This window comes from Romboutsia faecis (assembly GCF_014323405.1).
Lineage (GTDB): Bacteria > Bacillota > Clostridia > Peptostreptococcales > Peptostreptococcaceae > Romboutsia_E > Romboutsia_E faecis.
On record NZ_JACRWE010000009.1, the window covers coordinates 1 to 92,099 of the forward strand.

The following is a 92,099-nucleotide window of genomic DNA, read 5'->3' on the forward strand; positions in this document are numbered from 1 at the left end:
GATAAGATTTCCCACCGTAAGGGTAAGACCCCAGGAAGACTACCTGGTTGATAGGTCGGAGGTGGAAGTGCAGTAATGTATGTAGCTTACCGATACTAATAGGTCGAGGACTTGACCAATTTTAAATGATTAAATCATAAATGATATGCAGTTTTTAGAGTATTAACTCTGAATAACTTAATATAAGTTAATCGAAAGATTATGTGGTTACTATAGCAAAGAGGATACACCTGTTCCCATTCCGAACACAGAAGTTAAGCTCTTTAGCGCTGATGGTACTTGGGGGGCAACCTCCTGGGAGAGTAAGACGTAGCCACGTAATCTTTTTTTTATTATATTTTTATATTTATTATGTTAGGTTTTAAAAACATGTAAATACTATTATAAAATGAAAAATAGGAGTGATAGACATGTTGAGAAAGCTAGCAATTATTTTAGTTATAGTAGGGGCACTTAATTGGGGCGGAATAGGAGCATTTGGAGTAGACTTACTAGGTAATGTATTTGGAGGAACTTATGAAGTTCTAAGCAGAATGATGTACTTCACTGTAGGATTGGCTGGAATATATCTAATAATGACTCAAAAACTAGAAAACAAAAGTGATTAATAATTAATATGAAGATAAAAGACCGTGACTGTTATTTAGAAACGGTCTTTTAATTTATCTATGATTATAATAATATAAAGGATATGAAGATGTATAAACTATAATAATGATAACCAATATAATAATAAATAAAATAATTTTATAGATAGATAATTTTACAGATAAAGAAATTTATAATATAAGAAAATATATGAGGAGAATATATGAGCAAGTTAATTATAGAGGAACTAAATAGTATCGTAGATAAAAAATTAATATCTTTTCATGTTCCAGGTCATAAACTGGGTAAGATTTATGATAAATTAAATTATAAAAATACACTTAATAAAATCTACTCTATGGATACAACGGAAATTCCAGGAACTGATAATTTACATTCACCAGAAGGTATAATAAAAGAATCTCAAGAAAGAGCTTCTGAGGTATTTAAGAGTGATAAAACTTATTATTTAATAAATGGTAGCACTTGCGGAATACAAGCAGCTATAATGGCATTATGTCCACCAAAAAGCAAAATCATTGCAAATAGAGATTGTCATCAATCAGTAATAAATGCATGTATTTTAGGAGATATAGATCCAGTATATATAAATTCAGAAATTGATAAAAATACAAATATTCTTAAGGGTATTAATATATATGATGCAATAAAAGTTATAGATAGTAACTTAGATGCGAAGGCTATAATACTTACATACCCTACGTACTATGGAATGACATATGACCTAAAGAGGATATGTGACTATGCTCATAGCAAGGATATTGTTGTAATTGTAGATGAAGCACATGGTGCACACTTAGGTTTAAGTGAAGAATTACCTAAAACAGCTTTAGAGCAAGGAGCAGATATAGTTATACAAAGTACACATAAAACATTACCTTCCTTTACTCAATCATCCATGATACATATACAGGGAGATAGGGTAAATGAAGGTCGATTAGTATCAATTCTAAAGATTATAGAGTCATCAAGTCCATCATACATATTAATGGCATCATTAGAAATAGCTGTTGATATTTACAACAAGTATGGAACAAAACTTATGGACGAATTATTAAATAACATTAATAAACTAAAAAATTCTTTTAAGGAAAATAATAATATAGAATTTTATGATACAAATGATAAGACAAAGATATTTATATCTACAATTAATATGGGATTAATAGGTTATGAACTAGAAACTATACTTAGAGAAGAGTATAATATACAAGTAGAGTTATCTAATTATTATGGATCTTTATTAATTTGCACTATAGGAAATGACAGTAATGATTTCAAAAGTTTAGAAACTGCTTTAAACGAAATCTCAGAAAAATATAGAGCTAATAAAAGTATAGAGAAAATAGAGTATCCTAATAATATACCAGTAAAAAAATTAACACCAAGAGAAGCATTTTATAAAAATAAGAAAAGTGTTAAAATATATGAAAGTATAGGGAAGATATGTGGAGAATACATAATCCCTTATCCTCCAGGGATTAGTTTAACATCACCTGGAGAGATAATAACAAAAGAAATAATTGACTATATATTATTCTGTAAAGAAAAAGGAATGAATGTAAGTGGATTAAAAGATTCTAATTTAGGACAAATTCAAATTATAGAATAGTACGAGATTCTATGGAGGACAGTAAATGAGAGGTAAATTAATAATAATAGAAAGTGGTTCTGATGCTAGCGGAAAGGCCACGCAAACTAAAAAATTATTTGAAAAACTATCAGAGGAAAATAGTAATATAAGAAAAGTAGAGTATCCAAACTATGACTCAGAATCATCTGCATTGGTAAAAATGTATTTAAGAGGAGACTTCGGAAAGAATCCTTCTGATGTAGATCCATACATAGCATCTACATTTTATGCTGCTGATCGATATGCTTCATTTAAAATGGAGTGGGAGGAATTTTACAACAACGGTGGAATAGTTATAGCAGATCGATATACGACGTCTAATATGGTACATCAGGCGTCTAAGATGGATGCAAAAGATAGAGATAAGTACTTAGACTGGTTAGTTGATTATGAATTTAATTTATATAAAATACCAGAGCCAGACTGCGTTATATTTTTAGACGTTCCTATCGAGTTTAGCCAAAAGCTAATGGAAAATAGAAAAAACAAGATAACAGGTGAAGATAAGAAAGATATACATGAAAGTGATATAGAGTATTTAACAAAATCATATAACAATGCACTATATATAGCTAATAAGTATAACTGGAAAAAAATAAATTGTGTTAAAGATGGGAATTTAAGAAGTATAGATGATATACATGATGAAATCTATAACATAGTTAAGCAAAGTATATAACCTATGGAGAGGTAAATATGTATTTTAATAATATTATAGGTCAAGAGTTCGCAAAGAAGTATATGACAAACTCAATTAAAAATAATAAGGTTAATCACGCATATATGTTTGAAGGAATTGATGGAGTTGGGAAAAACTTATTTGCAAAAGAATTTGGGAAATTACTTATTAATATTGATAATGTAGATAATAGCCCAGATTATATAAATATAGAGCCTACAGGAACTAGTATAAAAATAGCACAAATTAGAGATTTACAATCAGATATAATAATAAAACCACATAGTAAATATAAAATATATGTAATTAATCATGCAGAAAAGATGACAGTTGAGTCTCAAAATGCATTATTAAAAACTCTAGAAGAGCCACCAGAATATGCTATAATAATTTTGGTTACAAATAATAAAGAATCTTTATTGCCTACAATAAAATCTAGATGTGAAATAATAAAGTTTTTACCAATATCTATTATGGAATTAAAAAATTACTTAATGGATAGAGGAGTTGAGGAAAAGAGATCTGTATTATTAGCGAATTTTTCTAGAGGTAGTATAGAAAAAGCTTTAGAGCTATCTGATTCAAGTGACTTTTCAATAATGAGAGATGATATACAAAAATATATTCAATATATTTTAGATAAAAATATGGTAGAGATTCTAAATATATCAAGTGATATGGATAAATATAAAGATAAAGTTATTATTGTTCTTGATATGATGATTAATTATTTTAGGGACATTATGATATGCAAAGATAGAGCTGATAAGGATATGTTAATAAACGGGGATAGAATTACATTTATACAAAATATGAGTACTAAAATTACTTATTCGCAAGTATCTAAGATTATTGATATAATAGAAGAAACAAAAAGAAAGATGAGAAGCAATTGTAACTTTAGTGTAAGTATACAAGTTATGGCTTTGAACATATATGAGGTGATAAAATGATAAAAATAGTGGGTGTTAGGTTCAAAAATGCAGGTAAAATATATTATTTTGACCCTGTAGATTTTGAGATAGAGCAAAATACAGATGTAGTTGTAGAGACAGCAAGAGGTTTAGAATATGGAACAGTAATTGTTGGGCCAAAGGAAATAGATGAGAGTAAATTAGTATCACCATTAAAACCGATTATAAGAATAGCAACTCCTGAAGATACTAACATATATAAGGAGAATAAAGAAAAAGCTAAAGAAACTTTTGAATTATGTCAACAAAAAATAAAAGAGCATGATCTTACTATGTTCTTAATCGATTGTGAATATACTTTTGATAGAAATAAGTTAATATTCTACTTTACTGCAGAGGGAAGAATAGACTTTAGAGAACTTGTAAAAGATTTAGCTGCTATATTTAAAACAAGAATAGAGTTAAGACAAATTGGAGTTAGAGATGAAGCAAAATCAATTGGTGGTTTAGGTCCATGTGGAAGAAGTTTATGCTGTTCTTCATGGCTTGGAGATTTTCAACCAGTTTCAATAAAAATGGCTAAAGACCAAAGTTTATCATTAAACCCAACAAAGATATCTGGTATATGTGGAAGATTATTCTGTTGTTTAAAATATGAGCATGATGTATACGTAGAAGCAATAGAAAAGATGCCTAGCGTAGGGGACTTAGTTAAAGTAAGTGGAAACAAAGGTAAGGTAATTGAAGTAAATCCTTTATTAGAACAAGCTAAAATTGAGTTCAACGATAAAACTATAAAAACTTGTATGAGAGAAGAAATAAAAGTATTACAAGAAGCTAAAAAGTGTGGGGGTTGCTGTAAAAATAAAGATGAACAACTAGATGCAGCAACATTAAGAGAGTTAAAGAAATTAGAAGATTAAATTCGTAATATAAAAAGGGGTAGGATTTTCCTACCCTTTTAAATAAGGAGATATTTATGGACATAAAATTAAAGGACACAGAAAGAATAGATGACTTACAATTAAAGGGACTAAAGCTAATACAAGATACTAATGGATTTTGTTTTGGAATAGATGCAGTTCTTTTAGCGAATTTTGCTAAAGTAAAAAAAGATGCTAATGTTGCAGACTTAGGAACTGGTACAGGAATAATACCGATATTGATTGCAGGTAAAAGTAAAGCAAAGAAGATAGTCGGAGTAGAAATACAAGAAGAAGTATATGAAATGGCTACTCGTTCAGTAAAATTAAATAATTTAGAGGATAGAGTAGAAATTGTAAATGCAGATATTAAAAGTATAGATAAGGTACTAGAAGTGCATGGATATCATGTAGTTACTTCAAATCCTCCATATATGCATATGGATGGGATAAAAAATCCTAATGATAAAAAAGCAATATCTAGACATGAAGTAAAATGTAATTTAGAGGATGTTATAAGGGCTGCATCAAGACTAGTAATGCCTAGAGGAAAGTTTTTCATGATACATAGGCCAACAAGATTAGTAGATATTATTGAACTTGGAAGAAAATATAGACTAGAGCCAAAAGTAGTACAGTTTGTGCACCCAAGAGCTAATAAAGCTCCAAACTTACTTTTAGTTGAATTTATGAAAGATGGAAAGCCAGAATTAAAAATACTAGATCCACTATATGTTTATGGAGAAGATGGAAAATATACAAAAGAAATAAATGATATATATGCAAATGAAGATATAGGAGAATAAGATATATGAGCGGTAAATTATATATATGTCCAACACCAATAGGAAACTTAGAAGATATAACTTATAGGACTTTAAGGGTATTAAATGAAGTTGATTTAATTGCAGCTGAAGATACTAGACATAGTATAAAACTTTTAAATCACTTTGAGATTTCAAAACCATTAACAAGTTACCATGAACACAATAAAGATTCCAAGGGTGGGTATTTAATCAATAAATTACTTGAGGGTGAAAACGTAGCAGTAATAAGTGATGCAGGTATGCCAGGAATTTCTGACCCAGGTGAGGATATAATAAGAGAAGCTATTGAAAATAATATAGAAGTAGAAGTTTTACCTGGTGCCACAGCTTTTGTAACAGCTTTAGTAGGATCTGGATTAGATACTAGAAAGTTTGCATTTGAAGGTTTTTTAGATAGAGATAAAAAGACTAGAAGAGAGCAATTAGAAATTGTAAAAGAAGAAAGTAGAACAATGATATTCTACGAATCACCTCATAGATTAAAGGACACTTTAAAAGATATGAGCAAGATTTTAGGAAATAGAAAAATTTCTATAAATAGAGAACTTACTAAAAAGTATCAGGAAATAATAAGAGAAGATATAGATAAAGCAATAGATATATTTAATGAAAGAGATATTAAAGGTGAGTTTGTTTTAATAGTAGATGGTTTCAAGGGTGAGAAAACTCAAAAAAACAACTATGATGATCTTACAGAAAGAGAGTATGTAATAGAATTAATTAACAGTGGTTTAGATAAAAAAGAGGCTATCAAAACAGTTTGCAAAGAAAGAAAGTTAAAAAAGGACGTAGTATATAAGCAAGTATTAGATTTATAAGATATAAGCATTCGGGGTGATACATATGGAATTGAATAAGATTTTAATAAATAGTTTAAAATGCAAAGATACTAGTGAAGAATTTAAAAAATTAGATAATGATAAAACATTAGAACAATTGATTCCTAAAATAAACGAAATGAAGGAAGTTGGAGAATGTAAATATCATGTAGTAAATTGCTTTGATCATTCTATAAACGCATTAAAGGAGTTTGAAGATATCATAAAAGACGAAAATTTCTTTCCAAGTCATTTAAAAGATAGAATATGGAATTATTTAAATACTAATGTAGATCATGGTATAACTAAGCTTGATATACTAAAATTAGGAATATTTATGCACGATATTGGTAAGCCTGATGCAAAAACTACTGATGAAAATGGAAGAGTTCACTTTAAAGGTCATGAAAAAATAGGTGGAGATATTGTTATTGCTCTAGGAAGAAGCTTAGGGCTAAGTCAAAGTGTAATAGATACTCTATTTAAATATGTTAGATATCATATGTTTTTATTAGTTTTTTATAAGAAAAATGATATAAGTCAAGGGAAACTATTTGAGATATTTGATACTTTAGAAGATGATACAATAGGATCTATGATTTTAGGCTATGCAGATATAGTAGCTACTAGAAAATTATTAAATCCTAATGAAGAAGTAGGAGTAATAAAAACTTATATGGAATTTATCTTGACTAATTATGAATTTAGATACAAAAGATTAAAATAAAAATAGGCTATCTTAAGATGGATAATTCATTTTAAGATAGTCTATTTTATTTATTACAATATAGACTTTGACTGTATTGGAGTTGACAATATTACCGAAGTTTTAGTAGAACCTATTGTTTTTATAGTATCAATTACGTTTTCTAATTCATACATATCTTTAACTATAACTTTAAGAAGAGAACAATCATCACCTGTTATATGGTGACATTCAACTACTCTAGGGTCATCTTTAGCAACCTCTAAAAACTGATCATAAGCTTTTCCACTTGGAAGTGATATATGTATAAACGCCTTTATAACTCTACCTAAAGCATCTGGGTTAACTATTGCCTTATATCCTTCAATAACGCCTGCTTCTTCAAGTCTTTTTACTCTTTCTGAAACAGCTGGAGAAGTTAAACCAACAATTTTACCTAAGTCCTTCATTGAAATTCTACCGTCATCCTGAAGTATTTCTATAATTCTATAATCAGTAATATCCATATGTAGCCCCCTTTGATTTATGTTATTATTTTTGTACAACTTTATCACCTAATAAATTAGTTTTTAAATCCCAAAGTTCTTGTGATAAATCAACTTTATAAGTTTTTGGACAAGTAAGTCTTCTATATGCATCCCATAAAGTATTTAGTTCATCCTGTACATACTGCTGTATTTCTGTAATTGGTTTAGATTTAAATTTACATTCTCCATTTACAAATAAAGGCTTATGAAGATCTTTAATTGTGTAGTCTTCAAATGTAGTTTCTTTCCAAGTATATGTAGGGTGGAATATAGTAAGAGGTTGTGAAGTATTTATTTCTTCATCATGAAGCATAATTAAATCAGCTTCAGCTTTATTCTCTTTATTGTATATTCTAACAACTTTTTTATATCCTGGGTTATTTATTTTTTCTGGGTCCTCAGAAATTTTAATTTTTGGAATAATTTTATCACCTTGATATGAAGCTGCTAACTTATATACGCCACCAAGAGATGGTGAATCAGCTGAAGTTATTAGCTTTGTTCCAACACCCCAAGAGTTGATAGCACAATTGCCTGATTTTAAAGCAGATATAGTGTATTCATCTAAATCATTAGATGCTGTTATACTTAAATTAGTAAAACCTGCTTCCTCTAGCATTTTCTTAGCTTCAACAGATAGATATTCTAAGTCCCCTGAGTCTATACGGATGCCAAGTGGTGTATGTCCATTAGCTTTTAAGTCCTTAAATATTTTTATAGCATTAGGAACTCCACTATTTAATACATCGTAAGTATCAACTAAAAGTAAGCACTTATCAGGATAAACATCAGCATAGGCTTCAAATGATTTTAATTCTGAGTCGAATTTTTGAACCCAACTATGAGCTTGAGTTCCAACTACTGGAATATCAAACATTTTACCAGCTAGTACATTTGCTGTAGCCTTACAGCCCCCTATTACAGCAGCTCTAGCCCCATAGATACCTGCATCTGGTCCTTGTGCACGTCTAAGTCCAAATTCAAAAACTGGATCTCCTTGTGCAGCATAGCAAACTTTAGATGCTTTTGTAGCTATAAGAGATTGGAAATTTACAATAGTAAGTAGAGCTGTTTCTATAAGTTGAGCTTGGTATAGAGGAGCTTTAACTGTAATAACAGGTTCATTTGGGAACATTATTGTACCCTCTTCAACAGAATATATGTCTCCTGTAAATTTAAAGTTCCTTAAAAAATCTAAGAATTTATCTGAGAATAGGTTTAAACTTTTTAAGTACTTTAAATCGTCCTCTGAAAATTGAAGATTATTTATATAATCAACTAATTGCTCAATACCGCAAACTATTGTATACCCACTTTTACATGCGTTTTTCCTAAAGAACATATCAAACACAACTACATCTTCATGTACATTTTTTTCAAAATATCCATTCAACATAGTAAGTTGATACAAGTCTGTAAGAAGTGTTAAATTTCTCATTATTTTTCTCCTTAAATACTAAAAATTATAAAAAAACCCTATACCTATACTAAAACACAATACACTTCAACTTTCAAGTATAAACTAGTCCTTAACTAACATAAAATTATTAAGAGGGGAGGGGATTAAAATAGGAAAGATATGGTTTTATATGATTGTAATAGGAATATTAGGAAGTGTGTATTTTCAGAATCTAGGAGAGTTAAACAATGCTCTTTTAAATGAATCTTCTAAAGCAATTGAATTTGCTATAAGTTTAGCTGGAATTATGGCATTTTGGATGGGAATAATGAACATAGCTAAAGATTCTGGCCTTATAGAAAAAATAGGAGATAGGCTAAGTCCTATAATGAAGAAATTATTTCCTTCCGTTCCCAAAGGACATAAGGCTATGTCTTATATAGTTATGAATATGGCTTTAAATATGTTAGGAGCAGGGAATGGAGCTACAGCATTTGGGTTAAAGGCAATGGATGAGTTACAAACTTTAAATAGAAAGAAAGATACTGCGAGTAATGATATGATTATGTTTTTAGTAATAAATATATCGTCTGTTCAGATAATTCCTTTTACTATGCTTAAAGTAAGAGGAGATGCTGGAGCTCAATTTCCAAATGAAATTATAGTTACAACCCTATTTGCAACGATAATATCCACCTTTGTAGGAATAGTAACTTGCAAACTTTTTCAAAGGAGGAATGATAAATAGTGCTAGATATATTTGCTAACTTAATTATACCTTTAATTATATTATTTATAATCATATACGGAAAAACCCATAAAGTAGATATATATGAAAGCTTTGTAAAAGGAGCTATAGATGGTTTAAAAACAGCATGGTCTATATTACCGTCTATAATTGCTATATTTTTAGCTATAGGTATATTCAAATCAGGAAAAGGAATCGAGATGCTAGAGTTTATATTCTCTCCTATAGCAAAGCTTATGAGTATTCCAAAAGAATTAATAGGATTAATAATTGTAAAGCCTTTATCAGGTAGTGGAGCATTAGGAATGTATAATGAATTAATACAAAGAGTAGGTATAGACACTTTGATAGAAAAAATGGGTTCTACGATTGTTGGAGCATCAGAAACCATATTTTATACAATGGCAATTTATTATGGAAGCTTAAAAATTAAAAATACGAGATATACATTATTATGCTCAATGTTAAGTCATATAGCAGGAGTTATAGCATCAGTATTTATATGTTACTTAATCTTTACATAGTAATTGTAATAATTTAAGTGAAAAATTTGCTTAAATTAATTATCTTAGGTTTAAAAGTTTAGTTGACAATAATACATAATTTTAATAGAATAAAAATTAATAATATTATTAATAATACATAATTTAATCACATGTATAATGATTGGTACATAAGTTAATACTACGAATAAGATTTAATTAATTTATTGAATTAAATATATATTTTAAATAAGTTAAGAATTATTATAATTTTTATATTAAAATAAGCTATGAAAAGAAGAGTAAATAATGATTTTTTCGACAGAGAACTAGGTTAGGTGAAAGCTAGTGTTAAATGATTTATTGAAGATGGCCTTGGAGCTTTTTATCTGAAATTTAAGTAGGATAAGACGTTTAGACACGTTATAGTCTACTAAGATATCTATATGTTTAGAATAAATTTAAACTATAGATAAATTAGGGTGGTACCGCGTATATAATCTCGCCCCTATGTAATATTCATAGGAGGCGAGTTTTTTAATATCTAAAAAATAGGAGGAAGTTAATATGAGCAAGCCAACTTTTTACGTTACAACGCCTATATATTACCCAAGTGGAAATTTACATATAGGACATACTTATACTACTGTTGCAGCAGATGCAATAGCTAGATTTAAGCGTTTCTCTGGATTTGATGTAAAATTCCTTACAGGGACAGATGAGCACGGAGAAAAAATACAAAAAACTGCTAGAGAAAAAGGTATGACAGAAATGGAATACTTAGATGGAATGATAGCAGGTATAAAAGATTTATGGAATACAATGGATATATCTTATGATGATTTTATAAGAACAACTCAAGATAGACATAAGGACGTTATACAAAAAATATTCACTAAACTATATGAACAAGGAGATATATACAAAGGTTCATATGAAGGTAGATATTGTACTCCATGTGAAAGTTTCTGGACAGAATCTCAATTAGTAGATGGTGATAAGTGCCCAGACTGTGGTAGAGAAACATATTTAGCTAAAGAAGAAGCTTATTTCTTTAAGCTATCTAAATATGAAGATAGATTAAAAGAATTATTCCAAAATGATAAATTCTGTTTCCCAGCATCTAGAAAGAATGAAATGGTTGCAAACTTTTTAGACAAAGGTTTAGAGGATTTATGTGTAACTAGAACTACTTTCGACTGGGGTATAAAGGTTCCATTTGATGAGAAACACGTAATCTACGTTTGGGTAGACGCATTATGTAACTATATAACTGCATTAGGATACATGAGCGACAATGAAGAAGAGTTCAAAAAATACTGGCCAGCAAATGTTCAAATAGTAGGTAAAGAAATCGTAAGATTCCATACTATAATATGGCCAGCATTATTAATGGCTTTAGATTTACCAGTTCCAGAGCAAGTTTACGGACATGGATGGATATTATTTGCTAATGATAAAATGAGTAAATCAAAAGGAAATATAGTTTATCCAGAGCCAATGATAGAAAGATACGGAATAGATGCTCTTAAATATTTCTTACTAAGGGAATTTGCTTTTGGTCAAGATGGAAGTTACACTCATAGAAATTTCGTAACTAGAATAAATTCAGACCTTGCAAATGATCTAGGAAACTTAGTAAGCAGAACTGTAGCTATGGTTGAAAAATACAATGGTGGAATAATACCAATGGCAAAAGTAGCAACTGCATTTGATGAAGATTTAAAATCACAAGCTAAATCATCTAGAGAAAACTTCGAATCTGAAATGGATAAAATGCAATTCCATGAGGCATTAGAAAATGTATGGAAGTTAATAAGAAGAACTAACAAATATATTGATGAGACTATGCCATGGGCTTTAGCTAAGGATGAAGCTAAGAAAGATGAATTAGATACGGTATTATACAACTTATGTGAATCTATAAGAATAATATCAACTTTAATAAGACCTATGATGGAAACAACTGCTAATAAAATATATGACCAATTAGGAATAGCAGGACAAGAAGAATTAACAAACTGGGAAAGTACAAATACTTTTGGACTTATAGGAGAAAATACTAAAGTACACAAGGGTGAAGCTTTATTCCCAAGATTAGATATAGAGAAAGAGGTAGTAGAATTGGAACAATTATTTAGTGGTAATGTAGAAACAAAAGAAGAAGAAGTAAAAGAAGAAACTTTAACTCACAAAGAAGAAATAACTATAGACGATTTAGATAAAGTAGAATTAAGAGTTGGTAAAATATTAAGCTGTGAAAAGCATCCTAAAGCTGACAGATTATTAGTATCTCAAGTAAAATTAGGGCCAGAAACTAGACAAATAGTATCAGGAATAGCTAAATGGTACAAGCCAGAAGAAATGGTTGGAAAAGAAGTTATAGTAGTATGCAACTTAAAGCCGGTTAAACTAAGAGGAGTAGAGTCTCAAGGTATGATATTAGCAGCTGGTGATGATGGTGATGATTTATTAATACCAACAACTACTGGTGCTAAAGACGGATGCGAAGTTAGATAAGGAGAATAATTATGTTATTCGATTCACATGCACATTTAAATGATGAACGATTTGATGAAGATAGAGAAGAATTAATAGCTTCTCTTAAACAAAAGCAGGTTGATTTAGTTGTAAATCCAGGTGCAGATATAAAATCTTCTATAAATAGTGTAAACCTAGCTAATAAATATGATTTTATATATGCAGCTGTTGGAGTTCATCCACATGATGTTGGAGAATTAGATGATACTGCAATAGATACTTTAAGAAAGTTAGCTACTGATAATGAAAAAGTAGTTGCTATAGGAGAGATAGGATTAGATTATTATTATGACAATTCTCCAAGAGAAGTACAAAAAGAATGGTTTAAAAAGCAAATAGAACTTGCTAATGAATTAAAATTACCAATAATAATACATGATAGGGATGCGCATGGTGATACTTTTGAAATTATAAAGAGCACTAAGAGCCCAGAAATAGGATGTGTACTTCATTGTTATAGTGGTAATGTAGAATTAGCAAAGGAATATGTAAAAATGGGATGCTATATTTCTATTCCAGGGACAGTTACTTTCAAGAACAATAAAAAAACTAGAGAGGTTGCAAAAGAAATTCCTCTAGAGTATTTATTAATAGAAACTGATTCACCTTATATGGCTCCAGAACCACATAGAGGGAAAAGAAATGATCCATCGTTGGTAGCTTTTGTAGCTGATAAGATAGCACAGGAAAAAGGAATATCTTATGAAGCAGTTTGCAAAGCAACTAAGGAAAATGCTAAAAAGCTATTTAATATAAGATAATATAAAGTTCAAGATGATTAGATATAATTGATCTAATTATCTTGAACTTTTTTATTATAATTGAGTATATAGTAATTTCAAAATAACAAATAAAATATCTCTATGCAATTATAAATACAAAAATGTAAAACATTGTAAATATTTATATGCAGATGTTATAATATACATAAATATGTTATATGAAATTATTGAGGGAGCAAATAATGAGCAAAAAAATCAAAAAACACATAATAATAGCGCTTTCAGGTATATTAATTAGTGGGATTTTATCAACAAGTATAGAATCAAATGCAGAAGCTATTAATAATAATCTAGTGGAACAATCGACAGTTGTTTCAAAAGAAAGAAGTACTATTAAAAAGGGAAAAGTGACAACAAGTTCTTTAAATGTTAGGAGTGGACCATCTACTAACAAATCAGTAATAGGATCTATAAAAAAAGGATCAACTATTGAAATAATAAGTACATCATCAAATGGGTGGCATAAAATTAAATTTAAAAATGGTTATGGATATGTAAGTGGAAAGTATATAAGTATTTCATCAAATACAAACACAAATACAAACAATATATCATCAATAAAAGTTACTCATACTGGAACAGTAAATACATCTTCTCTTAATGTAAGAAGCAAGGCAAATACATCATCTTCTAAGCTAGGATCTTTAAAAAAAGGAAGTAAGATAGAAATAGTAGAAAAAACAAGTAATGGATGGTATAAAATTAAATTTAAAAAAGGATATGGGTACGTAAGTGGATCTTATATATCAAATGTAAAATCTGTTAATACTTCGACTGGATCAAACAATTCAAATTCCAATAATAATACATCATCAATAAAAGTTACACATACTGGAACAGTAAATACATCTTCTCTTAATGTAAGAAGCAAGGCAAATACATCGTCTTCTAAGCTAGGATCTTTAAAAAAAGGAAGTAAGATAGAAATAGTAGAAAAAACAAGTAATGGATGGTATAAAATTAAATTTAAAAAAGGATATGGATATGTAAGTGGATCTTATATATCAAATGTAAAATCTGTAAGTAATTCAAATAATAATGGATCATCTTCATCAAATAACGAAGTAAAAGATGAAACTGTAACTGGATTAGTTACAAAGCATACTCAAACAGCAGGAAAATCTTTAATAGATACTATAGAGGTTAATAATGCATATGGACGTGAATTACAGTTACAAATGTATAATAGTTCGAAAAAGTCTTGGGAAACTAAAGCAACATTTACAACAAAGAATGATAAAACTGATTCAGTTAAATTAGTATATCCATCACAGTGGTATAATCAGATTTCTTCAAAATGGAGAGTATACATTCCTGCAAGCAATGACTTAAAGAGCTACACTAGTAAAACAATAGAAGTTACTGCTAAAAGAGTATATGAAAATCCTAAAGGATATATTCAATTAAAGGAAAAGATTACTGTAAGTGGTGGTGGTAAAGATTTAGTTAAAGGTACAATGGGACTTAAAGTTGCACAAGTTCAAAGAAAATTAGGTATGGGAAAGGTATGGGAAACAGTAGGTCCAAGTACAATGTCTCATGTAAAAGCCTTCCAAAAAAAGAATGGTTTAAAAGAAACAGGTATTGTAAACCTTGCAACATGGAAGAAGTTAGGATTTAGTGAATCTTCTTGGAAGACTCTAGATACATATGTTACTCCAGTTAAAACAAAATTAACTGCTACAAGATCAGATCTTATTGAACAAATGATTAAAACCGCTGAATCTTATTTAGGAACAGAGTATGTAGTTGGTGCAGCTGGCGTACCAGGTAGTGGCATAGATTGTAGTGGACTAGTTATGCAAGCAATGTACTCTATAGGTATAGATCCAGCTCCTGTTAGCGTAACTCGTCATACTCAACCAGGATATGAGTTTGAATCTCGCAACCTTTGGAACCTTCCTACATTAAAGACAGTAAGTACTCCAAAAAGAGGGGATTTAGTATTCTATAAAAATAGCAAAGGAACAATAATTCACGTAGCTATTTATCTAGGAAATAATAGAGTCATAGAATCTTGGCCTGAAAAAGTTGTAAATTGGCCATTAATACATCCAGAAAGACCTTTAATAAAAGGTTATAAAAGGGTAATCGGTTAATATATAAAAGGCATAAAGTATATAACTTTATGTCTTTTATTATATTTATATAAGGGAAAATAATTTATAATAAAAATATATAAAATATCAAAAAATTTCAATTTATAATTACAATAGCTGAAAAGTGGATAAATTATATACTAATACAAATATTTATGCTAAAATTTAATTTATGAATTCAAGCGATTAGATAGAAAAGGTGATTTTATAATGATAAAAGAAGTTATAGTAGTAGAAGGTAGAGATGATGTTACAGCAGTAAAAAGGGCTCTAGATGCAGAACTTATAACTACTGGTGGATTTGGATTCCCTAAAGGAGTTATGGAACGCATAAAAGCCGCTCAAAAAAGACGTGGAGTAATAATATTTACTGATCCTGATTTTGCCGGTGAAAAAATAAGAAAAAAGATAGCTGCAGAAGTTCCAGGATGTAAGCATGCTTTTTTACCAAGAGAAGAAGCTAAGAAGGATGGAGATATAGGTATTGAAAATGCATCTCCAGAAAGTATAATAGCTGCTTTAAATAAAGTTAGAACGGAAAGTGTAGAGAAAAGAAGTGAATTTACTCAAGTTGATCTAATAAGAAATCAACTTATAGGAAATGAAGATGCTTCTTACAGAAGAGACGAAATTGGGAAAATACTAGGAATTGGATACGGAAATGCAAAGCAATTCTTAAGTAGATTAAACAATTATGGAGTAAGTAGAGAAGAATTTCTGAAGGCAGTATACACAATAGATAATAGTCTATAGATATCAGATTAAAAGTATTATATAAAAATTATTTAAAGAAATAATAAAAATAACAATAAATAAAATAAGAAAAATAGATACATAGAAGGAGATAACATATGGATAGACTTTCATCTCATAGAGCTACCAAAGAAGTAGTTCAAAAGCATAATTTTAAATTTTCAAAGTCATTAGGCCAAAACTTTTTAATAGACGATAATGTTATAGATAGAATATTAGCAGGAGCTAGATTATCAGAAGGTGATAGAATCATAGAAGTAGGACCAGGAATTGGTACACTTACTCGTGAAATGGGAAAAGTTGCAGACAAGGTTGTCGCTGTAGAAATAGATAAAACTTTAATACCAATACTTAAAGAAACATTAGAAGATTTAAATAATGTAGAAGTTGTTAATCAAGATATATTAAAAGTAGATGTAGAAGAATTAGTAAAAGAAAAATTAGATGGAGGACCAGTTAAACTTGTAGCTAACCTTCCATATTATATAACTACACCAATAGTTATGAAATTTTTAGAAGAAGATATTCCAGTAACTGATATAGTAGTTATGGTTCAAAAAGAAGTTGCAGATAGAATGAATGCAGGACCTGGGACAAAAGATTATGGTGCGTTATCAGTAGCAGTTCAATACTACTGTGATACAGAAATAGTTGCAAAAGCTCCGAGACACATGTTTGTTCCTCAACCAAATGTAGATTCTACAGTTATAGGACTTCATGTAAGAGAAGAAAGAAAATATCCTGTAGATAGTGAAGAGATATTCTTTAAAACAGTTAAGGCATCATTTGGACAAAGAAGAAAAACTTTACTTAATTCTTTAGGTGGTTTAGGATTTTTAACTAAAGACCAAATAAAAGAAGCTTTAAATGAAGCTAATATAGACGAAAAAAGAAGAGGAGAAACTCTTAGCATAGAAGAATTTGCAACTCTTGCAAATGTTATAAACTCAAAAGTACCTTCAAAATAGAAGGTACTTTTTTTTAATATGTAAACATATACTATCTAGAGAACTTATGTAAAGGGGGGGGAAAGAAATGAGCTCTAAAAGAAAATTTAAGAGAGACTATATAATTTTAGAAGCAAAGGATATGAATTTTAGATATAAAGAGCGTATCTTACCTAAGGCTTTTGCAAAGATAGAAGTAAATGATGAAAAATCAGTTGTAGCATTATATGTAGAGAATCTTAAATATATGAAGGACGGATATAGGGTAGTAGCAATAAGAAGTGATTATGAGACTATAGATTTAGGAAAAATAACTTTAAGTGAGCAAGGTAAGGGGGAATTTGTACTAAATTTAGAAGACAGGGATGCAGAAATAAAAGGTATTGCTTTATTATATGAAAAAACTGTACCTTTAATAGGATTCAAGGGAAATAAGATTGAAAACTATGAAGAAATATTATTTATGGGAGATGAAGATGAGTATATAGAAACAGATGATGAAGTTGAAGAATATGAAGAGATAGAATATATCGAGGTAGAAGATGATGAAGATGGAGAGTATGAAGAATATGAAGAAATAGAGTATATCGAGGTAGAAGATGACGATGACCTAGACGGATATGTTGATACTGATGATGGCGAATATGAAATTGATGATAATATTGATTATGACAACGGTGAAAACAAATATCATGAGTATAAAAATATAAATGATGATAACGGCTTAGAATATAATAGAACGAACAGAATTCCTAGACAAAACAAAACAATTAAAGAAAGAGTTAAGCAATATCGAAATCCAATCAACAAAACATCTCAAGATGTAAATTTTCAAGATCACATGAATGAAACTCAACAAGAAAGAAATACAAAATCACAAGGTGCTCTATTAATGCCTAGACAAATTAAAAAAGGGTTAAAATATTTTAGAGAAGTTAAGCCTTTTGTGGAGGACTATATAGATAATACTAGATGGTGGAAAATAGATATAACACCTGCAACTCTATGTGGTTATACAATGCCGTACTTAGGATATGTTAATAGTTTAAATTATACAATGTATAGTGATGCAATAATGCAATCCTATAAATATAGACATTATCTGTTCGGCGTTCAGTATGATGAATATAATAAGAGAAAAAACTATATTTATGCAGTACCAGGTAAAAAGGATGAACAACCAGATAAAGGTCATACAGGATTTACTATGTACCAACCTTGCGATAATAGAGGAAATAGCTTAGGTTACTGGTTATGTTATATAGACTCAAGAACTAGAAGTATTTTAAAATAGTCATTAAATTTAGAATCTATTGATAATAATTCAATAATCCTCTAAAATAGAATTTAAGACTATATATTTTGGAGGAGAAATTATGACAAATAATAAGAGACTTATAGATGAATTCTTAGAATTAGTACAGATAGACAGCCCATCTTCTAAAGAAGGAAATGTTGCTAAGGTACTAGTTAACAAGTTAGAAGAAATTGGTTTATCAGTAGAAGTAGATAATGCAGGGGAAATACATGGTGGCGAGACAGGAAATGTAATAGCTACATTAAAAGGAAATAGAGAGGGTAAAAAAATATTATTCAGTTCACATATGGATACAGTTAGTCCTGGGATAGGAATCAAACCTATAATAGATGAAGAAGCTGGAATAATAAAAAGTGATGGAACTACAGTTTTAGGTTCAGATGATAAGGCGGGAATAGCTGCAATATTAGAAGGATTAAGACATATAAAAGAAAATAATATAGAGCATTCAGATATAACAGTAGTATTCTCAATATGGGAAGAAGGCGGATTATTTGGAGCTAAGTCTTTAGATTACTCAAAGTTAGATGTAGATTACGGATTTGTTTTAGATAGTGGTGGCTCACCAGGAGAAATAATAGTAAAGGCTCCAGGTCAAGATAGAATAGCAGTTAAAATTAAAGGAAGACCAGCTCATGCAGGACTTCAACCAGAAGCAGGAATAAGTGCAATAATGGTAGCATCAAGAGCTATAGAAAATATGAACTTATTAAGAATCGATGAAGAAACTACTGCTAATATAGGTATAGTTAAAGGTGGAGAAGCTACAAATATAGTAATGCCAGAATTAGAAATAATTGCAGAAGCTAGAAGTTTAGATGAACAAAAATTAGATGCTCAAACAAGTCATATGATAGAAGTTTTCGAGAAAGCTGCAAAAGAGTTTGGTGCAGAAATAGAAGTAGAAATTTCTAGAATGTATTCACCACTTAATATAGATGAAAATGATGATATAGTAGAATTTACTAAAAAAGCATTTGCTAATCTTAATATACAAGGAAAAACTGCTTCTACAGGTGGTGGAAGCGATACTAATGTATTAAATAAAAATGGTATAAAAGCTGTAAATCTGGGTATAGGAATGAAGAAGGCTCATACTCTAGAAGAATATATTGCAATAGAAGATTTAATTAACTCTGCAAAAACAGTTATTGAAATAATTAAAGAAGCATAATAAAATAGATAGTATATAAAATTGGGCTATCTTAGAATATCCTTAATTAGTATCAAATAGATATTGGTTAAGTTAATATTTTGAGATATGCCCATTTTTACGTTTTTGGAGATTGAGAATTAATATTGAACGTAAAGAGTATGCAATATCATTAAATAATATAATATTATCAAAGAAATAATTAATGGAGGGATTATGGAAACAAGGTATGAAGAATCGAATAAAGTAACCAAGCAAGCAATAGCTTGGAATATACTACTTACAATTATAAAGATAGTTGCAGGCGTATTTGGTAGGTCTAGCGCAATGATAGCTGATGGATTACATTCTGCATCAGATATAATAAGTTCAGTAGGTGTACTATTAGGAAATTATATATCAGCAACACCAGTAGATAAGGAGCACAACTATGGACATGAAAAAGCAGAAACACTAGTATCATTCTTATTATCTATATTATTAATAGTTGTGTCAGGATCTATTGGTATAGAAGCAGTTAAATCTTTAGGAAATATACAGGGGATTGAGATACCAACAGTATTACCACTAGTAGTTGCTATAATATCAATTTTAATAAAAGAATATCAATACAGAATCACTATTAAAATAGCTAAAAAAATAAATTCTCCAGCATTAAAAGCGGATGCATGGCATCATAGGTCAGATGCTCTTTCTTCAGTAGCAGCATTTGTAGGTATAGGAGGAGCAATGCTAGGCTTTAAGGTTTTTGATCCTATAGCATCTATTGTTGTAGCGATATTTGTAGCTAAGGTAGGAATAGAGATTTTAGTAGGTGCAACTAATGAGCTTATGGATGTTTCTATAGATTTGGAACAAGAGGAACAAATCAAGGAAATAGCGAAAAATACTGAGGGTGTAAGAAACTTAGGGGAAATAAGAAGTAGAAAACATGGAGCAATGGCATATGTAGATTTAGTTATTTGTGTGGATGGAAATCTTACAGTAAGAGAGGGACATGATATAGCAAATCAACTAGAAAAAGATATCATAAGAGATATGGAATTTGTAAAAGGTATCACTGTTCATGTAGAACCATGTAATTATTGCCCCGGAAATACTTGTTTTAAATAATTATATATTAAAAAAAATCGAAAAAAGGTATATAATAATTCTATAACTAAGAAATAGTGGGGGTGCAATATGGCTAAAAAAAGAAAAATTAAGAAGAGTGCAATACTGCCACTTAGTTTGCTTATATTTTTCGCACTGTACTTTCTTTCGTTTTGGTGGTTTAGTAAAGAGCAAGGGAATGCTCAAAAAGTAGAAGTAAATACACAAGAGCAAAAAGAAGATACGAGATCATTATTAACACAGTTAAGATATAAGAAGAAGATATATCTTTCAGATGGAACTGTTAGCAACATAAGAGTTGAAGAAGACTATTGGGATGAATTAGATTATATACTAGCAGAATTGAAGGAAGTAAGAACTCCAGAATCCTATAAAGAAGTATATAGTGGATATTCTGATGATGGAATTAAATTCTCGACAGACTTAAATTACTTAAGGATTTATACTGTAAATCAAGAATCATACTATAAAATTCCAGTAGACTCAAAAGAAGAATTTACTAATGTATTAAATAAAAGTATTTATACATCTTTTGGATTTATAACTCAGTATAAGAATTGGGAAAGTGTAAGTATAACCTATGGTGAGAAGACCAAAAAGATTCATAAGTGGAAATATGATGATTTATCATATAAGATGGCATCAAAAAGAATAGTAGGAAAAGTCCAGCCAGAGAAAAGTAAAGAAAGAAGTGAATACAACTTTACAATAGCAATAAAAATAAAAGGACAAGATATAACAGTAGAAACTATGGGAGAAGATTATGTAAAAATAACATCTCATAAACTACAGTCATACTATGAGGTACACAATGCTTTATATGAATATATAAAAAATGATATATTCAAGATAAAATAAAAGGTCGGTTAAAACCGACCTTTTATTTTTATTATTTATTTTTCTTCAGTTAATAAATCTGCTATTTGGTATACTGTACCAGCACCAGCAGTTATAACTAAATCGTTAGGTTCTGCATTTTCACGAATATATTGTGCAATATCTTCAAATTTACTTATATATATAGCATCCACATTATTATGATATAGCTTTTCAACTAAATCCTTAGAATGTATATCACCTGGGTCATCTTCTCTAGCTGCATAAATATCAGTTATTATAACTTTGTCAGCAGAATAGAAGGCTTCAGCAAAGCTATCTAAAAGAGCCTTAGTTCTAGTATAAGTATGAGGTTGGAATATGCACCATAAGTTATTTTTGTTTAGCTTTTTAGCCGCTGCTAATGTAGCTTTTAATTCAGTTGGATGATGTGCATAATCATCTATAACTAAAACATCCTTATAATAACCTTTAGTTTCAAATCTTCTTCCAACACCTTTGTATAGAGTTATATTTTTTCTTATAGTTTCTAAATTTATTCCAGAAACGTAAGCAGTCATTATAGCCGAAGTAGCATTATAAATATTGTGAAGTCCTGGTACCGATAACTCAAAAGTACCTAGGTTTTCACCTTTGTATTCTAATTCGAATACACCATATCCGTTATCGTTAAAGCTTATATTTTTTATAATAGTATCATTACCTTCATTTCTACCATACTTTATGATACTAGCTTTAACTTCATGTAAAATATCAACAGTATTATTATCATCGCCATTTATGATGAAGAAGCCATCTTTAGGTAGAAGCTTTCCAAATTTATTGAAAGAAGCTTTTATCTCATCTAATCCAGAGAAATAATCAAGATGATCTTCTTCTATATTTAATACTATAGATATTTTAGGATTGAAGTTAAGGAAACTATCAACATATTCACAAGCTTCTGTTATAAAGTGATCAGAAGATCCTATCTTAACATTACCGCCTATGACACTTAAGTTACCACCAACTAATATAGTAGGATCTAACTGTGCATATTCAAAAATAGTAGACAGCATAGATGTAGTAGATGTTTTTCCGTGAGTACCAGAAACTGCTATAGAGTTCTTGTATTCTCTCATCACTTGTCCTAAGAAAGCTGCTCTATCCATAGTAAGTATATTTTTTTCTCTTGCAGCTACAAGCTCTTGATTATCAGGATGTATTGCTGCTGTGTAAACCACCATATCTATGTTCTCAGATATATTTTCCTTGCATTGTCCAACATGTATGTTAGCCCCTTGGCTTCTTAGCTTATCTAAAAGATAAGACTCATTCATATCAGATCCAGAAACTTTATATCCTTTGTTAAGGCATATTTCCGCTAATGCGCTCATGCTTATGCCACCAATTCCAATGAAGTGTATATTCATAATAAAACCACCTTTCTTCATAATTAAGTTCTACAATATGAACTATTTATGTGGTATAATAATATAATGTTCAATATTTTATTAGAAATGTACATATACTATATATATACAATATATTTAAAAATGCTTTAAAACATAACTATAATTATATCATAATAAGTAAGGTTATGCATTACTTAGTTTACGTATAAATTAACAAAGACTTTAGGAGGTAGAGCTCAATGAAATTTAAGAGAACGGAAAGAATTGGAGCTATAGTAAAAATACTATCTGATAACCCAAATAAGATATATACATTAAGCTATTTTACAGAGAAATTCAATGCTGCAAAATCAACAATAAGTGAAGATTTATTAGTTGTAAAAAATGTTTTTGAAAAGTTAGAATTAGGTAAAGTTATAACTATTTCAGGAGCTGCTGGAGGAGTTAAGTATATACCTAAAACATCTAAATCAGAGAATGAAGAATTTTTAATGGATTTATGTAAAAAAATAAGTGACCCCTCTAGATTACTTTCAGGAGGATTCTTATATCTAATAGATTTAATATATGATCCAAGCATAGCATCGAAGATAGGGAAGATATTTGCATCAAATATTGATTACTCTGAGGCTGACTATGTAGTAACAATGGAAACAAAGGGAATACCTATGGCTCTTATGACAGCTAAGGCTATGAATTTACCTTTAGTTATAATTAGAAAGGACATAAAAGTATCAGAAGGTCCAACTTTGAGTATGACATATGTAAGTGGGAAGTCGAAAGTTGAGAGTATGAGTTTACCAAGAAAAGCTCTAAAACCAGGAAGTAAAGTTATTTTAATAGATGACTTCATGAGAGGTGGAGGAACTATAAAAGGTATGATGAATCTAATGAATGAATTTGGGGCAGAAGTAATAGGTTCAGGAGTATTCATATCAACAACTACACCAGAAGATAAAATGGTACAAGATTACATATCATTAATACAATTAGATGTAGATGGTGAAAAGATAAGCGTAGAGCCAAATTTAAAAACTTTTAGAGATGAGTATAGAAATATAGAGATAGAGGAAAATGAGGAAATAGAGAGATTTGTTGAAGAAGACGAAAGTTTATTTGATGAAGAATAATAAAAAATAAATATTTTAAAAAATAAAAAGGAAATTTTAAAACAATATAGAATTACTATTATTAGTAATAAACAATTTATATTAATATAAACTAATTTTGTCAAAATTAAAAGGGGGATATTGAGGTATGAACATTACTGACGTAAGAGTGAGAAAAATAACTGATGAAGGGAAAATGAAATGTATAGTTTCAATAACTTTCGATAATCTATTTGTTGTACATGACATAAAGGTTATAGAAGGTCATAATGGGCTATTCATAGCTATGCCAAGTAGAAAAGTAGGGGAAGGAAACTTTAGAGATATAGCTCATCCAATAAATGCTGAGATGAGACAAGTTCTAGAGGAAGCTGTATTAAAAGCTTACCATGAAGCAGTTGCTCAATTAGAAGTAGCAGCAGAATAGTAAACAAATAACATTATTTAGTAATAAATTAGTATGGATGAGCCGAACTATTCGGCTCTTTTTTATTGGAAAAAACACTTTAATGACTGTACTTTTAGTAAGAAAAGTGCTATATTAGTTAGAGAAATGAAGAAATTGTATACAGAATATCAGAATGACATAATAGAATATAATATATATAGATTAATTAAAAAGGAGTCAAATCATGAACTTTAAAGCAATAATTCTTGCGGCAGGTAAAGGGACTAGAATGAAGTCTAAATATCCTAAAGTAATACACAAAGTATGCGGAAAAGAAATGGTAAATCACGTTATAAATGTTTCTCAAAAATCAGGAGTAAACGATATAGTAGTGATTTTAGGACACGAAAGTGATGTTGTAAAAGAAAGACTTCCTAAGAACAGTATGATAGCAATGCAAACAGAGCAATTAGGAACTGGGCATGCTGTTAAAATGGCAAAGGAATACATAAATGATGAAGATACAATAGTAGTTTTATGTGGAGACACTCCATTAATAAAAGAGGATACTTTAAGAAGGTTATTTGCATATCATCTAGAAAATGAATATCATGCAACAGTTTTAACAACTAAAGTAGAAAATCCAACTGGATATGGAAGAATAATAAGAGATAATAATGAAGATTTATTAAAGATAGTAGAGCAAAAAGATGCAAATGAAGAAGAAAAAGCTGTAAAAGAAATAAATTCAGGAATATACTGCTTCAATGGAAAATCTTTAAGAGAATCTTTAGACTTAATAGATAATAACAATGCTCAAGGAGAATACTACTTAACAGACACTATATACATAATGAGAGATAGAGGTCAAAAAGTAGGAGCATACAATGGTTCTACAATAGAAGAACTTATGGGAGTAAACTCTAGAGTAGAATTATCAAAAGCAGAAGAAATAATGAGAAAAAGAATAAATGAATCTCATATGGTCAATGGTGTAACTATAATAGATACTAATTCTACATATATAGAATCTGATGTTGAAATAGGAAATGACACTATAATATATCCAGGAGTTATGTTAAAAGGAAACACTAAAATAGGAAGTAATTGCATTATAGAAATGAATTCAGCTATAGAAAATTCAACTATTGGCGATAATACAGAAGTGAAGAATTCAACTGTAATAGATAGCGTAGTTGGAGAAAATACAACAGTGGGACCATATGCTTACTTAAGACCAAAAAGTAATATAGGAAACAATGTAAAAATAGGAGACTTCGTAGAAGTTAAGAATGCTATAATAGAAGATAATTCAAAAGCCTCTCATCTATCTTACATAGGAGATGCTCATGTAGGAAAAGATGTTAATATAGGATGCGGTGTTGTATTTGTTAATTATGATGGAAAAAATAAATTTAAATCTGTAGTAAAAGACGGAGCTTTTATAGGCTCTAACTCTAATTTAGTTGCACCAGTAACAGTAGAGGAAGATGGATATATAGCTACAGGTTCGACAATAACAAATGATGTACCTAAGGGAGCTTTAGCAATTGCAAGAGAAAGACAAGTTGTTAAAGAAGGATGGGTAGAAAAGAAAAGATCAAAAGACAACCAATAAATTAATTAGATTATTATTTTTAGAATTAGTCTAAAAATTATAAAATACAAATCACAAAATATATATCAAAAGTTAAAATTTTCGGGAGGATAAGCAATGAATACTAGCGGAAGTGAAATTAAAATAATTTCAGGAAACTCGTCTAAAGAGTTAGCACAAAATATAGCTGATTATATAGGTGTACCTGTAGCAGATTGTACAGTAGGAAAGTTCAGCGATGGAGAAATATCTGTTAACATGAATGAAACAGTTAGAGGATGTGACGTTTTCGTAGTTCAATCAACTAACAGTCCAGTAAATGATAACTTAATGGAGTTATTAATAATGATAGATGCACTAAGAAGAGCATCAGCTGGTAGAATAACAGCGGTAATACCTTATTACGGATATGCAAGACAAGACAGAAAAGCAAAATCAAGAGATCCTATCACAGCTAAATTAGTTGCAAACTTAATAACAGCAGCAGGAGCAGATAGAGTATTAACTATGGACTTACATGCAGCTCAAATCCAAGGATATTTTGATATACCACTAGACCACTTATTAGGTGGAAGTATATTAGCTGATCACTTCAACCAAAAAGGTATAGAGGATTTAGTAGTAGTATCTCCGGACCTTGGAAGTGTTACAAGATCTAGAAAGTTCGCAACAACATTAGATGGAGAAGTTCCTCTAGCTATAATAGACAAAAGAAGACCTAAGGCTAATGTTTGTGAAGTCATGAATATAATAGGTGATGTTAAAGGAAAGAACGTTATATTATTAGATGACATGATAGACACAGCTGGAACAATAACTAATGCAGCTAATGCTCTTAAAGAATTTGGAGCTAAAGATATATATGCTTGTTGTACTCACGGAGTATTATCAGGACCTGCTATAGAAAGAATAGACAATTCTGCTATAAGTGAGTTAATAGTATTAGATACTATACAACTTCCTGAAGAAAAGAGAATAGATAAGATAAAAGTTCTTTCAGTAGCTCCTTTATTTGGAGATGCTATAAAGAAAATATTCTCTAATGAATCTATAAGTGTTTTATTCTAATTAAATAGTGGACTTGAATTAAGGATTATCCTTTATTCAAGTCCTTTTTATATGTAAAAAATAATTGGTAGTGAAAAGTATACTAAAGTATAAAAGGTAGTTGCTAAAAAGTGGAAAATAATATATTCTTTATGTATAAAAGAATTAATAAAAAGTAGAAATCAAGGAAATATATCTTATATGTGGGCGCTTGAGATATATGGAGATATTAGTGCAACCGGCTATATTATAAACAATTTTATTGTGATTATAATATAGCCTTTTTATATATAAGCAGTTAAATTTAGTAAAAAATGGTATAATATACGGTACGATAGTAGAATTGAAAATAATACAATAGTAGTATTTAAATTAATAAAAATGAATAAAGTTAGGTTATAAAAAGAGGTGAATATATGATTAGTTACACTAAAAGGCGACTAGGAGATATTCTAGTAGAAGCTGAAAAACTAACATCTTATCAGTTAGCACAAGCGTTAAAGGCTCAAAAAACTATGGGAAAAAAGTTAGGAGAAGTAATAGTTGAACTTAACATTCTGGATGAAGATGATATTATTGATGCTATAGAGAAGCAAACGGGTATAAAGAAGGTTAATTTAAATGAGATAGAGTTCGATAAAAGAGTTATCAAGTTAGTATCTCAAGGATTATGTGAAAAATATACATTAATACCTTTTGGAATAGAAGAAAATAAAGTGAAAATTGCATTTTCTGATCCACTTAACATATATGCAGTAGATGATATATCTATATCAACTGGATTTGAAGTTGAATCTTATATAAGTGATAAAGCCAATATAAGTAAATTTATTCAAGTTCATTATAGTTCAGAAAAAATGAATTTAGCAGCAGAAGAATTGTCAAAAGAAAGTTTAGAATCTCAGTATATATCTATTGATGTTGAAGGTTTAGATGATGTTAAAAGTGCTCCAGCTGTAAAGATGGTAGAATACTTATTTGCAAATGCAGTTGAGATGAGAGCATCAGATATACATATTGAGCCTTTTGAAAATGAAGTGAGAATAAGATATAGAATTGATGGACAGTTACAGACTATAAACTCTTTACCAAAGGAAAGCTTAGGTCCATTAGTAACAAGAATCAAAATATTATCTAATTTAAATATAACAGAAAAGAGGGTCCCTCAAGATGGTCGTGTTATTGCTCAAATAAATGGGAAAAGAGTGGATCTTAGAATATCAATATTACCAGTAGTAAACGGGGAAAAAATAGTTATAAGGGTTCTTGATAGTAGTAGTTTTAAAATAGGAAAACAACACCTAGGTATGGATGAAGAAAATATAACTAGATTAGAAAGAATTATATCAAGCCCTCATGGAATAGTGTTAGTTACAGGTCCAACGGGTAGTGGTAAATCTACGACTTTATACACTATATTAAATGAATTAAATTCATCAGAAGTTAATATTGTTACAGTAGAAGATCCAGTAGAGTATACATTAAATGGAATAAACCAAGTGAATGTGAACAATAAGACAAACCTTACTTTTGCTAGTGGATTAAGAAGTATACTAAGACAGGACCCAGACATAGTAATGATAGGAGAAATTAGAGATGAAGAAACTGCTAAAGTAGCAACTAAAGCAGCAATAACAGGACATTTAGTTTTAAGTACACTTCATACTAATGATGCTCCTTCAACAATAACAAGATTAATTGATATGAATATAGAACCTTATTTGGTATCAACGGCTATTTCAGGGGTAATAGCCCAAAGACTTATAAAAAAGATATGTCCACATTGTAAGTATGAGTATAATGCAACAGAATATGAAAAGAAAATTTTACAAAACGATACAAGTACAGCGGTAAAGCTGTATAAAGGAAATGGATGTGGACACTGTAATTATACTGGATACCTAGGAAGAACAGGTATATATGAAATTATGGAAATATCAAGGGAGCATAGAGATTATATTAATATAAGTAGAGATCCGAATATTCTAAAAGATATATCTATAAAAAATGGTATGGAAACATTAGAAGAGAACTGCAAAAAATTAGTTCTTAAAGGGACAACTACTGTTAATGAACTTGCTTCAATAACTATGATGAAAAATATATAAGAAAGGGATGAAATTAAGGTGCCTAAATTTGAATATAGAGCTATAAGCCCTTCAGGAGAAAAGATAACGGGTATACATGAGTCTAATTCTAAGTTTGAAATAACTGATATGCTACGCTCCAATGGATATTATCCGTTAAAAATAGAAGAAAAAATAGAAAGTAGAAATATTGAAATTAATATTTTCCAAAAAATAACTATAAAGGATATTGCCATATTTTGCAGACAATTTTACACAATGCTAGATGCAGGATTAACTGTAAATGCTGCATTAGAAATACTAGCACAGCAAACTCCTAACAAAAAACTTAAAGATATAATTAAATTGGTAGAGGATGATGTTAAAAGAGGAGAAACTTTATCATCTGCTATGGGTAAGTATCAAGATGCATTCCCAAACCTGTTAATCAATATGATTGAAGTTGGAGAAGAAAGTGGAAATTTAGATACAATAATGCTTAGAATGTCAGATCAGTATGAAAAAGATAATAAGATAAACAACAAAGTTAGGGTTGCGATGATATATCCATCAATATTGGCTGTAGTAGCAGCCTTAGTAGTTGCAGTACTTATGGTTTTTGTAATTCCGTCGTTTATGGAAACCTTTGAGTCTATGGGAACTGAACTGCCTGCAATAACAAAGTTATTAATGTCTATAAGTGGATTCATAAGTAGTAATATATTATTTATTACTCTGACAATAGTTATACTTTCAGTGCTATTTAGAATTTATGCTAAAACAGAACATGGTATGCAGACAATCGGATACTTAAAACTTAATTTACCAATAATAGATAAGCTAAATGAAAAGATAATAGTTTCACGATTTACAAGAACTATGTCTCTTTTAATGTCTAGTGGAATTCCAATGATAAGATCATTAGAGCTAATTGCAGATATAGTAGGTAATAAAATTGCAGAGGAAATTATATTAAAAATGAGAGAATCTGTAGTTAGAGGAGAGGGAATATATAAACCAATAAGTAAGAGTAATATATTTCCTAAAATGATGGCCACCATGGTAAAAATTGGAGAAGAATCAGGGACACTAGACGACATAATGTATAAAACAGCTGACTTTTATGATGATGAGTTAGAGAGTCAAATACAAGCTACCTCAGCAATGATAGAACCAATACTTATAGTTGTTATGGGTGTAGTAGTAGGTTTTATAGTAGTATCAATAATGTTACCAATGACGAGTATGTATGATAGTATATAGAAATTAAAATACAAAGAGGTGCGAATAGTGGAAGCTAAAAAAGTGAGTTTAAAAGAACTTATGAGTATGGATATAAAAGATTTAATTAAAAATAAAAACAAAAAAAATAAGAGTAAACCCAAAAAAGAGAAGGAATTAAAAAGAGAAATAATTTCATTTGATATAGGGAGTGACTACACAAAGATAGTAGTAGGAAAATATTATAAAGGAAAGTTAAGTATAAGTAATTACTTAGAATTTGAAACTCCAAAAGATAGTGTTAACGATGGTTTAATTATAAATGAAAAAATCTTAGCAGATAAAATCCAAATATTACTTAATGAGAATAAAATAAAAGCAAAGTATGCAAGCTTTACAACAAATTCAACGACTATTATAAATAGAGAAATTATAATACCAAAAGTAGATGAAGATGAAGTTGAAAGTGTAATAAAATTTGAGATGGAACAATACCTACCAATAAATCTAAATGATTATATTGTTCAATATATTGAATTAGATGAGGTAGAACAAGAAAATAGTAATAAATTAAAAGTATATGTTATAGCATACCCAGAGAAGATGGCTAGAGGTTATTATGATATACTAAAAGTTCTTAAGTTAAAGCCAGTATCTCTTGATGTAGCATTTAATTCATTAAGTAAATTAATTACATGTACAGATAAAGTTAATGAAGATTCATATGATGCTTCATTAACAAATGTATTTATAGATATAGGATCAAGCTTTACGTCATTGAGTATTTATAAAAATGGAAAATTAGATTTTACAAGGATAATTAGAAGTAATTATATTGATACAACATATGATGAAATGATATTTATACAGAATTTATCGGAAGAAATAGAAAGAATAATAAGATTCTACAATAACAAATACATAGGCAATAAGATAGATGGGATTTATATACTAGGAGGAATATCTAGTTTATATAATATTCACGAATACATAGGCGAAAAAATCAATATCCCAACTAAAAAAATAAATAATATAAAATTTAATGAAGCTAATATAAGTATTGATAATATAGAAAATTATTTAAATGCAATTGGAGCCTTAATTAGGTCTTAAGGGGGAAATATGGCAGATATAAACTTTTTTAAACATTACGAACATTTAAAAAAAGACTCATCAGATAAGTATACGTATGTTACAGCAGGATTAGTAGGTGCTTTAATAATAGTGAGTGCTTCTATTAATATTGCAAAAATTCACTTATATAATAAAGAAATAGAAATATATAATTCTAAATTAAATGCAGAAGATGTGCAAAGCAAAATAAAAACTGCAGAAGAGGTAAATGCAAAATTAGATATATTATCTAAATATGAAACACAAATAGATGATGTAATCAATTCTATAAATACAAGAGAAGTTGTATCAATAGATGTAATAGATAAAATTAGTTCAACAGTACCATCAGATGTATCATTTGAGAGTATGAATATAAGTGAAGGGACTGTTAATATAGAAGCAATTTCAAATACTAGATCATCTATAGGAGAACTAGAAAATAGGCTTAAAAAATTAGATATATTACAAGATGTCTATGTAGGGACAATATCTGAAAATACATCGCTAGAAGGGATGTTTGCATTCAATATAAAATGTACACTGAAAGGAGGAAACTAAACTATGAACATAAGTAAAAGGGAGAAGGTTATGTTAAGTTCTTTAGGGATTGTTCTTGTGGGAGTCTTATACTATCAGTTTATATACATGAAACAAATTGAGAAAGTAGATACTTTAGAAATCAAAAGAAATGAAGTGGAAACTAAATATAATGAAGTTATGGATACAATTATGGCTTTAGAACAAAAACAAAATAGAATAAGCTCTATGTATTCAACTTTAGATATGAAGGCATCTAAATATTATTCATATATAGTTCAAGAAAATATAATATTAGATATTAATAAAATGCTAATAGATAGTGAACTTACTGGAGATTTAAGTTTTACAGAATTAGAAGTTAAAGAAGTAGAAAAAAATAGTAGTATAGATACGAACAAACAAAATGGAAGTATAAATACATTGGTAGAAAAGTATGAAAATATAGGGAAATCATTAAAAACACAATCTAATATAGATATACAAAATAATAATTTAGTTGAAGAAGATTTATCTAAAACAGATGAAGAAAATATAAATGAAGATACTCAAAGTAGTGAAGCTTCTGCTACTATAGAACAAATGTATGTATCGCTTACGTATAAGGGAACTTATTCTCAGTTAAAATCATTTATAAAAAAAGTAGAGAGAAGTAATAAAAAAATAGTAATAACAAATTGTAGTATAACAACAGATGCAGATAATAAGGTTTCTGGAAGTATGAACCTTGAATTTTATGCAATACCTAGCATAGGAGATATAAAATCATATTATGAAAATTGGGATTTGGACTCAGAGTCAGGAAAGGAAATACCATTTAATTCTATGAATGCACCTGTAGGGTATAAGGGTTCGTCTGAAAAGAATATAGAGAGTGATTTTGTAATTGCAGTAAAACCAAAAGCTTCAGATATACCAACTGTAACAATAGGTAAAGGTGAAGATACTAAGGGTACTACATATATAGAATCAGATAATTCTGGTATTGAAAGTATTGAAATAGAATTAAAAAATGATAGAGATAAATATTATTATTCATATAAAACATCTACTAAATCATATCCAGGGTCAAATAAAGTAGAGAAGTTTACTCCTATAGAAGATGTTATAAATATAAATATAAGCAGTCAAGAGAGACTGAATTCAGATGATAAATCGGGAATTAAGTTGACTGTAAAAAATAATACAGATAGAAAAATTAACATAAATGTAATTGATGATGATAAAGAAAGACCAAGGGTAAGTATATCAGGCATAGGGTCTAATATAAGTGTTGTTAATAAGTAGGTGAATTATGGCTAAAAAAAATAATAAAGGATTTAGTCTTATTGAAATTATTATCAGTCTTGCCATTGCATCTATAATGATACTGAGTGGATATCAATTAATTATTAATGCAGTAAAATTAAATAAAAAAGGTGAAGATAGACAGCAAGCCAACTTAGTGGGACAACAAGTAATAGAAGAAATTAAGACTATTGATGATAGAAATATATCAACTAATTTATTGACAATAAACGAAAATTTAATTTTAACAGGAACAATAAATGGAAATATAAATGAGTATAAAGGAACTTTATTAGATGAATCTGGCGAATATGACGTAAATATATTTATGGAAAAAGAAGATGTAGAGTTTAAGGAAAATAATTATAACAGTGAAATCAATTACGATTTAAGATATGACATCTCCAATGCCAATGATAATTTAGTTATAAAAAATAGTGAAAATCATAGTGTAAGTAACATTAGTTTAAATGATAATAAAAATTTCAAGATAATTTTAGAAAATTCTGACAAATTAGATGGTAATGTAGATATAGATAATAATTGTAATGAAGTTACTTTAAATATAAAATCTAAAGATGAGATTTTTTTAGATTTTACAAATTATAATTTTAATAAAGATATAGATATAGAAATATACAATAACTTAGATAAAAAATTGAAGATATATATTCAAAAACCAATGAATACATATTCTAACGTTAATGCAAGAAGTATAATTGGATTGATAGAAATTTATAATAATCCAATTTTTGAAAAAATAGGGTATTCATATAAAGTAAAAGTTATTGTTAAAAAATATAAAAATATATTATTTGAGGGATATACAAATAAAAATATGAAAAAAGAAATAAATGAAAATTAGAGGTGATTAAGTGAAGAAAAATAATAAAGGCTCTAGTTTAATCACTGTAATAATAATAATGGCTGTAGTATTTATTACAGGAACAGCGATATTGAGTCTTTTAAATGTTAATTATAGAATTAGAGTAAAAGAAAACAGAAGGCTACAAAACTTATATGCTTCAGAAGCCGGAGTAGATACTGCTTATAATATAATTGCTAAAACGTTTGAAGTAGCAATAGATAAGGCTTACACAGAGGTGAAAAATCTAGAAGATTTCAATGAATTAAGTGAAGAAGAAAAAGATAAGATGTTTAAAATGAACTTTAAAAATTTTATATCTAATAACAAATACATAAATTCATCTGGAGAAAAAAATCATATGTATGACTTATTCAAAGATACGGTAGAAGGATTAAAATATGTGTCTATTGGATTAGATGGAGATATTAACTATAGCGATGTAGAATTTGATTTTTATGAAGGTAAAAGTGAAATCCAAGAACCTTTATTAAGTATCTTAGATACTTCTAAATTAAATGATGAAAATAATGAATACGAATTAGATTTATCTTCAGAGTTTTATACAAATGATTCAACAGGAGAGAATAAAAGGATAATTGAATTAACTTATGATATAAAAATACCTAATTTTGAGGATATTACATTAAACATTACCGATAAAGAATCTGTAAAACAAGAATTTAAAAGTAAAGCAATAATTACAGATAAGAACATAGTATTTAATAATGGAGCTACTATAAATGGAGACATATTTGCACTAGGAAGCAATAAGGCTGAAAACTTAGAAACTAAATATAATGGTGGAATAAAATTTATAAATAACCAAGACTTAGAGTCAAACTTGATAAATGTAAATGGTAATATGTACACTTCAAATACATTTAGTTTAGTTCAAAATGCAAAAGTAAATATAAATGGAAGTTTGTATGCAGGAAATGTGTATATAGGTGACGGAGAATCTAAAGTTTTTGAAGGTAAAAATAATAATCTTTATATAGGAAATAACTCATCAAATAATATAGATGATTTAGACAGTGAAGTAGTTCTCAATAACGATTTAGTTATAAATTCAATAAATAGTAATATTACTATAGATAACTTTTACGGAATAAATGATATTACTATTAATGAAAATGGTAAAGAGGTTAAAAGTTCAAGTAGTATAATTGTAAATAATAACTCAGAAGAATCTACTGATTATTCCAATCTTACTATAAAAAATAATGCATATATTATGGGATCAGCATATATAAATGCCAAGAATAGCAAAGGTAAATATTATCAAACTGGAGAATCAACAGCAGTTAATGGAAATTATATTGCATATACAGTACCATTAGAGGGTAATGATTTTGAAAGTATTGAATTTGAATACTACGATACTTTACAACTAGTGGAAAAATATAAAAATGATAAAGGCTCAAATTTGACAGTATCAGATAAAAGTGAATACTTTGATAGATTTGCAGCAGAAAACAAGGACTTACTCAATCATGGTGGGATTAATTTTCTAAATAAAGAAAATGTAAAGGCTATTGGATCTGTGATTTATAAGAATGAAGATGATTCAGTAGGAGTATTAGAAAGTAGATATATAATATCTAATGATTCAGTGATAAAAAATAAAAAAAATAAATACATAAAATATGTATACAATATGGGAACAGAAGTAACAAATGATGAAGATAGTCCTAAAAAAGTATCAGATTATCTAATAAGCTTAAAAGAATATATTCCTGTACAAAAGATTAATTTAGATGAAGTCGCAATAATAAGTGATGATAAAGAAATTACAATTACAACAGAAAATAATATTGGTAAGATAACTGTAGGTAATGAAACAATAACATTTGATGATAATGAAATTAAAGCTGTTATAGTTACTAATTCAGAAGTAAATATAGATGGAAATGTGAATTTTACTGGAACGATAATTAGTACAGAAGATGTTAGTGTAAAGAATGGAACATTTGAATATTCAAGTATTAGCTATGATGAAAAAACTGTACAAAGAATAATTGCAAATAACTATAGTGCTTTTAAGAACTTAGGAATACTATCAGGGAAAAACTCTAATAGCACATCCTTAGTATCAGAAAATAAATATCAGTATGATATTAAACGATATATAAAATCAAAAAATTGGAAGATAGAAAAGTAGAGGATAATAATATTGAAAAGAGATTCTAAAGGAATGACATTAATAGAAATTTTAATTGCATTATCAATTATAACAGTTGTTTTGACTATCGCTTATAGTATACAAATATCAAGTATAAAAATATTATCAAAAACAGAAATAAAAACTATGTTACAAACTGAATCACAAGTAATACAGAACGAAATAAACAAAATAGGAATGCAATCCTCGGGTGTTATAGAAGCAATTGATGTAAATGATAATGATATATTGGATGATATAACAAAGTCTAATGTATTTACAAAAGTAAAATCATTATCTTTAATTGAATATTTGGATGGTGATAAATACATCCATGAATTTAAGATAGAAGATAGTATTTTAAGTCTTGTAACTATAGAACCTGACAAAACCGTAAAGAAAGAATTATCAACTTACGTTGATAGTATAAATATAAAACCGATTAAAGATTCCTTAAAGAATAGTGAATCCATAGAGATAGAGATTATACTTTATAAAAATAAAGGATTTAATAATATAAATTATAAAATTCCAATTTTAATTAATTTCAGAAATAAGTAATACATACGTAAGGGGGAATACATATTTTATTCTACAATACAAACAAAAATAAAATGAAGATACTTCCAATTTTAATGTCAATAATAATATTTTTATCATCTTCAATAAATATACACGCAGAAAATGTAGATACAAATAATTTAGATAATCAAAAAAATAGTGATTTAAAACCTAAGATAGATGTTAACTACTTAGGAACAACTCCTAGTGAAATAGTAGAAGGTCAAGAGTTTGAAGTTAGTTATGAGATTATACCTCATCCATTTCAAAATAATCAGTCTAAGCCTAAAGAAATAGTGTTAGTACTGGATGCCTCAGGAAGTATGAGTGAAACCACTACATGTTCTCATGGACAGTCTAAAAATCATTACATATACATAAACAATGGTGTTGAGGAGGTATGTAGTGATGTTAAGACTGATTATTGCATTACACATAAAAAAACAGGAAGTCATTGGGATGGACTTAAAAGATGTACTGAAAAACGAGTAACTTATTGTACAGAGCATGAAACTTCAGATAATCATGAATATTGTCAAGAAGAGAGAACTAGAATAGGACAACTTAAATTGGCAGCGAAATCATTTATAGAAAAAATGAGAGAAGTAAATGATTTGAGTCTAGGAATAGTAGTATATTCCAGTGAAGCTACGATAAATCCAATATCAGTAAATGGAACCAAAACAGTAACAACAACTAGTGGAAGTAGGCATAGTGTTCCAAATTATATATCGTTGCCTAATACAAATTTTTTAGATATAAATGATGATAGATTATTTAATATGATAGATAATCTAAAAGCTTCAGGAGGTACTAATACAGGGGAAGGATTAAGGAAGGCAGAGTATTTATTAAAACAAGGAGATAGCAATGCAAATAAGACTATAATTTTAATGTCAGACGGATTGCCTACTTTTTATTCTACGCATAAAAAAAGTAACAATAAATATGAAGAGTATACAAATATAGATAATAGTACACCACTTATATCTGGACCAGGAAATGGAACATCTACAGATAGTACAAATTATGCTAAAACTATAGGTTATAAGATAAGAGCTAATAATCCAAATATATTCTCAATAGGATATGGTTTAGGAAGTAGCACATCTGAAGGAAATAGAACTTTACAAGATATACATAAATCTATGGGTGGAGTAGTGAATTTAAATAATCCAGAGGATCCTCAAAATACTTTTTTTGCAACTAATGATGGCGCGATAAACTCTATTTTTAAAAAAATAGCAGATGTACTAATACAATCCTATACTATAAATGATGCTAGTTTAAATCTGAATTTATCAGATAGTATAACTGTAGTAGATGGTTTAGATAGTATAACTAGTAATGGACAAACAAAAAAATTAGATCCAATAATATATAATTTAGGGGAAAATAATTGGTATACGGCGGAGAGACAAATTATAACTTTTAAAGTTAAGGCAACTAATACTGGAAATATGCAACTTTACAAAAATGATGGGACATTCACATATAAAGATATTAATGGTATAGATATAGAGGTTCCCATAAAGAATCAAAGTATTAATATAAATCCATATATACCATCTGAGGCAGAAAAGTTGAAATTTGAATTTAAGACAATGCCTACAGATTATCTTATAGGAGATACTGTAAATGGAAAAGCTACATATATTCATTCTGGAACAAAAACAGTAACATTTAAAAATGCAAAATTTAATGATATTATATTACCTTCGAATATTGTATTAGAAGATTCAACAATTAATGAACTAAATTTTGGACAAGTATCATCTACAACAACTAAAGATATTAGTTTTAAGGTTAATGATTTAGAAGAAATAAATATAAATGATCCTGTTCAGTATTCATTACAAGGAAACTATTCTTATACAATTACCAATAAATATGGTAATAATACGCAAGAATCAGGAACATCTTCAACAATGATAAATGTAAAAAGAGGGCAAGTTAGAGTAAAGGTATTAGACCAAGCTGGTAATGATATATCTAGCTTATCTAAAGTGTTAATAAGTGGTAAATCATTACAAGAAAATGAAGGTGAATTAAAGGATGGCTATATATTATACAATACTATTTCTAGTGGAAACTATAAATTGACTATAAAAGAATTGCCAGAAGGATGTGAACCTAAGGAAGGTCAAAATACCGGGAATGTAATTGTTAGTTATGAAAATAATATAGCCGAATATATTTTTCATGTTAATGGAATATATGAAGAACTGATCACTTCAGATATAGATGTTGAGTTAATAGAAGCAACACCTAATCCAACGTATTTAGGTAGTGAAGTAAATGTCACATATGAGATTAAACCAAAAGACTTTATTATAGAAGATAACTCAAATGATATAGGTATGATAGATGAAGCTATATTTGTAGTAGATCTATCATCGGGTATGAATAGAAGTAATATAATGAGCCAATTAATAAATAATATTCATAATGTGATATTACAAAGCTCTAAAATAAAAGATAGTGATATTAAATTTGGTTTGGTTGGTTACAATAGTGAGGCTAATTTTCCTGATGATCAATATTATAAATTATTTAATAAAAATGAAAGAAATCAATTCAATGATAATGTTGTGAAGCAAATGAGTGCCAGTAATAATATTTCAGATAGAAATATTACTAGTGGAATAAAAAAAGCAGATGAACTATTGCAAAAAAACAATGATCAAGGTGTTAATCAAGCGATTATATTACTAACAGGGGGTTCTATAAACAATATAGATGCTAACTATATTAAGGAAATAAAAAACAGAGGTTATAAAGTAATAAGCGTAGACTTGAGTGATAAAAGCAACGCAAATATAAATGGAACACCTGTAAATTATATGGGAGATGAAAGTTTAAAAAATTTACACTTATTACTAGGTGGAAATCAATCTGATTTTATAGTAAGCAGACCAGACGGAGGTAACTTTAACTATATAGATAAAGATTTAGAAAAAGTAGTTGAAGCATTAGTTGGGTCTAATAATAAAGGTTATATAAAAGATAATGTTAATTTAAAATTTAGTCTTGGAGATAAATTTGAATTTATAGATTCGAATAATTATGAAAATATTAAATCTACAAGTGTTAATGGACATGATGTAATTCTAAATTTAAAAGATATATCTTATAAATTTAAAGATGGTAAATACCAATCAGAGAAATTTAGAATTACTTTTAAAGTAAAACCTAAATTAGAAGGAGAAAACATGTCTTTTGAAAATGCTACTATATCATTTAATGATATAGATAATAGATTAATAACAAAAGATATAGCAAAACCATATATAACTGTAAATGGAAGTATAACGACAGATATAACTCATGGAATATACGAAGGTATAATTAATGGAAATCCAATGATAACTGAAGAAGCTAAAACTGTGTCATATGGATCTAGCGTACCTTTTGCTGCGACTTTTGATATATACAATAAAGAAACAGAAGTAACTTTACAAATTGATTCTAGATTAAGATTTATATCGGATATAAAAGTATATAAAATAAGAAATGGAAGTACAATTCAATTACTTAGTAATGAAAAAGTACATGGAGACAGTAAGAATTACACTGTTAATATAGACAACAGATACTCAATAAATAACACAGATAAGATTTTAGTTATTTATAACGTTATATTACCAAAGAATATTAGTGCTACTGAAAAACAATATACAAACAATATATTTGTATACGATAGTAATAAAGAGGCGGTAGTAAAAGCTAAATTTAAAATATTTGATTTGTTTTAAGAAAAAAGGCAGCCTTTACGATTAAATTTAAGGCTGCTTTATTAATTTATAGGGTAATAAAATTTTCTATTATTAAGTAAAAAATATTGACCTAAAGTAGAATGTAGTGGTAATATATGGTTATAAATGAAATATAATGCAACGAAACATATTCTGTATATGGGTACCTGGGATATGTGGAGCGAGTGGTGCAACCGACTATTTGATATGAATACAAGCATAATTAATAGTCGATTTTTTTATGGAATAAAAATTATATTTTATAAGGGGATATTCCATAGTAGTTAAAATTACAATAATATTTGGAGGGATAACATGTTAAACAAAAAGAAAAATAACAAAGGTTTCACATTAGTGGAATTATTAGTAGTAATAGCTATTATAGGTATATTAGCAGTAGTAGCAGTACCAGCATTATTTAGTAACATAGAAAAATCAAAAGTTGCTAAATTAGAAAGTAATATAAGTGCAATAAAAAGCGCTGCACTAACATATTATACAGATAATAATACATATTTTGAAACACAAAGTAATGCATCTACTATTGAACAGTTACAAAGTGGAAGCCTAGGAGAGTACTTAGAGGATTTAAAATCTGCTTTTGGATCAGAAACATATGGAATAGCTGGAAAAGTAGATGCTAATAATGGTAATTCTATATTAACAATAAATTTAGGTAAATCAAAATTAAGTTCTAAAGCAATAAAAAAATTAGAAAGTGATATTGGGGCAACAACTCCTGATGGAAAAAATATAACTTATACAATAATAAAAGGTGGATTTACTTCTGGAAGCTAAATATGAATTAAAAAAGAGGACTGTCATAGTACGGGTCTTCTTTTTTATTGCATTGATATTTTATAATTATCTATTTCTATAATATATTTATTTCTTACTATGTTAATAATTATTAAGTATATAAATAATATTATTTTATAAAAATAAAAACTTCTAAATGATATATTATTCAGGAGAATGATACAAGATTTAATAGATTAATCGAGGAGCAAAATATGAATATATTAGATTTATTAAAAATAGCCATAAAAAAGGGATCATCAGATGTCCATTTAACAGTAGGAAGATGCCCAACAGCAAGAGTATCAGGCAAGTTTATACAACTATCAGAAGAAATACTAACACAAGAAGAAGTAAAAGCTATGGTCCAGCAAATAACAACAGAAAAAAACTTCAATAAAATAAAAGAAGAAGGGGAATGCGACTTCTCAATATCATTAGAAACTGGAGAAAGATTTAGAGTAAATGCCTACAAACAAAAAGGAAATTACGCAATAGCACTAAGAGCTATAACTTCTAATATACCAGACTTTGACACACTAGGACTCCCACTAGTACTAAAAAACTTCACAAATAAACATAAAGGATTAGTGCTGGTAACAGGGCCAACAGGAAGTGGTAAATCTACAACATTAGCAAGTATTATTGATATAATAAATACAAATAGACAATCACACATAATAACAATAGAAGACCCAATAGAATACGTACATCAACACAAAAATAGTATAGTAAATCAAAGAGAAATAGGAAATGATACAAAGTCATTTAATACCGCATTAAAAGCAATACTTCGTCAAGATCCAGACGTAATACTAATAGGGGAAATGAGAGATCCAGAAACTATATCAATAGCGCTTACAGCTGCAGAGACAGGCCATTTGGTATTCTCTACTTTACATACAATAGGATCTGCAAAAACTATAGATAGAATAATCGACAGCTTTCCACCAGAACAGCAACAACAAATAAAGATGCAATTATCAACAGTTTTAGAAGGAGTGGTGTCTCAACAGCTGATACCAACAGCTGATGGAGGAGGAAGGATAGCAGCACTTGAAATTATGACAGTAACACCCGCAATAAGAAACCTTATAAGAGAAGGAAAAACTCATCAAATTCAAAGTTCTATACAAACTGGAGCTAAGTTTGGAATGCAAACTATGGACCAAGATTTAATAAAACTATATAAAGAAGGTAAAATATCCAAAGAGATGGCAATTAGTAGATGTAATGATTATGATTTTACAAGTAAATCAATAGGTATCATGTATTAATATGTTATAATTAATTTGATTTTAATTGAGTTTAAATTAATTTAAAAAATGGGAGAAAACATATGGAATACATATTACAACTTTACATATTTATAGTGGGAACAATTTTCGGGAGTTTCTTTAATGTATGCATATACAGAATTCCAGAAAATAAATCAATAGCAAACCCACCATCAACATGTACCACGTGTAACACAAGATTAAAACCCATAGACTTAATACCAATATTAAGTTACCTAATGTCAGGGAAAAAATGCAGATACTGTAAAAAAGAAATATCACCAAGATATGCAGCTGTAGAATTTCTAACAGGAATACTATTTATATTAGTATATAACGTACACTCAATATCACTAGAAACAATCTACTACCTAATATTAGTATCGCTATTAGTAATAATAGCCTTCATAGATATAGATCACTACATAATACCTGATGGTATAATAATATTTGGACTAGCAACAGCTCTAATATTAAACATACTTGGCATAGGTATACCAATAAAAGAAAGTCTAATAGGAGCTGTAATTTGTGGAGTAGGAATGTTGATATTAATCCACCTAATAGAACTTATAGTAAAAAAAGAAGTAATGGGTGGAGGAGACATAAAATTATTTGCGATGACTGGTCTTTTCCTAGGTATAAAAGGAGGACTCCTAACGATTATCTTAAGCGTATATATAGGAGCAATATACGGTGTAGGAACTATACTATACAGCAAATTAAATAATAAAGAATATAATTCCATGATACCTTATGGACCATTTATTTCTGTAGGAGCAATAATAGCTTTACTATACGGAAATAACATTTTAAATTGGTATTCGAATTTATTTATATAAAAATAAGGCGTCGTATATTACGACGTCTCGTTTTTTTTAATAAAAAGTATAAAAAGTTATATATTAATTAAAAATCAAGATATAGAGCCAAATCCTATTACTAATACATAAATTAAATATAATGATTTATACAATAACAATATCTATAATTTTGACTTATTTTTCAAATAAGTATTTAAGTTATGTAAGAGAAGAAACAAATAAAATTACATATAATATACCTATAATATATTTTTTAATAATAACTTTAAGTATATGTGTTTATCAAAAGTATGGTCTAACAGTAGAATCTATAAGATATATATTCTTAATTCCTTTTTTAGTAGGAATATCAATTATTGATTACCAAACTACTTACATATATGATATAACAATAGTTAGTGGTATAATTATTCAAGGTGTAATTTTAATAAGCTCAATAAATATAGAAAATGATTATAAAAGTCATATAAGTGCTTTATTTATAGGATTAATATTCTCATATATCCTAGCTAAATTAACAAAATCATTAGGAGAAGGAGATATTGGACTATTCGCTTTATGTTCTTTTACTTTAGGACATAATTATAGCATATATATGATATTTTTATCATTTATGATAGCATTTATATACTGCATATACATAATTTTCACAAAAAATAAATCAGTGAAAGAGAGTATACCATTTGCACCATTTATATCATTATCAACTATATTGATAATGTTAACGGAAAATCAAATACTTACAAGTTATTTTGACATAATGTACAATGTGTTATAAAGGAGGAAAAAATATGTACGTAGTAGTAGGATTAGGTAATCCAGGGAAACAATATGAGAATACAAGGCATAATGTTGGATTTAATGTTATAGATATTCTAGCGAAGGAATATGACATAAGCGTATCGAAAATAAAACATAAGGCTTTAATAGGAGAAGGAAGAGTTGGAAGTGAAAAGGTTCTATTAGTTAAGCCTCAAACATATATGAATTTAAGTGGAGAAACTTTAATAGATATATATAATTATTATAAAGTTGATATGGAGAACATAATAGTTATATATGATGATATAGACTTAGATGTTGGAAAAATTAGAATAAGAAAAAAAGGAAGCGGTGGTACTCATAATGGTATGAGATCTATTATAAAATGCTTAGGAGCTAATGATTTTCCAAGAGTAAGAGTCGGTGTTTCTAAGCCAAAACCAGGACAAGATTTAGCTGATTTTGTTCTTTCTAGATTCAGAAAAGAAGAAAATAATGATGTAGAACTAGGTTTAGAAAAAGCTGCAAAAGCAGTTGATGTAATGATAAAAGACAATGTTGATTTAGCTATGAATAAATACAACGGATAAGGAAAGGGAGATTCATATGAGTGACGTTTTAATATACCCTTTGCAAAACTCCAAAGAATATAAAGATGTAATAAATTGCATAAACAGTAATAAAGGCTCATTATTAATTAATGGCCTTTTGTCAGTGCAAAAACCTCATATAACTTATTCTATTTTTAATGAGTTATCAAGACCTATGGTCTTTGTAGCGAGCAGTGATTTAGAAGCTAAAAAGGCTTATGAGGACTTAAGTTTTTATATGAAGGATAAAGTAGTATATCTAGGACACCAAGATATTCACTTTTATCATTTAGATGCAAAGGATAGAAATGAAGAAGCTAAAAAATTAAGAGTGTTATTAAGGTTAGCAAAAGGTGAAAAATTAGTATTAATAACTTCTGTAGAAGCAATACTTAGAAAGTATATACCAAAAGAAGTTTTATTAAACAATACATTTAACTATAAGATAGGAGACACTGTAAATCTAGAAGAATTAAGTGATAAATTAGTTTCTTTAGGTTATGAGAGAGTATCTAAAATAGAAGGCTTTGGTCAATTTAGTATAAGAGGTGGGATTGTAGATATATTCTCACTAGAATACACAAATCCAATTCGTATGGAACTATTTGATGATGAAATAGATTCTATACGTACTTTTGATGTTTTCTCACAAAAATCTATAGATAAAATAAAGAAATTTTCTATAACTCCTTCTAGAGAATTTATATACCCAGAAAAAGTTAATAGCGCTATAGAAAAATTAAAAAAAGAAACTAGTAAGCATACTAATGAGGATGTATTTAAAAATATAGAGGATATAGAAAATAAAACTTATTTTGAAGGAATAGAAAATTATATAGATTATATTTATCCTGAGGAAAACAAAAGTATATTCACTTACTTCAAGGATAATGCAATAATTTTTATAAATGATATTTCAAGACTTAAAGAAAGATGTGAAAATTATACTGAGGAATTTAAGGATAATTATAGATTAAACCTTGAAAGAGGATTAGCTTTAAAAACTCAAGGAAATTTACTATATCATTATAGTGATATAGACTTTATAGCTGAAGATAAGAAGATTATATTAAATACACTATTACCTAAACCCGTAAATGATTTTAAAGTAAGTAATATAATAAACTTTGAATCAAGAGAAGTTCCTACGTTTAATGCTAAGTTAGATGTATTAGTAGAAGAATTAAATAGATTAAAATACAATGGTTTCAAAATTATTTTGGCCACTAATACATTAGATAGAGCGAAAAAACTAAGTAAAGATTTATTAGATTTAGGATTAGAAACAACAGTATCTAAGAAAAGAGATATAGAAATAAAATCCTCTCAAATTATAATAACTCCAGCACAAATTAGTAGTGGATTCCAGTATAAATCAATAAAATTTGTAGTAATTACAGATAATGAAATGATAGGTGTTCATAAGAGGATTTCGAGTACTAAGAATAAAAAGAAGAAAAAAGGTCAAAAAATAGAATCATTCTTAGATTTAAATGTTGGAGATTATGTAGTTCATGAAAATAGCGGTATAGGTAGATATACAGGAATAGATCAAATAACTGTAAATGGCATTAAAAAAGACTATATGAAGATAATCTACCAAGGTGGAGATAACTTATATGTGCCAATAGACCAAATGGATAAGGTGCAAAAATATATAGGTTCAGATGTTGAAAAGGTTAAATTAAATAAGCTTGGATCAAGTGAATGGACAAGAGCTAAGGCTAAGGTTAAAAAAGAAATAGAAGATATGACCAAGGACCTTATAGAGCTTTATGCTAAGAGGGAGAAAGTAAAGGGATATAAATATTCTAAAGATACTCCTTGGCAACAAGAATTTGAATCTTTATTCCCGCATGAAGAAACAGATGATCAATTAAAGGCTATAAAAGAAACGAAGAAGGACATGGAATCAGATAAGGTGATGGATAGACTTATCTGTGGTGATGTTGGATATGGTAAAACAGAAGTAGCAATAAGAGCTGTATTTAAGGCATGTATGGACCAAAAACAAGTAGCAGTACTAGTTCCTACTACAATACTTGCTCAGCAGCATTATAATACATTTAAAGAAAGATTTGAGAACTATCCAATAAGAGTAGAGGTTTTAAGTAGATTTAAATCTCCAAAACAGCAAAAGGAAATTATAAATGATGCTAAAAAAGGATTGGTAGATGTTCTAATAGGTACTCATAGAATAATCTCAAAGGACATAAATTTACCGAATTTAGGACTAGTAGTCATAGATGAGGAGCAAAGATTTGGTGTTAAGCATAAGGAATCACTTAAGCAAATCAAATCAACAGTAGATGTTCTTACATTATCAGCTACACCTATTCCAAGAACGCTTCATATGTCTTTAAGTGGAATAAGAGATATGAGTGTTATAGAAGAACCACCACAAGAGAGACATCCTGTTATAACTTATGTAACAGAAGCCAAAGAAAGTGTAATACAAGATGAGATTGAAAGAGAACTGGCTAGAGGTGGTCAGGTATTCTTTGTATACAATAGAGTAGAACACATAGAAGAAATGGCAAGTAAAATAAAAAGACTAGTACCAGATGCAAATGTAGCTGTAGCACATGGTAGAATGACTTCTAAAATGCTAGAAGATATAATTTTAGGCTTTTTAAATAAGGAATATGACGTTTTAGTTTGTACCACAATTATTGAAACTGGTATGGATATATCTAATGCCAATACTATGATTGTATATGATGCAGATAAAATGGGACTTGCTCAACTTTATCAGTTAAGAGGTAGGGTTGGAAGAAGTTCAAGACAAGGTTATGCATATCTAATGTATGAAAAAGATAAAGTATTAAGTGAAATAGCTGAAAAAAGATTAAAAGCTATAAGGGAGTTTACAGAATTTGGTTCAGGGTTTAAAATAGCAATGAGGGACCTTGAAATAAGAGGTGCTGGAAATATACTAGGTTCACAACAACATGGACATATGGCTGTCATAGGATATGATTTATATGTAAAAATGTTAAATGATGCCATAAAGAAAGTAAAAGGAGAACCAATAGTAGAAGAAATAGATGTAGAAATAGATTTAAGTGTAAACGCATATATTCCAGACACTTATATTCCAGACGAGTTGACTAAAATAGAGATGTATAAAAAAATTGCATCTATTGAGAATAAAGAAGATATGTTAGAAGTCGAAGAAGAATTAGAAGATAGATTCTCAGATTTACCAAAATCTGTACAAACGTTACTAAAAATATCTTATATAAAATCTCTATGTAAAATAATGAAGATAGAAAAAGTCAGACAAGTCAAAGATGAAATATGGTTGCTTCCTTTAACTAAGTATAAGACTAAAGAAAAAGTTGGCTATAAAATAGTTACGGAACTAGAGGAACTGCTAGAAAAAATGTGTAGTATGAAATAACATAAATATTAGAGAGGGTGTTTGAATTTGAAAAAGCTAGGAGCGTTAGTTATGTCTATCATCTTAGGAATAAGCATGATAGGATGTAGCAGTAAAGTAAAGAAAGACGAAAATATAGCTACTGTTAATGGGAGTGGAATAATAGTTGGTAACTATGAAAAAGTATTAGGGTTAAACAAGCAATCTATAGAATCATACTATGGAAATTCAATATGGGATCAAGAAATTGAGGAAGGCGTTAAATATAAAGACAAATTTAAAGAAATGATACTTGATCAAATGATATATACAGAAGCTATCTACGAAGCAGCTAAGAAAGAAAATTTACTTCCAACAGAAGAGGAAGTAAATAAATCGATAGAAGAATTTAATACTAGTATAAAAGATAATGATGATTATAAAAAGCAATTAAAAGAGTTAGGGATAGATGATAACTTCTTAAAATACCAGTTTGAAAGAAATTTAGCAAGTGATAACTACAAAGAAAAGTTTAATAAAGATAATGCAGTAACTAATGATGAAATGAAAAAATACTATGATGAAAATAAAGATGATTTCTATTTAGATCAAGTAGAAGCATCACATATATTAATAAAAACAACAGATGATGAAGGCAAAGAATTAAGTGACGAGAAAAAAGCAGAAGCAAAGAAAAAAGCAGAAGAAGTACTTGCAAAAGCAAAAGCAGGAGAAGATTTTTCAAAGCTAGCAAAAGAATACTCACAAGATCCAGGTTCAGCTGCAAATGGTGGAGATTTAGGGTTCTTTGAAAAGGGAAAAATGGTTAAGCCATTTGAAGAAGCTGCTTTCTCAATGAAAGTTGGAGAAATATCTGATTTAGTAGAAAGTGACTATGGTTATCATATAATAAAAGTGACTGATAAAGAGGATAGACAGAAAACATTTGATGAAGTAAAAGATACTATAAAAAAAGCATTGCAAGATGAGAAATATAGTGCGCAAGTAGAAAAATTAAAAGAAGAAGCAAAAGTTGAAAAGAATGAAGAAATATTAGAAAAAGTGAATATATAATCTTATTAATACAACTTTAAGAAGGGTGTGTTTAAGCAAATTAATCAAATAAGCTTATAACACATCCTTTTTTGCATATTTTTCTTTTGAATGGTAAAAATAAACTTAAAGTTACTAATGGAGGGATAAAAAATATAATGAGAGCTACAGGAATAGTTAGAAGAATAGATGATCTTGGAAGAGTCGTAATTCCTAAAGAAATAAGAAAAACTTTAAGAATAAGAGAAGGCGACCCATTAGAAATATTTACAGCAAAAGACGGAGAAGTCATTTTAAAAAAATACTCTCCAATAGGAGAATTAACAGAATTCTCTCAAGAGTATGCAGAAACTTTAGGTGAAGTACTTGGTTGTGGTATAGTAGTAACGGATTTAGATTCCATAATCGCTGTTTCTAAAGTACCTAAAAAAGAGTACAAAGAAAAAAGTATAAGTAAAGAATTAGAGCAATTAATAGAAAATAGAGAAACAAAATCTCTTAAAGATAATAAAATATTACCTTTATATAAAGATGATTCAATGGAATACGCTGGTCAAATTATAATGCCTATAGTAAGTTCATCTGGAGATTGTATAGGCTCTATTACAGTAGTTTCAAAAGAAAATGAAACTCTTCCAGATGGAATAGAAAAAATATTAAAAATAGCCTCTAATTTTTTAGGAAAACAAGTACAATAATCATAGAAAAAGATCCTATAATAAGGGTCTTTTTCTATTTGAAAATAAAACTTAAATACTAAAATCTTGAATATACTAATAAATATATGATATATTAAAATTTGTTATATAAATAGTATGGAGGTTGTGTTATGGATAATAACGGAAACAAAGACTCTTTCCTAAAGGGGGCAATTATACTTGGTGCAGCAGGGATAATTGTTAAAGTAATGGGTGCATTCTTTAGAATACCTCTTGGAAACTTAATAGGGTCAGAAGGTATGGGATATTACCAAGCGGCTTATCCTGTTTATACTTTATTCCTGACACTAGCAACAGCAGGTTTCCCAACAGCATTAGCTAAACTAGTATCAGAAAAAACAGCAATAGGAGACCATAAAGGTGCAAACAAAATATTTAAGGTTGCATATATGGTTTTATCAATAACTGGATTAGTATCATTCTGTTTACTATTCTTTGGATCAAAATATATAGTAACAGACTTAATGGATAATCCAGGAGCACATTATGCTATGCTAGCAATAGCACCAGCACTTTTATTTGTACCAGCGATGTCTTCTTATAGAGGATATTTCCAAGGTAAGAGAGATATGAGTAAGATAGCTGTTTCACAAGTAACGGAGCAGTTTTTTAGAGTTATATTAGGAATAGGCCTTGCCTATTATTTCATGAAACAAAGTGGTCCAGAAATGGGTGCTGCGGGAGCCATAGCAGGGGCAACAATAGGTGCTATAGGATCAATTACATATTTAATAATTGCTTATTTAAGAGAAAGTAAGCAACGTAAAGCTGATATAAAAGCAAGTAAAAGATTTAAAGATGAAAGTATGTCAAGAATATTAAAGAAAATATTAGTAGTTGCAATACCTATAACAATTGGTGCTTCTGTAATGCCTTTGGTAAATATGATGGATAATGTTATAGTTATAAAAAGATTAGTAGAGGGTGGATTTACACATGACCAGGCTGTATCTTTATTCGGACAATTAACAGGTATGGCTATGGCAATAGTAAACTTACCATCAGTTATAACTTCTGCTATAGGAATGAGTTTAGTACCTTCTATATCAGAATCATTTGCATTAGGTAAATTAGGAAAAGCAAGAAAAGAAACTAGAAGTGCAATAAAAGTAACTTTATTAGTTGTTCTGCCTTGTGCATTTGGGATAGCATCTTTAGCGGGTCCTATTATGGAACTTTTATATCCTAAAGAACCAGCATCTTTAGGAACTATATTATTTACAATTTCACCTGCTATTATATTCCTAGGGTTAATATTTAGCTTAAACGGTATACTTCAAGGTATGGGTAAACCGATGATTCCTGTAATAGCCCTAAGTATAGGTATGTTAGGTAAAATAGTAATAAGTTATACATTAACTGTAATACCAGACATAAACGTTTTAGGTTCTGGATTAGGAACAGTTATGGCGTATGCTATAGCTTCACTAATTGAATTATATTTTGTAAAAAAATACATGGGTGTAAGATTTGGAAAGAAAGAATTTGTTATAAAACCATTAATAACTGTTATAACTATGTTTGTAGCTGTTAAGCTATCATATGGTCTTGTAAGTAATATGTTTGGAAATTCTTTATCTACAATCATTTCAATAGGTGTAGGAGCAATAGTTTACGTATTAGTTTTATTAGGTATTGGTGGGATTAGAAAAGAAGAGGTTCTAATAATGCCAAAAGGTGAAAAAATTTATAAGTTATTAAGAAAGCTTAATCTTATGAGATAATCAAAGTATATATATGAAAATACTGGGAAATAATTAAAATATCTAATTTTTAATTATTTCTAGATTTCATATAAAGATACTATAGGAGTGGTATTATGGGTAAGATAAATATCGTAGGGCTTGGTCCAGGAGATGAATCTCTTATCAGCCAAGGTGCATTAGATATATTAAAATCAAGTTCTAAAATTTATCTAAGAACTGAAAAGCATCCAACAGTGGATAAGTTAAAAGAAAGTATAAATTATATTAACTTAGATTATTTTTATGAAAATGAAGATAATTTTGAAAATGTATATAGAGAGATTGCAGAATTTATCATAGAAAAATCTAATGAAGGCGACCTAGTATATGCAGTTCCAGGTCACCCAAGGGTTGCAGAAAGAACTGTAAGCCAAATAGAAGAGATTGCACGATCAAAAGGTATAGAAGTTGAAGTAATAGCTTCTATGAGCTTTGTAGATGCTATGTTTAATTACTTAGCTATAGACCCAGCAGATGGATTTAAATTAATAGATGCTTTTGAAATAGAAAATTCATATATAGATACAAATACAAGTATGATAATAACTCAAGTCTATGATCACTTTATAGCTTCAAATGTAAAGTTAAGATTAATGGAATGTTATGATTATGATCAAGAAGTATGTATAGTAAATGGTGCAGGTGTCAAAGCTCTAGAAAGTAAGAAATATGTTCCATTACATGAGCTAGACAGACCTGAAAATCTATTTAATTATTTAACTAGTGTATATATACCGAAAAGTTCAAAGAAAATGTATAACACTGTGCATGACTTAGAAGAAATAATGTCTAAACTTAGAGGTCCTAATGGGTGCGATTGGGATAAGAAACAAGATCATATAACTTTAAAAAAATACATCATTGAAGAAGCTTATGAGCTTTGCCAAGCAATAGACAATGATGATATTGATGAGATGATAGAGGAATTAGGAGATGTTCTTTTACAGGTTGTATTCCACTGTCAAATAGGAAAAGAAACTGGATATTTTGATTTGACAGAAGTATTAAATAGTATATGTAATAAACTTGTATATAGACATCCACATGTTTTTAAAAATGTTGATATAGATATGAATAATTTTGATAAAACATGGGAAGATTTGAAAAAGAAAGAAAAAGGCGAATCTACAGTTACAGAAGGTTTAACTAGAATTCCAAATCATTTACCAGCACTTATAAGAGCTGAAAAGATACAAAAAAAGGCAGCTTTAGTAGGATTTGACTGGAATGATATAAATGATGTATATAAAAAAATTGAAGAAGAATACAAAGAATTACTTGACGAATGTAAAGAAGGAAATATAAAATACATAAAGGAAGAACTAGGAGATTTGCTGTTCTCTATTGTAAATTTAGCTAGATTTTTAAAAGTAGACCCTGAGGAATCTCTAAATTTAACTAATAGTAAATTTATAAAAAGATTCAAATTTATAGAAGATAATGCAATAAATTCTGATAGAAATCTAGAAGATATGACATTAGAAGAAATGGATAAACTTTGGGAAAAGGCTAAATTTCAATAATTTAAAGAAGGAAAATCACTAAAGATATAGAATAGTAAAAAACAGAAATAATTCTATATGATAAACATTTTAGGAGGTAAATATCGTGAACAAAGCTGAATTAGTAACAAAAATGGCAGAAAAAAGTGAATTAACTAAGAAAGAAGCAGAAGCTGCATTAAACGCATTTATGCAATCTGTTGAAGAAGCTTTAGTAGAAGGTGACAAAGTTCAATTAGTAGGATTTGGTACTTTCGAAACTAGAGAAAGAGCTGCTAGACAAGGTAGAAACCCAAGAAACCCAGAAGAAGTTATAGAAATACCAGCTTCTAAAGCTCCAGTATTCAAAGCTGGAAAATCTTTAAAAGAAGTTATAAATAAGTAATAAATACATAAATTAATTTTAAGAGTAATCTTAAAGTTTAAATATGAATTGAATAGAAAATGCCTATAGTTTTATAACTGTAGGCATTTTTTAAAATAGATATATTGTTTCAAAAGATTAGAAACAGAGGAGGACAAATATGAGATTAGATAAATACTTAAAAGTATCTAGAATTATAAAAAGAAGAACTGTTGCAAAGGAAGCCTGTGACAAAGGGATTGTAACTATAAATGGAAAGGCTGCTAAATCTTCATCAGAGGTTAATGTTGGAGATATACTAGAAATTCAATTTGGTGAAAAGAAAATGAAATTCAAGATAAATGAAATTAGGGAGCATGTATTAAAAAATGATGCTAAAGAAATGTACGATATAATAGAATAAAATTCAATCCCCTTAAGTATATTTATAGTAGTATGAATTGAAATATTTATTGGGGGGATATTATGGAACATAACATAAGCTTAAAGGGAAGAAGCAATTTAGTTATTTCTGGAGTTGAACATATCTACTCTTTCAATGATAAAAGAGTAGAAATAAAAACTTCTGCAGGTGAAATGGTAATAGAAGGCGAAGAGTTAGATATGAGTAAGCTTAATCTAGAAGAAAATGTAATAAGCATAGACGGTACTATAAATTCGATAGTATATGCAAAACCTAAGAAGCCACAAGAGAACATTTTTAAGAAGGTATTTAAATAAATGTTACCGTTTACGCAGGAATTAGGGGTCTTCTATTCGACTATCTATGGTGGAATAGCAGTAGGTTTATTATTTGATGTTTATAGAAGTTTAAGGAATAACTTTAAAATAGTTAGGTATCTTTCTTTATTCTTTGACGCACTGTTTTGGATTATAGTTACTATACTAACATTTATAACAATAAATGCTGTAGAGAATTTTGATTTAAGATATTACCATATTATTGCTTTATTTATTGGTTTTTTGCTATATTACAGCACCATAAGTAAGTTTATTTTAACAGGTTTAAATAAGTTAATTTATTTAATAACAAATTTATTCAAGAAAACAGTATGTTACATAGTCAGTATTTTGAACAATTTGTATTACGTTATTATCTATTCAATGCACCTATTATTTGATATTATTTTTTATATACCTAATATGTTGTTAGCTACTAGAAAGTTCATAAAAAGAAAATCTGTAGGTAGATTAAAGATTAAAAAAAGGGTATAAGGTGTAATATTTATGAAAATACAAAAGAGATTTTTAGGGCAGTTCATAGGATTATGTATGTTTTTAGTTTTCATAGTTTTTTCTATGATAGGGGGATTTTTATTCCAGATAAGTAAATATAAAGATTATAGTTCTGAAATATCTAGCCTAAACAAACAAATTGAAAAGGCTGATAAAGAAATTGAAGAACTTAAAGCGATTGAATCAAATCAGGATGAAAATGATTTAGAAGAAATTGCTAGAATACGTTTAAATATGGTTAAACCTAATGAGATTATTTATTTTACTGAAAAAGAGTTTGAGTCTGAGTAGAAATTTTAGAGTTCAGCGCTCGATGTATAAATTTAATTTTTCTTTCATGCAGCGAAAAGAAGCTGCTAACTTGCAGAAAAATTAAATTTATATATCTTCGCGCAAGAAACTTTGAAACTAGTCTACTAGACTTAGACTCTTTTTGTGTATTAAATAAAAATTTAGGAGGATAAGGAAATATAAAATCGCTTAAATTATAAGGGTGGTTTAAGGTATAATGGATATAATATATCATATAGATAATAAATTTTAACGACAAATTAGGAATAATATATTTTGGACGAGAATATAGTTTAGGAGGTAATAATTTTTATGAGAATGGGTGCTATTGATATTGGGACTAATTCAATGAGACTTTTAATTTGTGATTATATAGATGGAGAATTATTAAATAGAAAGAAGTTTGTTAGCACTACTAGAATTGGTAAGGGTGTTGATGAAAATGGATTTATCAGAGAAGATGCTATTAAGAGAAACCTTGATGCCTTAAAGGAATTTTATGATTTAAGTAAAGATGAAGGTTGTGAAGAACTTTACTGCATTGGTACATCAGCTCTGAGAGATAGTAAGAATAGTGATGACTTTATAAAAAGAGCTAAATTAGAGGTAGGAATAGATGTTGATGTTATAAGTGGTGATGATGAATCTAATTTAGGTTTCTTAGGTGTACTTAAAGGAGCTAATGAAAGTAAAGATATATTAGTTGTAGATATTGGAGGTGGATCTACTGAATTTATTCTTGGTAATTCTGAAGGTATAAAATTTGCTAAGAGTGAAAATGTGGGTGCATTAAGGATGACAGAGAAGTTTTTAACTACTGATATTGTAGATGACTATGAATTTGATATGATGAGTGAGTTTATTGAAAGAGAAATTAAAGATACGATTAATTATTTAAAAGAAAGAGAAATAAATAAACTTGTTGGTATTGGTGGAACTATAACATCACTATCTGCGATAAATCAAGAATTAGAAGTATATTCTATGGAAAAAATACACGGTAGTGAAATAAATATAGATGAAATAGAAAAAATTCTACAAAATTTAAAAAAGATGACATTAAATGATAAGAAAACTTTAAAAGGGCTACAAAGTAAACGTGCGGATATTATAACTGCTGGTGTAAAAATTTTACATATAATAATGAAAAAGTTAGAATTAAGCGATATAGTTGTAAGTGAATACGATAATTTGGAAGGCTTAATATGTCTAAAAGCGAAAAAGATGTCTTAATATTTTTATTTACAATAACCTTAATATGACAAAAAAGAAAACTCCTCTTTGTTACAATCTCTGTATAAACAAATGAGGAGGTTTTTTTATGGATAAAACGATTAATTCTTTAAAAAGTAAAGATATTAGATTAAATGATGTGAGAATAAGTAAATTCGTTGATGCTAATACAATAATATTTATAATAATGGGATTCTTGTTAAGTAGGTCTACATTAATTGATTATATAGCTCCATTAGGATTTGCATTTTTTATATGTATATCAAAGTTGGATAGATATAAATATCCGGTGTTTGTTTCCACTTTATTAGGTATATTATTATCTGGAAATAATACTGGGTCCATATTTAAGTATAGTATAGCCTTATGTGCGATTTTAATTTTAAGTAGCCAATTAAAAAAAGTGCCATCTATATTTAAAGTGAGTATGTTAGGTGTATTTATATTATCGGCTGTTTCTATTGGACAAGCTTTGGTAGGTAGTAAATATATTTACGATTTATTACTAATAGGAATGGAATCCGTTATATCATTTATAGCCATATATATTTTTTCTTTTGGAGTGACCCTCATTATTAATAGTAATAATAGAGTATCAGTACGGCTTGAAGAGGCCATATCGATGAGTTTATTAATTACATTTAGTATTATGGGAATAGGAAGTATTACTGTATTTGGGCTTTCTATACGTTCGGTTTTATCAACGGTATTAATTTTAGTTGCTTCTATAGTAGGTGGATCTGCAATGGGATCTACTAGTGGAGTTGTAGTTGGGCTTGCGTTTATTATAAATAATATAACATCAGCAGTTTATATGGGCATATATTCTTTTGCTGGTTTAGTAGGAGGTGCGTTTAGTAGACTAAATAAATACTTTTGTATATTAGGATATATATTAAGTTGGATAATTATGTACTCTTATACATCTGGTCTTAGCTCGAATATTATGGAAGTTAGAGATATATTAATTGCTTCTTTAATTGTAATTATTTTACCAAAATCATTTTTTGATAGAGTAGGAAAGCTTGTAAAAAGTAATATTGATTCAAATGAAATAGTCCATGATTATATAAATAGAAGTAAGAACTTAACTAATAATAGACTTATGGACATATATAAAACATATAATGAGCTTGCAAATACATTCGATAATATAAGGGAAAAAGATAAAATAATAAATGAGAAAGATATAACTAACCTAATTGATATGATTCATAATGATGAATGTACAAGTTGTAGTATGAAGAGAATGTGTTGGGAAACTAGATTTAACCACACCTATAAATTAATGTATAAATTAATAGAAAATATAGAGGAGCATGGGGAAGCAACTTCAAGAACTATTCCAGAAGATTTTAGAAAAGAATGTATGAAACCAGAAATGATAGTTAAGGTAGCAAACTATTATTATAAACTTTTTGCTTTAGACTATGATTGGAATAATAAGTTTTCAGAGAGTAGAAAGATAATATCTAATCAAATTAGAAATATATCTAAATCTATAGAAGATTTGTCCAAGGACTTGAATACTAATATCAGTATAGACTTAGAAAAAGAAAAGGGAATTTCAGATGAGCTAGAAAGAAATAATATTAGTATAAAAAGAATAAATTATTTAACAAAAGGAAATGATGATTTCGAAATAACTATTAAGAGAAGAACTTGTAGTAATGGATGTTTATGTGATAAAAGGTTAATAAGTATAGTAGAAGATTGCATAGACGAGAAATTATCTGTGCAAAAAATTGGGTGTCACACTTTAGGATCGAATTGTACGATAAAGTTAACTAAGGCTCAAGTTTATAAAGCAGTGACTAATGTTGCATCTATGTCTAGAGATGGATATGTCCTTTCAGGAGATAACTATACCTATATGGAAGTTAGTGATGGAAAATATATAATGGCAATTAGTGATGGAATGGGTAAAGGAAAAAAAGCATACGATGAATCTTCTGTAACTATAGATATATTAGAAAAAATGATTGATGCAAAAATAGATAACGAAATAGTTATTAATACTATAAATAATATGCTACTTCTTAAATCTTCAGAAGAAATGTTTTCTACTTTAGATTTAGGAATAGTGGATTTAAAGAAAGGAAGCTTAGAAACTGTAAAAATGGGTTCATGCCCATCTTATATAAAAAGAGATAATGGTGAAGTAGACTTAATATCATCATCATCACTTCCTGTAGGTATATTGTCTGATATAAAAATGGATAGACATAATACAAAGTTAGGAAATGGAGATTATGTGATCATGGTTTCTGATGGAATTATTGATGCAGGTAAGAGCAATAACTTCGGTGATAATTGGCTAATATACTTCTTACAAAAATTAGAATCTACAAATCCAAAAGAAATTGCTAATAAAATTTTAGATAGAGCTTTAGAACTACAATTAGGGGAAGTAGATGATGATATGACTGTTTTAGTTACAAAAATGTACTCTCAATAATAAATTATAATATATGTTAATAAAATGTGGATAACTTTATAAAAAAATAAAAAACATATAAATGTTGAAATTACAAGGTTCGACAGAATTCTACTAAAATTAAATAGAAATTTTATTTATTGTAATTTCGAAATTTGAAGATTTATCAACAAAAAGATAAGAAAATATGGTGTAATTTGTTGATAAATCATCAAAAAATGTTAATAAATTGAGAAAAAACATAATCTTAGATAATTATATTTGGATATAACTTACTGAAATACCTAACTTAAGTAAGATTTTATAAACTGTTAATATGTTAATAAGTATGTGGATAAGTTAAAGGTGTAAAATTAGATAAATGGTAAACTTTGAATAATATAACTAAAAGAAGCCATCCTAATATTAAGTAGATTTGATGAAAGGATGGATATTTATGGGGATAAAGTTTACAAAAATATTTTTAATCTCTTTACTAATAATTACTTCAAGTATATGTGTAACAAGTAAGGCTGAAGAGTTTAGTGATAGTGTTCTTGCCTCATCAATTAAGAGCTTAGATGAAAAAGATGATAAGCCTAATGAAGAAAAAAAAATAGATTATACAAAAACAAGTTGGAATCTAGAATCTTTATTTAAAAGTGATGACCAATGGAAAAATGAACTTAAGTCTTTTAGAAAAGACACTAAAGAACTTAAAAATTATGTTGGTAAAGTTACAAAATCAGAAACACATTTAGCTTTTGCTCTAGACATTAAAGAAAAATTAGATATAAGACTAGATAAACTATGTGCTTATCCAAAATTAAAATTAGATACTAATAAAAATTCATATAAATATTTGGATATGAATGAAGAAGCTAAAAAAGCATATAAGGAATATTCCTCTATATGTTCAAAGTTAGAACTTGAAATATTAAAGTTATCAGATAAAGAATATAACAAATTTATAAGCAATAATAAGATAAAGAAAAAATATGGAATGTATATGAACGATATTAGAAGAAATAAAGATCATTATTTAGATGATAAAGAAGAAAGTTTGTTAAACAATACTTCTGCTCTTGCAAGTTTACCATCAAATGTATATGATCTTTTTAGAAATATGGATAAGAAATCAAGCTTAACACCTAGTCAATATGCTAGTGAAATAGAATGTTTTGAAAGAGAGAGAAGAAAATCAGCATATAAAAGTGAGTTTATTCCTTATAATGATAATATAAATACTTTATCGGCTTTATTAATCGGCCAAGTTAAGAAGAATATTTTTTACTCATCATCAAGAGGATATGATTCATCTTTAGATATGTACCTAAAATCAGATGATATTGATGAAAAGGTATATAATAGCTTAATTGATACAGTAAGTAATAATACAAAGAGTCTTCATAAATATATAGACTTAAGGAAAAAAGTATTAAACTTAGATAAGGTGTATTATTATGATATGTTTGTACCTATAGTTGAACCAGTAGATAATGATATAACATATGATAAGGCTCAAACTATGGTATATACAGCAATGTCTCCTTTGGGAGAAGAATATGCAGATATAATATACAAAGCGTTTAATGAAAGATGGGTAGATGTATACTCTAATGATAATAAAGTAAGTGGTGGGTACTGCTTATCAGTATATGGAAATCATCCATATGTATTATTAAATTACAATAATTCACTAGGAGCAGTTTCTACTCTATCTCATGAATTAGGACATGCTATTTATGAGTATTTAAGTTGTAAAAACCAAAATTACTTTAATTCTAGTCCCTCAATTTTTACTCATGAAGTAGCATCTACTACAAATGAAGCTTTACTTTATGAAGGTTTAATTAAAGGTGCGCGTAATGATAAAGAAAAAGCCTATTATATATCAGAATACTTGGATTTAATAAAAAATACATTATATACTCAAACTATGTACGCTGAATTTGAAAAAACTATACATGAAATGGTTGAAAGTAATAAGAATGTGAATGCTTTAGTATTAAATGATATATGGGCTGAATTATTAAAAAAATACTATGGAAATAGCTATGAATTAGATCAATTATCTATGGTTGGATGGGCAAGAATTCCTCATTTTTATAATAGTTTTTATGTATATAAGTATGCTACTGGATGTAGTGCAGGTGTTACTTTCGCTCAATCTATTTTAAATAATAATGGAGCAGAAAACTATATGTATTTTCTAAAAAAAGGAGGTTCTGATTATCCAATAAATATACTAAAGAATAGTGGTGTTAATTTGACTAGTACAAAACCTATAGTAAATACAATTAAAAGGTTTGATGATTTAGTTAAAGAGCTAGAAGAAATTCTCGAAAAAAAATAAATTTAAATATAATAGAGTTAAAATATATAAAGGCATGTCTTAGAATAAAATTGATAAATTAATTTTAAGACGGCCTATTTTAATATGGAGGCAATTATCATATGCTAAAAAGAATAAAGAAAGCAGTAATACCAGCTGCAGGTTTAGGAACAAGATTTCTGCCAGCGACAAAAGCTCAACCTAAGGAGATGTTACCGATAGTTGATAAACCAACTTTACAGTATATAATAGAAGAAGCTGTAGAATCAGGTATAGAAGAAATTTTAATAATAACTGGTAAAAATAAGAAATCTATAGAAGATCACTTTGACAAATCTGTAGAATTAGAACTAGAATTGGAGAAAAAGGGTAAAACTGAATTGCTAGAAAAAGTTCAAAAAATATCAAATATGATTAGTATATATTATATTAGACAAAAAGAACCAAATGGTTTAGGAGATGCTATTCATTGTGCAAAAAGTTTTATTGGTAATGAACCCTTTGCAGTAATGCTGGGTGATGATATAGTAGATAGTGAGACTCCTTGCTTAAAACAACTTATAGATACCTACGATGAATATAGAACTACTGTATTAGGAGTTCAAAAAGTTAATGAACAAGATGTCGATAAATATGGTATAATATCAGCGAAACATATCGAGGATAGAGTGTATAAAGTCAAGGATTTAGTAGAAAAGCCAGAAATAGATAAGGCTCCGTCTAATATTGCAATATTGGGTAGGTATATAATAACTCCAGAAATTTTTAAGATTTTAGAAGAATTACCTCCAGGAAAAGGTGGAGAGGTTCAGCTCACTGATGCACTAAAAATGTTATCTAAAAAAGAAGCTATGTATGCATATATTTTTGAAGGAAAAAGATATGATGTTGGAGATAAGCTAGGATTTTTAGAAGCAACTGTAGATTTTGCATTGAAGAAACCTGAGCTTAAGGATGATTTTATGAAATATCTAAATAAGGTGTGTATAGAAGGCAATATAGATAATAATAAATAGATAAACAATCAAGAAGAAAGCTTTGAATTTAAAGAAGTATAGTTTAAAGTCTTTAGATAGAGAGGTGATTAGATATGTCAGTTAAAAAAAATCAAAAAAGAAATAAGATAATAGCTATAACTATAGTAGTTGCACTTGTATCAACTAGTATAGTTAGTATGTTAACTATGATTGCAGGTGCATTCTAGAGAATGTATAGAATAACTTTAAATAGGTACCACCAAGAAATAAATAAAAATTGATTAACATTTGTAAGGATATTATTGTATATGTTAATTAGTTTTATGTTTATTATATTGGTGGTATTTTAATTTTATAATTGTTTTAAAGCATATTCCTGTCTAAACGTGATATTATATAAGAAAAAGTATATTACATATTGTTAATAAATAATAAATGATACGACAAAATAAAAGAAAATATGATGTATATTTACTAAAATACGAATATAATGTATAATTTTTAGTGAAAATAACGAAGGAGTGTCGTATAATGGATAGAAATTTAGCGTTAGAATTAGTAAGGGTAACAGAGGCTGCAGCTTTAGTATCTTCTAAATTTATGGGTAGAGGAGATAAAAATGGAGCAGATGGAGCAGCTGTTGAAGCTATGAGAAGAGCTTTTGAATCTATTAAGATCAAGGGTGAGGTAGTTATAGGTGAGGGTGAGTTAGATGAGGCACCTATGCTATATATAGGAGAAAAAGTTGGTTTACAAACTGATGATTGTAAGGAAGTAGACATAGCTGTAGACCCATTAGAAGGTACTACACTAATAGCCAAAGGTCTTCCAAATGCTATATCAGTAATAGCTATGGGTGCAAAAGGGAGTTTATTAAATGCACCAGATACATATATGAAGAAAATTATAGTTGGACCTAAAGCAAAAGGGGTAATAGATCTAAATAAAAGTGCAGAAGAAAATATAATATCTGTAGCAAAGGCATTAGGAAAGAAAACCTCTGAAATGACTATAATAACACAAGATAGAGAAAGACATGATTATATAGTTAAGGCAGCGAGAAGCTTAGGTGCTAGAATAAAGGTATTTAGTGATGGTGATGTTGCCGCAGGAATAGCTACATGTTTTGAAGAAACAGGAATAGATATGCTAATGGGAATTGGCGGAGGACCAGAAGGCGTAATAACGGCAGCTGCAGTAAAATGTATGGGTGGAGATATGCAAGGACAAATATATCCATTAAGTGAGCAAGAAACAAAGAGATGTCATGAGATGGGATTCTCAGATGAAGACATAGAAAAGATACTATTTATAGATGACTTAGCAAAGGGAGATGATTTATTCTTTGCAGCAACAGGAATTACTCAAGGGGATTTATTAAAAGGTGTAGTATCTATAGGTAATAATAAAGCTACAACTCAATCTGTAGTTATGAGGGGTAAAACTGGAACTATAAGATTTGTAGATGCTATACACAATTTGGATAAAAATGATATATTAGTAGATTTAATGAAAAAATATAATATGGACTAAAGTAGAGTTAGGTAGGAATTAGTAAACTACACTTATACATAAGTGTAGCCATAAGGACTACCTAACTTATTTTGTTTTTGATAATTAAAATATATATGAATTATTTTACAAAAATTCTTAGAAAAGGTATTTGAATATTATTTATTGACCATAATATAATAATAATGATATTATTAATTTAATTATTTAATAAAACTTTTCTTTTTCACACCTTTAATTCCCGATTGAATGAATATCAAAATAAAATATATAGTTATACATAGAGGAGGATTTTTTTAATTTGAATAATATAACGGTAGAAGAATTAAATAGTAAAACTTTAGCACAATTGAAAGATATAGCTAAAGAATTAAATATAAAATCAGTTAGCAAATATAAAAAAGGCGAATTAATTGAAATTATTAATGAAAATACAAAAAATAGTTCATCGGAAAACATTAAAAAAGATGAGAATAAGTCTAATGAAAAATACAATGATACTAACAATAGATCGCAAGACAATGTGCAAACATATAATAAACAAGAAACAGTTTATGTAAAGCCTTATAATAAATATGAAAATAATAGTAGTAGAAATGTAGAGAGTAAGAGTCAGAGTCAGAGAATAGATAATAGACATCAAAATAATGATTATAATAACAAGCCTCAAGGAATAGATAATAGACAACTTAGAAATAATAGTAATAAATCTTATTATACTCCAAAGATAGTTGAAGAATCTAAAATAATTGATGAGTTCAATACTTCTAAAGATGATGAGGTAATGGGCGTATTAGAAATACTTCCGGATGGTTTTGGATTTTTAAGAGGTTCAAATTATCTATCTACAGAAGGAGATGTGTATGTATCTCCATCTCAAATAAGACGATTTAATATGAAAACAGGGGACAAGGTTAAAGGAATAACTAGACACCCGAAAACAGGCGAGAAATTTAGAGCACTTTTATATGTTCAAAAAATAAATGATGAAAGACCTGAAACTGCTATACAAAGGAAAGCATTTGAAACCTTAACACCTATATATCCAGAAGAAAAGTTAACTTTAGAAAAGAGTCAAGGTGAAATTGCTACAAGACTTATAGATTTAATATCTCCTATAGGTAAAGGTCAAAGAGGATTAATAGTAGCACCTCCTAAGGCAGGAAAAACTATGCTTCTTAAAAATGTAGCAAATAGTATTGTGAAAAATCATCCAAATGTGGAATTAATAGTTCTTCTTATTGATGAAAGGCCTGAAGAAGTTACTGATATGAAAGAATCTATCGATGGAGATGTTATATACTCTACTTTCGATCAAGTTTCAAGTCATCATGTTAAGGTAGCTGAAATGGTTCTAAATAGAGCTCAGAGGTTAGTTGAGCATGGTAAGGACGTAGTAATCTTGTTAGATAGTATTACTAGACTTGCTAGGGCTTATAACTTAACAATATCTCCAACAGGAAGAACTCTATCTGGAGGTCTTGATCCAGGCGCATTACATGGACCAAAGAAATTCTTTGGTGCAGCTAGAAATATTAGACAAGGTGGTTCATTAACAATACTTGCAACAGCATTAGTTGAAACTGGATCAAGAATGGATGATGTAATATTTGAAGAATTTAAAGGTACAGGTAATATGGAATTACACCTAGACAGAAAGCTTGCAGAAAAGAGAATATTCCCAGCAGTAGATATATATAAATCAGGAACAAGAAGGGAAGACTTATTACTTTCTGAAGAAGAAAAGACAGCACTTTGGAGATTAAGAAGAGAAATGAGTAATAATTCAGTTATGGAAGTTACTGACAAAGTTATAGAATTATTAAAAAGAACAAAGAATAATGATGAGTTTGTTAAATCAATAAAGGCACTTTAATCTGAAATAAAAACTCCTTGTACCACTAAAAAACTTATGTTATAATGGTGTAGTTGATAATGTAAATGAAAAATTAATATGATTAATTTTAAAAATAAAGAGAAGAGGTGACAATAATGCAAAAGGATATACAACCTAAATACAATGTTATTGAAGTAAGTTGTGCATGTGGAAATAAATTCCAAGCTGGTTCAACTAACGATGAGATAAAAGTTGAAATATGTTCAGAATGCCATCCATTCTACACTGGAAAGCAAAAGAATATAGAAGCTGGTGGAAGAATCGACAAGTTCAAGAAGAGATTCAAAATGGACTAATTTTTATAAAAAATGGAGTTGGGAAGCCAACTCCTATTTTATTTAACTAGGGGGTTCTAAATAATGTATAGACCGATTAATCATGGTTATATAGAGGCTGTAATTGGACCAATGTACAGTGGGAAAAGCGAAGAGCTTATAAGAAGACTAAAAAGAGCTAAAATAGCAAAACAAAATGTTGTGGTATTTAAGCCTAAAATAGATGATAGATATAGTAAAGAAGACGTAGTTTCACATAGTGGAGAAAGTATAGATGCAATTCCTATAAATAAAGCTAATGAAATTTACGATTATATAGATAATAAAGTTCAAGTTGTTGGAATAGATGAAGTACAATTCTTTGATGAAGAAGTTGTAAGTGTAGCTGTGGATTTAGCCAACAAAGGAATCAGAGTTATAGCTGCAGGTCTTGATATGGACTTTAAAGGTGAGCCGTTTGGACCAACGCCAAAGTTATTAGCGATAGCAGAATTCGTTGATAAAATACAAGCTGTTTGTTCTGTATGCGGACAACCTGCTACAAGATCTCAAAGACTAATCAATGGAGAACCAGCTAGATATAATGATCCAATAATACAAGTTGGAGCAGTAGAAAGTTATGAGGCTAGATGCAGGAAGTGTCATGTAGTATATAAATAAAAATAAGCTAATTTAGAATATATCCCTTTAGAGTGAGAGAAAGTTTACTTTAAAGGGAATTTTTATATTATAATAAAATAAAAATATAAAATAGCTAAGAGGTGAGTATATGAGTAAACCGGCTGTTGGTGGTCAAGCTCTAATTGAAGGTGTAATGATGCAGTCAAAGAAAAAAAGAGCAATAGCTGTTAGAAAAGCAGATGGAGAGATTGTAATTAAAAAAAATAAAATAAAAAGCTGGATAAATGATAAAAATATAGATAAAATTCCTTTTGTTAGAGGATCATTTATATTAATTGAAAACATGCTTGAGGGTATTAATAGCTTGAATTACTCTTCAGAGTTTTTTATGGATGAAGAAAATGAAGAGGAAGATAAATTTGACATATTACTTAAAAAAGTATTCAAAGATAAAGCCAATGATGTGGTTTTAGTTATAGCTATGTTTTTTGCTATTCTAATTTCCATAGGTATGTTTGTTTTAATTCCAACATTTATAGGAGGATTATTTTCAAAAATTATTTCTAATAAGGTTATTTTAAACTTGATAGAGGGAATAATTAGGATACTAATACTATTTACTTATATTGTTATAATTTCAAAAAATAAAGATATAGAAAGAACGTTTCAATACCATGGAGCAGAACATAAAGCTGTATACTGTTATGAGAATAATTTAGAGCTTACTATCGAAAATGCAAGAAAGTTTACTACATTACACCCTAGATGTGGAACAAACTTTTTATTTATAGTTATGTTTACATCTATAATATTGTTTTCATTCTTTGGGTGGCCTAATCCTCTAGTTAGAGTGATAATGAGAATAGTATGTATACCAGTAGTTGCTGGTATATCTTATGAGATAATTAGATTTCTTGGGAAATATAACAATAAATTAACTAAAATTGTTGCATATCCAGGAATGATGTTACAAAAGTTTACAACAAAAGAGCCAGATGATTTACAATTAGAGGTGGCATTAGCGGCATTAAAGGCTGTTGTGAATTAAGAAAAAGGAGCAGTTATGACAATTAGAGATATAATTATAAAATACTCAAAAGAGTTAGAAAATATAAGTGACACGCCAAGATTAGATGTTGAAATATTACTAGAAAAAGCTCTTGGAAATGTAGATAGTCTTTATATACGTCTAAATTTAAATAAAGAGTTAACACAAGAACAAGAGGATTTATTTAATACATTTATACAAGATAGATTAAAGGGAAGACCTGTTGCTTATATAGTAGGAAATAGAGAATTTATGGGATTAGATTTTTACGTACAAGAAGGAGTTTTAATTCCAAGGCCAGATACAGAGCCTTTAGTAGAAGAGATAATAGAGCTTTGCAAAAGTAAAGAAAATTTAAGTATATTAGATATAGGAACTGGTTCAGGGGCTATAACTATAAGTTTAGCCAAATATTTGAAGACTTCTAAGGTGAAATCTTTTGATATATCAGACATAGCGTTAGAAATTGGTAAAAAGAATGCAATAAGTAATGAAGTTGATGATAGAGTTGAATTTATAAAATCTGATTTATTTAGTTCTATAGAAAATAAAAATATAAAATTTGATGTTATAGTTTCTAATCCTCCTTATATACCTAAAAAAGATATAGAAACTTTACATACTCAGGTGAAAGACTATGAACCATATACAGCTTTAGAAGGTGGAGAAGATGGGCTAGACTTTTATAGAAGCATAACAGAACAATCAAGAATGTATCTAAAAGAAAATGGAATATTAGCATATGAAGTTGGTCATGATCAAGCTGAGGATGTATCAGAGATAATGAAGAAGAATGGGTATAATAAAATATATACAAAGAAAGATTTACAGGGAATTGATAGAGTTGTTATAGGTTATAAACTATGATATAATGAACAATTGATATGTTACAATTAAAGAGGTGAAAGTATGTTACAGAAATTAGCAGTACTAGAAGATAAATATAAAGAACTAACAGAAAAAATAAGTGATCCTGAAGTAATAAGCGATCAAAAAGTTTGGCAAAAGTATATGAAAGAGCATGCTGATTTAGAACCAATCATAATGAAGTTCAGAGAATATCAGTCTGTTCTAAACAGTATAAAAGACTCTAAGGAGATACTACAAGAGGAGTCTGATGAAGAATTAAGAGAGTTAGCTAAAATGGAACTATCTGAGATGGAAGACCAAGTAGAACCATTAGAAGCTGAATTAAAAATACTATTATTACCTAAAGACCCTAACGATGAAAAGAACGTTATAGTTGAAGTTAGAGGTGGAGCAGGTGGAGATGAAGCAGCTCTATTTGCTGGAGACTTATTCAGAATGTATTCAAGATATGCTGAAAGAAGAAGATGGAAGATAGAATTATTAAGTGCTAGTGATACTGGTGTTGGTGGATATAAAGAAGTATCTTTCTTAATAAAAGGTAAGGGTGCATACTCAAGATTAAAATATGAATCAGGAGTTCATAGAGTTCAAAGAATCCCAGCAACTGAATCAGGAGGAAGAATACATACATCAACTGCAACGGTTGCTGTATTACCAGAAGTTGAGACTGTAGAAGTAAATATAAATCCAAATGACTTAAGAATAGATGTTTTCCGTTCTTCAGGAAATGGTGGGCAAAGTGTTAATACTACCGACTCTGCGGTAAGAATAACTCACATACCTACAGGAGAAGTAGTATCTTGCCAAGATGGTAAATCACAGTTAAAAAATAAAGAACAAGCTTTAAAAATACTTGTAGCTAGACTTAATGATAAGGCTATAGCTGAGCAAAATAAAGAAATATCAGCTGAAAGAAAGAGTCAGGTAGGTACAGGTGATAGATCTGAAAGAATAAGAACTTATAACTTCCCTCAAGGAAGAGTAAGTGACCATAGAATAAACTTAACATTATATAAGTTAGATCAATTCTTAGATGGAGATATCGATGAAATGATAGATGCCTTAATAACAGTTGATCAAACTGAAAAAATGTCTGCAATATAAATCCCTAATATTTAGGGATTTTTCTATAGGAACTTTAGTTATCTTATGAACTTGTACTGTATATAATTATTATATAATGGTACAAGGGGGTTGAGAATTGATATTAAGAATTACTTTAATTGGTTTATTTGCAGGTGTTATAGGAACTGGTTTTGGGGGAGTAATATCAGCTATTTTCAAGAAAAAAGTAGACAAATATATAGATTTTTTTATGGGTCTATCAGGTGGAATAATGTTAGCTGTTGTAGTATTTGACTTAATGAAAGAATCTATGGAAATCATGGGAGTTATGCAAACCGTTATATTTACATTTGTAGGAGTAATTATAACAATGCTCATAAAGTCAAGCTTAGACATATCTAGCGATATGAAGTCAGGGTATTTAATTTTTTTGAGTATACTATTACATAATCTACCGGAAGGGCTAGCTATTGGATCATCTTTTATGTCAAAAGAATCTCTAGGTATGACGTTAGCAATAGTTATAGGGATACATAATATACCTGAAGGTTTAGCAATGGCATTAAGCTTGGTTGGCAGCAAAATGAAAATTGCTAAGGTAATTTTATTTACAATAATAGCAGGAATACCTATGGGTATAGGGAGTTTTTTAGGTGCTTATTTTGGGGGGATTTTTTCTTCGCTTATAGGTGTATTTCTTGCTACAGCAGCTGGTACAATGATGTACGTTGTCTTGGAAGAAATATTCCCTAAATCAAGAAGTCTATATTGTATAATTGGATTTTTAGTAGGTACATTAATTGTATATTGTATCTAAAACTAAAACAAAGGTAGGTATACAAATGATGAAAACTATCATAAGTAAAATTGAATCAGAAAACATCGATATAAAAGAAATTGAAAAACATGCAAAACTTTTAAAAGAAGGAAATACAGTTATATTTCCAACAGAAACAGTATATGGATTAGGAGCAAATGCTTTAGATGAAAATGCTGTAAAGAAAATATATAAAGCAAAGGGAAGGCCAAGTGATAATCCTCTTATAGTTCATATTTCAGAGGAAAAAGAAGTATATGACTTAGCTAAAAATGTAAGTGAAAAAGCTAAAAAAGTAATGCAAGAATTTTGGCCAGGGCCTATAACTATAGTTTTGAATAAAAAAGACATAGTTCCTAAAACTACTAGTGGAGGACTAGATACAGTAGCTATAAGAATGCCCTCTCACAAAATTGCACAAGCAGTAATAAAAGAAGCGGGTGTTCCTATAGCAGCTCCTTCTGCAAATATATCAGGAAGACCATCTCCAACAAAAGAAGCTCATGTCAGAGAGGAAATGGATGGAAGAGTAAGTGGAATAATTTTAGGTGGAGATTGTAACTTTGGACTAGAATCTACAGTTTTAGATATGACTGAAGAAGTACCAATGATACTTAGACCAGGTAGTATAACTAAAGAAGAATTGGAAAAATTAATTGGAGAGGTAAATTTAGACCCATCTTTAGAAAAAAAAGAAGATAATAAAAAGGCAAAAGCACCTGGTATGAAATATACACATTATTCTCCAAATGCTGATGTTTATATAGTATCGGGGAATTCTGAAGATGTAGTACAAAAGATAAATGATTTAGTTCGACAAAATGAAAATAATGGATTAAAAACAGGTGTAATGTGTTTAAATAAAAATTATGAAAAATACAATGGTCTAGTTATATCTCTTGGAGAAACTTTAGAAGAAGTAGGTAGCAACTTATTTAGTACTCTTATAGAAATGGATAAAAACAAAATAGATATAATATATTCAGAAGAATTCCCTGTAAGTGGGGTAGGAAGAGCTATAATGAACAGACTACTTAAATCAGCTGGTTATAAAATAATTAAAGCTTAATTTTGAATATTAAAATTATATCAAAAATACTAGTAAAATGTTACTTAATTTAATATAATATCATAAGAATACTATTAGATAGTGAATATTTTTATAATAAGTTTATTAAATTCGCTATTTTAATAAAAAATACAAAAATATACATAACGAAATACATAATGCGGAGGAAATTTTAATATGAAAATCGGATTAGGATGTGACCATGGGGGCTATAACCTTAAATCAGAAATAATCAAGCATTTACAATCTAAGGATATCGAATGTGTAGATTATGGTACAAATAATGATTTAGATTCAGTAGATTACCCAATATATGGGGAGTCAGTTGCCAATGCAGTAGTAAACAAAGATGTAGATTATGGAATTGTTTGTTGCGGTACAGGGATTGGAATATCTTTAGCTGCAAATAAAGTTCCAGGAATAAGATGTGCTGTAGTATCAGATGTATTTTCAGCAAAAATGTCGAAGGCTCATAATAATGCAAATATGTTATCTTTAGGAGAAAGAGTTATAGGAAAAGGACTTGCCTTAGAGATTGTAGATGCATGGATAAATACTGAGTTTGAAGGCGATAGACACTCTAGAAGAGTTGATATGATAAATAAAATAGAAGAAAAGCATAGTAAACAGGAGGCAATATAATATGAGTAAGGTAATAGTAACAGATCATCCATTAATACAACATAAGTTAACATTAATGAGAGATAAAAATACAGGTTCTAAGGATTTTAGACAACTTTTAACGGAAATAACAATGTTAATGGGATACGAAATAACTAGAAATTTACCATTAGAAGATGCAGAAATACAAACACCAGTGGTAAATGCTACATGTAAAGTATTACAAGGGAAAAAATTAGGAATAGTTCCTATATTAAGAGCTGGATTAGGGATGGTAGACGGATTAGTGAACTTAATACCAGCAGCTAAAATAGGACACGTTGGATTATACAGAGATCCTGAAACTTTACAACCAGTTGAATATTACTGTAAACTTCCTCAAGATATACATGAAAGAGAAATGTTAATAGTAGATCCAATGCTTGCGACTGGTGGATCAGCAGTTGCTGCAATAGATGTATTAAAGAAAAAAGGAGCAACAAATATAAAGTTAGTTAACTTAGTTGCAGCTCCAGAAGGTATAGAAGAAGTTAAGAAATATCATCCTGATGTAGATATATACGTTGCATCTATAGATGAAAAGTTAAATGATCATGGATATATTGTTCCAGGATTAGGTGACGCAGGAGATAGATTATTCGGTACAAAATAAATGTAAATATATATCGACAGTCTTAAATTTAAATTTTAAGACTGTCTTTTTATCATATATTATTGCCGAGCATAATTTTATTAAGTAATATTAAATTTTAATTTTTTTTTGAAGGTAGAACGGTTGAAATTTCAATTAAAATTTAGAAAATTAAGAAAGTCATATAAAAAGAATTGCTTTTTTTTAATAATATGGTAAAATAGATTTAACGAAAGACATAGATAAATTTAAAGTTTATAATTTGAAAATGAGCAAAATTCCAGTAGATTAATTAATTGATGACATCAATTGGGGAGAAATGTCGCAATGATGTCGAAAATTTTGTTATATTTGGATTATAGAATTGACTTTGTCAACAAAGGGCAATGCATAGTTGACTTTGTCAACTTATGTCGGAAGTTGTTGATATTGTCTATTAATGTAAATTGAATATAGAATAAGGAAGGCAAAATTTTTATGGGAAAAAAGAATGCATATTTAGAGGTAGGGAAAATGCTATCACTAATAAGCCAGATAGGTTTAACAATGGTAGTTTCTATATTTGGTACTTTCTTTTTAGGAAGATATATAGATAACTTACTTAATACAAAGCCAATTTTTACACTAATATCATTAGTAATAGGAGTTGGTGGAGCATTCGTATCTGTATATAAAATGGTTATTGGATATACGAAAAGGAAGTGATGAATTGGATATTAAATTACAACAAGAAATAGTCAATATAAATAAAGGAGTTTTCATATATGATGTTGTAATAATTATAGGATTATTATTAACATCATATTTTGATAAATCGATGCTATTAGGCTTGGTTCTTGGGACTTTAGTAGCATTAATGAATTTTACATATTTAGCAAAGTCGATAGAAAAATCAATAGATATGACAGCTGATAGAGCAAAACTTTATGCAACAAGTCAATATATGATTAGGATGATTATAATTGCAGTAGTAATGTTTGTATCAGTAAAGTCACCCAAGTTAAATCTTATTGGGGTATTTTTAGGTTTAATAGGACCTAAAATGGTAATATTATCAAGAAATTTAATATTTAATAAACTAAGAAGAAAGGAGTCATAGGATGAGTTATGCAAGATGGTTACAACTTGGTAGCTTTAGAGTAAGTACGACTGTCACAACTAGTTGGTTAATTATAGCTGTACTTGCTATAGTATCATATTTCTTAACTAGAAATTTGAAAAAAGTCCCTACCAGTAAGGTTCAAATATTTTTAGAGTATGCTGTAATTACTCTTAAAAACCTAGTTACATCTACAATGGGTGAAAAAGCAGTTAAACAAATGCCTAATATGGTGCCTTACATAGGAAGTTTATTTGTATTTTTTGTATGTTCTAACCTAATAGGGCTATTAGGGTTTAGATCACCAACAACTGATTTAGATACAACATTAGCATTTTCGCTAATAACAGTATTTCTTATTTACTATGGTGGTATTAAAGATAAAGGCCTTAGTTATCTTAAAGGATTCCTTGATCCAATACCATTAATGTTACCAATGAATATAGTGAGTGAAGTTGCAAGACCTATATCTTTATCATTCCGTCCATTCGGAAATATATTAGGTGGAGCAGTAATAATGTCGTTGATATATCAATTCTTAGGATGGTTATCAACATTAGTACCAGGAGTAACAATACCGTTTGCACAGTTAGCGATACCAGTTCCTCTACACTTATACTTTGATTTATTTGCAGGTGTTCTGCAATCATTTATATTTGTAATGTTAACTATGGTATTCGTATCTAATGCAACTGATTAAATAAAATAAAAATTTTAAAAAGAAATTTAGGAGGTATTTAAAATGCAAGATTATACAATGGCACAAGCAATAATAGCAGCAGGATGTGCTGTAGGAGCAGGATTAGCTGCTATAGCAGGGATAGGACCTGGGATAGGACAAGGTTTCGCAGCAGGTAAAGGTACAGAAGCAGTTGGAAATCAACCTGAAGCTAAAGGTGATATAATGTCAACAATGTTACTTGGATGTGCGGTTGCTGAGTCAACTGGTATATATGGTCTAGTAATAGCGATAATCCTAATATTTGCTAATCCATGGATATAGTAAGAATTTTCAAGTAGAAGATTTAATGTAAAATCTTTAATTAGGAGATGGTTTACCATCTCCTAATTAAAGATTGTGATTAATGGAAAGGAGGAGCAAATAGCACTATGGAGAAAGATTTGATAGGAATAACATCTGACCTTGTATTTCAACTTATAAATACAGTTTTAGTATTTTTATTACTAAAAAAACTTTTATTCAAGCCAGTTTTAGGAATAATTGAGGCTAGAGAAAATGATATACAAGACAATTTAGCAAAAGGTGAGAAAGCTAAAAATCAAGGTATGGCATTAAAAACTGAGTATGAAGACAAGATAAGTCGTGCAAAGGATGAAGGTCAAGAGATAATAAAACAAGCAACTTTAAGAGCAGAGCAAAAGTCTGATGAAATAATATCTAGTGCAAAAGATGAGGCAGCTCATATAAAAGAAAAAGCAACGAAAGATATTGAACAAGAAAGACAAAAAGCTATGAATGAAATTAAGGATGATATTTCAGATATAGCTTTACTTGCAGCATCTAAAGTTATTGAAAAAGATATAGATAAAGAAAAACATGAAGATTTAATAAAAGATTTTATAAAAAAGGTGGGCGAATCTAAATGATAAATGTAGTAGCAAATAGATATGCTGAAGCCTTATTTCAAATCGGAGAGGAAGAAAAATTAACAGATAAACTTTATCAAGAGTTAAGTGAAGTTGTTGGTTTGATTGAGACAAATAATGATTTATTCTCAATTTTAAAATCTCCTGTTATATCTAAAAAAGAAAAAATTAGTTTAATTGATAGTATATTTACAAATAAAATAGATATCAATATAAAGAATTTTTTAAAAATACTTATAGAGCAAAATAGAATTTCATTTATACCAGATATGGCTGCATCATATAAAGAGTTATTAAATGAAAAGAATAATATATTAGAAGGATTTGCAATAAGCGCAATCCCGATGAATAAAAAAGAAATAAAAGAGCTTGAAGAAAAGCTTTCGCAAAAATACAATAAAAATGTTACTTTAGAGAACAAAGTTGATAAATCTATTTTAGGTGGAGTCTTAGTTAGACTTGGAAATGAAGAAATAGATGGAACAGTAAAAAATCGTCTAGATAAAATGAAAGAACAACTATCTCAAGTAATATCTTAGGAGGGCGGTGAACCCATGAACTTAAGACCTGAAGAAATAAGTTCTATTATTAAGCAACAAATAAAAAATTATGAAAGTAAAATTGAATTAACTGATACAGGTAGTGTACTAAAGGTAGGAGATGGTATAGCTACTGTATATGGATTAGAAAAAGTTATGTCAAGTGAACTTTTAGAGTTCCCTGGTCAAGTATATGGTATGGCTCTTAACCTTGAAGAAGGTGTAGTTGGTGCTGTTATATTTGGTGATGACTCTAATATAAAAGAAGGGGATATAGTAAAGAGAACTGGTAAAGTTGTTGAGGTTCCAGTTGGAGAGGCTATGATAGGTAGAGTAGTAAGTCCACTAGGATTACCTATAGATGGAAAAGGACCAATAAACACTAATAAAACTAGACCAGTTGAAGCTCAAGCACCTGGAATAATGGCTAGAAAATCAGTTCATGAACCATTACAAACAGGTATAAAAGCTATAGACTCAATGATACCAATTGGTAGAGGACAAAGAGAGCTTGTTATAGGTGATAGACAAACAGGTAAAACTTCTATATTAATAGATACAATATTAAATCAAAAGGGTAAAGATGTTATATGTATATATGTTGCAATAGGACAAAAACGTTCTACTGTAGCTCAATTAGTTTCAACTCTTGAAAAAGGTGGAGCTATGGATTATACAATAGTAGTTTCAGCTACAGCATCTGAATCTGCACCACTTCAATACTTAGCACCTTATGCAGGAGCTGCTATGGGTGAAGAATTTATGTATAATGGGAAACATGTACTTATAATATATGATGACTTAAGTAAACAAGCAGTTGCATATAGAGAAATGTCATTACTACTTAGAAGACCACCAGGTCGTGAAGCTTACCCAGGAGATGTATTCTACTTACACTCAAGATTACTTGAGAGAGCAGCTAAGCTTTCAGATGAATTAGGTGGAGGATCAATGACTGCATTACCAGTTATAGAAACTCAAGCAGGTGACGTTTCTGCATACATACCAACTAATGTTATTTCTATAACAGATGGACAAATATACTTACAACCAGAATTATTCTACTCAGGAATAAGACCAGCAGTTGATCCTGGTATATCTGTTTCAAGGGTTGGTGGTAGTGCACAAATAAAAGCAATGAAAAAGGTTGCTGGAACATTAAAACTTGCTTACTCTCAATATAGAGAACTTGCAGCATTCTCTCAATTTGGATCTGATTTAGATGAAGATACTAAAAAGAGACTTGCTCAAGGGGAAAGAATAGTTGAAGTTTTAAAACAAGGAGAGCATGAGCCAATAAAGGTTGAGCATCAAGTTATGATAATATTTGCTGTTATAAATAACTTCTTAGAAGATATACCAGTAAATAATATATCTAGATTTGAAAAAGAACTTTATAATTTTGTAGACAACAACTACCCAGATGTTACTACTAAAATATTAGCTGGAGAAGATTTCTCTTCTGATTTAACAAACGCTATAAATCAATTTAAGAAAAAGTTTGTTGTTGAAGCGTAATCCTTTTTTAAAAGGAGGTAATTTAATTGGCAGGAGCAGGTATTAAAGAAATTAAAACTCGTATGACCAGTGTTGAAAGTACTAAGCAAATAACGAAAGCTATGGAATTAGTTGCTTCTTCAAAGTTAAGAAAAGCTAAGGATAGAGCTGAAAGTTCAAGACCGTACTTTAATACGTTATACAGTACTATAAAAGATATATCTCAAGGTAGTAAAGGTATAAAAGATGATTTTCTAAAACAAAGAGAAGTTAAAAATAGATGTTATATAGTTGTTGCTGGAGATAGAGGATTAGCTGGAGGATATAATTCAAATATATTAAAATCTACAGTCGCTCATATGGAAGGTAAACAAGAAAAAGTTATTCCTATAGGTAAGAAAGCGTATGAGTTCTTTGAGAAAAGAGGGTACGATATAGTAAAATCTGTAGAAAGTGTAGAGCATTGTGAGTATGATAATGCTTTAGAAATAACAAATAATGTAATGGATTTATATAAAAAAGGAGAGGTTGATGAAGTTTATATGGCTTACACAGAGTTCATATCTCCTTTAGTACAAAATGTTAAATTAATAAAAGTACTTCCATTAGCATTTGAAAAAGAAGAAGCCAAGTCTCAAGAAAAATCTGCAAGCAAAGGTAGAGTACAATATTTGCCATCAGCAGAAGCTGTTTTAGGCTATATCATACCTAAGTATATCTCTGGAACGATATATGGTGGAGTTATAGAATCTTTTGCATCAGAACAAGGTGCTAGAAGAACGGCAATGGAATCGGCTACAGATAATGCAGATGAAATGCTATCTGATTTAGAGTTGAAATACAACAGAGCAAGACAATCAGCAGTAACTCAAGAAATAACAGAGATAGTAGGTGGAGTTGAAGCTCTAAAATAAGGAGGTTAGGAAATGGCAAATGTAGGTAAGATAGTACAAATCGTAGGAGTTGTACTTGATGTTAAATTTGATGATGAGAAAAGCCTACCTAACTTATTAAACGCGTTAGTTATAAAGTTAGGAGATAAAGAAATAGTTGCAGAGGTTGCACAACATATAGGAGATAATACAGTTAGATGTATTGCTATGAGTGCAACTGATGGATTAGTAAGAGGGATGGAAGTTGTTGATACAGGTAAGCCAATAAGTGTTCCTGTTGGAGATGCAACTTTAGGAAGAATATTCAATGTTTTAGGAGAACCAGTTGATAACAAACCAGCTCCAAAAGATGCACCAAAACTTCCTATACATAGACAAGCACCAAGCTTTGAAGAAATAGAAAGTAGTGCAGAAATACTTGAAACAGGTATAAAAGTTGTTGACTTATTATGTCCATACCTAAAAGGTGGAAAGATCGGTCTATTCGGTGGAGCCGGAGTTGGTAAGACAGTTCTTATACAAGAACTTATAAACAATATAGCTAAACAACACGGTGGTATATCTGTATTTGCGGGTGTTGGAGAAAGAACTAGAGAAGGTAATGACCTTTATCACGAGATGGCTGACTCTGGAGTTATAAATAAAACGGCTCTAGTATTCGGACAAATGAACGAACCACCTGGAGCGAGAATGAGGGTTGCTCTTAGTGGTCTTACAATGGCTGAACACTTCAGAGATGAGCAAGGTCAAGATGTTTTATTATTCGTTGATAATATATTCCGTTTCACACAAGCAGGTTCAGAAGTTTCAGCACTTCTTGGACGTATGCCATCAGCAGTTGGATATCAACCAACTCTTGCAACAGAAATGGGTAACTTACAAGAGAGAATAACATCAACTAAGAAAGGGTCTATAACATCTGTTCAAGCAGTATATGTACCAGCAGATGACTTAACTGACCCAGCACCAGCAACAACATTCACACACTTAGATGCTAAGACTGTTTTATCAAGACAAATAGCATCGCTTGGTATATACCCAGCAGTTGACCCATTAGAGTCTACTTCGAGAGTTCTTGACCCAAGCATAGTTGGTAAAGAACACTATGAAGTTGCGAGGGGAGTACAATCTATACTTCAAAGATATAAAGAACTTCAAGATATAATTGCTATACTTGGTATGGATGAACTATCTGATGAAGATAAGATTATAGTTGCTCGTGCTAGAAAGATACAAAGATTCCTTTCTCAATCTTTCACAGTTGCAGAGCAGTTTACAGGATTACCAGGTACATATGTACCAGTTAAAGAAACTGTAAGAGGTTTCAAGGAAATACTAGAAGGTAAGCATGATGATTTACCAGAATCAGCATTCTTATTAGTAGGAACTATAGAAGAAGCTGTTGCAAAGGCGAAGGAGCGTAGATAACTATGGCAAGTGAATTTTCACTAGAAGTTGTAACTCCTGATAAAGTTTTTTATAACGATAATGTAGAAATGGTAATAACTAGAACTACAGAAGGTGATAGAGGTATCCTTAGAAATCACAGACCATTTGTAGCTGGATTAGTCGAAGGTACTCTTAGAGTTAAAAAAAATGGTGACTTTAAAGAAGCAAAAATAGCAGGTGGATTTATTACAGTAGATAAAGAAAAAGCTGTAATTTTAACAGAATCAGCTGAATGGATATAAAATAAAAAGAACCACACTAATATAAAAACTTATATTATGTGGTTCTTTTTATTTTATATATATAGAAATATAATTATTTTTAGAGTTACTGTTCGAAATTTGCACTTTTTAATTCAAGTAATTGAATATAATAATGTAATCGTAATACAATAATATTAGAAGGATGATTTTTGGAGGTTATGATGAATATATTAGATATTGGAGTGGATATAGTTGAGATTGATAGGATTAAGGATGCTATCAATAAAAATGAAAGGTTTTTACATAGATTATTTACAGATAATGAAATAAAGTACTTTGAGTCTAAGGGATTTAAGACTGAAACTATTGCAGGGAATTTTGCAGCTAAAGAAGCTATAAGCAAATCTATAGGATTGGGAATTAGAAATTATACTTTTAAAGATATAGAGGTATTAAGAAATTCTTTGGGAAAACCTATAGTGAAAACTTATAATAATTTGAGCAAGATATGCATAGAGTATAATGTTCTAGAAATAAAAGTTTCTATATCTCATAGTGAAAAATATGCTGTGGCAAATGCTATTGCAATAACTAAGGAGTGATAATATGAATGATAAAAAAGCAAAAGATATAATGACAACTGATGTAATTGTAGCTAAAAAAGGAGATACTATATCTGAAGTGGCAAATGTACTTATATCAGGAAAAATTGGAGGACTACCTGTAGTTGATGAGGATAATAAGGTAGTAGGAATTATATCAGAGACAGATATAATAAAAAAAGAAAAAAAGGCACATTCAACTCCTTTTGTAAATGTTCTAGAGGGAATAATATTTTTAGATGATTTTAACAAGATGGAGAAAGATTTAAAAGAAATTGCAGCATATAAAGTTGAAGATTTAATGTCTACGAATATAGTAAAAGTACATGAAGATGAAGCTTTTGATGACATAGCAAATATAATGATAAAAAAATCTGTTAATAGAGTTCCTGTAGTAGACGAAGAAAATAGATTAAAAGGAATAATTTGCCGATATGATATAATAAGAGCCATGTATAATGAATAAACTTTAATAGGAGGATTATATGAGAAACAAGTGGATGACATTATTAATAATAACGATTGGTTTAAGTGTTAGTTTTGTAGGTTGTCAAACTAGAGAATCCACAAAAGAAGACGTTTATAAAAAATTTCAAGAACAAGTTTCAAAAATTGAATCCTATACGTGTACAGCTGAAATTGAAGTTGTAGGAAATAAGGGTATGAGCAGTTATACTTTAAAACATTATTATAAAAAGCCAAATAACTATAAGTTAGAGGTTGTTTCTCCAGAGCATCTTAAAGGAAAAACTATGGAATATAAGGATAATAAAATCATAGTTAAAAATCCTGACATTGATGACATTTTTGAATTACCTAATAGTAGTAAAGATCAACAGTACTTATTTATAGGTGATTTTATGAGAAATTATCTTCAAAATGAAGAAATTACAATGAACTCCTCTGATTCAGAATTGATATTAGAGGCAAATATACCTGGAGATGATGAATATTTTAATAAACAAATCTTATATATAGATAAAGGAAATAAAAAACCTGACAAAATGGAGATATTAGATAAAAACGGAAAAATTAGATTTACAGTTAAATATGATAATTTTGAATATAAAAAGTAAGAGGAAAAAGATATGGCTAAAGGAACAGTTGCCCCTACTTGGGCGGAGATAAATCTAGATAACATAAAGTTTAACTTAGATAATATAAAAAAATTATTAAATGAAGATACTAAAATTTGTGGGGTAGTTAAAGCTAATGCATACGGTCATGGTGCAGTACAAATTGCAAAGTTGCTTGAAAGAGAGAAGGTAGATTATTTAGCGGTTGCTAGATTAGAAGAAGGTATAGAACTTAGAGAAAATTATATAAAAGCTCCTATCTTATGTTTAGGTTATATACCTGATGAGGCTATAAGAAACGCAATAATAAATAAAATAACGATGACAGTATATTCTTTAGATATGGCTGAAAAAATAAGTGAATTGGCGCAACAGGTTAATGAAAGTGTGAATATTCATATAAAAATTGATACAGGTATGTCTAGAATAGGATTTCAGCCAAATGAAGAATCCGTAAAAGATATAGTTTTAATAAGCCAATTAAAGAATATAAAAATAGAAGGAATGTATACTCATTTTGCAAAAGCAGATGAGAAAGATAAGCAATATACATACCTTCAGGCAGAAAAATACAACTATATTGTAAATAGACTAGAGGAAGAGGGTATTCAAATTCATATAAAACACGTTTCTAATAGTGCTGCTACAATGGAATATCCTGATTTAAACTTTAATATGGTCAGATGCGGAATTATATTGTATGGTCATTATCCATCTGATGAGGTTATGAAAGATAGAATAGAGCTTAGACCAGCTATGAAGTTAAAATCAAGGATTGCTCATATAAAGGAAGTAAATTCAGATATAGGTATAAGTTATGGATGGAAGTATAAAACTAGTAGTAAGGAAAAAATTGTAACTATACCTATTGGTTATGCAGATGGATTTACTAGAATGCAAAATAATGCGAAAGTATATATAAATAATTATCCTTTTGATGTGGTAGGAAGAATATGCATGGACCAATGTATGATAAAAATAGATAGTGATATAGACATAAAAATTGGTGATGAGGTTATAATATTTGGAGAAGGAGATGCGACGGTAGAAAGGATAGCAAATGATTTAGGAACTATAAATTATGAAATTTTATGTATGGTTTCAAGGCGAGTTGAACGTGTATATATGGAAAGAAATGCAATTTTACAAGCAACCAGTTATTTGGTAAAATAAAAGATATAGTATACTCTGGGAGGCGATTTTGTGCATAATAAGAGCAAGGAAAAAATTGTGTTTACTTTACCTGACTCTCTTATATCTGAAGTAGATAATATTGTTCAGATGGAAAATAGTAATAGAGAAGATTTTGCAAAAGCTGCTTTTCAATTCTATATAACTCAAAAAAAGAAAATAGACTTAAAAGAGTGTATGATTAAGGGTTATAAAGAAATGGGTCAAATAAACTTATCATTAGCTGAACTAGGTATGACAAATGAGGTATCTTCTGATGTCGATTCTGAAGGGAATATCGCTCAAGGTGAGTAGTGTTAACTTAGAAGTAAAAAGAGGAGATTTGTATTACGCTGATTTAAGCCCAGTTGTAGGTTCAGAACAAGGTGGAGTGAGGCCGGTTCTGATAATACAAAATGATATAGGTAATAAGTACAGTCCAACAGTTATAATAGCTGCCATTACATCTCAAATTAATAAAGCTAAATTACCTACTCATATAGAGATAAGTGCTAATGAATATGGGCTTAATAAGGACTCTGTAATTCTCTTAGAACAAATCAGGACTATTGATAAAAAGAGAATAAGAGAAAAAATAGGTTGTCTAGATAGTAATGTGATGTTAAAAGTAGATAATGGTCTTCAAATAAGTTTGGGACTATTTAATATTTGAAAATTATTGGTATTATTTTTAATATCAATAATTTTTTTTATTATAAGGTAATTATAATTTGTATATTTTGTGTATGATCTATAATTACTTATCTTAGGACTTGGCATAGAGGGTATATTTTATGTGCTTAGTTATACAAAATATTTAGCATATATATTGTTGATGAAAGTAAATTTTTTACCCATACCCATAAAAGTTAAGTATAAATTATGAACATTTATAGATAAATTTATTTTATTTTAAAAATAGAGTAAAAATTTGGCGAGAAGTGGTATAATAATATGAGATTGGTATATAAATGTACATTACATAATAATGATTTTTTTACTTTACAAACCAGGGAGGTAATTACATGAGAGACCATAAAGGATTAAATGAAATTACGTGTAGTATAAGAAAAGACATAGTTTCTATGATACACGGAGCAAAATCAGGACATCCAGGAGGATCATTATCAGCAGTTGAGATCTTAACAGCTCTTTACTTTGATGAAATGAATATTGATCCAACTAATCCTAAGATGGAAGATAGAGATAGATTTGTTTTATCAAAAGGACATGCTGCTCCAGTTTTATATGCAACGTTAGCTCACAAAGGATACTTTGATAAAGAAGAGTTAAAAGGATTAAGAAAAACGGGGAGAATGTTACAAGGGCATCCAGATATGAAGGGAACTCCAGGGGTTGAAATGTCAACAGGGTCATTAGGACAAGGGTTTTCAGTAGCATGTGGAATGGCTATGGCGTCTAAATTAGACAATGCACCATGGAGAGTATATGCTTTACTTGGAGATGGAGAGTGTCAAGAAGGAATAGTTTGGGAAGCTGCAATGAGTGCTGCTCACTATAAATTAGACAACATGACAGCATTTTTAGATTATAATGGACTTCAAATAGATGGTAATACAGATGATGTAATGAGTTTAGGTTCTATAGTTGATAAATTCAAAGCTTTTGGATGGAATGTTATAGAAATAGATGGACATGACTTCGATCAAATATTTGCAGCTCTTGATATGGCTAAATCAACTGTAGGTCAACCAACTATGATAGTTGCTAAGACAATAAAAGGTAGAGGTGTATCATTTATGGAGAACCAAGCTGGATGGCATGGAAATGCTCCTAGTGACGAACACTTAAGAATTGCTTTAGAGGAATTAGGAGGTGCTTTCCATGAGTAAAATAGCTACTAGAGACGCATATGGAAAAACATTGCTAAAATTAGGTGAAACAAATGATAATGTAGTTGTATTAGATGCAGACTTATCAAAATCTACAAAAACAAATGACTTTTCAAAGTCATTCCCAAATAGATTTTTCAATATGGGTATAGCTGAGCAAAACTTAATAGGAGCTGCTTGTGGATTTGCAACAGCAGGAAAAATTCCTTTTGCAAGTACTTTCGCGATGTTTGCAACAGGTAGAGCATTTGAGGTTATAAGAAACTCAGTATGCTATCCTAAGTTAAATGTTAAAATATGTGCTACTCACGCTGGTATAACAGTAGGGGAAGATGGAGCCTCTCATGAAAGTATTGAAGATATATCTATAATGAGATCAATACCTAATATGACTGTAGTAGTTCCTGCTGATGGAATAGAAACAGAAAAAGTAATATTAGAAGCAGCAAAATACAATGGACCAATGTATGTACGTCTTGGAAGAAGTGCAGTTCCTACACTATTCGGAGAAGATTATAAATTTGAAATAGGAAAAGGTACTGTTCTTAGAGATGGAAACGATGCTACAATAATAGCTTGTGGTATGATGGTAAATGAAGCTGTAATTGCACACGAAGAATTAAAAGCTGAAGGTATAAATGTTAGAGTAATAAATATGTCTACAATAAAACCTATAGATAGAGAATTAATTGTTAAAGCTGCTAAAGAAACAAAGGCTATAGTAACTGCAGAAGAGCATAGTATAATAGGTGGATTAGGATCTGCTGTAAGTGAAGTAGTATCTGAAGAATGTCCAGTGATAGTTAAGAAGGTTGGAGTAAAAGATGTATTCGGAGAATCTGGAACACCAGCTGAATTATTAGAAAAGTATGGATTAACAGCAAAACATATAGTTGAATCAGTAAGAGAAGCTTTAAAATAATAAAAAAGACTTTGCAATAGAGTATATATTGCGAGGTCTTTTTTTATTTAATAGGATTCTAATAATCAAATCATTTTCATATATTTAAAATAGATGGGGGGTGATTGAGTGAATATAAAATTCAATATTAAAGGGGTAATACTTGGGGTAGTATTAGTATTTTTTATTATAGGGGGATTTCTATTCTTACCTAAAATGTTTATAGAGGATTCGACACCGGTGGATTATACTATGATTCAAAGAGATGCTATACCAGAAAAGATATTAAATATTATGGATAAGTATACAAATGAAGAGAGAGCATTAGCTGTTAAATTAGATAATAAAATATATGTAATAGTAACTAGATCACAGGAAAAAGATAAAGGTATAGAAATAGACAAGATAAGTATTGTTAAAGAAGAGGACAAGAATACGATGAAAGTTGAAATAACTTATAAAGACAAGGAGGATTCATATCCTTTTGTAGTGGCTGAAACAAATTTAACAGAACTTCCAGATAAGATAGAGTTAGATTCTTCTGATGATGCTAAATAAAAAGATTTTCACATATAAGTATGGGATTCTAAGGTTACATAATAAAAAATGAATATAAATAGAGTTAAATATTAATTGGTAAGTGATTATATATAAAGTTATAGTTGCTTATCAATTAATATTTTTTGAATTTTATTTTAAAATAATAATTTAAAAAGTTAAAATGCTTATTATTTAATAATAAGTAGGGAAAAATAAATCTCAAATACAATTTTGAGGTGAACAAATGTTAAATATAGATAAATATAAAGTAAATGAAGAAAATTTAAAGTTCAAATGTTCATTAGATGATGTAGACTTTAAAACAACAGAAGATATAGAGCCTTTAGGAGGAATAATAGGTCAAGAGCGAGCTGTAACGTCTATAGAGTTCGGCTTAAAAATGAAACATAAGGGATACAATATATATATAGCTGGAGTAAGTGGGATAGGTAGAACTAATTATGCAAAATCTCTTATAAAGAAAAACATAAAGTGTAATGAAAATTTAAAAGACTGGATATATGTTAACAATTTTAAAAATAATAATGAACCTGTATCTTTATCTTTTAAAGCTGGAATAGGTAAGGAGTTTAAGAATGATATTGATGATATTATAGAAAAGTTAAAAGTTGAGATACCCAAGATATTTAATTCTAAAGAATATGAAAACCATAATAGGCTTTTGATGACAGAGTTAGAAAATAATATACATAGTATAATTGAAGAATTAAATGAATTTGCTAAACCTAAAGGTTTTAAATTTCAGATTACAGAAAGAGGTTTGTTAAGTGTACCTATAAAAGAAGATGGTAAACTAATGGAAGAATCTGAATTAGGTAACCTTACACCATCTGAAATAAGAGAGTTAAGAGAACGAGGATTGAAGTTAAATCAAGAAAGTAAGGAATATATAGATAAGATAAAGTCCTGTGAAGATATATACAAGAATAAAAATAATGAATTAGATAGAAATGTAGGAAGAAGTTTAGTTGGATTTTATGGCCAATATTTATTAACTAAGTATGGAGAAGATGAAAAGGTAAATAAATATATAAATGCTTTATGCAATGATATTGTAAATAATATTTCTAAATTTAAAAAAGAACCAGAGGATGATAAAAAAGATGCAATGGCATTATTAGGAATTATGCCTAATAAAAGAGATGATAAATTCTTAAATAGATATAGAGTTAACTTATTTATAGATAATAGTGAGTGTAAAGAATGTAAGATTATAGTTGAAAGTAATCCTACGTATTACAACTTAACCGGTTCTATAGAGTATAAAAATGAGATGGGATCATTGACAACTAGTTTTATGGAAATAAAACCTGGAGCGATTCATAAAGCTAATGGTGGTTTTTTAATTATTAATGTAAGAGATTTATTATCTAATCCTTTCTCGTGGGAGTGCTTAAAGAGAACATTAAAAACAGAAAAAATAAATATAGAATCTTTGAATAAGCAGTATGGATATTTGGTTACATCAACTTTGAAACCAGAGCCAATAGATTTAGATTTAAAAGTTATTTTAATTGGAGATAGCTACTATTACAATCTGCTTTATGCTTATGAAGATGATTTTAGAAATTTATTTAAGATAATGGCTGACTTTGATATAGAAGTAGATAGGAATAAAGATAATATTTACAAAACAGTTCAACTTATTTCAAATAAATGTAAAGAATCAAACTTAAAACATTTCGATAAATCTGCAGTAGAAAGATTGATAGAGTATAGCACGAGAATAAGTGATGATAAAGAGAAGCTTAGTGCTAGGTTTAATAAGATAGTAGATATAATATATGAATCAGATGCTGTTACAGATGATTGTGAACTATATGTAACAAGGAAAGATGTAGATAAAGCAATAAGACAAAAGATATACAGAAATAATAAGTATGAAGAAAAATTAAATGAAATGTTTAAGGATGGAACGTTATTAATCGACCTAGATGGAGAAAAAGTAGGACAAATAAATGGATTAGCTGTTATAGGAACGGGAGAGTATTCTTTTGGAAAACCATCAAAAATAACTGCATCTACTTATAGAGGAAGAAGAGGAATTATAAATATTGAAAGAGAAATAAAAAAAAGTGGAAGTATTCATGACAAAGGTGTATTAATTTTAAGTGGCTACTTAGGAAGTAGATATGGTAAGGAAAAGCCGCTATCAATATCTACATCTATAACATTTGAACAAAACTATAATGGAATAGATGGCGATAGTGCATCTAGTACAGAATTGTATGCGATAATATCTAGTATTGCAGATATACCAATAAAACAATATATAGCGGTTACAGGTTCTGTAAGTCAAAAAGGTGAAATTCAGCCAATAGGAGGAGTTAATGAAAAAATAGAAGGTTTCTTTGATGTTTGTAAGATAAAAGGATTTACAGGTAATCAAGGTGTAATGATACCAATACAAAATGTAAGAAATTTAATGTTAAAAGATGAGGTTATAGAAGCGGTTAAAGAAGGAACTTTTAATATATATGCAATATCAAATATAGACGAAGGTTTAGAAATTCTTACAGGTAAAAGTAAAGAAGAAATTGATTTGGCTGTAAATGGAGTATTAGATAAATACAGAAAACTAGATAAAGAAGATGATGAAGAAAAAGATAAGAAGGAAAAAAAAGATAAATAAGAAAATAATTTTAAAAATAGATTAAAGGTAAGGATAACAATAACAATAAAGCTGTAGTGACTTAAAGAGAATAAAATCTACAGCTTTATTATTTTTGAAAGTTTTATTGAAAATCATTTATTGGGAATTATAGTTTTAGATTCAGTAACAATAAAATTCAATTGAGCATCATGAGGTTCCTTTGGCACCTCATCAAAGATTTGTAAGTCAAAAGCAATTCCTATAGTTTTAGCATCTGGTCTTAAATTTTCTAAAAATCTATCATAAAAACCTCCGCCATACCCTAATCGGTAACAATTAGTATCATAAGCAACAGCGGGAACTATTACGACATCTATGTCTTTTATGTCTATAGGATGGGAGCACTCAAGTTTTGGTTCTCTTATATTATAAGCTCCAATTTTGATACCATTTTTAAGGTCTGTAATTTGAGTAGGTATTAATTTTTTTTCTTCTTTTAAAGTTATAGGAGAAGCTACAGTTTTTCTTAAAGAAATTAACTTATTAATTAAATCATCTGTTTGGACTTCATTATTAAAATCTAGATAAAGCATAATAGTTTTTGCTTTTTTTATACAGTCCATTTGTAATACCTTATCTACTATTATAGAAGAATTTTTAGAAATGAATTCTGGGCTTTGTTTTTTTCTTTCGGATATGACCTTTTTTCTAAATTCTCTTTTCATTAAAATCTACCCCTTTATATTATGGTATAATATGTATATGCAATTTTAAATTGTATACCTATTATAAATTTTAGTATATGCATAAGCCCTAGGCAACAGAATTGATAAAGGGGTAATAAAAAGAATAGCTAATCATATAATATATAGTAGATTATTTAAAGGAGATGCATTAAATGATATCTAAAAAAAAGGCCATTATAGGTTCAATAGTTTTAGTAGTAGTTACAGCTATGGTTACATCAACATTGCAAATCGCAATTGGAAATAAGGTTGTAATACCTAAAGACTTATATGAAAGTTATAAGAAGTATAATAAGTTAATTGGGTTAGAGCAAATAGTAAATGATGATTTTTACAAAGAAGTTTCAGAAGACGATTTAGTACAAGGGTCTATAAAAGGAATGTTCTCAGGTTTGGGAGATATATATTCTCAGTACTATACTAAAGAAGAATTTGAGCTATTAAAAGAACAAACAAGTGGATCATTTGTAGGAATAGGTGTTTATATTAGCCCTACATCAGATGATGATTATATAACAATAATTGCACCAATAGAAGGGTCTCCAGCAGAAAAGAGTGGTATAAAAGCTGGAGATAAGATTATAAAGGTGGATGATCAAAATGTATATGCAAATGATTCAGATAAAGCAATAAGTATGATAAAAGGAAAAGCTGGTACAGAAGTTAAACTTACTCTTAAAAGAGGAGAGGAAGAACTTGAGCTAAAAGTAAAGAGAGAAGAAATAATATCTAAGAGTGTTGATGCTAAAGTTTTAGAAGATGGAATAGGCTATATAAAAATAACATCATTCAATGAAAATACATATAAAGAGTTTACAGATGCGCTAAATAATTTGAAGAAAGAAAATATAAAAGGATTAGCTTTAGATTTAAGAAATAATCCTGGTGGATTATTAGACATCTGTAGTGAAATTGCTGATGAGTTAATTGGAGAAGGAACAATAGTATATACTAAGGATAATAAAGGTGATAAAGAATATTTAAAGTCTGACACAAATAAATTAGGTTTACCAATAGCAGTTTTAGTTAATGAGGGAAGTGCATCTGCATCGGAAATACTTACAGCTGCAATAGTAGATAATAATGAAGGTATAGCAGTAGGAACTACTACTTTTGGTAAAGGTTTAGTTCAAAGTGTTAGAGAATTAAAAGATGGAACTGGGTATAAATTGACTACAGCACAATACTTTACCCCTAATGGAGATTACATAAATGGAAAAGGTATAGAACCTAAAATTGTAGAAAAAGATGAGAATAGACAACTAGATGTAGCTGTTAATTGGATAAAAGAACAAATTAAGTAACATGTAATAAAGGATGGCACTATTTATATAAATTTAAATTGTTGCCATCTTTTTATAATTAAAAATATTACTTGAATATATTTTCATAAAACTATACATAATCAAAATATAAGGTATATGTATTTTCTATTTTAATAAAGTATTATACAATAATATATAATTAAATGAAATTATAAATCAAAATTTAAAAGTAACATTTTATACTATTTTGATAAAGAAATAAAAAAAAGTGGATCTTTTTAACAAAATTTGTATTTAAATAAAGGTAAAATAGAAAGTATATAGAATTAATTAAATAAATAGTGATATTAATGGGATGTGAGTTTATGAAAGAGAGTATGGAAAAAGTTATTGATCTTGAAGAATATAAAAATAAAAAGAAAAAAATAGAAGTTGATAGAGTTGAACTTTTGAAACTTATAAAACAAATAGTAATGACAAAATAGAGAGCAAATAGCTCTCTACTTTATTTTAAGATGATATTAAAAGGGCTAAGACATTCTAAGTCCACCTATATAGTCTTTGAATTCAGAAAAATCATTTTCATCTTCTAATTCGATAACCTCAGAGCCTTCTGTATCAAAGTTTTTCAAGTATATTGTGTGACTATTTTCGGTAGAATCATAATAGATGCATCTATATCCATCTTCATATAAATCTTTTAGTTGATTAAATTTAGCCATATTATTCATCTCCTTAAAATGCTTATATATATTTTTACAAAAATATAAGATAAGTATTCAAAGAATAGAATTTGCAAATAAATTACATATAAAACAATTTAGATAAAAGATTTTTAAAATTAAAATAAAAAATATAAAAAAAGTGTTGACTATAAAAAATAAGCGTGGTATAGTATTACTTGTCCTTAAGAATAGGATAAAACAAGAAAACGACAAAAAAAGTCTTGACTAAGAAAGAAAAACTTGGTAAGATAAATAAGTCGAAAAAATGAACTTTGAAAATTAAACAGTAGGTTAATTTATATAACTAATTCTTTATAAGAATTATTCGAAACAACCAAACAAAGCCAGATATATAACAGTATCTGAGCCCATCAACTTTTATTTGAGAGTTTGATCCTGGCTCAGGATGAACGCTGGCGGCGTGCCTAACACATGCAAGTCGAGCGATTTACTTCGGTAAAGAGCGGCGGACGGGTGAGTAACGCGTGGGTAACC

88 protein-coding genes, 3 rRNA genes, 2 riboswitches and 1 other annotated feature are annotated in these 92,099 nt (G+C 28.9%); of the genes, 86 read left to right on the forward strand and 5 right to left on the reverse strand.

Annotated features, from left to right (window positions below):
- The 10 genes from H8923_RS14550 to H8923_RS14595 form a co-directional block, all read left to right on the forward strand.
- Positions 1-119: ribosomal RNA gene (locus H8923_RS14550) — 23S ribosomal RNA — on the forward strand; the annotation flags it as partial.
- 83 nt (positions 120-202) lie between these two features.
- A 5S ribosomal RNA gene (rrf, locus tag H8923_RS14555) occupies positions 203-319 on the forward strand.
- A 91-nt stretch (positions 320-410) separates the two neighbouring features.
- Complete coding sequence (locus H8923_RS14560) at positions 411-608, forward strand: DUF378 domain-containing protein (protein ID WP_330596681.1); 198 nt, start codon at positions 411-413, stop codon at positions 606-608.
- A 203-nt stretch (positions 609-811) separates the two neighbouring features.
- Complete coding sequence (locus H8923_RS14565) at positions 812-2,221, forward strand: aminotransferase class I/II-fold pyridoxal phosphate-dependent enzyme (protein ID WP_153972665.1); 1,410 nt, start codon at positions 812-814, stop codon at positions 2,219-2,221.
- Between the two features lie 25 nt (positions 2,222-2,246).
- Positions 2,247-2,921 carry a dTMP kinase gene (locus H8923_RS14570; protein WP_153972666.1) on the forward strand — a complete coding sequence of 225 codons (675 nt, stop codon included), beginning with the start codon at positions 2,247-2,249 and terminating at the stop codon, positions 2,919-2,921.
- Between the two features lie 17 nt (positions 2,922-2,938).
- Positions 2,939-3,874, forward strand: coding sequence for a DNA polymerase III subunit (locus H8923_RS14575; protein ID WP_153972667.1), 936 nt, complete (start codon positions 2,939-2,941; stop codon positions 3,872-3,874).
- Positions 3,871-4,758: a PSP1 domain-containing protein gene (locus tag H8923_RS14580; RefSeq protein ID WP_153972668.1), complete on the forward strand. Its 888-nt coding sequence runs from the start codon at positions 3,871-3,873 to the stop codon at positions 4,756-4,758. The genes H8923_RS14575 and H8923_RS14580 overlap by 4 nt, the downstream gene beginning before the upstream one ends.
- A gap of 56 nt (positions 4,759-4,814) precedes the next feature.
- Positions 4,815-5,564, forward strand: coding sequence for a tRNA1(Val) (adenine(37)-N6)-methyltransferase (locus H8923_RS14585; protein ID WP_153972669.1), 750 nt, complete (start codon positions 4,815-4,817; stop codon positions 5,562-5,564).
- 5 nt (positions 5,565-5,569) lie between these two features.
- Positions 5,570-6,403 (forward strand): 16S rRNA (cytidine(1402)-2'-O)-methyltransferase, encoded by an 834-nt coding sequence (gene rsmI, locus H8923_RS14590; protein ID WP_153972670.1) that lies wholly within the window; start codon positions 5,570-5,572, stop codon positions 6,401-6,403.
- 25 nt (positions 6,404-6,428) lie between these two features.
- Positions 6,429-7,130 (forward strand): HD domain-containing protein, encoded by a 702-nt coding sequence (locus H8923_RS14595; protein ID WP_153972671.1) that lies wholly within the window; start codon positions 6,429-6,431, stop codon positions 7,128-7,130.
- Between the two features lie 53 nt (positions 7,131-7,183).
- On the opposite strand, the gene H8923_RS14600 is transcribed toward H8923_RS14595, so the two are convergent.
- Together H8923_RS14600 and H8923_RS14605 are read right to left on the reverse strand one after the other, a co-directional pair.
- Positions 7,184-7,615: an Lrp/AsnC family transcriptional regulator gene (locus H8923_RS14600; protein ID WP_153972672.1), complete on the reverse strand. Its 432-nt coding sequence runs from the start codon at positions 7,613-7,615 to the stop codon at positions 7,184-7,186.
- A gap of 25 nt (positions 7,616-7,640) precedes the next feature.
- Entirely contained in the window at positions 7,641-9,074 is a 1,434-nt protein-coding gene (locus H8923_RS14605) for a nicotinate phosphoribosyltransferase (RefSeq protein WP_153972673.1), read from the reverse strand.
- A gap of 151 nt (positions 9,075-9,225) precedes the next feature.
- On the opposite strand from H8923_RS14605, the gene H8923_RS14610 reads away from it, so the two are divergent.
- From H8923_RS14610 to H8923_RS14660, 11 genes are all read left to right on the forward strand, one after another.
- Entirely contained in the window at positions 9,226-9,783 is a 558-nt protein-coding gene (locus H8923_RS14610) for a nucleoside recognition domain-containing protein (RefSeq protein WP_153972674.1), read from the forward strand.
- The gene (locus H8923_RS14615) at positions 9,783-10,307 is read left to right on the forward strand and encodes a spore maturation protein (protein ID WP_187127968.1); all 525 of its coding nucleotides are present in this window, start codon (positions 9,783-9,785) and stop codon (positions 10,305-10,307) included. Before H8923_RS14610 ends, H8923_RS14615 begins: the two co-directional genes overlap by 1 nt.
- A gap of 239 nt (positions 10,308-10,546) precedes the next feature.
- Positions 10,547-10,778: a binding site (T-box leader), on the forward strand.
- A 54-nt stretch (positions 10,779-10,832) separates the two neighbouring features.
- Positions 10,833-12,785 (forward strand): methionine--tRNA ligase, encoded by a 1,953-nt coding sequence (gene metG / locus H8923_RS14620; RefSeq protein WP_153972675.1) that lies wholly within the window; start codon positions 10,833-10,835, stop codon positions 12,783-12,785.
- Between the two features lie 11 nt (positions 12,786-12,796).
- Complete coding sequence (locus tag H8923_RS14625) at positions 12,797-13,567, forward strand: TatD family hydrolase (protein ID WP_153972676.1); 771 nt, start codon at positions 12,797-12,799, stop codon at positions 13,565-13,567.
- 203 nt (positions 13,568-13,770) lie between these two features.
- Complete coding sequence (locus tag H8923_RS14630; protein WP_172976746.1) at positions 13,771-15,687, forward strand: SH3 domain-containing protein; 1,917 nt, start codon at positions 13,771-13,773, stop codon at positions 15,685-15,687.
- A 210-nt stretch (positions 15,688-15,897) separates the two neighbouring features.
- A complete protein-coding gene (gene rnmV, locus H8923_RS14635; protein WP_153972678.1) occupies positions 15,898-16,440 on the forward strand; it encodes a ribonuclease M5 in 543 nt (180 codons plus the stop codon).
- 98 nt (positions 16,441-16,538) lie between these two features.
- Positions 16,539-17,408, forward strand: a complete 870-nt coding sequence (rsmA, locus tag H8923_RS14640) for a 16S rRNA (adenine(1518)-N(6)/adenine(1519)-N(6))-dimethyltransferase RsmA (RefSeq protein WP_153972679.1) — start codon at positions 16,539-16,541, stop codon at positions 17,406-17,408.
- Positions 17,409-17,475: 67 nt separating this feature from the next.
- A complete protein-coding gene (locus H8923_RS14645) occupies positions 17,476-18,681 on the forward strand; it encodes a hypothetical protein (RefSeq protein ID WP_153972680.1) in 1,206 nt (401 codons plus the stop codon).
- Between the two features lie 82 nt (positions 18,682-18,763).
- On the forward strand, positions 18,764-19,879 hold the full coding sequence (locus H8923_RS14650; protein WP_153972681.1) for a M20/M25/M40 family metallo-hydrolase: 1,116 nt from the start codon (positions 18,764-18,766) through the stop codon (positions 19,877-19,879).
- A gap of 195 nt (positions 19,880-20,074) precedes the next feature.
- Positions 20,075-20,971, forward strand: a complete 897-nt coding sequence (locus H8923_RS14655) for a cation diffusion facilitator family transporter (RefSeq protein ID WP_153972682.1) — start codon at positions 20,075-20,077, stop codon at positions 20,969-20,971.
- Positions 20,972-21,040: 69 nt separating this feature from the next.
- Positions 21,041-21,829 carry a hypothetical protein gene (locus tag H8923_RS14660; RefSeq protein WP_153972683.1) on the forward strand — a complete coding sequence of 263 codons (789 nt, stop codon included), beginning with the start codon at positions 21,041-21,043 and terminating at the stop codon, positions 21,827-21,829.
- A gap of 35 nt (positions 21,830-21,864) precedes the next feature.
- On the opposite strand, the gene murC is transcribed toward H8923_RS14660, so the two are convergent.
- Positions 21,865-23,220 (reverse strand): UDP-N-acetylmuramate--L-alanine ligase, encoded by a 1,356-nt coding sequence (gene murC, locus H8923_RS14665; protein ID WP_153972684.1) that lies wholly within the window; start codon positions 23,218-23,220, stop codon positions 21,865-21,867.
- Between the two features lie 221 nt (positions 23,221-23,441).
- Between murC and purR the strand changes: the two genes are divergently transcribed.
- The 63 genes from purR to H8923_RS14980 all read left to right on the forward strand — a co-directional run bounded on the left by purR (position 23,442) and on the right by H8923_RS14980 (position 88,907).
- A complete protein-coding gene (gene purR / locus H8923_RS14670) occupies positions 23,442-24,332 on the forward strand; it encodes a pur operon repressor (protein WP_153972685.1) in 891 nt (296 codons plus the stop codon).
- Positions 24,333-24,459: 127 nt separating this feature from the next.
- Positions 24,460-24,738 carry a septation regulator SpoVG gene (gene spoVG / locus H8923_RS14675; RefSeq protein WP_122640671.1) on the forward strand — a complete coding sequence of 93 codons (279 nt, stop codon included), beginning with the start codon at positions 24,460-24,462 and terminating at the stop codon, positions 24,736-24,738.
- 205 nt (positions 24,739-24,943) lie between these two features.
- Positions 24,944-26,317, forward strand: a complete 1,374-nt coding sequence (gene glmU, locus H8923_RS14680; RefSeq protein ID WP_153972686.1) for a bifunctional UDP-N-acetylglucosamine diphosphorylase/glucosamine-1-phosphate N-acetyltransferase GlmU — start codon at positions 24,944-24,946, stop codon at positions 26,315-26,317.
- 96 nt (positions 26,318-26,413) lie between these two features.
- A complete protein-coding gene (locus H8923_RS14685) occupies positions 26,414-27,364 on the forward strand; it encodes a ribose-phosphate diphosphokinase (RefSeq protein WP_153972687.1) in 951 nt (316 codons plus the stop codon).
- 147 nt (positions 27,365-27,511) lie between these two features.
- Positions 27,512-27,596: riboswitch (cyclic di-GMP riboswitch) on the forward strand.
- Between the two features lie 163 nt (positions 27,597-27,759).
- On the forward strand, positions 27,760-29,451 hold the full coding sequence (locus tag H8923_RS14690) for a GspE/PulE family protein (RefSeq protein WP_153972688.1): 1,692 nt from the start codon (positions 27,760-27,762) through the stop codon (positions 29,449-29,451).
- 18 nt (positions 29,452-29,469) lie between these two features.
- Positions 29,470-30,672 (forward strand): type II secretion system F family protein, encoded by a 1,203-nt coding sequence (locus H8923_RS14695; RefSeq protein WP_187127969.1) that lies wholly within the window; start codon positions 29,470-29,472, stop codon positions 30,670-30,672.
- 27 nt (positions 30,673-30,699) lie between these two features.
- A complete protein-coding gene (gene pilM / locus H8923_RS14700; RefSeq protein WP_153972689.1) occupies positions 30,700-31,743 on the forward strand; it encodes a type IV pilus biogenesis protein PilM in 1,044 nt (347 codons plus the stop codon).
- A gap of 9 nt (positions 31,744-31,752) precedes the next feature.
- A complete protein-coding gene (locus H8923_RS14705) occupies positions 31,753-32,304 on the forward strand; it encodes a PilN domain-containing protein (RefSeq protein WP_153972690.1) in 552 nt (183 codons plus the stop codon).
- 3 nt (positions 32,305-32,307) lie between these two features.
- The gene (locus H8923_RS14710; protein WP_153972691.1) at positions 32,308-33,570 is read left to right on the forward strand and encodes a hypothetical protein; all 1,263 of its coding nucleotides are present in this window, start codon (positions 32,308-32,310) and stop codon (positions 33,568-33,570) included.
- A gap of 7 nt (positions 33,571-33,577) precedes the next feature.
- Positions 33,578-34,435, forward strand: a complete 858-nt coding sequence (locus H8923_RS14715) for a type IV pilus modification PilV family protein (protein WP_153972692.1) — start codon at positions 33,578-33,580, stop codon at positions 34,433-34,435.
- A 10-nt stretch (positions 34,436-34,445) separates the two neighbouring features.
- Positions 34,446-36,599, forward strand: coding sequence for a DUF2572 family protein (locus H8923_RS14720; RefSeq protein ID WP_153972693.1), 2,154 nt, complete (start codon positions 34,446-34,448; stop codon positions 36,597-36,599).
- Positions 36,600-36,611: 12 nt separating this feature from the next.
- A complete protein-coding gene (locus H8923_RS14725; protein WP_153972694.1) occupies positions 36,612-37,160 on the forward strand; it encodes a PulJ/GspJ family protein in 549 nt (182 codons plus the stop codon).
- 74 nt (positions 37,161-37,234) lie between these two features.
- A complete protein-coding gene (locus H8923_RS14730; RefSeq protein WP_172976747.1) occupies positions 37,235-40,915 on the forward strand; it encodes a vWA domain-containing protein in 3,681 nt (1,226 codons plus the stop codon).
- Positions 40,916-41,041: 126 nt separating this feature from the next.
- Positions 41,042-41,124, forward strand: a riboswitch (cyclic di-GMP riboswitch).
- A 106-nt stretch (positions 41,125-41,230) separates the two neighbouring features.
- Positions 41,231-41,713 carry a type II secretion system protein gene (locus H8923_RS14735; protein ID WP_153972696.1) on the forward strand — a complete coding sequence of 161 codons (483 nt, stop codon included), beginning with the start codon at positions 41,231-41,233 and terminating at the stop codon, positions 41,711-41,713.
- 215 nt (positions 41,714-41,928) lie between these two features.
- Positions 41,929-42,990, forward strand: a complete 1,062-nt coding sequence (locus H8923_RS14740; RefSeq protein WP_153972697.1) for a type IV pilus twitching motility protein PilT — start codon at positions 41,929-41,931, stop codon at positions 42,988-42,990.
- Between the two features lie 62 nt (positions 42,991-43,052).
- The gene (locus H8923_RS14745) at positions 43,053-43,832 is read left to right on the forward strand and encodes a prepilin peptidase (protein ID WP_153972698.1); all 780 of its coding nucleotides are present in this window, start codon (positions 43,053-43,055) and stop codon (positions 43,830-43,832) included.
- A gap of 121 nt (positions 43,833-43,953) precedes the next feature.
- The gene (locus H8923_RS14750) at positions 43,954-44,592 is read left to right on the forward strand and encodes a prepilin peptidase (RefSeq protein WP_153972699.1); all 639 of its coding nucleotides are present in this window, start codon (positions 43,954-43,956) and stop codon (positions 44,590-44,592) included.
- Between the two features lie 13 nt (positions 44,593-44,605).
- Complete coding sequence (pth, locus tag H8923_RS14755; RefSeq protein ID WP_153972700.1) at positions 44,606-45,166, forward strand: aminoacyl-tRNA hydrolase; 561 nt, start codon at positions 44,606-44,608, stop codon at positions 45,164-45,166.
- Between the two features lie 16 nt (positions 45,167-45,182).
- Positions 45,183-48,569 (forward strand): transcription-repair coupling factor, encoded by a 3,387-nt coding sequence (mfd, locus tag H8923_RS14760; protein ID WP_153972701.1) that lies wholly within the window; start codon positions 45,183-45,185, stop codon positions 48,567-48,569.
- A 27-nt stretch (positions 48,570-48,596) separates the two neighbouring features.
- On the forward strand, positions 48,597-49,601 hold the full coding sequence (locus tag H8923_RS14765) for a peptidylprolyl isomerase (RefSeq protein WP_153972702.1): 1,005 nt from the start codon (positions 48,597-48,599) through the stop codon (positions 49,599-49,601).
- 137 nt (positions 49,602-49,738) lie between these two features.
- Entirely contained in the window at positions 49,739-50,278 is a 540-nt protein-coding gene (locus H8923_RS14770) for a stage V sporulation T C-terminal domain-containing protein (protein WP_153972744.1), read from the forward strand.
- 131 nt (positions 50,279-50,409) lie between these two features.
- On the forward strand, positions 50,410-52,023 hold the full coding sequence (locus tag H8923_RS14775; protein ID WP_153972703.1) for a putative polysaccharide biosynthesis protein: 1,614 nt from the start codon (positions 50,410-50,412) through the stop codon (positions 52,021-52,023).
- Positions 52,024-52,118: 95 nt separating this feature from the next.
- Positions 52,119-53,567, forward strand: a complete 1,449-nt coding sequence (gene yabN, locus H8923_RS14780; RefSeq protein WP_153972704.1) for a bifunctional methyltransferase/pyrophosphohydrolase YabN — start codon at positions 52,119-52,121, stop codon at positions 53,565-53,567.
- 85 nt (positions 53,568-53,652) lie between these two features.
- Positions 53,653-53,931: an HU family DNA-binding protein gene (locus H8923_RS14785; RefSeq protein WP_122640635.1), complete on the forward strand. Its 279-nt coding sequence runs from the start codon at positions 53,653-53,655 to the stop codon at positions 53,929-53,931.
- A gap of 139 nt (positions 53,932-54,070) precedes the next feature.
- A complete protein-coding gene (locus H8923_RS14790) occupies positions 54,071-54,313 on the forward strand; it encodes an RNA-binding S4 domain-containing protein (RefSeq protein ID WP_153972705.1) in 243 nt (80 codons plus the stop codon).
- A gap of 62 nt (positions 54,314-54,375) precedes the next feature.
- Positions 54,376-54,630, forward strand: coding sequence for a sporulation protein YabP (gene yabP / locus H8923_RS14795; protein ID WP_153972706.1), 255 nt, complete (start codon positions 54,376-54,378; stop codon positions 54,628-54,630).
- On the forward strand, positions 54,631-55,125 hold the full coding sequence (yabQ, locus tag H8923_RS17780; protein WP_153972707.1) for a spore cortex biosynthesis protein YabQ: 495 nt from the start codon (positions 54,631-54,633) through the stop codon (positions 55,123-55,125).
- Between the two features lie 12 nt (positions 55,126-55,137).
- Entirely contained in the window at positions 55,138-55,437 is a 300-nt protein-coding gene (locus H8923_RS14805; protein WP_153972708.1) for an FtsB family cell division protein, read from the forward strand.
- A 312-nt stretch (positions 55,438-55,749) separates the two neighbouring features.
- Positions 55,750-56,670, forward strand: a complete 921-nt coding sequence (locus H8923_RS14810; RefSeq protein ID WP_153972709.1) for a Ppx/GppA phosphatase family protein — start codon at positions 55,750-55,752, stop codon at positions 56,668-56,670.
- An 88-nt stretch (positions 56,671-56,758) separates the two neighbouring features.
- On the forward strand, positions 56,759-59,128 hold the full coding sequence (gene spoIIE / locus H8923_RS14815) for a stage II sporulation protein E (RefSeq protein WP_153972710.1): 2,370 nt from the start codon (positions 56,759-56,761) through the stop codon (positions 59,126-59,128).
- A gap of 415 nt (positions 59,129-59,543) precedes the next feature.
- Positions 59,544-61,442, forward strand: coding sequence for an oligoendopeptidase F (gene pepF / locus H8923_RS14820; RefSeq protein ID WP_153972711.1), 1,899 nt, complete (start codon positions 59,544-59,546; stop codon positions 61,440-61,442).
- A gap of 101 nt (positions 61,443-61,543) precedes the next feature.
- Positions 61,544-62,437 (forward strand): UTP--glucose-1-phosphate uridylyltransferase GalU, encoded by an 894-nt coding sequence (gene galU / locus H8923_RS14825; RefSeq protein WP_153972712.1) that lies wholly within the window; start codon positions 61,544-61,546, stop codon positions 62,435-62,437.
- A gap of 492 nt (positions 62,438-62,929) precedes the next feature.
- Positions 62,930-63,931, forward strand: coding sequence for a class II fructose-bisphosphatase (gene glpX, locus H8923_RS14830; RefSeq protein WP_153972713.1), 1,002 nt, complete (start codon positions 62,930-62,932; stop codon positions 63,929-63,931).
- 280 nt (positions 63,932-64,211) lie between these two features.
- The gene (gene rho / locus H8923_RS14835; protein WP_153972714.1) at positions 64,212-65,786 is read left to right on the forward strand and encodes a transcription termination factor Rho; all 1,575 of its coding nucleotides are present in this window, start codon (positions 64,212-64,214) and stop codon (positions 65,784-65,786) included.
- A gap of 116 nt (positions 65,787-65,902) precedes the next feature.
- Complete coding sequence (gene rpmE, locus H8923_RS14840; protein WP_153972715.1) at positions 65,903-66,103, forward strand: 50S ribosomal protein L31; 201 nt, start codon at positions 65,903-65,905, stop codon at positions 66,101-66,103.
- 63 nt (positions 66,104-66,166) lie between these two features.
- Positions 66,167-66,742, forward strand: coding sequence for a thymidine kinase (locus H8923_RS14845; RefSeq protein ID WP_153972716.1), 576 nt, complete (start codon positions 66,167-66,169; stop codon positions 66,740-66,742).
- Between the two features lie 109 nt (positions 66,743-66,851).
- The gene (locus tag H8923_RS14850) at positions 66,852-67,751 is read left to right on the forward strand and encodes a DUF1385 domain-containing protein (protein WP_153972717.1); all 900 of its coding nucleotides are present in this window, start codon (positions 66,852-66,854) and stop codon (positions 67,749-67,751) included.
- Between the two features lie 15 nt (positions 67,752-67,766).
- Entirely contained in the window at positions 67,767-68,618 is an 852-nt protein-coding gene (gene prmC / locus H8923_RS14855) for a peptide chain release factor N(5)-glutamine methyltransferase (protein ID WP_153972718.1), read from the forward strand.
- Between the two features lie 42 nt (positions 68,619-68,660).
- Positions 68,661-69,725 (forward strand): peptide chain release factor 1, encoded by a 1,065-nt coding sequence (gene prfA / locus H8923_RS14860; RefSeq protein WP_147540177.1) that lies wholly within the window; start codon positions 68,661-68,663, stop codon positions 69,723-69,725.
- Between the two features lie 97 nt (positions 69,726-69,822).
- Complete coding sequence (locus H8923_RS14865; protein ID WP_153972719.1) at positions 69,823-70,503, forward strand: ZIP family metal transporter; 681 nt, start codon at positions 69,823-69,825, stop codon at positions 70,501-70,503.
- 28 nt (positions 70,504-70,531) lie between these two features.
- Positions 70,532-71,572: an L-threonylcarbamoyladenylate synthase gene (locus H8923_RS14870; protein ID WP_153972746.1), complete on the forward strand. Its 1,041-nt coding sequence runs from the start codon at positions 70,532-70,534 to the stop codon at positions 71,570-71,572.
- 177 nt (positions 71,573-71,749) lie between these two features.
- Complete coding sequence (gene rpiB / locus H8923_RS14875) at positions 71,750-72,214, forward strand: ribose 5-phosphate isomerase B (RefSeq protein WP_153972720.1); 465 nt, start codon at positions 71,750-71,752, stop codon at positions 72,212-72,214.
- A gap of 1 nt (position 72,215) precedes the next feature.
- Complete coding sequence (gene upp, locus H8923_RS14880; protein ID WP_153972721.1) at positions 72,216-72,845, forward strand: uracil phosphoribosyltransferase; 630 nt, start codon at positions 72,216-72,218, stop codon at positions 72,843-72,845.
- 456 nt (positions 72,846-73,301) lie between these two features.
- The gene (locus H8923_RS14885) at positions 73,302-73,529 is read left to right on the forward strand and encodes an AtpZ/AtpI family protein (RefSeq protein WP_153972722.1); all 228 of its coding nucleotides are present in this window, start codon (positions 73,302-73,304) and stop codon (positions 73,527-73,529) included.
- A 4-nt stretch (positions 73,530-73,533) separates the two neighbouring features.
- Positions 73,534-73,923 (forward strand): ATP synthase subunit I, encoded by a 390-nt coding sequence (locus H8923_RS14890; protein ID WP_172976748.1) that lies wholly within the window; start codon positions 73,534-73,536, stop codon positions 73,921-73,923.
- 1 nt (position 73,924) lies between these two features.
- Complete coding sequence (gene atpB / locus H8923_RS14895; protein ID WP_153972724.1) at positions 73,925-74,623, forward strand: F0F1 ATP synthase subunit A; 699 nt, start codon at positions 73,925-73,927, stop codon at positions 74,621-74,623.
- A gap of 57 nt (positions 74,624-74,680) precedes the next feature.
- Positions 74,681-74,926 (forward strand): ATP synthase F0 subunit C, encoded by a 246-nt coding sequence (gene atpE / locus H8923_RS14900; RefSeq protein WP_153972747.1) that lies wholly within the window; start codon positions 74,681-74,683, stop codon positions 74,924-74,926.
- 107 nt (positions 74,927-75,033) lie between these two features.
- Complete coding sequence (atpF, locus tag H8923_RS14905; RefSeq protein ID WP_153972725.1) at positions 75,034-75,531, forward strand: F0F1 ATP synthase subunit B; 498 nt, start codon at positions 75,034-75,036, stop codon at positions 75,529-75,531.
- Complete coding sequence (locus tag H8923_RS14910) at positions 75,528-76,070, forward strand: F0F1 ATP synthase subunit delta (protein WP_153972726.1); 543 nt, start codon at positions 75,528-75,530, stop codon at positions 76,068-76,070. The genes atpF and H8923_RS14910 overlap by 4 nt, the downstream gene beginning before the upstream one ends.
- Positions 76,071-76,085: 15 nt before the next feature.
- Complete coding sequence (gene atpA, locus H8923_RS14915; protein ID WP_153972727.1) at positions 76,086-77,588, forward strand: F0F1 ATP synthase subunit alpha; 1,503 nt, start codon at positions 76,086-76,088, stop codon at positions 77,586-77,588.
- 26 nt (positions 77,589-77,614) lie between these two features.
- The gene (gene atpG / locus H8923_RS14920) at positions 77,615-78,481 is read left to right on the forward strand and encodes an ATP synthase F1 subunit gamma (protein WP_153972728.1); all 867 of its coding nucleotides are present in this window, start codon (positions 77,615-77,617) and stop codon (positions 78,479-78,481) included.
- Positions 78,482-78,493: 12 nt separating this feature from the next.
- Entirely contained in the window at positions 78,494-79,888 is a 1,395-nt protein-coding gene (gene atpD, locus H8923_RS14925) for a F0F1 ATP synthase subunit beta (RefSeq protein WP_153972729.1), read from the forward strand.
- Positions 79,889-79,890: 2 nt separating this feature from the next.
- On the forward strand, positions 79,891-80,151 hold the full coding sequence (locus tag H8923_RS14930) for a hypothetical protein (RefSeq protein ID WP_153972730.1): 261 nt from the start codon (positions 79,891-79,893) through the stop codon (positions 80,149-80,151).
- Between the two features lie 182 nt (positions 80,152-80,333).
- Positions 80,334-80,714 (forward strand): holo-ACP synthase, encoded by a 381-nt coding sequence (gene acpS, locus H8923_RS14935; RefSeq protein WP_153972731.1) that lies wholly within the window; start codon positions 80,334-80,336, stop codon positions 80,712-80,714.
- 4 nt (positions 80,715-80,718) lie between these two features.
- Complete coding sequence (locus H8923_RS14940) at positions 80,719-81,180, forward strand: CBS domain-containing protein (RefSeq protein ID WP_153972732.1); 462 nt, start codon at positions 80,719-80,721, stop codon at positions 81,178-81,180.
- A gap of 19 nt (positions 81,181-81,199) precedes the next feature.
- Positions 81,200-81,790 carry a germination lipoprotein GerS gene (gerS, locus tag H8923_RS14945; RefSeq protein ID WP_153972733.1) on the forward strand — a complete coding sequence of 197 codons (591 nt, stop codon included), beginning with the start codon at positions 81,200-81,202 and terminating at the stop codon, positions 81,788-81,790.
- Positions 81,791-81,802: 12 nt separating this feature from the next.
- Positions 81,803-82,963: an alanine racemase gene (alr, locus tag H8923_RS14950; protein ID WP_153972734.1), complete on the forward strand. Its 1,161-nt coding sequence runs from the start codon at positions 81,803-81,805 to the stop codon at positions 82,961-82,963.
- Positions 82,964-82,993: 30 nt separating this feature from the next.
- The gene (locus H8923_RS14955; protein WP_147540194.1) at positions 82,994-83,275 is read left to right on the forward strand and encodes a ribbon-helix-helix domain-containing protein; all 282 of its coding nucleotides are present in this window, start codon (positions 82,994-82,996) and stop codon (positions 83,273-83,275) included.
- Positions 83,238-83,633: a type II toxin-antitoxin system PemK/MazF family toxin gene (locus tag H8923_RS14960; RefSeq protein ID WP_153972736.1), complete on the forward strand. Its 396-nt coding sequence runs from the start codon at positions 83,238-83,240 to the stop codon at positions 83,631-83,633. Before H8923_RS14955 ends, H8923_RS14960 begins: the two co-directional genes overlap by 38 nt.
- A 352-nt stretch (positions 83,634-83,985) precedes the next feature.
- Complete coding sequence (locus H8923_RS14965; protein ID WP_153972737.1) at positions 83,986-84,813, forward strand: transketolase; 828 nt, start codon at positions 83,986-83,988, stop codon at positions 84,811-84,813.
- On the forward strand, positions 84,806-85,735 hold the full coding sequence (locus H8923_RS14970; RefSeq protein ID WP_153972738.1) for a transketolase family protein: 930 nt from the start codon (positions 84,806-84,808) through the stop codon (positions 85,733-85,735). Before H8923_RS14965 ends, H8923_RS14970 begins: the two co-directional genes overlap by 8 nt.
- A 108-nt stretch (positions 85,736-85,843) precedes the next feature.
- On the forward strand, positions 85,844-86,272 hold the full coding sequence (locus H8923_RS14975) for a hypothetical protein (protein WP_187127970.1): 429 nt from the start codon (positions 85,844-85,846) through the stop codon (positions 86,270-86,272).
- Positions 86,273-86,498: 226 nt separating this feature from the next.
- Positions 86,499-88,907: a Lon protease family protein gene (locus tag H8923_RS14980; RefSeq protein WP_153972739.1), complete on the forward strand. Its 2,409-nt coding sequence runs from the start codon at positions 86,499-86,501 to the stop codon at positions 88,905-88,907.
- Positions 88,908-89,020: 113 nt separating this feature from the next.
- Here H8923_RS14980 and H8923_RS14985 read toward each other — a convergent pair whose 3' ends face one another.
- A complete protein-coding gene (locus H8923_RS14985; protein WP_153972740.1) occupies positions 89,021-89,593 on the reverse strand; it encodes a 5-formyltetrahydrofolate cyclo-ligase in 573 nt (190 codons plus the stop codon).
- 173 nt (positions 89,594-89,766) lie between these two features.
- On the opposite strand from H8923_RS14985, the gene H8923_RS14990 reads away from it, so the two are divergent.
- Positions 89,767-90,918 (forward strand): S41 family peptidase, encoded by a 1,152-nt coding sequence (locus H8923_RS14990; protein ID WP_153972741.1) that lies wholly within the window; start codon positions 89,767-89,769, stop codon positions 90,916-90,918.
- A gap of 491 nt (positions 90,919-91,409) precedes the next feature.
- On the opposite strand, the gene H8923_RS14995 is transcribed toward H8923_RS14990, so the two are convergent.
- Positions 91,410-91,601: a hypothetical protein gene (locus tag H8923_RS14995; RefSeq protein ID WP_153972742.1), complete on the reverse strand. Its 192-nt coding sequence runs from the start codon at positions 91,599-91,601 to the stop codon at positions 91,410-91,412.
- Between the two features lie 381 nt (positions 91,602-91,982).
- Here H8923_RS14995 and H8923_RS15000 point away from each other — a divergent pair.
- Positions 91,983-92,099 (forward strand): 16S ribosomal RNA (locus tag H8923_RS15000); the annotation flags it as partial.

Bases quoted from the DNA above. Each gene is read 5' to 3' on its own strand.
- H8923_RS14560 (WP_330596681.1), top strand. From the start codon at position 411: ATGTTGAGAAAGCTAGCAATTATTTTAGTTATAGTAGGGGCACTTAAT.
- H8923_RS14565 (WP_153972665.1), top strand. From the start codon at position 812: ATGAGCAAGTTAATTATAGAGGAACTAAATAGTATCGTAGATAAAAAA.
- H8923_RS14570 (WP_153972666.1), top strand. From the start codon at position 2,247: ATGAGAGGTAAATTAATAATAATAGAAAGTGGTTCTGATGCTAGCGGA.
- H8923_RS14575 (WP_153972667.1), top strand. From the start codon at position 2,939: ATGTATTTTAATAATATTATAGGTCAAGAGTTCGCAAAGAAGTATATG.
- H8923_RS14580 (WP_153972668.1), top strand. From the start codon at position 3,871: ATGATAAAAATAGTGGGTGTTAGGTTCAAAAATGCAGGTAAAATATAT.
- H8923_RS14585 (WP_153972669.1), top strand. From the start codon at position 4,815: ATGGACATAAAATTAAAGGACACAGAAAGAATAGATGACTTACAATTA.
- rsmI (WP_153972670.1), top strand. From the start codon at position 5,570: ATGAGCGGTAAATTATATATATGTCCAACACCAATAGGAAACTTAGAA.
- H8923_RS14595 (WP_153972671.1), top strand. From the start codon at position 6,429: ATGGAATTGAATAAGATTTTAATAAATAGTTTAAAATGCAAAGATACT.
- H8923_RS14600 (WP_153972672.1), bottom strand. From the start codon at position 7,615: ATGGATATTACTGATTATAGAATTATAGAAATACTTCAGGATGACGGT.
- H8923_RS14605 (WP_153972673.1), bottom strand. From the start codon at position 9,074: ATGAGAAATTTAACACTTCTTACAGACTTGTATCAACTTACTATGTTG.
- H8923_RS14610 (WP_153972674.1), top strand. From the start codon at position 9,226: ATGATTGTAATAGGAATATTAGGAAGTGTGTATTTTCAGAATCTAGGA.
- metG (WP_153972675.1), top strand. From the start codon at position 10,833: ATGAGCAAGCCAACTTTTTACGTTACAACGCCTATATATTACCCAAGT.
- H8923_RS14625 (WP_153972676.1), top strand. From the start codon at position 12,797: ATGTTATTCGATTCACATGCACATTTAAATGATGAACGATTTGATGAA.
- H8923_RS14630 (WP_172976746.1), top strand. From the start codon at position 13,771: ATGAGCAAAAAAATCAAAAAACACATAATAATAGCGCTTTCAGGTATA.
- rnmV (WP_153972678.1), top strand. From the start codon at position 15,898: ATGATAAAAGAAGTTATAGTAGTAGAAGGTAGAGATGATGTTACAGCA.
- rsmA (WP_153972679.1), top strand. From the start codon at position 16,539: ATGGATAGACTTTCATCTCATAGAGCTACCAAAGAAGTAGTTCAAAAG.
- H8923_RS14645 (WP_153972680.1), top strand. From the start codon at position 17,476: ATGAGCTCTAAAAGAAAATTTAAGAGAGACTATATAATTTTAGAAGCA.
- H8923_RS14650 (WP_153972681.1), top strand. From the start codon at position 18,764: ATGACAAATAATAAGAGACTTATAGATGAATTCTTAGAATTAGTACAG.
- H8923_RS14655 (WP_153972682.1), top strand. From the start codon at position 20,075: ATGGAAACAAGGTATGAAGAATCGAATAAAGTAACCAAGCAAGCAATA.
- H8923_RS14660 (WP_153972683.1), top strand. From the start codon at position 21,041: ATGGCTAAAAAAAGAAAAATTAAGAAGAGTGCAATACTGCCACTTAGT.
- murC (WP_153972684.1), bottom strand. From the start codon at position 23,220: ATGAATATACACTTCATTGGAATTGGTGGCATAAGCATGAGCGCATTA.
- purR (WP_153972685.1), top strand. From the start codon at position 23,442: ATGAAATTTAAGAGAACGGAAAGAATTGGAGCTATAGTAAAAATACTA.
- spoVG (WP_122640671.1), top strand. From the start codon at position 24,460: ATGAACATTACTGACGTAAGAGTGAGAAAAATAACTGATGAAGGGAAA.
- glmU (WP_153972686.1), top strand. From the start codon at position 24,944: ATGAACTTTAAAGCAATAATTCTTGCGGCAGGTAAAGGGACTAGAATG.
- H8923_RS14685 (WP_153972687.1), top strand. From the start codon at position 26,414: ATGAATACTAGCGGAAGTGAAATTAAAATAATTTCAGGAAACTCGTCT.
- H8923_RS14690 (WP_153972688.1), top strand. From the start codon at position 27,760: ATGATTAGTTACACTAAAAGGCGACTAGGAGATATTCTAGTAGAAGCT.
- H8923_RS14705 (WP_153972690.1), top strand. From the start codon at position 31,753: ATGGCAGATATAAACTTTTTTAAACATTACGAACATTTAAAAAAAGAC.
- H8923_RS14710 (WP_153972691.1), top strand. From the start codon at position 32,308: ATGAACATAAGTAAAAGGGAGAAGGTTATGTTAAGTTCTTTAGGGATT.
- H8923_RS14715 (WP_153972692.1), top strand. From the start codon at position 33,578: ATGGCTAAAAAAAATAATAAAGGATTTAGTCTTATTGAAATTATTATC.
- H8923_RS14730 (WP_172976747.1), top strand. From the start codon at position 37,235: ATGTCAATAATAATATTTTTATCATCTTCAATAAATATACACGCAGAA.
- H8923_RS14735 (WP_153972696.1), top strand. From the start codon at position 41,231: ATGTTAAACAAAAAGAAAAATAACAAAGGTTTCACATTAGTGGAATTA.
- H8923_RS14740 (WP_153972697.1), top strand. From the start codon at position 41,929: ATGAATATATTAGATTTATTAAAAATAGCCATAAAAAAGGGATCATCA.
- H8923_RS14745 (WP_153972698.1), top strand. From the start codon at position 43,053: ATGGAATACATATTACAACTTTACATATTTATAGTGGGAACAATTTTC.
- H8923_RS14750 (WP_153972699.1), top strand. From the start codon at position 43,954: ATGATTTATACAATAACAATATCTATAATTTTGACTTATTTTTCAAAT.
- pth (WP_153972700.1), top strand. From the start codon at position 44,606: ATGTACGTAGTAGTAGGATTAGGTAATCCAGGGAAACAATATGAGAAT.
- mfd (WP_153972701.1), top strand. From the start codon at position 45,183: ATGAGTGACGTTTTAATATACCCTTTGCAAAACTCCAAAGAATATAAA.
- H8923_RS14770 (WP_153972744.1), top strand. From the start codon at position 49,739: ATGAGAGCTACAGGAATAGTTAGAAGAATAGATGATCTTGGAAGAGTC.
- H8923_RS14775 (WP_153972703.1), top strand. From the start codon at position 50,410: ATGGATAATAACGGAAACAAAGACTCTTTCCTAAAGGGGGCAATTATA.
- yabN (WP_153972704.1), top strand. From the start codon at position 52,119: ATGGGTAAGATAAATATCGTAGGGCTTGGTCCAGGAGATGAATCTCTT.
- H8923_RS14790 (WP_153972705.1), top strand. From the start codon at position 54,071: ATGAGATTAGATAAATACTTAAAAGTATCTAGAATTATAAAAAGAAGA.
- yabP (WP_153972706.1), top strand. From the start codon at position 54,376: ATGGAACATAACATAAGCTTAAAGGGAAGAAGCAATTTAGTTATTTCT.
- yabQ (WP_153972707.1), top strand. From the start codon at position 54,631: ATGTTACCGTTTACGCAGGAATTAGGGGTCTTCTATTCGACTATCTAT.
- H8923_RS14805 (WP_153972708.1), top strand. From the start codon at position 55,138: ATGAAAATACAAAAGAGATTTTTAGGGCAGTTCATAGGATTATGTATG.
- H8923_RS14810 (WP_153972709.1), top strand. From the start codon at position 55,750: ATGAGAATGGGTGCTATTGATATTGGGACTAATTCAATGAGACTTTTA.
- spoIIE (WP_153972710.1), top strand. From the start codon at position 56,759: ATGGATAAAACGATTAATTCTTTAAAAAGTAAAGATATTAGATTAAAT.
- pepF (WP_153972711.1), top strand. From the start codon at position 59,544: ATGGGGATAAAGTTTACAAAAATATTTTTAATCTCTTTACTAATAATT.
- galU (WP_153972712.1), top strand. From the start codon at position 61,544: ATGCTAAAAAGAATAAAGAAAGCAGTAATACCAGCTGCAGGTTTAGGA.
- glpX (WP_153972713.1), top strand. From the start codon at position 62,930: ATGGATAGAAATTTAGCGTTAGAATTAGTAAGGGTAACAGAGGCTGCA.
- rpmE (WP_153972715.1), top strand. From the start codon at position 65,903: ATGCAAAAGGATATACAACCTAAATACAATGTTATTGAAGTAAGTTGT.
- H8923_RS14845 (WP_153972716.1), top strand. From the start codon at position 66,167: ATGTATAGACCGATTAATCATGGTTATATAGAGGCTGTAATTGGACCA.
- H8923_RS14850 (WP_153972717.1), top strand. From the start codon at position 66,852: ATGAGTAAACCGGCTGTTGGTGGTCAAGCTCTAATTGAAGGTGTAATG.
- prmC (WP_153972718.1), top strand. From the start codon at position 67,767: ATGACAATTAGAGATATAATTATAAAATACTCAAAAGAGTTAGAAAAT.
- prfA (WP_147540177.1), top strand. From the start codon at position 68,661: ATGTTACAGAAATTAGCAGTACTAGAAGATAAATATAAAGAACTAACA.
- H8923_RS14870 (WP_153972746.1), top strand. From the start codon at position 70,532: ATGAAAACTATCATAAGTAAAATTGAATCAGAAAACATCGATATAAAA.
- rpiB (WP_153972720.1), top strand. From the start codon at position 71,750: ATGAAAATCGGATTAGGATGTGACCATGGGGGCTATAACCTTAAATCA.
- upp (WP_153972721.1), top strand. From the start codon at position 72,216: ATGAGTAAGGTAATAGTAACAGATCATCCATTAATACAACATAAGTTA.
- H8923_RS14885 (WP_153972722.1), top strand. From the start codon at position 73,302: ATGGGAAAAAAGAATGCATATTTAGAGGTAGGGAAAATGCTATCACTA.
- atpB (WP_153972724.1), top strand. From the start codon at position 73,925: ATGAGTTATGCAAGATGGTTACAACTTGGTAGCTTTAGAGTAAGTACG.
- atpE (WP_153972747.1), top strand. From the start codon at position 74,681: ATGGCACAAGCAATAATAGCAGCAGGATGTGCTGTAGGAGCAGGATTA.
- atpF (WP_153972725.1), top strand. From the start codon at position 75,034: ATGGAGAAAGATTTGATAGGAATAACATCTGACCTTGTATTTCAACTT.
- H8923_RS14910 (WP_153972726.1), top strand. From the start codon at position 75,528: ATGATAAATGTAGTAGCAAATAGATATGCTGAAGCCTTATTTCAAATC.
- atpA (WP_153972727.1), top strand. From the start codon at position 76,086: ATGAACTTAAGACCTGAAGAAATAAGTTCTATTATTAAGCAACAAATA.
- atpD (WP_153972729.1), top strand. From the start codon at position 78,494: ATGGCAAATGTAGGTAAGATAGTACAAATCGTAGGAGTTGTACTTGAT.
- H8923_RS14930 (WP_153972730.1), top strand. From the start codon at position 79,891: ATGGCAAGTGAATTTTCACTAGAAGTTGTAACTCCTGATAAAGTTTTT.
- acpS (WP_153972731.1), top strand. From the start codon at position 80,334: ATGAATATATTAGATATTGGAGTGGATATAGTTGAGATTGATAGGATT.
- H8923_RS14940 (WP_153972732.1), top strand. From the start codon at position 80,719: ATGAATGATAAAAAAGCAAAAGATATAATGACAACTGATGTAATTGTA.
- gerS (WP_153972733.1), top strand. From the start codon at position 81,200: ATGAGAAACAAGTGGATGACATTATTAATAATAACGATTGGTTTAAGT.
- alr (WP_153972734.1), top strand. From the start codon at position 81,803: ATGGCTAAAGGAACAGTTGCCCCTACTTGGGCGGAGATAAATCTAGAT.
- H8923_RS14960 (WP_153972736.1), top strand. From the start codon at position 83,238: ATGTCGATTCTGAAGGGAATATCGCTCAAGGTGAGTAGTGTTAACTTA.
- H8923_RS14965 (WP_153972737.1), top strand. From the start codon at position 83,986: ATGAGAGACCATAAAGGATTAAATGAAATTACGTGTAGTATAAGAAAA.
- H8923_RS14970 (WP_153972738.1), top strand. From the start codon at position 84,806: ATGAGTAAAATAGCTACTAGAGACGCATATGGAAAAACATTGCTAAAA.
- H8923_RS14980 (WP_153972739.1), top strand. From the start codon at position 86,499: ATGTTAAATATAGATAAATATAAAGTAAATGAAGAAAATTTAAAGTTC.
- H8923_RS14985 (WP_153972740.1), bottom strand. From the start codon at position 89,593: ATGAAAAGAGAATTTAGAAAAAAGGTCATATCCGAAAGAAAAAAACAA.
- H8923_RS14990 (WP_153972741.1), top strand. From the start codon at position 89,767: ATGATATCTAAAAAAAAGGCCATTATAGGTTCAATAGTTTTAGTAGTA.
- H8923_RS14995 (WP_153972742.1), bottom strand. From the start codon at position 91,601: ATGGCTAAATTTAATCAACTAAAAGATTTATATGAAGATGGATATAGA.